This is a genomic window from Pseudomonas sp. IT-P44, assembly GCF_949768225.1.
In the GTDB taxonomy this organism is placed as follows: domain Bacteria; phylum Pseudomonadota; class Gammaproteobacteria; order Pseudomonadales; family Pseudomonadaceae; genus Aquipseudomonas; species Aquipseudomonas migulae.
This window is the reverse complement of the sequence record NZ_CATKQM010000020.1, coordinates 1-89990: the sequence shown is the minus strand read 5'-3', so window position 1 is coordinate 89990 and position 89990 is coordinate 1. Positions and strand designations below refer to the sequence as shown.

Genomic DNA, 89990 nt, shown 5'->3' with positions numbered 1-89990 from the left:
GCTTGCCGGCGACGGCGTATTTGAGATCGCCTTCGCCGGCAAGCCTGGCTCCTACAGGTACAGCGTTGTCTGGCGAATTCGATCAGTGGCTGAAAAGGGGGTCCGGCAAACCTTTGACGCCCGGATCAAGGGCGAACACACCGCCCGCCAGTGACTGTTCGTCATGGTCGTCGCCGGGGCGGATCGAAGTCACGAACAGGGTGTCCAGTCGACTGCCACCAAAGGCGCACATGGTCGGCTTTTTCACCGGTACGGTGAGGGAGCGGTCCAGGCGTCCGTCGGGGGTGAAACGGTGGATCAGCCCGGCATCGTTGGCGCAAATCCAATAGCAGCCTTCGGCATCCACGGCAGCGCCATCGGGGCGACCGCAGAAGTGATTCATGTCGACGAACAGCCGACGGTTTGTCGGTGTGCCGCTGTCAATGTCGTAATCGAAGGCCCAGATTTGCTGGGCCAGGGGATGCGAGTCAGACAGGTACATCGTGCGCCCGTCCGGGCTGAAGCCCAGGCCGTTGGGGACGATGAATCCTGACAGTAGCGCGTCGAGCGGCCCGCGCTGGCCGTCGGCGTAGCGATACAGCGCACCGTCGGCCGCGTTGGCGCCCATGTTCAACACCATGCTGCCGGCCCAGAAACGCCCCTGACGGTCGCAGCGACCATCGTTGAGGCGCATGTCGGTCCGCGGGTGATCGACGTGGGCCAGCAGTTCGCTGTCGAGGCTGCCGTCATTGTGCGGCTGGAGGCGGAAGAATCCGCTTTCCATCCCGGCGACCCAGCTGCCATCGCGGTGACGCGCGATGCAGGCGAGCATCTCCGGCGCCGTCCAGGCCTCGACATGCCCGGTTTCGGCGCTCCAGCGTTGCAGGCCCCCGGCGGGAATATCGACCCAGTACAGGGCGTTTTCTTCCGGGACCCAGACCGGGCTTTCACCGACCGTGTTGCGGGCATCGACAATCAATTCGGCTTGCATGGCAACTCATTCCCTGGGTTTTTGTTGTGGGGATCAAGTGAACAGCGCTGACTCAATCGCCGAACGGACCGGACGCGACAAACGCGCCACCCTGGTAAACCATCGCCGGGTCATCAGCGGCCGGCATCGGCTGGGCGTCGATTTTTGCACGGAACACTTCAGAGGTGTCCTGCGGTGCATAACCCAGCGCGGTAGCGTAGCGGTTGTCCCACCAGAGATTCTTGTTGTCGGAAGCGCCATAGACCACGGTGTGGCCGACGTTCGGCGCGTACAGGGAGCGTTCGATCAGTTGGGTCAGGTCGCCGAAGCTCAGCCAGGTGCTCATCATTCGGCGGTTTAGCGGCTCCGGGAACGACGAGCCGATACGGATGCTGACGGTCTCGATGCCGTAGCGATCGAAGTAGAAGCTGGCCATGTCTTCGCCGTAGGACTTGGACAAACCGTAGTAGCTGTCCGGGCGGCGAGGGGATCGGCCGTCAATCACTTCATCCTGTTTGTAGAAACCGATGACGTGGTTGGAACTGGCGAAAATCACCCGCTTGACGCCATGACGGCGCGCCGCTTCGTAGATGTGGAACACACCGCAGATGTTGGCGCCGAGGATGTCTTCGAACGAATGCTCTGTCGACACGCCGCCGAAGTGCAGGATTGCATCCACGCCTTCGACCAGGTGATGCACGGCTTGCTTGTCCGCGAGGTCGCAGGTCACGACTTCTTCGCGGTCATCAATGGCGGGGGCGATGTCGGCGATGTCCGACAGGCGAATGACCTTGGCGAAAGGGCGCAGGCGTTCGCGCAGCACTTTACCGAGGCCACCGGCGGCACCGGTCAGCAGCAGGCGATTGAAAGGGGCTTGGGAAGTGGTGGTCATGGAAGTTCCTGGGCGCGAAATTATTGTTGTTGAGTTCGTTGTAGGTTGTCGTACGACTGTGCCGAAGTATCGTTAGGGTTTCCGGGTCTTGTCAACGCAACTTTGGTTGAAAACGATAGAGGGTTAAGTGGCAAGAACGCTATCCCTTGTAGGAGCCGGCTTGCTGGCGATGCAGGCACCGCGGTGTATCAGCAAGACCGCGTCGTCTGGATCGCCAGCAAGCCGGCTCCTACAGGTTTTGGATCAGCCAGTGAACGTATTACAACAACGAAATCGGGTAGTTGATGATAATGCGGTTTTCATCGAACTCGTTGTTGCTGAAGTCTTTGCGAATGCTCGCGTTGCGCCATTTGACGTTGAGGTTCTTCAGCACGCCGCTCTGTATGGTGTAGGCCAGTTCCGATTCGCGGCCCCATTCCTTGCCGTCGGTGATGGCGCCGGTGTGCACGTTATCGCCGCTGATGTAGCGGTTCATCATCGTCAGGCCGGGAATGCCCAGGGCGACGAAGTTGTAGTCATGACGCAGTTGCCAGGATTTTTCCCTGGCGTTGTCGTAGCTGGAGTTGTAGCTGTCGTTGGCCAGGGTGCCGCCGCTGGTGCCGTTGACGCGCATCCAGGCATTGTCGCCGGTGAGCTTTTGCAGGCCGACGTAAAAGGTGTTGCCGCCGTATTTGGCAGACAGCATGGCGAACGTGGTTTTGTTGTCCAGATCACCGGCCAGGGCACTGCCATCTTCCTTGCCGTTGAAGAAACCGAGGTTGGCGCCGAGGGTCCAGTCGCCGATGGGTTGGCTGTGACTCAGGTTGAAATACTGCTGCTGATAAATGTCGCTGAGTTCCGCGTACCAGACGCCGACCTGCGTGCGCTTCTCGTTGAACAGGTATTCACCACCACCGAAGTTGAAACGATCCGAAGTGAACGCCGCTTTGCCGTTCATGGACATGTCTTCCATGCTCGCATCGTTGCGCGGGCTGTTTTGGCGGAACTGGCCGCCGTAGAGCGTCAGGCCGCTGATCTCGGTGGAGGTCACCTGGCCACCGCGGAAGGTTTGCGGCAGGGAGCGGCCGTCATCCGAACGCAGGACTGGCAGTATCGGCATCCATTCGCCGACCTTCAATTCGGTTTTCGAGATTTTGCCTTTGAGCGCCACCCCCATCCGGCCGAAGTTGTCGGCAGGGCGACCGTCATCGTGGATCGGCAGCAGTTGTGTACCGCCGGTGCCTTTGCCGCCATCGAGCTTCTGCGAGTACAGGCCCAGCACATCCACACCAAAACCGACCGGGCCTGGGGTGAATCCTGACTTGGCGTCGAGGATGAAGTTTTGCGTCCACTCTTCGGCCTTGCCTTGTGGGTAGGTCGGGTTGGTGAAGTTGCGGTTGATGTAGAAGTTGCGCAGGTTCAGCGTGGCCTTGGCGTCATCGACGAAACCTTCGGCGTGGCCGATCACAGGCATGGCGAGTACGGCCAGGCTGCTGCAACCGATCAGGCTCAGGGTATGCCGGCGTGCGAAGACAGGGCGAGAAGTGCGGATGGAGGAATTGCGGGCGAGTTTGCTCACTGTGACGTTCCCTGGGTGTTTGTTGTTTTTATTTTTGTCATGCGTCGTCGTACAACATCAGGGCGATTATTTGCGAGTGTTTCAGGGTATGTCAATCAGAAGTTATACGATGACTTGGATGGCCCCACACGATCCTTGTAGGAGCCGGCTTGCTGGCGATGCAGGCACCGCGGTGTATCAGGAAGACCGCGTCGCCTGGATCGCCAGCAAGCCGGCTCCTACAAAAACGGTGTTTATCCGGTAATCATCGGGGGCATGGTGCCCAGGAGGGAGACTGCCGCCACCGCGCCAATGCCCAGCAGCCACTCCATAATCACGCTGGTTTTGAGCGTCGCCATGCGCTGCTCGCACTCCTTGATCCGCTGCCGATTGAACAGCGCCAACCCCAGCATCGCACTCACCAGCAGCACCTTGATCAGCAGAATCAACGCAAACCCGGACAGCAACGGGGTCGGCCAGAACTGCCCGGTCAGCACCCGCACATTGATCAGCCCGGTGATCACCAGTCCCGCCACCAGCGCATAACCGACACCGCTGAAGCGTTGCAGTATTTCGCGGACAGCATGGCCAGCCGGTTGCCGCAGGATCATCACCAGCAGCAACAATCCACCGAGCCAGGCGCCGACGCAGGTCAGGTGAATGATTTGATTGAGGATCAGCAACTGGCCGCTGAGGCCGTCGAGCATCGCGCCGTGACCGACCGGCGCCAACGTCGCCAGCAGCAGGCCGCCGAGGACCAGGCGCAAGGGCTGGCTGGCGTGAAGCGGGGTCAGCAGCACAACCATCAGCAAACCATTGAGCAGCAGATGCCAGCGCCAGACCTGGCCGAAAAACGTATTGCCCAGCACCAGGCGCAAGGTCGACGGATCGAACGCCGCCTCCCACGCGCCGGCCATGCTGACGGTGATCAGCAGCAGCCAGGCGATGCCGCTGACCAATGCGACCGAGGCGAGCCAGCGGCTGACTCGCGCCAGCGTTTTGTCCAGCAACGCCTCATGACCCAACAGCAGCGGCCTGAATACCCAGACCCCGAACAGCATCAGCACCACGGTGAAATGCAGGAAGCGGCACAGCACCATCGCGCTCGTCATGAATTACTGGCCAACCTTGAAGCTGTAGGCGCCTTCGCTTTTGTGGGTATCGACCGACACCGCATGCCATTCGACTTTGTAGACGCCCGCCGCCAGTGGCGCAGCCGGGGTCACGACCAGGGTTTTTTTATCGCTGCCTTCGGTGGCCAGGCTTTTCACCTCAACGTTGGCGCCGTCCTTGCTGATCGTGACTTTGGTGAATGCCGCTTCGACACCTTCGGAGAACACCAGGCGCAATTCCGACGGTGCACTGACGGTGCTGTCGGCAGCCGGCGTCTGGCTTTTCAGATGGGCATGGGCAAACACCGACGAAGCGGCGAGCAGCGAGCCGAGCAGGGCGGCGGCGGTCAGGGTTTTCTTGAAAAGCATCGTGGATACCTCAGAGGCAGGTTCGAAGAAGGGCGACAGTTTAACTGCGAGCGTGAGCGGGCGGGTGTACGAAGTTTCGTTTTCCGCTGTCGCCGCGATGTAGGGCGGATGCTAGTCTTGAGCAACGCTGTTGTCAGGGAGCCCTCATGGGCAATCACAAGATCGAGATTCGCCGCAGTAACGTCGAAAAAATTCTGCTCGGGGCCGAAAAGGTCTTTGCCGAAAAAGGTTTCGGCGGCACCGCCATGGCGGACATCGCCGCCGAAGTGCAACTGCCGCGTTCCAATCTGCATTACTACTTCAGCACCAAGACCGAGCTCTACAGCGCCGTGCTGTTCGATTTGCTTGAAGTGTGGAAGCAGGATGCGCTGTGCTTCGAGATGTTCGATGACCCGCGCGTGGTGCTCAGCAGCTACATCCGCGCCAAGATGAACCACTCGCGCAGCCGGCCTTACGGTTCGAAAGTCTGGGCCAACGAAATCATCCACGGCGCGCCGACGCTGGGTGAGAAACTCGACGCCAGCCTGTACGACTGGGCCAAGATGAAAGAAGCGAAAATTCGCCAGTGGGTGGACGACAAACGCATCCTCCCGGTGGAGCCTTCCAGCCTGCTGTACATGATCTGGGCGTCGACTCAGCATTACGCCGACTTTGATCATCAGGTGAATATTCTGAACGATCACCAGCCGCTGTCGGACATGCAGTTCGAGCGGGCGGTGCAGACGGTGACGAGCGTGATATTGCGGGGGATCGGGTTGGAGCCCTGATATCTCGGGTGTTGCTGACGGCCTCTTCGCGGGCAAGCCTCGCTCCTACAGGTACCGCGCTGTACCTGTAGGAGCGAGGCTTGCCCGCGAAGGCGTCAGACCAGACAGCGCATCACTCAAACGGCGACATGGTACGGATTCCTCGGATCATGATTCCAATCCAGAAACGGCTTCCCGTTCTCCATCGGCACCATCTCGATGCAGTCCTGCACCGGGCAAGTGATCTGGCACAAATTGCAGCCCACACACTCGTCATCGATCACTTCATATTTGTGCGTCCCATCCGCCTGCCTGAGGCTGGCCACCGCCTGGTGCGAGGTGTCTTCGCAAGCGATATGGCAGCGACCGCAACCGATACACGCCTCCTGGTCAATTTTCGCGATCACCTGATAGTTGATGTCCAGGTACTTCCAGTCCGTGGTATTGCCCACCGCGCGCCCGGAAAATTCCGACACGCTGGCGTAACCCTGACTGTCCATCCAGCGTGACAAACCGTCCTTCATGTCCTCGACAATCCGGAAGCCGTGCAGCATCGCCGCCGTGCACACCTGTACCGAGCCGCTGCCCAGCGCGATGAATTCCGCCGCGTCGCGCCAGTTGCCGATGCCGCCAATACCGGAGATCGGCAAGCCTTGAGTCTGCGGGTCGCGTGCAATTTCGGCGACCATGTTCAACGCAATCGGCTTCACCGCCGAGCCGCAATAACCACCGTGAGTGCTTTGGCTGCCGACGATGGGGTTGGCGACCATGCGTTCCAGGTTAACGCTGGTGATCGAGTTGATCGTGTTGATCAGCGACACCGCATCGGCACCGCCGCGATGGGCCGCGCGGGCGGCGACGCGGATGTCGGTGATGTTCGGTGTGAGCTTGACGATTACCGGCAGCGAGCAATACGTCTTGCACCAGCGGGTGACCTGCTCGACATACTCCGGCACCTGACCGACCGCCGCGCCCATGCCCCGTTCCGGCATGCCGTGAGGGCAGCCGAAGTTCAGCTCGATGCCGTCGGCGCCGGTGGCTTCCACCAGCGGCAGGATGTGTTTCCAGGATTCTTCGACGCAGGGCACCATCAGCGACACGATCAAGGCGCGGTCCGGCCAATCCTTTTTCACCTGGGTGATTTCCCGCAGGTTGATCTCCAGCGAGCGGTCGGTGATCAGCTCGATGTTATTGAAGCCCAGCACTTCACGGTTGGCGCCGAAATGCGCCGAGTAGCGCGACGACACGTTGACCGCCGCCGGGTCTTCACCCAGGGTTTTCCAGACCACGCCACCCCAGCCGGCCTCAAAGGCGCGCACCACGTTGTAAGCCTTGTCAGTCGGCGGCGCAGAGGCCAGCCAGAACGGGTTGGGGGATTTGATGCCGGCGAAGACAATCGAAAGATCGGCCATTTACGCAGCCTCCACGTTGAGCATCAATTGAGCGTTGATCGCCTCGGCAGCCAGCTTGCCGTGCTGCACGGCTTGCACGGTGAGGTCCTGATCGAGGCTGGTGCAGTCGCCGCCGGCATACACGCCGGGGATGCTGGTGCGCAGCTGTTCATCGACGGCAATCCGATCGCCCTGACGCTTGAGTTCACGGGCCAGCGGGTCGCTGAGGGCGCTTGAGTCAAAGGCCTGGCCGATGGCTTTGAAGATCGCATCGGCGACCAGTTCGAAGGTTTCGCCAGTGGTTTGCAGGCGACCTTCTACCAACTGAGTGCGGGCGAAGCGCATGCCGCGCACGTGGCCTTGAGCATCGAGCAACACTTCTTCGGGTTGCGCCCACGTCAGCAAGCGCACCTGATTGGCTTTGGCGATGTCTTGTTCGTGGTGGGTGGCGCCCATGTCCTCGACACCACGGCGATACACCAGATTCACGTCATGCGCGCCGAGGCGGGCCATTTGCACGGCCATGTCGATGGCGGTGTTGCCGGCGCCGAGGACAATGCAGTGATCGGCCAAAGGCAGTTGTGTCAGGTCATCGGCCTGGCGTAACTCGCGGATGTATTCGGTGGCGGCGAGCAGGCCGGGGGCGTCCTCGTGATTCAGTCCCAGCTGTTTGCTGGCATTGAGACCGAGGCCGAGGAACACCGCGTCGAATTGCTGATGCAGGTCGCTCAAGGTCAGGTTTTCACCGAGCTTTTGCCCGTGACGGATTTCGATGCCACCGATCTGCAACAGGAAATCCAGCTCCTTCTGTGCGTAATCGTCCACCAGTTTGTACTTGGCGATTCCGTACTCGTTGAGGCCGCCAGCCTTTTCCCGTGCTTCGAAAATCACCACGTCATGCCCGTGCATCGCACTGCGATGAGCGCAGGACAAACCGGCCGGACCGGCCCCTACCACCGCGATGCGTTTACCGGTTGCGGCGGCGCGCGGGAAAGGGTGTTCGCTAAAGTGCGCATTGTCCACGGCGTAACGTTGCAAGAGGCCGATCAAGACGGGCGCGCATTCATGGTCGTTGTTGCGCACACACGCTTGCTGGCAGAGGATTTCGGTCGGACAGACCCGGGCGCAACTGCCGCCGAGGATGTTCGCCGAGAGGATTTTCTGCGCCGCGCCTTGCACGTTGTCCTGATGGATATTGCGGATGAACGAGGGAATGTCGATGTCGCTCGGACAGGCGTTCACGCACGGCGCGTCGTAGCAATACAGGCAGCGCGAGGCTTCCAGGTGCGCCTGGCGATCGTTGAGCGGCGGCGCCAGATCGGTGAAGTGGCCGGCGAGGGCGGCCGCATTCTCAACGGGATGCGGGAGGTGGGTCAGGGTCTTGATCACGGTGTTGGCCTCACGGTTATTTGAGGTAACTGCCTCTGATGGGCATTGGTGTTTTGTGTCGTCTGGGCCGGCCTCATCGCCAGCAAGCCGGCTCCTACAGGGGAATGCATTTCAACTGTAGGAGCCGGCTTGCTGGCGATAGGCCGAAGGCCGCTCTCAGCGTTTCACTGCCACAGGCTGGTTCAACTCCGCCCGCTTGCTCAGCAAATCAAACACCGCCGGATACGCCGGCCGTTCGACATAACGCCCGGCTCCACGCTCGGCGCGCAAATCACCGTCCGCCCAGACCACCCGGCCCTGGCTGATCGTATGGCTCGGGACACCGCGCACGGTCTTGCCTTCGAAGATGTTGAAGTCGACCTGCTGGTGATGCGTCTTCGCCGAAATCGTGCGCGTGCCCTCGGGATCCCACAGCACCAGATCCGCATCGGCACCCACGCGAATCGCACCTTTACGCGGGTAGAGGTTGAAGATCTTCGCGGTGTTGGTGGAGGTGAGCGCCACAAAGTGCTGCATCGAAAAACGCCCGGTGTTCACCCCTTCATCCCACAACACGGCCATGCGGTCTTCGATACCGGCGGTGCCATTCGGGATCTTGCTGAAGTCGTCACGGCCTGCGGCTTTTTGCTCGGCGCAGAAACAGCAGTGGTCGGTGGCGGTGGTGTGCAGGTTGCCGGACTGCAAGCCATGCCAAAGCGCTTCCTGATGGCCGCGAGGACGGAAGGGCGGGCTCATCACATAACCGGCGGCGGTCTGCCAGTCCGGATGCTGGTAGACGCTGTCATCCAGCAGCAAATGCCCGGCCAGCACTTCACCGTAGACTTGCTGGCCTTTGCTGCGGGCGTAGGTGATTTCGTCGAGGGCTTCCTTGGTCGATACGTGAACCAGGTACAGCGGCGTGCCAAGGGTTTCGGCGATACGAATCGCCCGGCTCGCCGCTTCACCTTCGACTTGTGAAGGGCGCGACAGCGGATGCGCTTCAGGGCCGGTAATGCCTTGGGCCATTAACTTGCGTTGCAGGTGATAAACCAGTTCTCCGTTTTCCGCATGCACGGTCGGCACCGCGCCCAATTCCAGGCAGCGCTCGAAACTCGCCACGAGGGTGTCATCGGCCGCCATGATCGCGTTCTTGTAGGCCATGAAATGCTTGAAGCTGTTGACCCCGTGATGGCTGACCAACTCGGCCATTTCCTCACGGACCTGCTCGCTCCACCAGGTGATCGCCACGTGGAAGCCATAGTCCGACGCTGATTTTTCCGCCCAGCCGCGCCACTGATGAAACGCTTCCATCAACGACTGCTGCGGGTTGGGAATCACGAAGTCGATGATCGACGTGGTGCCACCGGCAAGTCCCGCCGCCGTGCCACTGAAAAAGTCTTCACTGGCCACAGTGCCCATGAAGGGCAGTTGCATGTGCGTGTGTGGGTCGATGCCGCCGGGCATCAGGTATTGGCCGCTGCCGTCGAGCACTTCGGCGCCCGCCGGAGCATCAAGATTGTCACCGATGGCTTTGATCACGCCGTCGGCGCAATAGACGTCGGCGCGATAACTTTCATCATGGGTAATAACGGTGGCGCCACGGATCAACAGAGACATTCCGAGTTCCTCGCAGGCAATGACTGACTGGTGTCAGTTCTAACTGTTTTATAGGCAGCTGGCGTCAACGGTCGTATTCCTGTCAACGCTGTCAGGATTAGAAGCTAGTATGAGTTCAAGGATTGAGCAAGAATATTTTTTATAAGCATATAACCGTTTTAAGTTATTGATAAATAATAACTAAATCGATTAATCACCAAAATGGTGAGGCCTCTCACCATTTTGACGCACTTGACAGGTTCCAAAAATAGACGAGATTTCTTATGTGAAATCAGCCGCTTGAGAATGGTCTATGGTTGATGCGCAACTTTGAAAAAAAGATCGATGCACCAGATTGAGTCCTGACGGTTCGGACAACTTGCCTGGCCTTTAGCCTGAGGGAACAGGCACGTCGCCGAGTACTCACTGGAGATAGATATAAAACTGATCAACATCAGTTAGTTGCAAAGTTTTTATGGAACTGCCCGATGCGTATTCGGAGTGCCCGGCACGTTTATTGATGCCGCCAGCCCCCGATGAGCAAAAAATAATTCAAAGAACAGTGGAGCGGCCATGCAACAGATCAGATCGCAAGTGACCGAACGCGACGGCTTGTTCGAGCTCGAAGCCGGCAGCGATGTCCTCGACAGTCCCCGATACAACCACGACATGGCACCGACCAAGGTGCGCGAACGAACCTGGAACAAATGGCACATCACCGCGCTATGGGTCGGCATGGCGATCTGCGTGCCGACCTACACCCTCGGCGGTGTGCTGACCGCCTATTTCGGCCTGACGGTCGGCGAGGCGCTGGTGGCAATTCTGCTCGCCAACATCATCGTGTTGATCCCGCTGACCTTGAATGCGTTTCCCGGCACTAAATACGGCATTCCGTTCCCGGTATTGCTGCGTTCGTCCTTCGGCATCCTCGGTTCCAATATTCCCTGCCTGATCCGTGCGCTGGTGGCGTGTGGCTGGTTCGGCATCCAGACGATGTTCGGCGGGTTGGCGATTCACCTGTTTCTGGGCTCGGTGTTTGAGGGCTGGAAGTCCCTCGGTGGCACCGGCGAAGTCATCGGTTTCATGGTCTTCTGGGCGCTGAACCTATGGGTGGTGATTCGCGGCGCCGACTCGATCAAGTGGCTTGAAACGCTGTCCGCGCCGCTGCTGGTGCTGGTGGGTGTCGGTCTGCTGGTGTGGGCGATGCCGAACGTGTCGATGACCGAGTTGCTGGCGATCCCGGCCAAGCGTCCGGAAGGCGCCAGTGTGGTCAGCTATTTCGCCGCCGGGCTGACCGCGATGGTCGGGTTCTGGGCGACGTTGTCGCTAAATATTCCCGACTTCAGCCGCTATGCGAAGAGCCAGAAAGACCAGATTGTCGGGCAGATCATCGGCTTGCCGCTGACCATGTTCCTGTTCGCCTCGTTGGGCGTGGTGATGACTGCCGCGTCGGTGAAACTGGTGGGCGTGACCGTCTCCGATCCCGTGACGTTGATCGGCCATATCCAGAGCCCGGTCTGGGTGGCGCTGGCCATGGCGTTGATCATCATTGCCACGCTGTCCACCAACACCGCGGCCAACATCGTGTCGCCGACCAACGACTTCCAGAACATCGCGCCGAAGGTGATCAACCGCACCAAGGCGGTGTTGCTGACCGGGCTGGTGGGGTTGTTGCTGATGGGCCATGAATTGCTGAAGAAGCTTGGGCTGATTGTCTCGGACCTGAGCCTGGAAACCGTCTATTCGAACTGGCTGCTGGGTTATTCGAGCCTGCTCGGGCCGATCGCCGGGATCATGGTGGTGGACTATTTCCTGATCAAGAAACAGCAACTGGACCTGGCCGGGTTGTATCGCGATGACGTGTACCCGGCGTGGAACTGGTATGGATTTATCGCGTTCGGCGTGCCGGTGGTCCTGACGTTGCTGTCGTTGGGCAGCGATGCGTTCAGCTGGTTTTACAGTTATGGCTGGTTCACTGGCTCGGCGCTGGGCGGGTTGATTTATTACGGGTTGTGCTCGGTGCGGCCAAGCCCGTCTATCGCGAAATCTCCGGTGTGAACACTGGCCTCTTCGCGAGCAAGCTTCGCTCCTACAAGGAATACGCAAACCTGTAGGAGCGAGCGGTGCGGCGATCCGACTTGCCCGCGAAGGCGGCGCCACAAACACCAAAGAATTGCCTGAAGAAACCTATAACAACTGCCTGAGGAGATCACCATGAACGCGGCCGTAGACGTTCTGCAATCCACCCATCAGCACATCAACCGCGACCGCCTGTGGCAGTCGCTCATGGACCTGGCCCGGCTTGGCGCCACGGTCAAGGGCGGCGTGTGTCGCCTGGCCCTGACCGACCTCGATCGTCAGGCCCGGGACATTTTCGTCAGGTGGTGCGAGGAGGCTGGGTGCACCGTCAGCATTGACGCCGTCGGCAACATCTTCGCCCGCCGGCCCGGCCGCAACCCGAACCTGCCGCCGGTGATGACCGGCAGTCACATCGATACCCAACCCACCGGCGGCAAGTTCGATGGCTGCTTCGGCGTACTGGCCGGGGTCGAAGTGCTGCGCACCCTCAACGACCTGGGCGTGGAAACCGAAGCGCCGCTGGAAGTGGTGGTCTGGACCAACGAAGAAGGCTCGCGTTTCGCCCCGTGCATGATGGGCTCTGGCGTGTTTGCGGAAAAATTCACCCTCGAAGAAACCCTGGCCAAGGTCGATGCCGAAGGCATTACCGTCGGTGAAGCGCTGAACGCCATCGGCTATGCCGGACCACGAAAAGTCAGCGGTCACGCGGTCGGCGCGTATTTCGAAGCCCACATCGAGCAAGGCCCGATCCTTGAGGACGAACACAAAACCATCGGTGTGGTGATGGGCGCCCTCGGGCAGAAATGGTTCGACCTGAAACTGCGCGGCGTCGAAGCCCACGCCGGCCCGACTCCGATGCACCTGCGCAAGGATGCACTGGTCGGCGCCGCCGTGATCGTCGGTGCGGTCAACCGCGCCGCCCTCGGCCATCAACCCCACGCGTGTGGCACCGTCGGTTGCCTGCAAGCCTATCCCGGCTCACGCAACGTCATCCCCGGTGAAGTGCGCATGACCCTGGACTTCCGTCATCTGGAACCGGCGAGGCTGGACTCGATGATCGCTGAAGTCCGTGAAGTGATCGAAACCACCTGCGAAGAACACGGCCTGACCTACGAACTGACCCCCACCGCCGACTTCCCGCCGCTGTACTTCGACAAGGGCTGCGTCGAAGCGGTGCGCGGTGCCGCGCAAGGGCTTGGCTTGTCGCACATGGACATCGTCAGCGGAGCAGGGCACGACGCAATCTTCCTCGCGGAGCTCGGCCCGGCCGGGATGATCTTCGTCCCGTGCGAAGGCGGCATCAGCCACAACGAAATCGAAAACGCCGCGCCGGATGACCTGGCGGCCGGGTGTGCGGTGTTGTTGCGGGCGATGCTGGCGGCTTCGGCGGCGATTGCCGGGGGGCAGCTCGCGGCATAAACGTCAGAAATTCGCGTAAGCCCATGTAGGAGCGAAGCTTGCTCGCGAAGGCGTCTGTTCAATCGACAGTGATAGTCAAGTCGATGGTCCCTTCGCGAGCAAGCTTCGCTCCTACGGATTCGGATGTTTGCCGCACGATCCCCACCCCTCGCGGTCGTAATCTTCACAGAGCGCCACACGTTGGCGCGGCCGCCATTGTGGAGATCCAATGAGCCAGGACGTCCTGACCACCGAAACCAATCGCCGCCAGTTGCAGCAGATCATTGCTGGTTTGTCCGACGGGGTGATTCTGCTGGAGCTCGACCAGACCATTGTGTGGGCCAATGATGCTGCGCTGGCCATGCACGGCGTCAGCCGGATCAGCGAGTTGGGCGCGAACGCCAGGGAATATGCCCGGCGTTTCACGTTGCGCTATCGCAATAACCACCCGGTGGCGGCCGACAATTACCCGATCAACCGGGTTGCCCGGGGCGAGACCTTCAGCGATGTGTTGGTGGAGGTGACGCCGACCGCCGACGAGGATCGCACCTGGGTTCACAACGTGCGCAGCATGGTCCTGGCCGACAGTGCAGGGGCGCCGGAGTCGCTGGTGCTGATCATGGACGATGTCACCGAATGGGCCAGCGCCGAGCAGCGTTTTGAAAAGACCTTCAATGCCAACCCGGCCCCGGCGGTGATCTGCCGCCTCAGCGATTTGCGCTACATCAAGGTCAATTCGGGTTTTCTGGACATGACCGGGTATGCCCGCGATCAAGTCATCGGTGTTTCGACCTATGAACTGGACGTCCTTGAAGGCGCCGAAAAGAAAGACCTGGCGATCGAGCGTTTGCGCGAAAACACCACCATTCCCCAAATGCAGGCCGAGCTGAAGTTGGCCGATGGCAGCAGCAAACAGGTCATCGTCGCAGGCCAGCCGCTGGAGCTGAACGACGAAGACTGCATGCTGTTTTCTTTCGTCGACATGGAGCCACGGCACAAGGCTGAAGTTGCCCTGCGCCAGAGCGAGGAACGTTTCGCCAAGGCCTTTCGATTGACCCCGGTGCCCACCCTCGTGTGCGGTGCTGGCGATCAGGTGGTGATCGACGTCAACGAAGCCTTCCTCGATACACTCGCGTACCCCAGCGAAGACGTATTGGGCAAGACCCTCGCGGAGATCGATTTCATCCACGATCAAGGCGACCGCACTCGGCTGTTTGCGGCGCTGGAGAAAACTGGCCGCCTGGATCGCATCGATGTGCGTATCCGAAAAAAAGACGCTCAACTGATCGATTGCGCGATTTGCGCCGACACCGTGAGCATTCAGGACAACCCTTGTTACCTGCTGGTGTTGATGGACATTACCGAGCGCAAACGCACCGAGCTGGAATTGGTGGCGGCCATCGAAGAAGTGATGCAAGACGCGTCCTGGTTCAGCCGTACGCTGATCGAAAAACTCGCCAATGTGAAAAGCGTCAATTCGCCGAAATTGCCCAATGTGTCGTTTACCGACCTGACGGCCCGGGAACGCGATGTGCTCGGCCTGATCTGCGAAGGCCTGGCCGACAAGGAAATCGCCGCGCGCTTGAAACTGGCCCCCAATACGGTGCGCAATCACGTATCGACGGTTTACTCCAAACTCGATGTGCACAGTCGCAGCGAGGCGATTGTCTGGGCACGCGAGCGGGGATTGTTTTCCGGTGAGTGGCGATCCAAAGGGCAGCGGTAAGGTGCAAATGCACTAGTTGAGGCAGTGCAAATGGATGTTCTGATCGGGCTCGGCGGTTTTTAGGCTGTAAGGGTGAGATACGAGTCTTCGCGTCCCCCTCGATACAGGAAAAGGAACCGTCACATGGTCACGTTCAGAGCGCACAGGTTTATGCGCCGTCGCCAAGGTGAATCGCAATGATTTCCCTGGCGCAATTACGTCTGCAACTGGAACGCAGTTTTTCGCCGCTGGCCTGTGAGTGCACGCTTACGGGGGATCATTCGCTCACAGTGAAGCTCTATCATCCGGTTTCCGGGCAGGTCGACCTGGTGGTCAGTGGGTTGAACGTGGCATCGCTCGGGCCCCCGCAAGCATTAGAGGCGCTGATTGAAGAACTGCGTTACGAACTTGAGAGCAACACCCTGAATCGCTCCGATCCTGTGCGGTAGCGCACCTGGTTAAATGCTTGCTGTAATAAAGCAACGTGAGCTCAACCCCTCAGACCATAAGAAAAGTGAACGTTTGTTTCCCGTGATCGGTCCACCCTTTTGTAGTGTTTGCTGTTTATCGCGGAATATGTCGATCACTTATCGTGGGTCAGCCTATGAACAGTCTTGGAAAATGCACGTTTGCGCCTTTGTCGCTTGCCTTTTGCATAACGATACTCAGCGGTTGCGCCAGTCCACCGCCGCCACCTCCCGCCGCCCCACCTCCGATACCTCAACGCACGTGTGACACGTCTGAAAAAACCGATGTGTTGGGTGACGCAAGAGCTGAGGGGCAGGTGACAAGGGAGACCACGTTGACTCGGTGCGTGACTCAATAGCGCCTCATGTCGGATCTGAGAAACATTTCTTTTATCGCAATTGGTTCTAGTTTGACTGTCAACTCTGACAGTTCCCCTGCTGTGCGCATTGCCTCGATAGTCGAATGGTCAGTTTTCTCATCGCCACCGTCGTTTATCGAGGCAATGCCATGACATATAAAAGGGAATCCGTAGCAGCCGATTGGGACCAAGCCACGTTGACACTCAACGGTGTGCAGATTCAACCGCGTGATAAGCATCTTTTGTTTCGCGGGCAGGAAAACATCCTTACGGTTGAATTTCCGTCTCCGATCGTGAGTGTTCTACGTCTTGGTGTGGGGAATAATGAAGAGGGCCTGAAGCTGGAGGCGACCCCGCCCTTCAATAGCGACGTTAAAGACACTTTCAGTTGGACGATCAAACCGGACGAAGGCCTGAGTGGTCCAGTTGTGTTGGTGTTATACAGCGCTGAACTGTTATTCCCATTGGGGCTTGATGGTTCGGTGATATCGCCCAATCTGGATAGTGAGCTGCGGGTGTTGCTGGACGGTGTTGCGATACCGCCCAGTGGGGCGACCTTCACTGGGGAGGGAACACAAACACTCACCTTGGACTACTTGAACGGCGAACTATTGAAAAACGTTCCTCTGGCTCTGGATGCGGTCCTTGAGTCAGGGTTTGTGCCAGGTGATATCACTGGCGTTCCATCTCTTCGCGAGCTAACTACCCAGCATGAGTGGAAAGTCACTTGGCCTGACAAGGATGGATCATTCAAGCTGAAACTGTATAGCGAACAAGAGAAGGCTTTGCTGATGACTCCCGATGTTCGAGTTAGGGCGTTAGAGAAAGTCACCTTCGGGTTTTTACCTAAGCACGATAGTCCTCCAGTTCTTATTGAAAGATTTTTTATGCCTGATAATTTTCTTATGACTAATGTAGGCGTGATTCTCATGGATGCAGCCGGGCGGCCATTGAAGGATATTCCTGTAACTGTTTCTCAGCCATATATGGAAGATGCCGTTTTGGTGATCGATGGGGACGGTAGAAGGCCTGTGTTTATTGTTAATGAGGTCGCCGTCGTCGGGCACACTTTCAAAGTTATTGCAGTTGCGCCACTTCCTGATGGGGTTCGAACAGCCGAGTTGCTGGTGGAGGTAGTAGGCGCTTCATGATTTTGAAGTGAAAGGCGCCACTATTTAAGTGCTGTTAAATTTCGTGGAGTTACTGGCTTGCCTGCGACAGCCTCCCTATGGGCGGTATCGCAGGCAAGCTGGGATCCTGCATAAAGCGAATAGGCTCAACGAACTGCTTTATGACAAAAAGCCCCCATCCACATTCAACGAAACCCCAGTCGTATAACTGGAAGCATCACTCGCCAGATACAACACCGCCCCGGCCATCTCGCTCGGATCCGCCACGCGCTTCAGCGGGATCTGCGCCAACGCAGTCTTCAACATCGCATCATTCTTCACCAGCGCCGAGGCAAACTTGGTGTCGGTCAGGCCCGGCAGCAGGGCGTTGCAGCGAATCCCGAACTGCGCGCATTCCTTGGCGAACACTTTGGTCATGTTGATCACGGCTGCCTTGGTCACCGAGTAGATGCCCTGGAAAATCCCCGGCGAGATGCCGTTGATTGATGCGACATTGATGGTGCAGCTACTGCTGTTGAGATGTCCGAGTGGCGGCAATGTAACTGCCTTTATCGCATTTTGCTCTATAAAACTGTCAGTTCTGACAGTTACCCAAGCCCAGTTTCCTTTGGATAGTCGAATAGCTTTTTTTCACTACCTCCGTCGATGTTCGAGGAAACGCCATGACCATCCAGATCAACTCCGGATTAGCCGGAATTCAGCCCGTATACATCTGCTACGGCGCCCCTAGCCATACCCTCAGGGTTAAAGGCGCGGAGGATAGCCCTTGGGTTGGCCACGGTGCGAGCCTCAATCACGCGGCCGGTGATTCGTCATTGATCACCGCCGAACCCGGATATGGCGAACTTCAGACGCTTAGAGCCGAGGGCTCGGAATGGAAGCTCAACTGCCCGGCCGATGGCATGGACCGCGACTTCGATTACTGGATTCAAAGTGAATTTACCGCCGCGCCTTACAAGATCCCGATGCGGTTGGGGCACTATCGCCGTGAGATTCTGGGCAGCCGCAGTCCGATCCGTGCGCCGGTGATAGGAGATACGGTGAAGGCCGAAATCACGGTCGGGTCTTACTACACAAAACAGGAACTGGAAGGCGTTCCGGTCGACTGGAAGATTGATGGGGAAACACTTACCGTACCGACATCAGAGTCGGGTGTAAGCCAGTTCACCTATATCGTAAAAACATTGGGTGCGCAAACGATCACGGCTGAACTCCACAGTCCGTATGACGATAAAACAGTGAAAAAGTCTTTTGAGATCAATGTTCATAAGATAAGCCCTTGGAAAGAGGCCAAGTTGTTCATCAATGAAATAGGAGTGATGTGGGGCGATTCCTTTGTACTGACTCGCGGAAGTGCAAACACTGTAAGAGTGGAGGTCGCGCCGGAGATTGCGAAGGTATTGCGTCTGGAGGTGGGTGAGGGAGGAGACTTGAGTCTTGTATCAAACCCGCCTTTCAACAGCGAGGTTAGCCCGGTCGGTGAAACGTTCAACTGGACAGTCACGCCGGACGATGGGCTAAGCGGAAGTGTCACGTTGGTTATTTTCAGCCCGGATGTGGCGCTACCTTGGGATCTTCCATGCTTGGTGATGTCAGCGGACCTGGCTGATGAGGTGGACGAGATCCTTGTTGGCGGTGTCGTTTCTCCGGATGGTGTCGTGTTCTTCAGGAATGAGCCGCAGACCGTCACCGTGACCTACAAGCCAGGCAGCCCCCTGCAAGGCTATCCGCTGAAGCTGACAGGCACGCCGCTCACTGGTGTGCAACCAGGCGACCTGGTGGTGACACCGGGCAACGGTCATACGTGGTCGGTCGCGGCCTCCAACCGTAGCGGGACATTCAAGCTGAAGTTGGAAGGAGTGGGCATTGCCCGTGGCATTACGCTGCCCGTCAGCAAGGTGTTGTCACGCATTCTGGCGGATGAGGTCACGGTTCAGATTGACGGACAGGATGCGGTGGCGGGCAGCACTTACTTCAGAGGTGAGGAGCACACGCTGACGCTGGTTCCCAAACTTGACAGCCCGATTGCGGGTCATGGGGTCGGGCTGTGGCTGGGTGGCTCATCGCTCGTGACCTGCGACCCTCCGGCGGAAACGTTTACCGGGGTGCACAGCTGGATAATCACATTCGTGACGAACGAAAGCGGTCTGTTTTATTTTGAGTTCATGGGCAAGCATTTCGGCGGGGGCAACATAAAAATTGATGCCAATAAACTGCTGTCGCGCAACCTGGCGGATGAGGTCACGGTTCAGATTGACGGAAAGGACGCGGTAGCCGGCAGCACTTACTTCAGAGGTGAGGAGCACACGCTGACGCTGGTTCCCAAACTTGACAGCCCGATTGAGGGCCATGGGGTCGGGCTGTGGCTGGGTGGTTCATCGCTCGTGACCTGCAATCCTCCGGCGGAAACGTTTACCGGGGTGCACAGCTGGATAATCACGTTCGCGACGAACGAAAGCGGTCTGTTTTATTTTGAGCTCAAGGGCAAGCATTTCGGCGGGGGCAACATAAAAATTGATGCCAATAAACTGCTATCGCGCAACCTGGCGGACGAGGTCACGGTTCAGATTGACGGAAAGGACGCGGTAGCCGGCAGCACTTACTTCAGAGGTGGTGTACATACGCTGACGCTGGTTCCCAAACCAGGCAGCCAGATCGCGGGCCATGGGGTCGGGTTGTGGCTGGGGCGCTCACCGCTCGTGACCTGTAATCCTCCACCAGAGACCTTTTCCGGGCTACATACCTGGACAATCACACTCTCGGCGGACACAAGCGGTCTGTTTAATCTTGAACTCGCGGCCGAGAATTTTGGCAGGGGCAACATAAAAATTGATGCCAATAAGCTGCTATCGCGCAACTTGGCGGATGAGGTGAAATCCTTTCTGTTGGATGGCGTTGCGATTCCGCCAACCGGAGCAGACTTCGACGGGAGGAAAATCAATACACTCAGCCTCGATTACAAGAATGCAGGCTTGTTGAATGGCGTTCCAATATCTCTTGAATTGGATGAGGACTCGTCGCTCATACAAAGTGACTTTGATTGCACCCCGCGCTTTCGTCAACTCTCCACGCCGCACAACTGGAAGATTAAAAGTGCTATGTACAGGTCGGGAACCTTCAGGCTGAAGATATCCACCGCCGTCGATTCCAATGACGGGGCAATGCTTACGCCGGTTAATCGATTGTTGGCACCGGATTTCACGGACACCACACTAAAATTTCAAGCGGGTCTCGAACTAGCACCTGTACCCCCTGAGATGATGTTCATTAATCTCGGCATTCTGTTCGGCATTGTTGTAAGACTCCATTTTCAGGGGGGCGCCCCGGTGGTCGGAATGCCTGTAAAAATTGTTGTTCCAGGCAAAGGTACCTACTCAGGTAAAACCGGAGCTGGTGGTGGTTTCATTTCACCTTATATCTCGTTTAGCAAGGCAGGGGTGAAGACGGTTACTGCAGAAGCCACGTTGTCTGACGGAACACTGCGTAGTGCAACAGTATTGTTTGACGTCAGATCGGGGATAGGAGAATAGCAAACGATCATTAGGTTCAAGCTAACCCTGATGGAGGGGGGCAGGGTTAGTTTGGTTGCCTGATTCCTTGTCTCCAAATGTCGTTTTGTTTGAGTCCGTATTTGAAGGCAGGCACTAACGCGCTGCCTTCAAACGGTTGGTTGTTGAGATAAGTCTCGCTTGTTCAGTCAGACCTTAATCATCGCCGCCTGCGGCGAAGGTACTCAACATCAAGACAAGAACCCCCCATCCACATTCAACGAAATACCCGTCGTGTAACTGGACGCATCACTCGCCAGATACAACACCGCCCCCGCCATTTCGCTCGGATCCGCCACGCGCTTCAGCGGGATTTGCGCCAACGCCGTCTTCAAAATCGCATCATTCTTCACCAGCGCCGACGCAAACTTGGTGTCGGTCAGGCCCGGCAGCAGGGCGTTGCAGCGAATCCCGAACTGCGCGCATTCCTTGGCGAACACTTTGGTCATGTTGATCACGGCTGCCTTGGTCACCGAGTAGATGCCCTGGAAAATCCCCGGCGAGATACCGTTGATCGATGCGACGTTGATGATGCTGCCACCACCGTTGTCGCGCATCAGTTTGCCGGCTTCCACGGACATGAAGAAGTAGCCGCGGATGTTGACGTCGACGGTTTTCTGGAAGGCGCTGAGGTCGGTATCCAGCACGTTGCAGAACTGCGGGTTGGTCGCGGCGTTGTTGACCAGGATGTCCAGGCGACCGAACTGTTCGCGGATGCCGGCGAAGACCTGGCTGATCTGTTCCATTTCACCAATGTGGCACGCGACGGCGGTGGCTTTGCCGCCGGCAGCGATGATGGCGTCGGCGACGTGCTGGCAGCCCTCGAGTTTGCGACTCGAGACGATGACGTGGGCGCCTTGCTGGGCCAGGAGTTTGGCGATGGCTTCACCGATACCGCGGCTGGCGCCGGAGACGAAAGCGATCTTGCCGTCGAGGTCGAACAACTGGGTCTTGGACATGGGAGTTCCTTGTTATAGGCCTGACATTTGTACTGTAGGAGCCAGCGATGCGGCGACCCGACTTGCCGGCGAAGAGCGATTACGCGGTATTACAGATACACCGCAGTGTCCAATTCGCCGGCAAGTCGGGTCGCCGCATCGCTGGCTCCTACAAGTGGTGTGTTGTATCAGAGGCTGGATTTCTGGATGACCTGCAAACTCATCTGCTCCAGCAGTTTGTTCATGTGAATGAACTGCGCGAAGCGTTTGTCCTGGGTCTGACCATGGAAGAAGCGGTAGTAGATCTGCTGCACGATGCCGGCCAGGCGAAACAGGCCGTAGGTGTAGTAGAAGTCGAAGTTGTCGATCTGGATGCCCGAACGCTGGGCGTAGTAATCGACGAACTCGCGGCGGGTCAGCATGCCCGGTGCGTGGCTCGGCTGGCGGCGCATCATTTGCACCGGGGCCGGGTCGCCGGCTTCGATCCAGTAGGCGAGGGTGTTGCCCAGGTCCATCAGCGGATCGCCGAGGGTGGTGAGTTCCCAATCGAGCACGCCGATGATCTGCATCGGGTTGTTCGGGTCGAGGATCACGTTATCGAAGCGGTAGTCGTTGTGCACGATGCTTGAGGTCGGGTGATCGGCCGGCATTTTGTCGTTGAGCCAGGCTTTGACCACGTCCCATTGCGGGGCGTCCGGGGTCAGGGCTTTTTCGTAGCGATCGCTCCAGCCTTTGATCTGCCGCGCCACATAACCTTCGGGTTTGCCCAGATCACCGAGGCCATAGGCCTTGTAGTCGACCTGGTGCAGTTCAACGAACTTGTCGATGAAGCTCTTGCACAGGGCTTCGGTTTTCGCCGAATCCAGGCCCAGTTCCGGCGGCAGTTCGGAGCGCAGGATGATCCCGTTGACCCGTTCCATCACATAGAACTCGGCACCGATCACCGATTCGTCGGTGCAGTGCACGTAGGCTTTGGGGCAGTACGGAAAACCGTCGCGCAGTTGATTGAGGATGCGGAATTCGCGGCCCATGTCGTGGGCGGATTTGGCCTTGTGGCCAAACGGTGGCCGGCGCAGGACAAATTCCTGTTCGGGGTATTCCAGCAGGTAGGTGAGGTTCGACGCACCGCCGGGAAACTGGCTGATTTGCGGCAAACCGCTGAGGCCCGGAATGTGGGCCTTGAGGTACGGATCGATCAGGCTGGCATCGAGTTCTTCGCCGGAGCGGATACGGGTGGACTGGTCAGTAAGCGCCATGCTTATCCCTTCTGCTTATTCTGGAGGCCTGAGACTATTGGCTAATCTAATGTGCACACCCGGCACCGACAACCACGATCAGCCCTTATAGGTGAGCGTGTTGCCGGGCAATCATTGCTTTTGATACACCTGTTTGAATGTTGTCACAGCGCTGCCTGATTCGCATTGGCCGGCAGGGCGACGGGGGTGAGCACCGGTTCACCGGAAAAGAACGCCATCAGGTTGCGCCCGACCAGTTCGACCGTGCCCTGGGTCGCTTCCGGAGACAGTCCCGCGACGTGCGGCGTGAGGATGACGTTGCTCAAGGCTTTCAAGGCCTCCGGCACCTGAGGTTCGTGATCGAAGACATCCAGTGCCGCGCCGGCAATACGTCGCTGTTCCAGTGCGCCGATCAGATCGGCGGTTACCACGACACTGGCCCGAGCGATGTTGACGAGAAAACCGTTGGGACCCAGCGCGTCCAGCACCGGGCGATTGATCAGGTTTCGGGTGCCGATTCCGCCGGGCGTGGCCACCACCAGGAAATCCGAGACGCGGGCCAGTTCGGTAGGCGTCGAACAGAAGCTGTATGGCACGTCGCTGCGATGTTGGCGGTTGTGGTAGCTGACCGTCATGTCGAAACCGTTGGCCGCGCGCCTGGAGATGGCCATGCCGACCGCGCCGAGGCCGAGGATGCCCAGGCGTTTGCCGGCGAGGGAAGGGCGCATGATCTTCGGCCACTCGCCCCGTCTTACGGCGGCGTCGCAGCGCGGGATATCACGCACCAGCGAGAGCAGCATCGCCATCGCATGGTCGGCGACCGAAGAAGCGTTGACGCCGGCGCCGTTGGTGACGGTCAGGCCCCGGTCGGCGGCGGCTTGCAGGTCGACGTGTTCGTAGCCGGCACCGATCACGCAAATGATCTTCAGCGCCGGCAGCGCGGCTATTTCGTCAGCGTACAAACCTAACGGGCCACGGGTCAGGACCGCATCGATCCGGGCGCCGTGGGTGGCAATGGCCTCGGCGCGCTCGGCGGGGGTCGGTGCCAGAATCAGGTGAAACCCCTGATGCTCCAGAATCGGCAAGTAATCATTGATTGTTTCAACCAGTACCAGAACGGTTGCGGGCATGCTGGGCTCCTGTGACTTGAAAATCCCTAGAGATTGCTGGCTTCAAAGTGCATTGGCAACGATCAAGGTCGCAGCGCTACCAGATGATCATAGCGGAACAGGAGGGAGAGGTTATGGCGCTGTCAAAAAGCTGCGCGCCGCGTCCAGAATCTCATCGGACAACGGTTCGCCACGGGTCGCGCGGGCCAGCGTCAGGGCGCCGACCATCAAGGAGAACTGCACCAGCGCCTGCTGTCGATCGCGGGCGTCATCGCCAGTGTCCATCAGGGGGGCGAACGTGCCGAGCAACGAGTCGAGACCGTCCATGAACGTTTGGCGCAGGCCGCTTTCGGCGGTTTCGTGGCACATGTCACCGGCAAACGCCGTCACCGGGCAGCTGTCGCCCGGATTATCGCGGCTGGCTGCCGACAGGTAGGGTTTGATCAAGGCCTGACGAGCGGCGTTCTTGTCTTCATTGGCGGCGATCCAGTCTTTCCAGCGGTCTGCCGATTGCTGGAATGCGCGGCCACTGGCCTCCTGGGCCAAGGCTTCCTTGGACTCGAAATGCCCATAGAAACCGCCATGGGTCAGGCCTGCTGCCGCCATGACGTCGATGACGCTGATGCCATGCACGCCCCGTTCGCGAAACAGCCGCGTGGCCGCCTCGACGATAATCTCGCGGTTGAGTTCGGCTTGTTTGCGGGAAACACGGGGCATTGGCGGCTCACATAGATAAAGGATGGCGATCAGAGGGCGTACTGGGCAATTCCGTTGCCGAACGACCAGTTCTCTTTTTTCACTTCGACCAGATTAATGAAAACGTCCTCGAGGCGCACCGCCAGTTCAGCGTTAAGGCTCTCGGCGATGGTTTTGTAGAGCAGTTTTTTCTGCTCGACGGTGCGGCCTTCGCTCAGGGTGATCTGAATCACCACCAGTTTGTCGCTGCGGTCGATCCCCAGGTATTGCGGGTCAAAGATGAAGTGCTGCTCGTCGTGTTCGGCGAGGATCTGGAAATTATCGTTTTCCGGCACGCCGATGGCGCTGTGCATGGCTGCGTAGATCAACTGCCCGATGCGTTTGGCGTGGGTGGGATCCTGATGCTTTTTGATGTCGATGCGAACCAGTGGCATGGAAGGTCTCCGGAAGGGATGCGGGTTTACTTAAAATACATGATGGCAAACCTTTATCAAGTCGAAGCTGGCTTTGGCGATGAAGCGTTTGTGCGTGATTGAGGCCCACCCGAAGTTGTAGGAGCCGGCTTGCCGGCGAAAGATTTTGGATATTGCAGTTTTCTTCCATCCGCCATCGCTGGCAAGCCAGCTCCTACAGGGTTGTGTTCGCTACAGATTTGCTGATCCGCACAACCATTCCTCAGCTAAGTCTTTGCTTCTGTTCATTAATCCCGGAGAATCGCGCCCCTGTTTCGGCCAGGGCGCTGCCTGTCGGATTTTTCCGACTCGTCCTGACCGGGTAGCAACTGACCGGAATGTGGAGATCCCACCGGATGAATGATCAGGCCAATAGCGTTAACGAACGCTATGTAGCGGCGAACCCTGTCAGCCTTGAGGGCTGGAATCGTCATGACACCACCTGGATGCTCGGCCTGTTTGGCACGGCCATCGGGGCCGGTACCCTGTTTTTGCCGATCAACGCGGGTCTGGGCGGTTTCTGGCCGTTGCTGGTGCTGGCGCTGCTGGCGTTCCCCATGACGTTTTACGCGCACCGTGGCCTGACCCGCTTCGTGTTGTCCGGTCGCGAAGGCGCGGACATCACAGAAGTGGTGGAAGAGCATTTCGGCATCAAGGCCGGGGCGCTGATCACCTTGCTGTACTTCTTCGCGATTTTCCCGATCCTGCTGATCTACAGCGTGGCCCTGACCAACACCGTGGGCAGTTTCCTTGAGCATCAACTGCACATCATGCCGCCACCGCGCGCCGTGCTGTCGTTTGTGCTGATCCTCGGCCTGCTGGCGGTGGTGCGTTGCGGCGAGCAGGTGATCGTCAAGGCGATGAGCCTGATGGTGTATCCGTTCATCGTGGCGTTGCTGTTTCTGGCGGTGTTCCTGATTCCGCACTGGAACGGCGGCATCCTCACCACGGCATCGACGCTGCCTGAGCCGTCGGCGCTGCTGCACACCTTGTGGCTGGCGATTCCGGTGATGGTCTTCTCGTTCAACCACTCGCCGATCATCTCGGCGTTCGCGGTGGACCAGAAGCGTCGCTATGGTGAGCATGCGGAAGAGCGCAGCTCGCAGATCCTGTCCCGCGCCCATGTGTTGATGGTGGTGATGGTGCTGTTCTTCGTGTTCAGCTGCGTGCTGACCCTGTCGCCGGTGCAACTGGCGGAAGCGAAGGCGCAGAACCTGTCGATCCTGTCGTACCTGGCCAACCATTTCAGCAACCCGACCATCGCGTTTGCGGCGCCGTTGATTGCGTTTGTGGCGATTTCCAAGTCGTTCCTCGGGCATTACATCGGTGCCAGTGAAGGTCTGAAAGGCCTGATCGTGAAGAGCGGCAAGCGTCCGGCACCGAAGACGCTGGACCGTATGACCGCGGCGTTCATGCTGGTGGTGTGCTGGATTGTGGCGACGCTGAATCCGAGCATTCTGGGGATGATCGAGACCCTCGGTGGTCCGATCATTGCGGCGATTCTGTTCCTGATGCCGATGTATGCGATCCGCAAGGTGCCGGCGATGGCTCGTTTCCGTGGTCAAGCGTCGAATGTGTTTGTGACGGCGGTTGGTTTGGTGGCTATTTCGGCGTTGATTTATTCGCTGAGCGCTTGATTGTTGTTGTTTGCTTGATTGGTTGAGATGACGGCTGATCCGCTTTGCGGGTTGGCCGTTTTTTTTGTGCGCTGGTTTTTTGAGGGGGGGCATATCCGTTGCTGCGGTAACGGCTGCTAATGGTTTCGCCCTTACGGCGAGTCACTTGGAAGAGCCCCAAGTAACCAAGGGCTCTTGCCCCTTTCGTTCGGTGCCTCGCTAATGCTCGGCATGCCCTCGCTCCGGTCCTGCTCCGTGGGCCCGCCGCCATCGGCCATCCATGGCCGGGGGCGGCTAACCCGGCATCCATGCCGGGTTGCCCACTGCGCAGAACCTCCACTCGGCCTCTCGAGGGGGCGCTCAGATCAAAAGCTGAAGGCGAGCTAACGCTCGGCCTGATGAGTGGTGAAAAGCAAAAGCAAACACGATTCCCTGTAGGAGCGAGGCTTGCCCGCGAAAAACGTCCGGACAACGCGTTCATTCAGGCAGCACGCGTTATCGTTGACGCCCATCGCCAGCAAGCCGGCTCCTACAATTTTTAGTCGTGTGAACCCAATCCCCGTGTAGGAGCCGGCTTGCTGGCGATAGCGTCCGTCCAATCAATAAATGCGTCGACTGACCCACCGCCATCGCCAGCAAGCGGGCTCCTACAGGGGATCGGTGTACATATCCGGAATGAGTGAGCGCATCAGAGAAGGATAACGCGTACACAAAATGAGCCAGGTCGGCTTTCAGGCCGCCTCGGCGGCTGTGGCGGTAGTCGCCCCCTCGAGAGGCCGAGTGGAGGTTCTGCGCAGTGGGCAACCCGGCATGGATGCCGGGTTAGCCGCGCACGGCCAGGGATGGCCGATCGCGGCGTGCCCACGGAGCAGGACCGGAGCGAGGGCATGCCGAGCCACAGCGAGGCACCGAACGAAAGGGGCAAGAGCGCTTTGGTTACTTTCGCGCTTTTCGAAAGTGACTCGCTGTAAAAGCGAAACCAATAGCCGCCGAAACCCAAAAAACGGATATGCACACGGCCAGCGTTTTTATGACATGGCACCTGATCCAGAACACCTGTCCCCAAGGATAAACAGCTAAGCTGCGGCTGCATCGGCGCGCCGTAAAGCGCCGTCTCTGGAGACGCTACATGGCTCGTACCCCCGGCGCATCGGCGCAACCCCGTGCCGATACACCCGACCGTTGGCTGGACGTACTGGCCGGCCTGTCGATTGCCGGTTTGTTGCTGCCCGAGGCGGTCGCCTATTCCAGCATTGCCGCGTTGCCGCCACAGGCCGGGGTGATTGCCTTGTTTGCCGGGCTGCTGTGTTACGGACTGTTCGGCACCAGCCGGTTTGCCATCGTGTCCGCGACCTCGTCGTCAGCGGCCGTTCTGGCTGCCGCCACCGCCACGCTGGCCAATGGCGATCCGGCCTTGCGCATGAGTCTGGCGATCGGCCTGGTGCTGATGACCGGAGGTTTCTTCCTGTTGGCCGGGGTATTCAAACTCGGCAGCGTCACTTCATTCATCGCCAAACCAGTGCTGCGCGGCTTTGCAGTGGGGCTGGCCGTGACCATCATCCTCAAGCAAGTAGCGAGCATCGTCGACGTCCACTTGAGCACCGGCAACCTGATCCGTTTCCTGCCGCAACTGCTGGAGCAGTGGCCGCAGTGGAATAAAGTCGGGGCATTGGTCGGCGCGGTGGCGTTGCTGGTGTTGTGGCTGTGCGCACGGGTCAGGCGTTTGCCTGGCGGTTTGCTGGTGGTGACGCTCGGCATCGCGGCGGGCCAATGGCTGGACCTGCCGGCCTACGGGGTCAAGTTGATCGGCGTCATCGATCTGAGTCTCGAAGTGCCGCAGCTCCCGGTGTTGCCGTTCACTGACTGGTTGCGCCTGGGGGAACTGGCGTTCGCCATGGTGATGATCCTGTATGCCGAGTCTTACGGCTCGATCAGCTCGTTTGCGCTCAAACACGGCGACCGGGTGTCTTCCAACCGCGATCTGCTGGCCCTCGGTGCGGCCAATCTTTTATCGGGACTGTTTCATGGCATGCCCGCAGGCGCTGGTTATTCAGCGACATCGGCCAATGAAGCGGCGGGGGCCGGTTCGCGTCTGGCCGGGATTGTGGCGGCCGGGGTGGTGCTGCTCATCGTCCTGACGGTGTTGCCGTGGATCGCCCTGACTCCCGAGCCGGTGCTGGCTGCCATCGTCATTCATGCCTTGGCCCGTGGCTTGAGCCTGCAACCGTTGGGCCGGTATTTCATCTGGCGTCGCGACCGCCTGCTGGTGATTTGCGCGGTGGCGGCGGTGCTGGTGTTGGGCGTGCTGGACGGCTTGCTGCTGGCAGTGGCAATCAGCGTGGTGCTGATGCTCAAGCAGATGTCATCGGCGGATATCCAGGTGTTGGGGCAAATGGCCGGAGGTCACGATTTTATTGACCTGCAACGACATCCCGACGCGAAGGAAATCCCCGGTGTGCTGATCGTGCGGCCCAGCGAGGCGCTGTTTTTCGCCAATGTGGAGCGCATTCTCGGTGGTGCATTGCGCCTGGCGCGGCACGCACAGCCACCGGTGCATACGGTTATCCTCAGTCTCGAAGAGTCGCCCGATCTGGACGGCACCAGCATCGAAGCGCTGGAAGCGTTCTTTTTGCAGGTGCGCGCCGAGGACAAACTGCTGATCCTGGCGCGGCTCAAGCATCAGGCAAAAGCGGCGCTGTCGAAGTTGCCGGCGCAAGAACTGGAGCAGGTGATTCTCAGCGGCTTGAGTGTCGATGTTGCCGTCCAGCAAGCCCTTAAGCCAACCACATAACCCCTGTGGGAGCGGGCTTGCTCGCGAATGCGGTGTGTCAGCAGACAAAATTGTTTAATGACACACCGCATTCGCGAGCAAGCCCGCTCCCACATGGGGATGGTGCAAACCTTTCGGGCATAAAAAAACGCCGCTCATCTCACGATGGGCGGCGTTTTTTACAGCGTTGTAACGTTAGGCTTGAACGACCGGGATATTGGCGTTCGCAGCAACTTCACGGAACTCGGCGATCTGGTCGAAGGACAGGTAGCGGTAAACATCGGCCGCCATGCTGTCGATCTTGCCAGCGTATTCCATGTACTCCTCGACGGTCGGCAGGCGACCCAGGATGGACGCAACGGACGCCAGCTCGGCCGAAGCCAGGTAGACGTTCGCGCCGTCACCCAGACGGTTCGGGAAGTTACGGGTCGAAGTCGACACCACGGTGGAGTTCGGCTCTACACGTGCCTGGTTACCCATGCACAGCGAGCAGCCTGGCATTTCCATGCGTGCGCCAGCCTTGCCGTAGATGCCGTAGTAGCCTTCTTCGGTCAGTTGGTGAGCGTCCATCTTGGTCGGCGGCGACAGCCACAGACGGGTTGGCAGCTGACCCTTGACCTGATCCAGCAGTTTACCGGCAGCGCGGAAGTGACCGATGTTGGTCATGCACGAACCGATGAACACTTCGTCGATCTTCTCGCCAGCAACGCTGGACAGCAGACGGGCGTCGTCCGGATCGTTCGGCGCGCAGAGCACAGGCTCTTTGATGTCGGCCAGGTCGATTTCGATGACTTCAGCGTATTCGGCGTCAGCATCGGCAACCATCAACTCCGGGTTGGCAACCCAGGCTTCCATCGCTTGAGCGCGACGTTCCAGGGTACGTGCATCGCCGTAGCCTTCGCCGATCATCCAGCGCAGCAGGGTGATGTTGGAGTTCAGGTACTCGGTGATCGACTCTTTCGACAGCTTGATGGTGCAACCGGCAGCCGAACGTTCAGCCGAGGCGTCGGACAGTTCGAAAGCCTGTTCGATGCTCAGGTTGTCCAGGCCTTCGATTTCCAGGATGCGGCCGGAGAAGGCGTTCTTCTTGCCTTTCTTCTCGACGGTCAGCAGGCCAGCCTGAATCGCGAAGTAAGGAATGGCGTGAACCAGGTCACGCAGGGTGACGCCCGGTTGCATTTTGCCTTTGAAGCGCACCAGGATCGATTCCGGCATGTCCAGCGGCATAACGCCAGTGGCGGCGGCGAACGCTACCAGGCCGGAACCGGCCGGGAACGAAATGCCCATCGGGAAACGGGTGTGCGAGTCACCACCGGTACCGACGGTGTCCGGCAGCAGCATGCGGTTCAGCCAGCTGTGGATGATGCCGTCGCCCGGACGCAGGGAAACGCCGCCGCGGGTCATGATGAAGTCTGGCAGGGTGTGGTGGGTGGTCACGTCGATCGGCTTAGGGTAAGCCGCGGTGTGGCAGAAGGACTGCATCACCAGATCGGTCGAGAAGCCCAGGCACGCCAGGTCTTTCAGTTCGTCACGGGTCATCGGACCGGTGGTGTCCTGAGAGCCGACGGTGGTCATTTTCGGTTCGCAGTAGGTGCCAGGACGAACGCCTTTGCCTTCTGGCAGACCGCACGCCTTGCCGACCATTTTCTGTGCCAGGGTGTAGCCCTTGCCGGTGTCGACAGGTGCTTCAGGCAGTTTGAACAGGTCGGTAGGGCCCAGGCCCAGTTCGGCACGTGCCTTGTCGGTCAGACCGCGACCGATGATCAGCGGAATACGGCCGCCGGCACGAACTTCGTCCAACAGGACCGGAGTCTTCATTTCGAAGGTGGTCAGGACTTCGTCGGTGCCGTGTTTGCAGACTTTGCCAGCATGTGGGTACAGGTCGATCACGTCGCCCATGTTCATGTTGGTAACGTCGAATTCGATCGGCAGTGCGCCGGCATCTTCCATGGTGTTGTAGAAGATCGGAGCGATTTTGCTGCCGAAGCAGAAACCGCCGGCACGCTTGTTCGGCACGTAAGGAACGTCGTCGCCGAAGAACCACAGCACCGAGTTGGTGGCGGATTTACGCGAAGAACCGGTACCGACCACGTCACCGACGTAGGCGATAGGGAAGCCTTGACCGCGCATTTCTTCGATCTGCTTCATCGGGCCGGTGACACCCTGGACGTCAGGCACGATGCCTTCACGGGCCATTTTCAGCATGGCGAGGGCGTGCAGCGGGATGTCCGGGCGGGACCAGGCGTCCGGAGCAGGGGACAGGTCGTCAGTGTTGGTTTCGCCGGTGACCTTGAACACGCGCAGGCTGATCTTGTCGGCCAGGACTGGGCGGTTGCGGAACCACTCGCCGTCAGCCCAGGACTGGATCACGCCTTTGGCGTGTTCGTTGCCGTTGCGGGCTTTTTCCGCGACGTCGTGGAACGCATCGAACATCAGCAGGGTGTGCTTGAGCTGAGCGGCAGCGATAGCAGCCAGTTCGGCGTTGTCGAGCAGGTCAACCAGGGTCACGATGTTGTAGCCGCCCTGCATGGTGCCGAGCAGTTCTACAGCGCGTTTCTTGTCGATCAGAGGGGAAGTGGCTTCGCCTTTGGCCAGGGCAGACAGGAAACCTGCCTTTACATAGGCCGCTTCGTCCACGCCAGGCGGAATGCGATTGGTGATCAGGTCAACGAGGAAAGCTTCTTCGCCAGCCGGGGGATTCTTCAGCAGCTCAACCAGGCCTGCAGTTTGTTCGGCGTTAAGCGGCTGGGGAACGATACCCAGTGCTGCACGCTCTTCGATATGTTTGCGGTAGGCTTCAAGCACAGTTATTACCCTCATCAGTGGTCCCAAATGGGTGTCCGGGACGCTCATCCCGAAATTGCCGTACTCATGCGCTGCGTGGCGTTGTGGGCCACTTAGCCAGAATTACCGACAATTCCTTACAGAAGCTGCTTTCAAAGTTTTACGCCTGCAGAACGGGGAGCTGATGAGGGTTGGCGTTGGGCTTTTCCCCGCTGGAAAAACCCTTCGCCAACACCGCTCTGAAGGAACGACTGTGCTCGTGACGCTTTGAAAACAGCTTCTAACGGACATTGGCGCCTTAAAAGGCTGGCTGATTCTACGGCAAAAAAAATTTAAAGGTAAGTTGGGCTCTCAACTTTGAGGGGTGATGAATGTTAGACAAAGGGCTAACATGCCCGCCTGTTCTGCTTTCCCGTGCTTTGTTGACCTATGCCCAATCAGACCATCAAGACCCCCTGCGTCGGCCTTTGCTCCACTGTTTACGGTGACTTGGTCTGCCGTGGCTGCAAGCGTTTCCACCATGAAGTGATCAACTGGAACGGTTACAACGAGGAGGAAAAACGCGCGGTATGGCTGCGGCTGGAGCAACTGTTGTCCCAGGTGATGGCCAGCAAACTGGAGGTTTTCGATCCCCAGCGCCTGCGTCTGCAACTGGAACAGCGCAAGATTCGCTTCGTGCCGCATCAGTCGGAATATTGCTGGGCCTATCAGTTGATCGCCCGAGGCGCGCGGGTGATCAACAATCTGGAAGCCTACGGGATGGTGTTGATGCCGGAGTTTCGCGACTGGAACCTGCCGGAGCTGCGGGATGCGATTGATCGGGAATTCTTTTTGCTCTCCGAGGCGCATTACCAGCGTTACATCGCGCCCGGGTTCCTCAAGGATGCGTTCGGCGGTTAACCTTTAAAAGCTTCGCGGGCAAGCCTCGCTCCTACAGGTGAACACGTAACCCTGTAGGAGCGAGGCTTGCCCGCGAAGGCGCCCGGATGGGCACCACATATCTCAATGATGAGACACCATCTCTTCCAGATGATCCTCAATCTCCTGCGGCTTCAACACCAGCACATCGCTCTCCACCGCATCCAGCACCACCTCCGCCGTATTGCCGATCAACGCGCCGGATATCCCGGACCGCGCCACCGTGCCAATCACAGTCACCGATGCGCCCAGCGTGTGGGCCATGTATGGAATCAACACATCCGCCGGACCTTCCGCGATATGAAGGTGCTCATTGTCGATGTCGAACTCGGCTTGAAACGCAATGCACTGTTCGCGGTAACGCGCCTCGATGGTTTCGCTGAGCTGCAACGTAGGGTCCGCCGCCGACAGCATTGGTGAAGGATGAGCGCTGACCACATGCAGATGAGCCTTGGCCAGACTGGCGATGTCATAACCGTGATCGATGATGATGTTGTGCAGGTGGCGGTGTTCGTCATCGGTATTGCCGACATCAATCGCCGCCAGGACCACGCCGCCTGCCCAGGGTTTCGAGGTTTTCACCAACAGCACCGGTGTCGGGCAGGAGCGCAGCAGTTTCCAGTCCGCCGGGGTCAGCAGGGCTTTTTTCAATGAGCTGTCGGGGTAATGCTGCTTGATCACCAGCCCGCAACCTTCGGCTTGCTGCACATCGACGATGGTTTCGTGCAGGCTTTCGTTCCACGCCTGCTCGGTGGTCACGCTGTAGCCATCCGCGAGCAGCGCTGCCTTGAGCACGCCAAGCATGCCGCTATGGTCATGCTTGCGGTCGCACACCAGCAGATGCAGGTGAGCCTGGGTTACCCCGGCAATCAGCTTGGCCCGTTTAAGTGCCAGGCTTTCCGAGTGTTCGGGTTCGATGACCACCAGAATGCTGCGAATGGCTTGCATGATCGGGATCTCCAGAGGGAAAAAAAGCATGGCGTTGCACAACTATAGTTGCTGGTCGCGCATCCGGGACTTGATACATATCAACGGTCGTGGCTGGTGGTCTGGCGGCGGGCCGGTATAATCGGCGCCCTTCGTTTTGAACCTTTTGTCCGTGAGCCCCATGATCCTTCCCGAAATTCACGAGTTCCTCGGTTGCCGCACCCCTGACGGCTGGGTCCAGGCCGCGCTGGCCGATCAGGAAACCTTGCTGATCGACCACAAGAACTGCGAATTCAAGGCGGCCAGCACGGCATTGAGCCTGATCGCCAAGTATCACTCCCATGTCGATCTGATCAACCTGATGTCGCGGCTCGCCCGGGAAGAGCTGGTGCACCACGAACAAGTCATGCGCCTGATGAAGAAGCGCAAGATCGAGCTGCGCCAGCTGTCCGCCGGGCGTTACGCCTCGGGTCTGCGCAAAGTAGTGCGCAGCCATGAACCGGTAAAGCTGGTCGATACCCTGGTAGTCGGTGCGTTTATCGAAGCCCGCAGCTGCGAGCGGTTCGAGGCGTTGGTGCCGCACCTGGACGAGGAACTGGGCAAGTTCTACTTCGGTCTGCTGAAAAGCGAGGCGCGGCACTTCCAGGGTTACCTGAAACTGGCGTACCAGTACGGTGACGCCAAGGACATCGCTCAGGTGATCGAGCGGGTCCGCGCTGCCGAGCAGGAACTGATCGAATCGCCGGACGTGGAATTCCGCTTCCACAGCGGTGTCCCAGCCGCCGCATGACCCGTAGGAGCACGGCTTGCCGGCGAAGGCGTCCTTGAGATCGCCTTCGCCGGCAAGCCGTGCTCCTACCGTTAGTTGCGATCTTTTGCAGCGCAATTGTTAAAAACTCTTAAGAGTATGAAAGATCACTGAAAACCGGCCCCAGAGGCCGGTTTTTGCTGCCTGCAATCGCCGCCCCGACGCTGATTGACGCCATAATGCCGCCCACTTCACACAAGAGTTGGCACGCGTTCGTTATGGATAACCTGGGTTTTGGCAAAGTTCTGCTGGTGGAAGACGACGAAAGGCTTGCCGGGCTGATCGCGCACTTCCTGTCCCAACATGGCTTTGAAGTGTTACAGGTGCATCGCGGCGACCTCGCGTTGGCCGCGTTCCTCGACTTCAAACCGAAAATCGTTGTACTCGACCTGATGCTGCCGGGCCAGAGTGGCCTGCACGTGTGTCGCGAAATTCGCAGCGTGTCCGATACGCCGATCGTCATCCTCACCGCCAAGGAAGACGACCTCGATCACATCCTCGGCCTGGAATCCGGCGCCGACGACTACGTGATCAAGCCGATCAAGCCGCCGGTACTGCTGGCCCGTCTGCGTGCGTTGCAACGCCGGCAAACGCCGGACAGCACAGTCTGCAGCTCGCTGGAATTCGGCCATCTGAGCATCGATCGCAGCTGTCGCGAAGTGCGCCTGGCGGGTGAGGGCATCGAGCTGACCACCATGGAGTTTGAATTGCTGTGGTTGCTGGCCAGTGCGGCGGGCAAGATTTTGTCCCGCGACGACATCCTCAACCGCATGCGCGGGATCGCCTTCGACGGCCTCAACCGCAGCGTCGACGTCTACATCAGCAAGTTGCGCGGCAAGCTCAAGGACAACCCGCGTGAACCGGTGTGCATCAAGACCATCTGGGGCAAGGGTTACCTGTTCAATCCGTTCGCGTGGGAGCTGTAAATGCTGCGGTTATTTCTCGGTCTGTTTGTGATGATGACGGTTGGCCTGGTACTGGGGTTGCAAACCGTCGAGCGCACGTTCGATGCGCTGCTCGCCGGTCAAATGCAGAGCTACAACCGCGAGGCGGTGCGAGGTCAGGCCTGGTCGCTGGTGGAGCAGTTGCGCGGCCTGGACGGTCCGGCGCGGGAACGCCAATTGGAAACCGTGCGCCCTCACTACGGTTTGGGCCTGAGCCTGGTCGAAACGGATCAACTGGCCCTGACCGATCAGGAAAAAGCCGAGTTGGCCCAAGGCCTGCTGGTGCTGCGTGACAAGTACACGCAGTTCATCTCGCGCATTGACGACGGTTCGCAGTTGCTCAGCATCAAGCTGCCGGCTGAGCCGAGCCTGATGCCGTTCTACATTGCAGCGGCCTATTTCATGATCGCGGTGATGATCGGTTTCGTGTTGTTATTCTGGGTGCGCCCACACTGGCGAGATCTGGAGAAACTGCGCCTCGCCGCCGAACGCTTTGGCGACAACAACCTGTCGGCGCGAATCCAGCTGTCCAAGCGCTCGAACATTCGCGACTTGTCCGAGCATTTCAACCTGATGGCTGCGCGCATCGAAGGCCTGATCGCCAATCAGCGTGAGCTGACCAACGCGGTGTCCCATGAATTGCGCACGCCGATTGCCCGGCTGTCGTTTGAACTCGATCAGCTCAAGCAACAATCCGATCCGAGCCAGCGTCGCGAACTGATTGCCGACATGTACGCCGACCTCGGCGAGCTGGAAGAAATGGTCTCGGAGCTGCTGACCTACGCCAGCCTTGAGCGCGGCGCTACGGTCATTACCCGGGAGAATATTCAGGCCAACAGTTGGCTCGACAGCGTGGTCGGCAGCGTGGCGCTGGAAGCCGAGGCGGCCGGGGTGCAACTACTGATTGTCGAGTGCCGGGTCGATGAGGTGCGCATCGAGCCGCGCTTCATGGCGCGCGCGGTGATCAACCTGCTGCGCAATGCCATTCGCTACGCCGAAGAGCGAGTGGAGGTGTCGTTGGTGCGCACCGGTGATCATTACGAAGTTCAGGTCAATGACGACGGGCCGGGCGTGCCGGTGGACGGGCGGGAGAAAATCTTCGAACCGTTCTCGCGCCTGGACGCCAGTCGGGATCGCCGCACGGGTGGCTTCGGCCTGGGCCTGGCCTTGGTGCGGCGGGTGTCGCAGTCTCATGGCGGGCAAGTGCAAGTGGCGGATTCGCCGTGGGGCGGGGCGTCGTTTCGCATGACCTGGGTGCATCAGGATTAGTTGTGTGTTGCCGACGACCCCTTCGCGGGCAAGCCTCGCTCCTACACGGTACGCGTACAAACTGTAGGAGCGAGCGGTGCGGCGATCCGACTTGCCCGCGATGGCGTAATTCGCATCACCTCAAATCAAAAGCTGTAAACGACCTGCCCAGCCACCGAAGTCTGCATCCGACGCTCAACAATCGGACTGTCCGCCGCTTTACCACCCAGGTACTGCACCGCCAGCACCGTGGTAAAACTCCATTCATCGTTGATCGGCAGCGACCAGGTCAGATCCGCCCCCCGACTCACCAGGCCACCTTTGGTGTCATACGCCTTGAACTTGCTGCGCGACGCCTGAGCGCTGCTCACGCCATACCAGGTGCGCATGTAATTGCTGTCGCCGAACTGACTGTTCAGGCTGCCGACGACCTTGCCATAGTCACCTTCATAAAACGGCGCGCTGATGCTCAGTTTCAATCGATTCCAGGCTGAGCCGGTGTCGTGTTCGTCCTCGTCTTCTTCAAGCGCATGTTCATAACTGGCGCCGAGAATGATCGGCCCCATGTGATAGGTCCCGTCCAGCCCCAGCAAGGGACGCGACTTGATCGAGCCCATACCGTTGAGCTCATCCGAGCCCTTGAAACCGCTTTTACGGTCCTTGCGCACATCACTTGCGCCGACGTAGACGCTGAGGCCGAAGTCGTCTTCATCAAACGCCCAGCCAAGACCCTTTTGCGTGTCGAGAAAGAAACCATAAGGGCTGACGATTTCGCCGCCCAGTAACGGCGCGACTACGCGTTCATCACTGCCGCTGTAACGCGGCGCACTGGCAGCGCCAGCGCGCAGGGTGTAGTGCCAGTCTTCGGCATACAAGGAGGTGGAGGGGAGAAGCAGGCAAAAAGAGGTCAACGGCAAATACAGCGAACGAAACATGGGAGCACCCTGGGTGATAGTGGATGCGCCCATGCTAGGCGGGTGCCGCCCGGCAATCTTTGGCAGCTTTGTCGCAAAACTGTCAAAGACTGTGAACGGGGTTGGCGAGCGGTGAGTCGCCTGTGGCGAGGGCGTAAATCCCTCGCCACAGAATCAGCTTAGAAGTCCCACTTGGTGGTCAGCATCAGGTTGCGCGGCTCGCCGTAGAACGTGGTGTCGAAGTTGCCCAGGCCGGTCAGGTACTTCTTGTCGAAGATGTTGTTGGCGTTGGCGGTGAAGCTCAGGTGCTCGTTGTACTGGTAACGGGTCATCAGGTCCACGAGGGTGTAGCCGCCCTGTTTGATCCGGGTGTAGTCGCCAGCGGGAGCGCTGTAGATTTTGCCGTAGAAAGCGCTCTGCCAGCTGATGCCGCCGCCAACGGTCACTTTGTCCAGGGCGCCAGGCAGGCGATAGGTAGTGAACGTGCGCACAACGTGCTCGGGTTTGCTGGTGGACAACGGGTAACCGAAGATGCGCTGCTCGTCTTTATCACGGGTGCGTGCGTAGGTGTAACCGGCCATCAGGTTCCAGCCATCGGTCAGTTCGCCGGCCAGTTCCAGTTCCACACCTTTTGTGGTGGTGCCGTCGACGGCTTTGTAGATGCCTTCGTTGGTGATTGCGTTGGTGCCGGTTTGCTCGGCGACGCCGTCCTGCTCGATGCGGAACAACGCCAGGCTGGCATTCAGCCGGCCATCGAGGTAAGCGGCTTTCAGACCGGTTTCGTAGCTGACGCCTTCAACCGGTGCCAGGGTCATGCCACTGGCATCCTTGTTGGTCTGTGGCTGATAGATCGAGGTGTAGCTGGCGTATACCGAGTAAACGTCGTTCAGGTCATAGACCACGCCGGCGTAAGGCGTGACGACGCCGTGTTCCTTGTAGCTCGCGTGGCTGTCGTCCAGCGGTGAATCCACGTTGTAGCGGTAATCTTCGTTGTACTTGAAGGTGCTCAGGCGGCTGCCGAGGATGACCGACAGATCATCGGTCGGGCGCAGGCGAGTGGCGAGGTACACACCGTTCTGGCTCTGGGTGCGTTCGTATTTGCCGTTGGCCGGGAACTCCTGTTTCGGCAGATGGCCGTCCCAGTCGTAGATGCTCCCCGGGACCATTTCGAAGGCGCTGGTGTCGTAGGTGGAACCGGTCTGGCGGGAGTGGGACGTCATGACGCCGGCCACCAGGTCATGCTCGCGACCGCCCAGTGAGAAGGGGCCGGAGACGTTCACGTCGGCGGTATCCTGCACGCGATGACCTTCCCAGCGACCCCAGAAGAGGAACATGCCGTCACCGGTATCGCGGTTCGGGTTGCCGCCGCTGGCCGAGGCCAGTTGGGTGTCGTGATCGGTGGTTTTCTCGCTGAGGCTGGCCTTGAATTTCCAGTCGTTGGCCAGCGCTTGTTCCAGCGAGGCAAAGTAGGTGGTTTCGTCGAAATCGCGGCGGCTCCAGTCGGCCGCCGGGTTGAAGCTGCGGGAGAAGTCGGTACGGCCGCCGTCGGAGAAATACGTCGGGTTGCCGGTCCAGGAACTGCCGCGAGGTGTGGCGCTGGACTTGTCGATGCCGAATGTCAACAGGGTATCGTCGGTCAGGTCGGCTTCGAGGATGCCGTAGTACAGGTCTTTCTTTTGGCTGTAGTGGTCAATGTAGGAATCCTTGTCCTGGTACACGCCGACAAAGCGCCCGCGCACGTTGCCCGAGTCAGTCAGCGAACCGGAAATATCGCCGGAGGTGCGGTAATTGTCCCAGGAACCGACGGTGCCGCTGATCGAGGCCTTGAACTCTTTGGTCGGCTTCTTGCGGATCAGGTTGACGGTGGCGGACGGGTCGCCAGCACCGGTCATCAGGCCGGTCGCGCCCTTGACGACCTCGATGCGGTCGAGGCTGGCGGAGTCGTCGCTGTTGTTCGGGTTTTCCCCATAAACACCGTCGTACGGTTGGTTGACCCCGTCGTACTGGAAGTTGGTGATGGCAAAGCCGCGGGCGGAAAACTCGGTACGGTCGCTGTCGTATTTCTGCGTCGAAACACCGGGGGTGTTACGCAACGCATCGCTGATGCTTTGCACACCGCGATCGTCCATTTGCTGGCGGGTGATCACCGTGACCGATTGCGGTGTTTCACGCAGCGACAACGGCAGGCCGGTGGCCGAAGACGTTGAGCCGGTGGTGTAGGAATGGGTGTCCTCGGTGGTCGCGCCCAAGGCGACACCATTGATGTTCGTCGCACCCAGTTGCAGCACGCCATCGTCCTTGGCTGCCGTTTTGCCGGTGGCCGTTTCGGCGGCATGGGCGGTGGAGGCAAGGCTCAGCAGAGCGGCCGGAAGGGCCAGTGCCAAGGGGCACAGGGCAAAACGAAAACGCGCAGCAATTGGGTGCGACATGGAGATCCCTTTGTATCGAATCGATCGGTAAGTGAAAGGCTTCTGAGGGTTAACCGAACGAAAAACGCAAAGGGGAACTGCCGTGTGAAAAAAATCCAGGTTTTGATTAGCGAGCCAGACCCAGTCGCTCGTGCCACTGTGCGATGGACTCCTCGGGCCAGATCTCGCACTGCCGATCACCGACATGCGCCGCAACCTCCACCCACGGCGCTTTCGAATTGAGCATCACGTGCGTGTACTCGGGTGGCACCGGCAACGCCGTATCAATGGCCGAGGCGAACGGGTGAATCAGTTCCGGCCATTCAGGGCTGAACAGCCACAAGCCCGAGCCACACACCGAGCAGAAGTGCCGCTCTGCCGTGCTGCGGTGGGCGCGTTTATCGCCTTCGTCCTTGAGTCGTGCGTGATAGATCGCGATGGATTTGCGTCCGCGCACCTTGAGGCTGGCGGCATCGCCCGCGATGTTGACCGAGTAACCGCCACCGCCCTGGGTCTTGCGGCAGATCGAGCAATAGCAACGTTGGTAAGGGTAGGGGTGGGCGCTGGTCAGACTGAACGACACGGCACCGCAGTGGCAGGAGCCTTCGAGTCGCATGGCAGAACCTCCAAATGATTGGCTGTTACTTCCCTGACCGCCCCGAAAACCGGTGGTTCACTGCTGGATCGGCACCAGGATCGCATCGCCGGTTGCCACCAGCTTCAACTGATCCCCTGTTTGTGCGAACAGCTCGGCACGGGCAAACACCTGCTTCTTGCCAGACTTCACCACCTGGCCGCGCGCAATGAACACTTCACCAACGGCGGGTGCAAGGCAATTAACCGAAAAATGCGATGCCAGGACATTGCCAGCGACCGTTCCGGCCGCAAACCCACAGGCGGTATCGAGCAGCGCGCCAATCAGGCCGGCATGCAGAAAACCTGCGTATTGCGCCATATCCGCCTCGCGAAAAGCCAGGGTCAGTTCCACCTCGCCCGGCTCGGTGCGAGTGACCTCGAAACCGGCCCAGCGGTTGAAGGCGGACGTTGAATTGATCTTTTTGAGTGCATCAAGCATGGCGAATCCCTCCGGTTGAGGCATCAACATGCGCCGGGTTTTGGGGGATGTCATGGTGGATAAAGAAGGGTGATGGGCGGGTGGCTTGGTGGTGAATATTCAGGCCTTATCGCTAGCAGGCTAGCTCCCACAGTGGTCTCCTGAACACTGGAGATCCAATGTGGGAGCTAGCCTGCTAGCGATGAACGATAACGCGGTCCCTCTGGACGCCCACCGTTCACCCGGTCAGCATGAGCACCTCGAATCGGGAACCGACCCATGCGACGACTACCTTCCCTTGCAGCCCTCAAAACCTTCGAATGCGCCGCCCGCCACGCCCACTTCGGCCGGGCCGCCGCAGAGTTGTGCGTCACCGACAGCGCCGTCAGCCATCAGATCCGTCAGCTCGAAGAGCAACTGGGCGTGTCGCTGTTCATCCGCGAAGGCCGGCAAATTCGTCCGACCATGGCCGCCGGGCGCCTGATGCAAAGCCTGCAGCAAGCCTTCGAACTGATTGGTGAAGCCTGCGATGAACTGCGCGATCCGTCGTCGCTGGCGGTGTTGCGCCTGGCGGTGACGGCCGAGCTGGCGCAGAAGTGGTTGATGCGTCGCCTCACGGATTTCTACGCGCGCTATCCGCACATCACCTTGCACCTCTACGAACAGCCCATCGATGCCACCGCGCCGGGGGAAGACATCGACCTGGCCATCACCTACGGCACAGGCCCGGTGGACAGCAGCGCGTACTTCGTTCGGCCGTTGCCAGCATTGCAGTTTTTCCCGGTGTGCAGCCCCGGCCTGTTCAACCAGGGTGCCCTGAAAACCCCGAAGGACCTGGCGCGCCACTGCCTGCTGCACGACGATCAGGACGGCAAGACCTGGACCGCCTGGCTCACCAGTCATGCCGGCGATCTACGCCCCGAACGACAGTTGTATTTCGCCCATGCCGGCCTCGCGCTGGAAGCCGCGGCCCAAGGGCAGGGCGTGGCCATGGGCGATAACCTCACGGCGCAGGAAGACTTGCTCAGCGGTCGACTGGTCCGGCCGTTTACCTCAAGCATGACTGCGCTGGGCCAATACGCGCTGGTGTGTGAACGAGTGCGCCTGGAGCGTCCGGCTGTGGCGCAGATGCTTGAATGGTTCAACGATCAGCTGATCGATTGATGAGTTGAATTCAACTATTCCGAAATAATCATCGTTGGTGAGGAGGGCGCCGACGACCTTAGCCTGTGGTCATTCCAATCCCCGTCAACGAGGTTTGACCATGGCACGTTCGCTCGACACCACCCCAAAACAAGACGGCTTCCGCCTGCCCGGCGAATTCGAAACCAAGGCCGGTTGCTGGCTCGGCTGGCCGGAGCGCACCGATGTCTGGCGCAACGGGGCCAAGCCGGCGCAGAAAGTCTGGGTGCAGATCGTCACCGCCATCTCTCAAAGTGAACCGGTCACCGTGTGTGCCTCCGCCGCGCAATTCGCCACGGCGCGCCGGCAGTTGCCGCCGCAAGTGCGCGTGGTGGAAATGACCTGCAACGACACCTGGTTCCGGGACAGCGGTCCATGCTTTGTGGTGAATGACGCCAGCGGCGAAGTACGCGGCGTCGACTTCGAGTTCAACGCGTACGGCGGCCTCGATGGCGGCTTGTACTACCCGTGGGACAAGGACGACCAGATCGCCAGCAAGATCCTCGAAATCGAACGTTTCGACCGTTACCGCGCACCGCTGATCGCCGAACTCGGCGGCATCCAGAGCGACGGCCAGGGCAGCATCCTCACCACCGAACAATGCCTGCTCAACCGCAATCGCAACCAGCACCTGGGCAAGGAAGAAGTCACCCGGCGGCTGACGGACTACCTCGGCGCCGAGCAAGTCATCTGGCTGCCGCGCGGTTGCAAGTTCGACGAAACCGACGGTCACGTCGACGACCTCGCGTGCTTCGTGCGTCCCGGTGAAGTGGTGCTGCAATGGACCGACAACCGCGATGACCCGCAATGGGAAATCTATCAGGAAGCCTACGACGTCCTGCGCAGCACCCGTGACAGCCGTGGCCGCGAGTTGATCGTGCACAAACTGCCACAACCCGACGTGCTGGAATGGACTGCAGAAGAAGCCGAAGGTCTGGACCAGCAAGACAGCACCCACACCCGTCAGGCCGGCACCAAAATCTGCGCGTCGTATATCAACTACTACGCCGGCAACACCTCGATCGTGGTGCCGTTGTTTGGTGATCGTAACGATCAGGTGGCACTGGCGACACTGGCTGAGCTGTTCCCGCAGCACAAGATCGTCGGCATCGAAAACTCCAGGGAAATCCTGCTCGGCGGCGGTAACGTCGCGTGCATCACCATGCCTCAATACGCTGGTAAAGGAGTGTAATCATGGGCCTGCACAAACTGACTCAAGCGTTATTGCTGGTGCTTGCACCCTTGTGTGTGCAGGCCGCCGACAGCGCCAGACCGGTGGTGAACCTGTACATCTGGGGCGAATACCTGGCCCCGGATACCCTGACCAATTTCGAGAAAAAGACCGGCATCCATGTGATCGCCGATCATTTTGATTCCCTGGAAACCGTCGAGACCAAACTGCTCACCGGTCGTAGTGGTTATGACCTGGTGCTGACGGCGGGGCAGCATTTGTCCAGGGCGATCCAGAGCGGTGCCATTCAAACCTTGAATCTGCAACGGTTGCCGCACTTTGCCGGCGTCGGTGATGAGTTCCGCCAGCACATGGCGGTGTTCGATCCGGGCAATCGTTACGCCGGGATTTATGCCTGGGGCACGACCGGTGTGGGTTATCAGGAAGAGGCCGTCAAAAAGCGCCTGCCGGAGGCGCCAACGGACAGTTGGTCGATGCTGTTCGATCCGGCGGTGGTCTCGAAATTTGCCGATTGCGGCGTGAGTTTGCTCAACGATCCCAACGAGGTGTTCGCCGCGGTGATGAAGTACATGGGGCTGGACATCAACCGCCAGAACCTCGATGACCTGAAGCTGGCCGAGCAGCAACTGGCGAAGATCCGGCCGTACATCCGTTACTTCGACAATGACCTGAACATCAGCGACCTGGCCAATGGCAACACCTGCGTGGCGATGTCGTGGAATGGCAACGTGGCCATTGCGGCGGGCCAGGCAGAAGCCGCGAAAAAACCGCTCACGTTGACCTACCGGATACCGAAGGAGGGCACGTTGATCTGGTTCGACGCCATGGTCATTCCCAAGGATGCGCCGCATCCCGAGGCCGGGCTGGCGTTGATGGATTACCTCATGACGCCGCAAGTGATTGCGCCAATCACCGACACCATTCACTACGCCAATGCGATCACGGCAGCGGATGACTTGATCGCCCCGGCGATTCGTAATGATCCGGGGACGTATCCGTCGGCGCAGGTGCGGGCTTCGTTGTATAGCAAGAATGACAATGGCAAGGCGTTCAACCGGGCGTTGATTCGGGCGTTCAGTCGGTTGAAATCCGGGTTGTGACTGGCGTTGGATGATGTGTTGAATGTGACACCGCCTTCGCGAGCAAGCCCGCTCCCACATTCGACCGCATTCTCATGGGAGACCTCGGTTAAATGTGGGAGCGGGCTCGCTCGCGAAGAACGATAACGCGGTCTACCTGTTGGGCACCCGCCACAAATACCAGGAAGCTACCGTCCGATAAGGGCTCCACTCCAGGCCGATCTCGACCATCTGTTTGCGCGTCGGCTGCACCTCCAGGCCCTTCAACCGCCGATAGCCCTCACGCACCCCAAAGTCATCCGCCGGCAGGATGTCCGGGCGCTCCAGGCTGTAGATCAGCAGCATCTCCACGGTCCAGCGCCCAACGCCGCGCAGGGTAATCAACTGCTCGATCAACGCCTCATCGTCCATGGCCAGCGCCGTAGCATAGTCCGGCACCACGCCGTCCAGCGCCGCTTGAGCGATGCCCTGAATGGTCGCGATTTTGCCGGCGGAAAAGCCGCAACTGCGCAATTGATCAAACCCGCTCGCCAGAATCTGTTCGGGCCGCGGAAACGAGGCCGAAGGAAACAACGCCAGCAGCCGCCCGACAATCGCATCACCGGCCCTGGCGTGCAGTTGCTGATAGGCAATAGCCCGCACCAGCGACTCATACGGGTCGCGAGCCGCATGAGGCTGATGCAGGCAAGGGCCGATGGTCGCGATATGGCGCGCCCAATCGTCGTCAATGGACGCCAGAAAACGGGTCGCGGGCTGATAGGGATCAGGCATGAGGATCAAGTGTTTCCGACGGATTTCAGCAGGGCGTTCACTTCCCCGTACGTGTAGGCCTTGAGCTGGCTGCTGTCGAGTTTTCCGGTCTCCAGAAACCCCTTGGCCAGGCCTGCCATGGCGCCGTACAGAAACTCGGCGATTGCGGAGCCCGCGCTCAAACGCCGTACACCCAGCGCTTTCAACGTCTCAGGGGCGGGTAACCCCGGCAACGCGAGTACGTTCACCGGCAGCGTGGTGCCACGGCACAGCGCGGCAATCTCGTACTCCGCCGAAACGCCTGCCGCGAACAGTCCGTCCGCCCCGGCCGCTTGATACAGCGCGGCGCGTTTGAGTGTTTCCGCGACGCGGTCTTCGGCCGGCACCAAGGCCTTGAGGTACACGTCGGTGCGGGCGTTGATGAACAGTTTCACCTGACGACGCTCCGCAACCTGGCGGGCGATGGCGATCTTGCGCGCGAGCAGCTCGGGCGGCGCAGCACCGTCCTCGATGTTGATCCCGACAGCGCCAGCGGCGAGCACCGCCTCAACCACTTCGGCGACCCGCGCCACGTCATCGGAATAGCCGGCTTCGATGTCCACGGTCAACGGCAGCGAAATCACGCGGGCAATGGCCTCGACGCTCGATACCAGGCGTTCGAGCGGCAGGGTGTTGCCGTCTGCGTAACCATGCGCCCAGGCGACGGCCGCGCTGCTGGTGGCTACGGCTTTGCAGCCCAGTTGTTCAACGATGCGTGCCCCGGTGGCATCGGCAACGTTGGTGAGAATCAGCAGGCCGTCCTGATGCAGCCTGTGGAATGAGTGGTCGAGCGTATCCATCGATTTCCTTCCTTATGAAAACACCGAGTGATCAGAACGCGAGTTGATGGGTGATCTGCACCGCCGCTTTTTCCAGCCTGAGCAGAAACGCCTTGCGCGGTTGTCCTCCACCATAGCCCGTCAGCGAGCCATCTGCACCGATCACCCGGTGGCAGGGCAAGACAATCGAAAGGCGGTTGTGCCCGTTGGCCAGGCCCACGGCGCGACTGGCGCCGGGCTTGCCCAGCCGCGCGGCGATGGTGCCGTAGGTGCTGGTCTGGCCGTATGGGATTTTCGCCAGTTCGGCCCAGACTTGCCGGGAGAACTCGCTACCGGGCAGGTGCAGGGGCACCTTGAATTCGGTCAGTTTGCCGGCAAAATAGTGCGCCAGCTCGTCTTCGATTTGCTGCAGGTGAGCGTTGTGACCGGGCGCCACTGCGTAGCCGTAACGGTTCTGCAAAGCCTCGACTTCGCGGGTCAGCGCCGGCCGATCCAGAAATTCCAGCAGCACCAGCCCACGCCGTTCGGCCATGGCGATCATCGGCCCCAGCGGGGTGGTCAGGCGTGTGAACAACAGTGGTTCGCTGTGGGCCGCGCGGCCGGGCGTGATGTGAAAGGATTTTTGAAACGCATCGCGAAATCCACTCAGCGATTCGTATCCCGAATCGAACGCCGCGCTGTCAATGGAATCGCCTTGTCTGATCCCGCCCAGTGCCATGCCGAGGCGCCGGGTACGCAACCATGCATGAAAGGTCATGCCGAAATGCTGTTTGAACCAGCGGCGCAGTTTCAGCGGCTCGATGCCCTCGGCCAGCAGCTGCACATCGGTCCAGCGCCGTTCGGGGTCGGCGTCCACCGACTTGAGTAGCCTTTGTACCCAGTCCGGGGCAATGGCGGCAGCGTCCAGCGGTTTGCATCGCAGGCAGGCTCGATAACCGGCGGACAGGCACTCATCCGCATGGGCAAAGAACTCGACATTCTCCGGTTTTGGCTTGCGCGCCGTGCAGCTGGGGCGGCAAAAGATCCCGGTGGTTTTGACCGCGGTAAAAAACACTCCCTCGTACGCGGTGTCGCGTTCGAGCATGGCGCGGACCATCTCGGCGTGGGGAGGGAGCAAAGTGTCTTGTAAGTTCATGGCATGAGCATAAGACGCGGCGCTCGGCACCTCCACCGGAAAATCGACAGAGAATTCCAGTGAGCAGTCGGGCTCTACGTGTTCTCGATACCGGACTTGTTCTTCTGACGGTCGATTAGCACCTGGGTAACGATGATTCCCCATATGACCGCTAATAAAAGATTGAACGTGATGAGCCTGAACACTGCAAAAAAAGCTCCGTATATCGCCATGGTCAGGATAGCCATACGTATGAGTGTCCAGTGAATGGGCTCTGATCTGATCGATGACAGTTTGAAAATGACAGGGCCAAAAAGTAAGGCCGAATACACTAACAAGCCGCTTAATCCCCCGACCATCAACATATAAAATGGCCAGTTATGCACGTAGGCCACTTGTTTGGCTTCCGAAACGTTGTCAGCGGTTTCCCAGCGCATTTCGTGTTTGACTCCCAATCCATTGCCCATTATCGGGCGGGGCACAAACATTTCCCAGGCGATTTTATATTCATCCATGCGTGCAGAGATATTGAAGTCTTTTGTTGTTTTATTGTCTGAAGGTACTTCTGGTTGAATGGAGCGATAGTTGTCGGGTGCGGGCGGTGCTTCAAATGTGCTGGTGTCGTTCGGTGTTGTCTCTGTCGATATGTTTTGTTCGGGGGTGGAAAGTGCTGTTGTCGAAATAAGTGCGTCGGGCTCGACAACGGTGTCAACAGGCGTGATGTTGAGTTCTGAGGTTGGCAGGGCGATCAATTGGCTCATCCGGCCGATCCAGATATCCTGAATGCCCGTAGAGTAAATGAATATCAAGCCCGCCGCGCCGAGCGCCGTGAGGGTTGTAATAAATTTCGGCAGCACCTCTTTGCGGTAAACGATGAGGTAAACCAGGAATATAAACATCGCCAGTAACGAGCTCAGTAACATGCTTCTGGTAAACGTGATAAGTATTGCGATCATGCAGGACAGGGCCATCAGCAAACCTGTCGTCGCTGCGGCCTTTGGCTGCGCCAATGAGGCCAGGGTTACACCGATGACGAGCCCGACAGGCAGGAGGGCGTCCGTGGCCTGTGCGATCGACATGGTTATTCTGTCGCGCATGGGGCCAATGGCGTCGGCGTATTCACTTGCAACGGTTTCCGGGATTCTGAGCGCCTGGTCATCGACCGAAAGAAGCCAATAAGGCCGCCATAAGTCGTTGTGAAAATAATAAAAAATAATAAAACCCGCGAGCATGAATATTGACGTTGCGATTGAAATTCCAATCCAGCGAATCCGGTTGCCGTCCTTGCCTATCAATACCGCGACAGGTAAAAAATTAAACATGAAAAGAAAAGGAATAATTCCTCTGGTCCAGTCCCTGAGCGGGATGTTGTTGTTCAGCGCAACTGTCAGATTTATCGTTATTGCAGTCGAGACTACCAGTATTGTAAGTCCCCAAAGTTTTAAGTGAGGGCGAGCGGCGGGGGAGCGCAGGCACTCAATAAAAGTGCCTGTCGTAATGACAACCAAAAGAACGGCAAATGAAAATTCTTGTAAGCCAACTGTGGCGGGGGCTGGAGGTAACGCAAGTGCCAGCGGGAATAGTGTCAGCATTCCTAGCCATGGCGAAAAAACCGCCATGATGATAACGGAGGCCATGCCGGCAGTAGCCATAAAAAGAATAGTGTCGTTTTCTTGTGTCAGGCCAATAGCAGTCAGCGCTGCAATAATGATTGCAGCGCTATTTTTAATGCGGATCATAGTGTTCAATACCATGAGTCACTCTCCCTCAGGAGAGCGTCTTTAGGATGGCTTGAAGCGGTTGGATATGACCAAGTCGCCCCTGTCCATGATTCAACTTGCAACGAACCAGTCGATGCGATTAATTCAGCCGGTCAGCACAATTGAATTGCACATTCATGCTTGCTGTCTGCCCTGTGCTTATGAATCGGACATTGACCGATGACTGGGCAGGCGTCGCTGTTGTCCGGCAGGCTGAATAAATCATGAGGAGTCCTTTCAGGCATTCTTTGGAGCCCGGGAATCAGGGCGCGGGCAGAAGAAGATACCGACACACTCAGTTGCTGAATGTAGGAAAGTTCCTGAAATGGGTACTCCGCTTTCCCTGTATCAAGCGCCAGCATCTGAAGCTGCGGAGCAGGCAACAAAACCCTGGGCAGGTGGTAAGCGGAGGAGGAGCAAGGCGAGGCGAGGGGGGGGGGGGAGACACTACTATCGCGGCCCGGCGACGCCCAGGATTAAGGGCGTCGCGGTTTTCAATGCCGTGGACTCGAAAAACGGTGACCTGACCGCTTTTTTACAAAGCCACCTCTTCCTTGATAGAGGACTGGCTTTTGCGGCGATCGGCAAGTATCTGGGCGAATATGAGTCCCCAGATAACGGAAATCAAAAGATTGAAGGTGATGAGCCGGAAGACAGCGAAGAAAGCACCATAGACAGTCATGGTCAGTACGGCCGCACGGATAATGGTCCAGTGCGTCGACTCAGACTTGACCCAGGACAACCTGAAAAACAGCGGCCCGATCAGGACGACCGAATAAACAAGGAAGCCAGCGATGCCGCCGACCATCAAAATATAAAAAACCCAGTTGTGCACATAAGCAACCCATTTGGTTTGCCGCTCATTCTCAACGGTCTCCCACTGCATTTCGTGCTTGATACCCAGGCCGTTGCCTAATACGGGATGGCTGACAAACATGTTCCAGGCAATTTTGTACTCTACCAGCCTGGACGAAACGTTAAAGTCCAGTTTTTCTTTCAAGACAGGGTCTTTACTGTAGAACTCCTTCAGGTTGCCAGTTTTTATTTCTGTCAGTTGGTTCATTCGCCCAATCCATATGTCTTGCATGCCAGTGGCGAAGATGAAGACCACGCCAGCTACGCCTAACGCTGCTCCAATTTTCACGACTTTAAGCCGCATTTCCTTGCGGAACATGAATATAAAAGCGGTAAACACAAATGCGATGAGCAGCGAACTCATCAACATGCTTCGGGTGAAGGTGATCAGTACGGCGAACAGGCAGGTCAAGGACATCAAAAAACCGATTGCGACGACACTTTTGCGGCGAGCCAGGGTCGCCAGGACGACGCCCAACACGACCCCGACGGGCAACAAGGCATCCGTTGCCTGCGCCACCACCATTGTCACCCTGTCGCGCATCGGGCCAAGGGCCTCGGAATATTGCAGGGCAGCAGTTTCGGACATTCTGACGACCTTGTCGTCTACCATCACAAGCCAGTAGGGCAGCCAGATGTCGTAGTAAAAATAGTAAAAAATAATATAGCCGGAGAACAGGAATATGAGTGTGGCAATGGACCCGCCGAGCCAACGTATCCTGCTCTCATCGTTGCCTACGAGTATCGCGACAGACAAAAAGTTATAAATGAAGAGAAACGGAATTGCGCCGCGCACCCAGTCGACCAACGGCACGCCGTTTTTTACCGCGACGAACAGGTTGACTGCCAATACAAACAATCCGACAAGTAATGCCAGGCCGAAATACTTGAGTGCCGCCTTGTTCGCGGATCGTGAAAGTTTTACCAGTACACCCACAAAGATGACGCCCATTAGCAGGGCGAACGAAAGTTCGGTGATTCCGATGGTGGCAGGCGCCGGGGGCAGAGAGAACAGCAGGGGGAATAACGCGAGCATTCCCAGCCAGGGCGAAAACGCCGCCAGGATGATGAGTGAGCAAATACCGGCGACACCCAGATAAAAAACAAAACCGTGTTCTTGTATCAGACAAATAGCGGTAAGCGCTGCAAGTGCAATTGTTGCGCTATTTTTATTAAAAATCATGTTTATTACCTTGATTACTTCCGTGTTAGTAAGGGGGGGCACCTTGAGCGAGGGCCTCAGCAACTGACCTTTTCAGTTCGGCCTGGTTCCATCGACTCAAAGCGAGAGCCCGTCAAAACGATAATGCAGCTGGTTAACCTGGCATTGACAAAGTTCCGGAATCGCGCTGTTGGCGGCCAAGTTGCCGTTAAATCACCCGCCGAGAGGCTAGACTCGGTGGGGTTGTGGCGCTATGACCATAGGTCGGATCAATTCTGAAATATTTTGAAGCGAACATTCTAGCCAGTGTGCTGATGCAACGCGAGGGGTGTTATGGCTATTCGGGACGGGAGGTCAGGCGCGCAGTCCTTGTTCGGCTTTGGAAATGCTCGGTTTGAAGCCGTGACGAAGGACGTTGCCGGGAGCTTGAATGCCTGGATGCGCGATGGACCTGAAATGAATGAATCCGTTTTTCGAGTGTTCGCTGTCGGCCTGGAGCAGACAAATCAGCAGGCGTGAACCACTTCAACCACGGCGTGCCATCAGCAACACCGAAGCCGCCGCCGACAGCAACCCCGCACAGCAGCGATTGAAAATCTGCTTGCCCCGAGGTTTCGCAAACCAGCGGCGCATGTGCAGGCCCATGTAGGCGTAGGCGCCGATGGCGATCCATTCCAGGATCAGGAACAGCGCACCCAGCACCGCAAATTGCGGCGTCACGGCCTGGTTCGGGTCGACAAACTGCGGCAGGAATGCAGTGAAAATCAGGATCGCCTTCGGGTTGCCGGCTGCCACCAGGAACTCCTGTCGCGCCAATGTCAGCATCCCCGCCGGCGCGCCAGTCACAACGTTTTCAGCCCCCGGATCCGCGCGCCATAATTGCCAGGCGAGGTAGAACAGGTACGCCGCGCCGACAATCTTGATCCCGTAGAACAACAATTCCGACGTTTGCAACACCACCGCCAGACCCGCCGAGGCGAGGGCGATCATCCCGGCGAATGCCAGCAGTCGACCGATCCCGGCCACACACGCGGTGCGGTAACCGTAACGCGTCGAATTGCTGACCGACAGCAGGTTGTTCGGACCCGGTGCCATGTTCAGGGCGAAGCAGGCCGGGAGAAAAAGGGACAAGGTGGCGAGGTCCATGATCGGCTCCAGAAGCGAGAGCGATATTTTTATCACAGGTGCCGTGCGGCCCAACCCATACAGTGGCGAACGGCACGTCCCGTACAATCGCTTACTTCGCGAACTTCTTCGCCCCCGCCACACATAGAATCACCGCCACGGTCACCGCCAGCATGCCGATGCTGACCTGCTCGTGAAGCAGGGTCGCCGCCAGCGCCAGGCCAAAAAACGGCTGCAGGAGCTGAAGCTGCCCGACCGCGGCAATCCCGCCCTGAGCCAGCCCGCGATACCAGAAAACGAAGCCGATCAGCATGCTGAAAAGCGACACGTAACCCAGGCTGAACCAGGCCGGTGTGCTGATCCCGGAGAACGATGCGGGGGCGAGCCACCAGGTCAACAGCGCCATCACCGGCAGCGACAGCACCAGCGCCCAGCAAATCACCTGCCAGCCGCCCAGTGTTCTGGACAGTTTCGCCCCTTCGGCATAACCCAGACCGCACGCGAGAATGGCCAGCAGCATCAGGATGTCGCCTTCAGGTGAGGCGGTCAGGCCCTGTGAGGCAGCAAATCCCACCACCAGCAGGCTGCCCAGCACCGAGAAAAACCAGAATACCGGCCGCGGCCGCTCACCACCGCGGATCACGCCGAACACGGCGGTCGCGAGCGGCAACAGGCCAACGAAGACGATGGAGTGCGCCGACGTCACGTATTGCAACGCCAGCGCCGTCAACAGTGGAAAGCCAACCACCACGCCCATGGCCACGATGAACAACGGCAACAGTTGGCTCTTTGCAGGGCGCTTTTCCTTGAACAGCCACAGCATGCATAGCGCCAGTACGCCGGCGATGGTTGCACGGGCGACGGTCAGGAAAACCGGGTCGAATTCCAGCACTGCCACTCGCGTGGCCGGCAGCGAGCCGCTGAAGATCACTACGCCGATCAACCCGTTGATCCACCCGCTGGTGGTCTTTTCCCGGGGCTCGATATGCAGGTTCGATACGCGTTCCATTGAGGTCACACTCGATGATTGTTTTCGCGGCGGGTTGCCTTGAGCGCATCGTATGGCTGACTATAAAGACAATCAAAAAATTGTCATGGATACATCTCGAGATGCCGCGCTCCCGATACAAGTCGCTGGTTGATTCCTTTGCCACTGATATCCGTTGCGGACGTTTACCGCCGGGCACTCGCTTGCCCACGCACCGCCAGTTGGCCGAGTCAGAAGGGCTGGCCCTGGTCACGGCCAGCCGGGTGTATGCAGAGCTTGAGGCGATGGGGCTGGTGAGTGGGGAAACCGGGCGGGGCACGTTCGTTCGGGAGACGTCGCTGCCGCCTGGTCATGGCGTTGATCAACCCGAAGTGGCTGCGGGCGTGATGGACCTGAATTTCAACTACCCCTCATTGCCCGGCCAGGCCGATCTGTTGCGCAACGCCCTGCGTCAGCTCGCGTTGTCCGGCGATCTGGAATCCCATCTGCGCTACCAGCCGCATGGCGGGCGCCTGCATGAGCGCGCGTCTGTCGCCAGCCATTTGCGCACGCGAGGGCTGAGCGTAGAGGCCGGGCAGGTATTGATCGTCAGCGGTGCCCAGCATGGTTTGGCGGTGACGATGATGGCGCTGCTGAAACCGGGCGATGTGATTGCGGCAGATGCGTTGACCTACTCGGGTTTCAAAGTGCTGGCGCAAGCGTTGCACCTGGAAATCGTGCCCATTCCCGTCACCGAGACCGGACCCGATCTCGATGCACTCGACACGCTCTGCCAGCGTCGTTCGGTGCGGGCCGTCTACACCATGCCGACCCTGCACAACCCGCTGGGCTGGGTGATGGACACGGCGTGGCGGAACCAGCTCGTATCGATAGCGCGCGCCCACGACCTGTTGATCATCGAGGACGCCGCGTACGCGTTTCTCGCCTCTGACCCGCCGCCACCAGTGGCCCAATTGGCGCCGGAAAGGACGGTCTACGTTTCAGGTTTTTCGAAGAACGTCGCCACCGGCCTGCGTGTCGGCTTCGTTGCTGCGCCGGCTGAAAAGGTCCCGGCACTGGAACGCGTGATCCGGGCGACCACCTGGAATACGCCTGGCGTGATGACCGCGATTGCCTGCGCATGGCTCGACGATGGAACCGTCAGCAAACTCGAGGCGCAAAAGCGCGCGGACGCACAGGCCCGGCAAGCCCTGGCTGCGGAGCTTCTGAAAGGGCTGCCCTGCATCACTCATCCTTCTTCCTACTTTTTGTGGCTGCCTCTGGCGGAGGACGCCAGGGCGGACCAGATCGCCGTGGAGTTGATACAAGAGCAAGTGGCTGTTTCCACCGCCGAACCCTTTTCCGTCGCTGCCAACGTGCCCCATGCGATCCGGTTGGCGCTGGGGTCGGTGGACATGGATTCTCTTCGGGCAGCGCTGATCAAGGTGAAGCGGGTGGTGGGCGCTTATTCCTAGAACGGTTGGGCAGTTTTCTTCAATACGCGGACCAGCCGGCGCCTTACCGTGAGGCCTGGTTCAACTGAATTGAAGAAGGTATGCAATGAGTCTGATTATTTCGATGGCGGCGTTTGCCCTGGTGGCCTCGATTACGCCGGGGCCGGTCAACATTGTGGCGTTGAGTTCCGGCGCGCAGTTCGGTTTTCGCGCCAGTCAGCGCCACGTGGCCGGCGCAACGCTGGGTTTTGTGTTGCTACTGGTGTTGATGGGGTTGGGGCTGCATGAAGTGTTGCAGGCATGGCCGGCGCTGACGCGGGTGGTGCAACTGGCCGGCGTGGCGTTTCTGTTGTTCATGGCGTGGAAACTGGCGGCGGACAACGGGCAACTTGATGCAAAGGAGTCGGGGCGGGCGCCGTCGATGGTGTACGGCGCGGTCATGCAGTGGCTCAACCCGAAAGCCTGGCTGGCCTGCGTGGCCGGCATGGGCGCGTTCGTCGCCGATGGCGAGGCGCGGCTGGTCTGGCAGTTTGCCGCGGTGTATCTGGTGATCTGCTACCTGTCCGTCGGTTGCTGGGCGTACGCCGGGACTTTTCTGCGCGGCTATCTGAACAACCCGGTGGGGATGCGTGTGTTCAACCGGATCATGGCGCTGTTGCTGGCGATGAGTGCGATTTACCTGTTGTTGCCCTGATCGATCATTCAGCCGCGATACTGCCCCGGTGTCGCCGCCAGATGCTGTTTGAACGCCCGCTGAAAATGCGCCTGATCGGCAAACCCGGCTTCCAGCGCCACGTCGGCGATCAGCTTGCCGCTGCGCAGTCGATCCTGGGCAAACTGGATGCGTCGGTTGACCAGAAACGCGTGGGGCGTCATGCCGAAATGCTGTTTGAAGGCGCGGATCAAGTAGGACGGCGACAGTTGCGCAGCGTCGCAAATGTCTTCGAGCTTGAGCATTTGCGTGCAGTTGTCGCGGATGTAGTCAGCCGCGCGCTCCAGTTTGAAATTGGGCTCGCGCAGCGGTTGATCGCCGGGGTTGAGGCGTTGCTGCACGTCGGTAAAAAACTCGACCGCCGCGCTGTGTTTGCTCAGCACGTCCTGCTCGCTGTCGACCAGTGTTTCGAACAACGCCTTCAGGCCGGCAAACAGGCTGGCGTCAGACGTATGAGTGATGGAAAACCGCCGAAACGCCAAGTCGCTGCCGAACCCGAGCTGATGCTGCAAATCGGTGAGCCACGGCGTATCGACGTACAACATCAAGTACGACCACGGCTGGTCATTGATTGGATTACAGGCGTGGACGTCGCCGGGATTCATCAGCACCACGGTGCCAGCGCTGACCTCAAACTCCGATTGTTCATGGATATAGGTACTGCGCCCGGCGGTAATCGCACCGATGGAAAAGTGCTCATGGGCATGCCGGGTGTAACAGACCTCGCGCCCATCGGCGATGGAGCGGGCTTCAATGAAGGGCAGGGCATCGTCACGCCAGAAGCGGGGGGCCTTGTCAGCGTCTTTGCCAGCGGTGGGCTTCATCGTCGGTGTCCTCGGCAGGTCAGCACCGGAGTGTATTAGCTCTCGCCGTCAAAGGCTCGTTGCAGTGCAGCGATATCGAGTTTTTTCATTTGCAGCATCGCCTCCATGGCGCGCTGTGATTTTGCCGTGTCGGGGTCTTTCATCATGTTCATCAGGGCGATTGGCACGATCTGCCACGACAGGCCGAATTTGTCCTTGAGCCAGCCGCATTGCTGGGCCTGAGGGACGCCCCCCGCGCTCAGGGCGCCCCAGAAGTGATCGACTTCCTCCTGGGTCTGGCAATTGACCTGAAACGAGATCGCCTCGCTGAACTTGAACATTGGGCCACCGTTGAGGCCGGTGAAACTCTGTCCGTCGAGCTCGAAGCTGACCGTCATGACCGAGCCTTCAGGGCGGCCATGCAAATCGAAACCGGCGTGGCCATAGTAGGTCGTGGCGGTGATTTTTGAATGATCGAACACCGAGCAGTAAAACTTCGCGGCGTCCTCCGCCTGATCGTCGAACCACAGGCAGGGCGTGAGCTTCTGAACGCGTTGCATGGCGGTAATCCTCTCCACGGTTCACTCGTGCTGAACTTTCAGCGTAGTCAGCCGGGAGGGGCCCGGAAGTACCGCAGATCGACAAGTTACCGATCAGAAATCCCAGCGGGTGGTCAGCTGCACGTTGCGAGGCTCGCCGTAGAACCCGGTGCCAAAGTTACCGAGCCCGGTGTAATAGGTCTGGTCGAAGAGGTTCTTCACGTTCAGCGTGGTGCTCAGGTGATCGTTGAAGCGGTAACGCGCCATGACGTCCACCAGGGCATAGCTTTGCTGGGTGATTGTCGAAGACTGGCCGAAGTTGACCGGGTCGTCGGGGGTGGGCTGGAACACATTGCCGAAGAATTCGCTCTGCCAGTTCACCCCGCCGCCGACAGTGAGTTTTTCCAGAGTCCCTGACAGCCGGTAGGTGCTGAACACCCGTACCACTTGTTCCGGCGCGGTGGTTTGCAGGATCGAGCCGTAGACGTAATCGCCCTTGGCATCGCGGGTGTGGTTGTAGCTGTAGCCGGCCGACAGATTCCAGCCTTCCATCACTTCACCCGCCACTTCGACTTCAAACCCTTTGGTCGTCGCGCCTTGCACCGGGCGGTACACCGACTCGGTATCGACGCCGCTGACGTACTCGGCAACGTTGTCTTGCTCGATGCGGAACACCGCGAAGCTGGCGTTCAAGCGCCCGTCAAGGAATTCGGCCTTGAGCCCGGCCTCGTAGCTGTCGCCTTCCACCGGGTCGAGCAGTTTGCGCTCGGCATCCTTGCTCATCTGCGGCTGATAAATGCTGGTGTAGCTGGTGTACACCGACCAGGTGTCGTCGAGGTCGTAGACCAGCCCGGCATATGGGGTGACCACGCCGGTCTGGCGATAGCTGTCGCGCACATCCTTGGTGGTCGGGTCGCTGTAGTCCAGCTCATCGCTGGCAGTGAAGCGGCTGACCCGGGCGCCGAGGATCACCGCCAGGTCGTCGGTTGGCTTGAGGCGGGTGGCCAGGTAGGCGCCGGTCTGACGCTGGTCGATGTCGTTGTCGCCGACCCTGGCAATGTCCGGTTTCGCGAACTCGCCGCGCCAGTCGAAGATGCTGCCGTCGAGGGGCGGGTAGACCGAACCGTGCACCGGAATGTCCTGGCGCGTGTGCATCGACATGAAACCGGCGATCAGCTCATGCTCACGACCCAGCAGGCTGAACGGGCCGGTGAAATTTACGTCGAGGTTGTCCTGCAACTGATCGCCCTTGAACCGGCCCATGTACATGAACATGCCGTTGCCGGTGAGCGGGTCCGGATTGCCGCCGCTGGCCGAGGCGAGGAAGGTGTCGTGCTGGCGATGCTTGCGGTCGTAGCTGACCTTCAGCTTCCAGTCATTCACCAGTTGCTGTTCCACCGAGGCGAAAATCGTCTGGTTGGTGAAGTCGCGCCGGCTCCAGTCGGTGGCCGGGTTGAACGAGCGGGAAAAACGGGTGCGCGAACCGTCGCTGTTGTACATCGGGAAACCAGTCCAGCTGGCGCCACGGGAGCGGGTATTTTGCTGGTCGATACCGAAGGTCACGAGAGTGCCCGGGGTCAGGTCGGCCTCGAGGATGCCGTAGGCGATGTCGCGGGTGTTGCGGTAGTTGTCCAGGTAGGCGCTGCGGTCTTGATACGCCCCGACGAAACGCCCGCGCACGTTGCCGCTCTCCGTCAGTGGGCCAGCAATGTCGCCGGTGCTGCGATAGTTGTCCCAGGAGCCGACGGCGCCGGTGATCGAGGCCTTGAATGCTTTGGTCGGGCGCTTGCGGATCAGGTTGACGGTGGCCGAAGGGTCCCCCGAACCGGTCATCAGCCCGGTGGCGCCCTTGATGATCTCGACGCGGTCGAAGGTCGCCATGTCGGTGCTGGTGGTGCCGTAATCGTAGACGCCGTCGTAGTCGGTGTTGACACCGTCGTACTGGAAGTTGGTGATCGGCAGGCCACGGCTGGAAAACTCCCAACGCTCGCTGTCGTAGTTCTGCACACTGACGCCGGGTACGCGGCGCAGGGCGTCGGCGATGCTGGTGGAGCCCTGATCGTCCAGTTGCTGGCGGGTGATGACCGACACCGACTGCGGGGTTTCACGCAAGGACAGCGACAGCCCGGTGGCTGAAGAGGTCGATCCGAGGGTGTAGGCGTGGCTTTCTTCGGTGATGGCGCCGAGTGCCCGGCCGGAAACGTTGGTGGTGCCCAGTTCCAGCGGCCCATTCGTTGCGGGGGCAACCTGCAGGACATAGCCGCGGTCGCCCTGCGGCTGGGCTTGCAAGCCACTGCCTTGCAACAGTCGCTGCAAGCCCTGTTGCACGGTGAATTCGCCTTCAAGCCCCGGGCTGTATTTATCACTCGCCAGGTCGTTGCGGCCGGCGAGGAATATCCCCGCCTGTTCGGCGAAACGGTTGAGTGCGCTGACCAACGAGCCGGCGGCGATCGTGTAATAACGCTTCTGGCGGGTGGGCTGTTCACTGGAGCTGCCTGTTTCGGCGTGGGCGAGGGCCGGGGCAAGACTCAGCAGCGCGACCGGAAGGGCCAGTGCCAACGGACGCAAGGCAAAACGAGTGCGAGCGAAGGAGTCGTGCAAAAGGGTGTTCCCTGGAATCAGATCGAGCGGCAATTGAAGTGCTTCACAGGGTTAACCGAACGAAAAACCAAAAAGGGAACTGTGGCGTTGAAATGTTTTTGATTCACGCTTTTGGCGCGACGTTGACCCACCAGTCCATGGTTTTTTCGACGCGTATCGGTAGCGCCGCTTCCAGCAGGCGCAAGGCTTGATCGGTGTCCTTGAGCGGAAACGAGCCCATCACCGGCAAACCGGCGATGGCCGGGTCGCACGCCAGATGCCCCGGTCGGTAGCGGCTCAATTCCTCGATCAACTGCCCCAGCGGCAGGTTGTCCGCCAGTAACAGACCACGGCGCCAGGCTTCGCGGCCCGCCGCTGCTTCGGTGGAAGGTGGCGTGTGGTTTTGCGTGAACGCCAATTGTCGTCCGGCCTCGACCACCTGCATCTGGCCCGCCGTGGTTCGAACTTCGACCGCGCCTTCGTAGACGTTCAGCAATGTCCGCTGTTGTTCCTGGCGCACGCTGAAACGAGTGCCGAGCGCGCGCATCCGGCCTTCGGCGGTTTGCACCAGAAACGCTCGGCTGCTGTCCTTGGCGGTATCGATCAACACTTCCCCGGCACTCAACAGCAGCAGGCGTTGCGTGGTGTCGAAACGCACGTTCAGCGCGCTGAGGGCGTTGAGCCAGATGCGGCTGCCGTCACTGAGGAGGCTTTCCCGGGTTTCGCCGGTGCCCGTAGAAAGATCGGCGGTCCATCGACCCAGAGCGTCCGGCAGCGAGGATTCCCGCCAGGCGTTCCAGCCCAGTAGCCCGCCCGATGCGAGAATGAGCAGGCTCTTGACTGTCTGCCGACGGCTGATCGGCGAGCGCGCGGTATTACGCAGCACAAGACCGGCGGCCTGCGGGTGATCATCTTGTAGCGCGGCGAAGCGCTGGCCAACACGCTCGACATAGCGCCAGGCCGCCTGATGATCGCCACTTTGCGCCAGCCAGGCTTGCCAGCGCTGACGTTCCTGATCGCCGACGTGCTGATCGTTGAGTTGCACATACCATTGCGCCGCTTGTTCGAGGCTGGCATGGCTGATCGAGTTGGAAGAGACGGCGGGCATGGCGCTACTCGATCAACAGGCCATCGAGTTCGGCCTCAAGCATCGCGCAGTGCATCAGCGCCTGTGCCAGGTACTTTTTCACCATGCGTTCGCACACACCGATTTCTTCGGCGATGGCGCGGTAGGGCAGGCCATGCAACTGGGCCAGGATGAACGCGTCGCGCACATTCTTTGGCAGGCGCAGCAGCATGGCGTCCACTTCATACAAGGTCTCGACGATGATTGCCCGTTGTTCCGGCGACGGTTGAACCGCCTGCGGGCGTGCCGCCAGCGTTTCCAGCCACGCCTGTTCCAGCTGTCGACGGCGCCAGTGATCGATGCACAAGCCACGGGCAATGGTCGCCAGGTAGGAGCGCTCGCGACTTTCGCAATCGAACACTTGAGGGCGCTTGAGCACGCGGATAAAGGTGTCATGGGCCAGGTCGGCGGCATCGAACGCATTGCTCAAGCGCCGGCGCAGCAGCTCATGCAGCCAGCGGTGATGCGTGACGTAGAGGTTCTGAACGCTGGAAGAATCGGCGACCATCATCGTGAACAGATATCCATGGGCGACAGGCGCCGTTGGTGCAAATAAGAATTGGTCGCGATTAAAACAAAAGGTTTAGCTGCGCGCAAATGATATTGGTTTGCTTTTAGAGTGTGTAGACAGGCAGAGGGCCTTGGTGAAGTCAAATTGACTCTTGCCGTAGTCGTATTGACTGTTATGGCGTCAGGTCAAATTGACTGCCTTCGTCGCAGCGTGTTGATTTTTATAGCTTAAAAAACTGGCACGAAACCTGAAGTAACAAACGTACAACTGGTCTGATTCGGGAGTACGGAAATATGTTCGCTTACTTCAGCAATCCTCAGAATGTCTTGCACCTGTCGAGCAACATGTTGGGCGCGGGCCTGGCGCTGTTGCTGGCAGGCATCTACGGCGCTTATCTCTACGCCGGACACCTGCCGATCGTGGTGTTGGTCGCGATGCATGCCATGACCATCATCGGGCCGACCCTGATCAAGATCGGCTATGTCATGCGCCTGCTGGCCCAGCATCGGATGGGCAAAGGTTTGGTCACCGCAGCGGTTTGAGGCATCAGACCGGTATTTTGCTTGTGCCGAGACGCTAGCCTCGTCCCAGACCACCCTGTTCGGCGATCCAGCGGGTGGCCAGGTCGATAAAGGCGCGCAACTTCGGTTGAGTCTGGGTTCTGCCGGGGAAATACAGGTACAGCGCCGAACTCAGTGGCACGAACGGTTGCAGCACCCGCTCCAGTCGGCCGTCCGCCAACTCATCGGCGATTTCCAGATCGCAGGCATACGCCAGGCCCGAACCGCTACGGGCGGCAGCCACCAGCAACCTTCGGTCATTGACGATCACGCCGCCCTCTACACCCACCGTAAAATCGCGCCCCTCGCGGCGAAACTCCCAGCGGTGTGCGCTCCCCGAGGTCGAAAAGCGAAAGCCGATGCATTGATGACGGGTCAGGTCTTCAGGGCTGGCCGGTTTGCCTGCCTTGGCGAAGTACTCCGGCGCACCCACCACCGACCATTGCAGATCCGGCGTGAGGCGCACCGCGACCATGTCTTTTTCGATGGACTCGCCCAGGCGGATCCCGGCATCGAAACCGCCAGCCATCAGGTCCACCGTGGCGTCATCGAGGGAGATGTCGAGGGTGACTTGCGGATAAGCCTCGCGAAACAGCGGAATCAGCGGCTCCATCAACAAGGCCCCGGACAGCCTCGGTGCAGTGAGGCGCAGCGTGCCCATGGGCTGATCGCGAAAGCCGCTGAGCACCGCCAGCGCCTCATCGATTTCACTGGCCGCAGGCCGCAACCGCGAAAACAGGCTGGCCCCGGCTTCAGTCAACGCCACCCGGCGTGTGGTGCGCTGGAACAGCAACACGCCCGTACGGCGCTCGAGCAATTTGATCGCATGGCTGACAGCGGTGGGGGTGACCGCCAACCGCGTCGCGGCAAGGGTGAAACTCTTGTGCTCGGCCACCGCCAGAAACTCGGTCAAGCCATCGAAAGGATCGTGATTCATCGCGGTGCCATTATGAAAGAGCGTTTCATAGTGCTTGTAACACGAGGGCATTTTTCCGGGCAATCTTCCTGCGTACCTTGTGCCTACCCCCACTGCACACAAGGAACACGCTCATGACCACCTCCAATAACTTCAAGCGTATCTGGCTCATCACGGGTGCTTCTCGCGGTATCGGCGCAAAAATCGCCGCCGCTGCGCTGGCCAACGGTGACGCGGTGGTTGCCACCGCCCGCGATGCCAACAGCATCACTCAGCGTTTTGGCGATCAACCCGGTTTGCTGGCCGTCACCCTCGACGTCACTGACGAAGCGCAAAGCGTTGCGGTCGCAAAAGCCGCCATCGAGCACTTCGGACGCATCGACGTGCTGGTCAACAACGCCGGTTTCGGTTTGCTCGGCGCAGTAGAAGAAGCCACTGCCGATGAAGTACGACGCGTGTACGAAACCAATGTCTTCGGTTTGCTGAACGTCACTCGCGCCGTCCTGCCGCACATGCGCGCCGCTCGCAGCGGGCATGTGATCAACCTGTCATCGGTGGGGGGGTACAGATCCGGGGCGGGATTCGGTGTTTACTGCTCGACCAAATTCGCCGTCGAAGGCTTGAGTGAAGCGCTGCATGCCGAGCTGGAGCCGCTGGGCGTCAAGGTCACCATCGTTGAACCGGGCTATTTCCGCACGGAGTTTCTCGAAGGCAATTCGCTGGTCGAATCGCCGCCCTCGATTGCCGACTACGACGGTACTGCGGGCGAAGTACGCAAGATTGCCAAGGCCGTGACCCTGAATCAGCCTGGTGATCCGGACAAACTGGCCCAGGTCATGATCACCCTGGTGGAAGCGCAAAAGGCACCGCTGCGTCTGCCGCTGGGCAGTGACTGCGTCGCGGCGATCGAAGCCAAGAACGTCTATGTCGCCGGTGAGTTGCAGGCCTGGCGCGAAGTGTCGGTTTCCACCGATTTCTAAGCCCCAACGCAACCTGTAGGAGCCGGCTTGCTGGCGAAGCAGCAGTGGCCATACTGCCGCCTTCGCCAGCAAGCTGGCTCCTACAGGTTTGAGGTGGTTTTGAGAGTACCGGTGGTCGATGAACCGGTCTCGCCCGGCAATTTGCGCTTAGCTATAGGGATAACCCAAACAGCGCTACCTGTAGGAGCGAAGCTTGCTCGCGAAGGGGCCGTGTCATTTGACATGGAAGTCGTCTGATACACCGCCTTCGCGAGCAAGCTTCGCTCCTACATGGGCCGTGAGTCTGAGGAATTCGCCATGCTGACCCTCAACATCAATGGCAAGGATCAGGCACTGGATGTCCCTGCGGACATGCCGCTGCTTTGGGTCCTGCGCGATGTCGCGCACCTGACCGGTACCAAATTCGGTTGCGGCATGGCCCAGTGCGGTGCCTGCACCGTGCATGTCGACGGGGCGCCGCTGCGCTCCTGCATCACGCCCGCCACGGCAGTGGCCCATGGGCAAAAAATCCTCACCATTGAAGGCCTGTCCACCGACGGTTCGCACCCGGTGCAACAAGCCTGGGCCGAACTCGATGTGGTCCAGTGCGGCTACTGCCAGTCCGGGCAGATCATGTCGGCGGCGGCGCTGCTGGCGAAGATCCCCAAGCCCACCGACAGCGACATCGACCAGGCGCTCTCCGGCAACATCTGCCGCTGCGGCACCTACCCGAGGATTCGTGCCGCGGTCAAACGCGCCGCCGACATCGGTTGACGGGAGTCATGCGCCATGAACAGCATCAATCCGTTATCGCGCCGCGGGTTTCTCAAGGGCAGCGCAGTGCTGGGCGGTGGGCTGGTGATCGCCTTTGTCATCCCCGGCGCCCACCGTTTTGCCATGGGCGCCGAGAATCAGGGCAGCGTCTTCGCACCCAATGCATTTTTACGAATCGGTAACGACAACAGCGTCACCGTGCTGCTCGGCCATTCTGAAATGGGCCAGGGCATCTGGACCGGCCTGACCATGCTGATCGCCGAAGAACTGGACGCCGACTGGTCGAAAATCCGCGTCGAACACGCCCCGGCGTCGGCCGCCGACTATGGTCTGCCCGGGTTTGGCGGGATGCAAATCACCGGCGGTTCAACCTCCACCTGGATGGAATTCGATCGCTACCGTCATGCGGGCGCGGCGGCGCGGTTGATGCTGATCGAAGCCGCCGCCAAGCGCTTCAATGTCGCGCCTTCGGATATTCGCACCGAGTCGGGTGTGGTCATTGCCGGCGACAACCGCGCCACGTACGGCGAACTGGCCGATGACGCGGGCAAGTTGCCAGCACCGGACCCGGCGTCGATCAAGTTCAAGGAGGCGAAAGACTGGAAGGTCATCGGCAAACCGACCAAACGCCTGGACACTCCGGAGAAAATCACCGGGCGAGCCAAATTCGGGATGGACGTGCAGTTCGACGGACTCATGACCGCGATGGTTGCCCGTGCGCCGGTGTTCGGCGGCAGTGTCAAATCCTTTGAAGGCGCGCAAGCGCTGGAGATACCGGGCGTGCACAAAGTAGTGCAGGTGCCGACGGGCGTCGCGGTGATTGCCGATCATTACTGGGCGGCGAAACTGGGGCGCGATGCGCTGAAGGTCGATTGGGATCTGGGGCCGAACACCGGGCTCGACAGCCAACATCTGCTGGAGAGCTTTCGCAAACTCGCCGCCACGCCGGGCACTTCGGCCAGCAAGGCCGGGGATGCGCAGGGCGCTTTGCGCAAGGCAGCGAAGGCGATTGATGTCGAGTACAGCGTGCCGTACCTGGCTCATGCGCCAATGGAACCGCTCAATTGCACGGTGAAAATCACCCAGGACAAATGCGAGATCTGGACCGGTACGCAGTTCCAGACGCTGGATCAGATGATCGCGGGAAAAATCACCGGGCTCAAACCCGAGCAGGTCGAGATTCATACCGAGTTTCTGGGCGGCGGTTTCGGCCGGCGGGCCAACCCGACTTCAGACTTTGTCGCTGAGGCCGTGGAGGTTGCGAAGGCGGCGGGCGGCCCGGTGAAAACGGTGTGGTCGCGGGAGGACGACATCCGTGGTGGCTATTACCGTTCGGCGTTCCTGCATCAGGCGCGTATCGGCCTGGATGCCAGTGGAATGCCGATTGCGTGGAAGCACGTGATGGTCGGGCAGTCGATCATGGACGGCACAGCGTTTGCGGCCACCATGGTCAAGGACGGTATCGACAAAACGTCGGTCGAAGGCGTTGTCGACAGCCCTTACATCGAGGGCTTGGCCGATCATCAGGTGGAACTGCATTCGCCGAAAACCGGCATCACCGTGTTGTGGTTGCGTTCGGTCGGGCACACCCACACGGCGTTCGTGATGGAGTCGTTGATCGATGAGCTGGCCGAAGCGGCAGGCAAGGACCCGGTGGAGTACCGGCGAACCTTGCTCAAGGACCATGCGCGGCATCTTGGTGTGTTGAACCTGGCGGTCGAAAAGGCCAATTGGACAGCGCCATTACCGGATGGGCATGCACTGGGTGTCGCTGTGCATGAGTCGTTCGGCAGCTACGTCGCGCAGGTTGCCGAGGTGTCCCAGGACAACCTGAAGATCCGCGTGCACCGAGTGGTGTGCGCGGTGGACTGCGGCATTGCGGTCAACCCGATGAGCATCGCGGCGCAAATGGAGTCGGCCATCACCTTCGGCCTCGGCTTTACCCTGCACAGCAAACTGACCTTCAAGAATGGGCAGGTGGTGCAGTCCAATTACCACGACTATCAGGTGCTGCGCCTGAACGAAATGCCGGTGGTTGAAGTGCATATCGTGCCCAGCACCGACAAACCCGGCGGCATCGGTGAGGCTGGCGTGCCGCCCACGGCGCCAGCGGTGGCCAACGCAGTGTTTGCCCTGACCGGGCAACGGTTGCGCGAACTGCCCTTGCAACTGTCGGGGGTGTGAGATGAGGCGACATCTGATTCTGGGCGCAGTGGTGCTGATCCTCCTGACGATCTACGCCACGGACCTGTTCTCAGAGGATAGAGAAGCGTTGAAGGCTTTCGATACCGTGCAGAAGGTGTTTCAGAACCCGCGCTGCCAGAACTGCCATATCCCGGGTGATTCACCGTTGCAGTTCGATGCCGGAACGCCCCACGCGATGAACGTCGTACGCGGCATGGACGGCAAGGGCGCGGCCGGTTTGCCGTGCGCCACCTGCCACGCCGACAGCAATCCGCCGGCCAGTTACGGCCCGCATGCGCCACCGGGTGCACCGCACTGGAGCCTGCCGCCTGCGGCGCACAAAATGGCCTGGATCGGGCTGCCGGCCGACAAATTGTGCGCAATGATCAAGGACCGCTCCAGTAATGGCGATCGGGATTTCGCCGCGCTGATCAAGCATGTCAGCGACGACAAACTGGTGCTGTGGGGCTGGAATCCGGGTGAAGGGCGAGCGCCGGTGCCGGTGCCGCACGATATTTTCGTCACTCAATTCAAGCGCTGGGCCGAGGCCGGAGGGCCTTGTCCGGTGGTGGGCAGTTGACCGACGGTCCGTTAACCGGGAGTCAAACCGGGTATGGACCACTCTAAAGAACATACCCGCCAATGGAGTGAGTCATGCTGAACCCAGGCAAACCGGTAAAACACGGCGCTAACGCAGACCCGTTGCTGTCGCCCCAGCAAGCGCGTCAATTGCTGCGTGATCAGGCCCGTAAAGCCGAGCAGGAAGTGATTGGTGTGCAGATGGCGAGCATGGATGAGTTGACGCTGCTGTCCAACCGTCACGGCTTCACGACACTGGCCCAACTGGGGCTGGACGCCTGTCAGCAACTGGAAAAACCGGCCACGCTGCTGTTTTTCGACCTCGATAATTTCAAGCACATCAACTATTTGTACGGTCGCGCCGAGGGTGATGACGCGCTGAAAACCTTTGCCGACGTGCTGCGCATCGCCTTCCGCGAAAACGATGTGATTGGCCGGCTCGGCGACGACGAGTTTGTGGCCTTGTTGACCGGTTCAAGCGCCGTGGACATTGGCGCCATCAAGTCGCGGCTCGAAGAAATCCTCGACGAGCGCAACGCCACGATGCGTCGCGGTTATGACATTCGTTTCAGCATTGGCCAGGTCGAGTACGACATTAATCTGCATCACTCGATTGATGAGCTGCTGATTGAGGCGGAGAGGGCGTTGCATCGGTAGGCTGGAATTTCGGTGGTGTATGAGCGGGCCAAATCGCGAGCAGGCTCACTCCCACATTGGTTCGTGTACGGCGCAGAACCAATGTGGGAGCGAGCCCGCTCGCGATGAGGCCCTCAAAATCACCCATATCTTCACTTGGCAAACAGCTGCCCGATATCCTTGAACGCTTTGAACTCCAGCGCATTGCCGCAAGGATCAAACAAAAACATCGTCGCCTGTTCGCCAACCAACCCCTGAAACCGAATGCCCGGTTCAATCACGAATCGGGTGTCGCGCGCCTTCAGCCGCTCGGCCAAACCCTCCCACTCATCCATCCCCAGCACCACGCCAAAATGCGGCACCGGCACGTCATGCCCGTCCACGGCGTTGGTGTGCGCGGCTTCCTGTGAGGCGTTTTTGGGTGCCAGGTGAATCACCAATTGGTGGCCGAAGAAGTTGAAGTCAACCCAATGGTCGCTGGACCGGCCTTCCTCCAGGCCGAAGACGTCACGGTAAAAAGTCCGGGCTGCCGCGAGGTCATATACCGGGATGGCCAAGTGAAAAGGGGAGAGTTGCATCGCTGTGCCTCGCAGATTGACGGTGATTGAAGTGGAGTTTAGCGCTGTGCTTTTCGATTGAAAGACGATAGTTTTTGCATCGAGCTCAAATTATTTCGATCAATCGAGACCGTCATGCTGCGTGAACTGAAAACCTTCATCGCTGTTACACGCTACGGCACATTCGCCGCCGCCGGCATGCACATCGGCCTGACGCAGTCGGCGGTCAGCGCGCAGATGCGCAACCTGGAACAGGCGTTGGGCATTCGTTTGTTCGATCGCACCGGGCGTCAGGCGATTCTCAATGCGGCAGGGCAACGGGCGTTGCCGATGGCCCGTGAGATGCTGGAAACCTTCAGTCGCATGGCGGTCAGCGATGACGTCAGCGAATACCGCGGCGAGCTGAAGATTGGCGCAGTGGCCACGGCCCAGACCGGTTTGTTGCCTCAGGCGTTGTTGCGACTGCGTCAGCAAGCGCCGTTGCTGGAACCGAAACTGGTGCCGGGCGTTTCGCTGAATCTGCTGATCCAGGTCGATACCGGGGAGGTTGATCTGGCCATCCTGATCAAGCCGCCGTTCGAGTTGCCCAAGGAGTTGTCGGCGCAGGTCATTCGCAAGGAACCGTTTGTGCTGATCGTGCCGCCGGAGCTTGAAGGTAATGACCCGTTGCAGATCCTCGCGAACCATCCCCATGTGCGTTACGACCGCAATTCCTTCGGTGGGCGCCTGGTGACGCGGTTCCTGCGTGAACAGCAGATTGATGTGCAGGTGGCTTTGGAACTGGATGAGCTGGAAGCCATCGTCAAAATGGTTGAATGCGGATTGGGTGTGTCGCTGCTTCCTGAGGCCGGGTTGTGGCTTGAGTATGGCGCGAAGGTGCGGATCATCCGGTTGGGCGAACTGACGTTCTACCGCGAGATTGTGCTGTTGCAGCGCTACAGCCAACGTTTGCAGCCAATCCAGCAATTATTTGCCAACTGCCTGACCTCAATCGACCTGAACACACAACCCCTGTAGGAGCCGGCTTGCTGGCGATGGCGATCTCACAGCCGACATTTGCAGTGAGTCGAATATAGCTATCGCCAGCAAGCCGGCTCCTACAGGGGATTGCGTTGGGTATGGAATTTTTGGCACAAAAAAACCCGCCTGTAGAGGCGGGTTTTTTCGTTACCGTCGAAGATTACTCTTCGAGGCTGCCCATGGCCGTGGTGTTGAAACCACCGTCCACGTACATGATTTCACCGCTGATGCCGGACGCCAGGTCCGAGCACAGGAAGGCGCCGGCGTTGCCGACTTCTTCGATGGTGACGTTGCGACGCAGCGGGGTTTGCGCTTCGTTGGCGGCCAGCATCTTGCGGAAGTTCTTGATGCCGGAAGCGGCGAGGGTGCGGATCGGGCCAGCCGATACGCAGTTGACGCGAGTGCCGTCCGGGCCCAGGGAGCCGGCCAGGTAACGTACGCCGGCTTCCAGCGAAGCCTTGGCCATGCCCATTACGTTGTAGTTAGGCATGGTGCGCTCGGCACCCAGGTACGACAGGGTCAGCAGGCTGCCATTGCGGCCTTTCATCATTTCGCGGCCAGCTTTGGCCAGGGCCACGAAGCTGTAGGCGCTGATGTCGTGAGCAATGCGGAAACCTTCACGGGTGGTGGCTTCGGTGAAGTCGCCGTCCAGTTGGTCGCCCGGGGCGAAGCCAACGGAGTGCACGATGCAATCCAGGCCATCCCACTTCTTGCCCAGCTCAACGAAAACCTTGGCGATTTCTTCATCGCTGGCCACGTCGCACGGGAAGCACAGGTCCGGGTTGGAACCCCAGCTTTGTGCGAACTCTTCGACACGACCCTTGAGTTTGTCGTTCTGATAAGTGAAGGCAAGCTCAGCGCCCTCGCGATGCATGGCGGCAGCGATGCCGGATGCGATGGACAGCTTGCTGGCGACACCGACGATCAGTACGCGCTTACCGGCGAGAAAACCCATGTGTTGCTCCTCTCTTTCAGGTTATTGCGCAGTGGCTGGTGCCAGAAAAGCGGCTTCCAGCAACTGCTGTGTATACGGATGTTGGGGGGCGGCAAAGATACTTTGCGCGTCTCCCTGTTCGACCACTTGGCCATGCTTGACCACCATCAACTGGTGGCTCAGCGCTTTGACGACAGCCAGGTCATGGCTGATAAACAGATACGTCAGGTTGTACTTGGTTTGCAGTGAACGCAAAAGCTCCACCACTTGGCGCTGCACTGTCCGGTCGAGGGCCGAAGTCGGCTCGTCCAGCAGAATCAGCGCCGGTTTTAGCACTAATGCCCGGGCAATGGCGATTCTCTGCCGCTGCCCGCCGGAAAATTCGTGGGGGTAGCGGTGCCGGGTTTCCGGATCCAGACCTACCTCCCTGAGTGCCGCAATAATCGCTTGTTCCTGTTCTGCCTCGGTGCCCATCTTGTGAATCCGCAGGCCTTCGCCAACGATCTGGCTCACGCACATCCGCGGGCTCAGGCTGCCGAACGGGTCCTGAAACACCACCTGCATCTCCCGACGCAGCGGCCGAACCTGTTGTTGCGTCAGGCAGTCTAGCTGCTTGCCTTCAAAACGGATCGCACCTTTGCTGCCAATCAGCCGCAAAATCGCCAAACCGAGTGTCGACTTGCCGGAACCGCTTTCCCCCACAATCCCCAGGGTCTGTCCCTGAGGCAGGCTGAAATTGATCCCGTCCACCGCTTTGATGTGATCGACGGTCTTTTTCAGCAAGCCTTTCTTGATCGGAAACCAGACTTTCAGGTCCTCGACCGCAAGCAACGGCGGGCCAATCACGTTGGTCGCCGGCTTGCCGCTGGGCTCCGCTGCCAGCAGTTCCCGAGTGTACGGATGCTGCGGCGCGCGGAACAACTCTTCGCACGATGCCTGTTCGACGATGCAACCGCGCTGCATGACACATACGCGATGCGCAATTCTTCGCACAAGGTTCAAATCGTGACTGATCAGTAACAATGCCATGCCCAGACGGGTCTGCAATTCCTTGAGCAATTCGAGGATTTTCAGCTGGACGGTCACGTCCAGCGCGGTGGTCGGTTCGTCTGCGATCAGCAGCTCCGGCTCGTTGGCCAGGGCCATGGCGATCATCACTCGCTGGCGCTGGCCGCCGGACAATTCGTGGGGCAGGGCTTTCAGGCGCTTCTCGGGCTCCGGAATGCCGACCATTTCCAGCAGTTCCAGCGTACGTTTGGTCGCGACTTTGCCGATCAAACCTTTGTGAATGCTGAGAACTTCGTTGATCTGCTTCTCGATCGAGTGCAGCGGATTGAGCGAAGTCATCGGCTCCTGAAAGATCATCGCGATCCGGTTGCCACGGATGTGGCGGATGGTTTTTTCTTTCAGGCTCAGCAGGTCTTGCCCGGAGTACTCGATGGTGCCGGACGGATGCCGGGCGAGCGGGTAGGGCAGCAGGCGCAGGATCGAGTGCGCGGTCACCGATTTGCCGGAACCGCTTTCACCCACCAACGCCAGGGTCTCGCCGCGCTTGATGTCGAAGCTGACACCTTCGACCACCCGCTGGCAGCGCTCGCCAACGACGAATTCGACGGCCAGGTCGCGCACTTCGATCAGATTGTCCTGATTCATTTCACTTCCTCGGGTCGAAGGCATCGCGAGCGGACTCGCCGATGAACACCAGCAGACTCAACATCAACGCCAGCACCGCAAATGCGCTCATGCCCAGCCACGGCGCTTGCAGGTTGGATTTGCCCTGGGCCACCAGCTCACCGAGCGACGGCGCGCCCGGCGGCAAGCCGAAACCCAGGAAGTCCAGCGCCGTCAGCGTGCCGATGGCGCCGGTGAGGATGAACGGCATGAACGTCATGGTCGAAACCATCGCGTTGGGCAAGATGTGGCGGAACATGATCGCACCATTCTGCATCCCCAGCGCCCGGGCCGCGCGCACGTATTCGAGGTTGCGTCCGCGCAGGAACTCGGCGCGGACCACGTCCACCAGGCTCATCCACGAAAACAGCAGCATGATCCCCAGCAGCCACCAGAAGTTCGGCTGGACGAAGCTGGCGAGAATGATCAGCAGATACAGCACCGGCAACCCGGACCAGATCTCCAGGAACCGCTGCCCGGCCAGATCGACCCAGCCGCCATAGAAACCCTGCAAGGCACCGGCAATCACGCCGATGATCGAGCTGAGAATGGTCAATGTCAGCGCGAACAGCACCGAAATCCGGAAGCCGTAAATCACCCGCGCCAACACATCGCGCCCCTGGTCGTCCGTGCCCAGCAGGTTGTCGGTCGATGGCGGTGCCGGTGCCGGGACTTTCAGGTCGTAGTTGATGCTTTGGTAGCTGTAGGGAATCGGCGCCCACAGCACCCACGCATCCTTGGCCTTGAGCAGTTCGCGGATATACGGGCTCTTGTAGTTGGCTTCCAGCGGGAATTCGCCGCCGAACGTAGTCTCCGGGTAACGCTTGAGCGCCGGGAAGTACCAGCTGTTGTCGTAATGCACCACTAAGGGTTTGTCGTTGGCGATCAGCTCGGCACCGAGGCTCAGGCCGAACAACACGAGAAACAGCCACAGCGACCACCAGCCGCGCTTGTTGGCCTTGAACAGTTCGAAACGCCGGCGATTGAGAGGGGACAGGTTCATCTCAATGCTCCCGGCTTTCGAAGTCGATGCGCGGATCGACAAAGGTGTAGGTCAGATCGCCGATCAGTTTCACCACCAATCCCAGCAGGGTGAAGATGAACAACGTGCCGAAGACCACCGGGTAATCACGGTTGATCGCCGCTTCGAAACTCATCAGCCCCAGTCCGTCGAGGGAGAAGATCACCTCCACCAGCAACGAACCGGTGAAGAAAATCCCGATGAACGCCGACGGGAAACCGGCAATCACCAGCAGCATGGCGTTGCGGAACACGTGGCCGTAGAGCACACGGTGATTGGTCAGGCCCTTGGCCTTGGCGGTGACGACGTACTGCTTGTTGATTTCATCGAGGAAGCTGTTTTTGGTCAGCAGGGTCATGGTGGCGAAGTTACCGATCACCAGCGCCGTCACCGGCAACGCCAGGTGCCAGAAGTAATCGAGAATCTTGCCGCCCATGCTCAGTTCATCGAAGTTGTTCGAGGTCAGTCCCCGAAGCGGGAACCAGTCGAAATAGCTGCCGCCGGCGAACACCACAATCAACAGAATGGCGAACAGGAACGCCGGGATCGCGTAACCGACGATGATCGCCGAGCTGGTCCAGACGTCGAAGTGACTGCCATGTCGCGTGGCCTTGGCGATCCCCAGCGGGATCGACACCAGGTACATGATCAGCGTGCTCCACAGCCCGAGGGAGATCGACACCGGCATCTTTTCCTTGATCAGGTCGATGACCTTGGCGTCGCGAAAGAAACTGTCGCCGAAATCCAGGGTGGCGTAGTTCTTGACCATGATCCACAAACGTTCCGGCGCCGATTTGTCGAAGCCGTACATGTGCTCGATTTCTTTCACCAGCGCGGGGTCCAGGCCCTGGGCGCCACGATAGGCCGAGCCGGCCACCGACACCTCTGCACCACCGCCGGCAATGCGGCTGGTGGCGCCTTCGAAACCTTCGAGCTTGGCGATCATCTGCTCCACCGGCCCGCCGGGGGCGGCCTGGATGATCACGAAGTTGATCAGCAAAATGCCGAGCAGCGTCGGGATGATCAGCAGCAGTCGCCGAAAAATATACGCCAGCATCTATTACTCCGTGCCCGCAGGGTCGGCTTGCAGTTTGGTTTCGACTTCTATCGCCGGTGTCACGTTGGGCTTGATCCACCAGGTGGCCGTACCGATGTCGTACTTGGGTGAGATTTTCGGGTGGCCGATATGGTTCCAGTAAGCCACGCGCCAGGTCTTGATGTGCCAGTTGGGGATCACGTAATAACCCCATTGCAGCACGCGGTCCAGTGCACGGGCGTGAGCCACCAGGCTTTTGCGCGAATCGGCGTTGATCAGTTGCTCGACCAGTTGGTCCACCACCGGGTCTTTCAAGCCCATGGAGTTGCGGCTGCCGGGCTTGTCGGCGGCGGCAGACATCCAGAATTCGCGCTGTTCGTTACCCGGCGAATTGGATTGCGGGAAGCTGCCGACAATCATGTCGAAGTCCCGCGAACGCACGCGATTGATGTACTGCGAGACGTCGACCCGGCGAATCACCAGGTCGATCCCCAGGTCGCTGAGATTGCGCTTGAACGGCAGCAGCACCCGTTCGAACTCGGTCTGGGCCAGCAGGAACTCGATGTTCACCGGTTTGCCGTTGGCGTCGACCATCTTGTCGTCGACGATCCGCCAGCCGGCTTCCTGCAACAGCTGATAAGCCTTGCGTTGCTGCGTGCGGATCATGCCGCTGGCGTCGGTCACCGGGTTCTGGAAGGCCTCGGTGAATACCTGCTCGGGGATCTTGCCGCGGAACGGGTCGAGAATGGCCAACTGATCGGCATCCGGCAAACCGGTGGCGGCCATTTCCGAGTTTTCAAAGAAACTGCGCGTGCGCATGTAGGCGCCGTTGAACAGTTGCTTGTTGGTCCATTCAAAGTCCAGCAACAGCGTCAGCGCCTGGCGCACGCGCACGTCCTGGAACACCGGGCGGCGCAGGTTGAAGACAAAACCCTGCATGCCGGTCGGGTTGCCGTTGGGGATCTGTTCCTTGTTCAGCCGACCTTCGGCAACCGCCGGAATGTTGTAGGCGTTGGCCCAGTTTTTCGCGCTCATCTCCAGCCAGTAATCGAACTGACCGGCCTTGAGTGCTTCCAGGGCCACGGTGTTGTCGCGGTAGTAATCGGTGGTCATCACGTCGAAGTTGTAGAAACCTCGGTTGGCCGGCAGGTCCTTGCCCCAGTAATCCTTGACCCGCTCGTAGCGAATCGAGCGCCCGGCCTTCACCTCGCTGACCTTGTACGGGCCGCTGCCCAACGGCATTTCCAGATTGCCCTTGTTGAAGTCCCGGGTCGCCCACCAGTGTTTGGGCAGTACCGGCAACTGGCCGAGGATCAACGGCAGTTCGCGGTTGTTGGTGTGTTTGAACTTGAACAGCACGGTCAGCGGGTCTTCGGCGACTGCTTCAGCGACGTCGCTGTAGTAACCGCGATACATCGGTGCGCCGTCTTTGATCAGCGTTTCGAAGCTGAACACCACGTCTTCGGCACGGATCGGATGACCGTCGTGGAAGCGCGCTTCAGGGCGCAGGTAGAAACGCACCCAGCTGTTGTCCGGGGCTTTCTCGATCTTGCCGGCAACCAATCCATATTCGGTGAACGGTTCATCGAGTCCCTGTTTGGCCAGGGTGTCGTAGATCAGCTCGATGTCGCCGGCCGACACGCCTTTGCTGATGAACGGGTTGAGGCTGTCGAAGCCGCCGAAGCCGGCCTGACGGAAGACCCCGCCCTTGGGCGCGTCCGGATTCACGTAGTCGAAATGCTTGAAGTCGGCCGGGTATTTCGGTGGCTCGTTGTACAAGGTCAGGGCGTGTTGCGGCGCGGCGCAGGCCAGCCCGGCGAACAACAGGCCGCTGGCCTGCAGGAGCAGGGCGCGTACGGGTTTCATCGATCTTTCTCCGAAGATTTCAGCCACCACGCGCTCAGGCCCAGCGTATAGGGCGGCGTGGTGACGAAGGCGAACCGGTTGCGGTAGGCCAGGCGGTGATAATTGAGGTACCAGTTGGGAATGATGTAGTGCTGCCATAACAACACGCGGTCCAGGGCTTTGCCGGCGGCAACCTGTTCATCGCGGGTCTGGGCGGCGAGCAGTTGCTCGAGTAAATGGTCAACCACCGGGTTGGCGATGCCCGCGTAATTTTTGCTGCCCTTGACCCCGACCTGGCTGGAATGGAAATACTGCCATTGCTCCAGGCCAGGGCTGAGGGTCTGGTTCAGGGTCATCAGAATCATGTCGAAATCGAACTGGTCGAGGCGCTGTTTGTACTGGGCGCGATCCACCGTGCGCAACCGGGCGTCGATGCCGATACTGGCGAGGTTCTCGACATAAGGCTGGAGGATGCGTTCCAGGTTCGGGTTGACCAGCAGGATCTCAAGCGAGAGCGGCTGGCCCTTGGCGTTTTCGACCCGTTGACCGTTGAGCTTCCAGCCGGCCTCGGCGAGTAGGCTCAGGGCCTGGCGCATGGTGTCCCGCGGAATGCCGCGCCCTTGGGTCTGCGGCAGGCTGAACGGCTCGGTGAGCAGTTTGGCGGGCAATTGCTCGCGGTACGGCTTGAGCATCAACCACTCATGACCGACCGGCAGGCCGGTGGCCGAGAATTCGCTGTTGGGGTAGTAACTCATGGCGCGTTTGTAAGCGCCGCTGAACAGCGTGCGATTGGTCCACTCGAAATCGAACATCAGCCCTAGCGCTTCGCGCACCTTCGCGTCGGAGAAGGCCGGGCGCCGGGTGTTCATGAACAGGCCCTGGCTCTGGGTCGGGATCTGGTGCGGGATCTGCGCCTTGATGACATCGCCTCGTCGCACGGCCGGGAAGTTGTAGCCGTTAACCCAGTTCTTCGCCTGATGCTCGATGTAGATGTCGAACTCGCCGGCCTTGAAGGCTTCGAACGCGACGTCGCTGTCGCGGTAGAACTCGACTTCCATGCGGTCGACGTTGTACTTGCCGCGATTGACCGGCAGGTCCTTGCCCCAGTAATCCTTGACCCGTTCAAACACAATCTGGCGCCCGGGCGTGACCGAGGTCATGCGATAAGGGCCACTGCCCAGCGGCGGCTCGAAGGTGGTGGCCTTGAAGTCGCGACCTTTCCAGTAATGCTGCGGCAGCACCGGCAACTCGCCCAGGCGCAGGATCAGCAGTGGATTGCCAGCGCGCTTGAAGACGAAGCGGATGCGCTGTGGGTTGAGCACGTCGACCCGCAACACCTCCTGGAGATTGGTACGGTATTGCGGATGGCCTTCCTTGAGCAGCAATCGATAAGAGAACGCGACGTCATACGCAGTGATCGGCGTGCCATCGTGAAAGCGGGCTTCGGGGCGCAGGTTGAACACCACCCAGCTGCGGTCTTCGCTGTATTCCACCGTTTGGGCGATCAGGCCATAACTGGAGGTGGGCTCGTCGCCGGACGGCGCGTATTGGCCGGTGCCGACCATCAGCGGCTCGTTGAGCTCGTTGATGCCGTACTGCAGGAAGTTCGCGGTGGAAACCGGGCTCGAGCCCTTGAAGGTGTACGGATTGAGCGTATCGAAGGTGCCAAACGCCATCACCCGCAACGTACCGCCCTTGGGCGCTTGCGGGTTGACCCAGTCGAAATGGGTAAATCTGGCCGGGTACTTGAGCGTGCCGAACTGCGCATAACCATGGCTTTCGCTGATCGTCGCACTTGCGGAGGAGCTCAAGGCCAGGCTGATGAGGAGCAGGAGGAGGGGACGCTTCAAGTCAGAGATCCGATCCAGGCGGCTTGGGCTTTGTGGGCCGTACAGTAACAGCTTGTATGGACAGGAAAAAGACGGGGATTTAACGACCCCTTAATTGCCGGGGCAGATCCCTTGTGGAGGCTTGGAAACCTATTTGATCGCTCGTCGTACACAAACCCTGTAGGAGCCGGCTTGCTGGCGATGGGCTCAAGTGCGCCGCGCTTAACCAGATTTCACGCGTTATCGTTAACGACCATCGCCAGCAAGCTGGCTCCTACAGGGGTTGTGTGAACCTGTTTATGGTATTTGGGCAAAAAAAAAGCCCCTGAAATCAGGGGCTTTTTTTCAGTGCGGCGAAGCAACCGTCAACATCTGACCCGGCTTCAGCGCCTGGCCGACACGCGGGTTCCAGCGCTTGAGGTGCTGCATTTCAACGTTGAAACGCTTGGCCACGATGTACAGCGAGTCACCTTGCTGGACCTTGTATTGGGTCTGCGGTTTCTTGGTGTCCGTCTTGCCATTCGTCTTTGTGTTGGCGGCCACTACGGTGTTGACGCGTCCGGAGCTGCGCTTGGTCTTGTCCTGCATCACCAGCGTCTGACCAACCTTGAGGTCCTTGCCAGTCAGCTTGTTCCAGCGTTGCAGGTCTTTTACGTCGACCTTGTTGGCCTTGGCGATGGTGCCGAGGTTGTCGCCACGTTTCACGCGGTAGGCGCGTTTGAGGCTGGCGATCTGGGTATCGTCTGCGCCTTCGAACACCGGTTTGAGCGACTTCTTGCTGATCAGCTCTTCAGGACGCATGGTCGACAGGCTGGCGGTCAGCAGTTGCGCCTTGGACGTCGGCACCAGCAAATGCTGAGGACCGTCCAGAGTGGTGGTGCGCTGCTTGAAGGCCGGGTTGAGCTGGAACAGCTCGTCTTCGTCGATATTGGCCACCGCTGCAACCTTGGACAGGTCCATGCGCTGGTTGATTTCGACGGCCTGAAAATACGGCTCGTTGGCGATCGGGTTGAGGTTCACGCCGTAGGCTTCGGGCGCCAGGACCACTTGCGACAGGGCCAGCAACTTCGGCACATAGGCCTGGGTTTCCGACGGCAGTGGCAGGTTCCAGTAATCGGTAGGCAGGCCAAGTCTTTCGTTACGTTCGATGGCCCGGCTGACCGTACCTTCACCCGCGTTGTAAGCCGCGAGGGCCAGCAGCCAGTCGCCGTTGAACATGTCGTGCAGACGGGTCAGGTAATCCATCGCGGCGGTGGTCGACGCGGTAATGTCGCGACGGCCATCGTAGAAACGGGTCTGGCGCAGGTTGAAGTAACGCCCGGTGGAAGGAATGAATTGCCACAGGCCAACCGCGTCGGCCCGGGAATAGGCCATTGGGTTGTAGGCGCTTTCAATCACTGGCAGGAGTGCCAGTTCCAGCGGCATGTTGCGTTCTTCAAGGCGTTCGACGATGTAGTGAATGTAGAGACTGCCGCGTTCGCCGGCGTTTTCGAGGAAGGATGGATTACTGGCGAACCACAGGCGCTGTTGCTCGATGCGCGGGTTGACGCCCAGGCCTTCCTGCAACTGGAAGCCTTGGCGCATGCGCTCCCAGACGTCCTGTGGAATTTGCGGGCTAGGCTTTTCGCTGAGCCAGATGGGCTTCTGTTTGGCTCGCGCTGCGATGTTCGGGGTATGTGCCGCGTCGGTCTGCGGCACATGGCTGGAACAGCCCGCCAGAGTGGCGGACACAGCCACCGCTATGGCTTGAGCCAAGCGGGTCAATGCGTCTGAATTGATGGCTTTACGAATAGATGACGACATTGGCTGGAAGTAAGTTCCGGGCAAAAATGTCGGGCGATTCTAGAAAGTGCACCCCTTGCGGTCAACCATTCAGATTTTTCGCACCAACGGCAAGCCCTCTCAGAACTTATCCTTCCAAGCGCGCAGAGCAGCAAAAACCGCACTCGGAGCCCGGTTATAGGTGCCATTCCGTTCGTCCACTTTTTCTTTAACAGATGTTTCGTCGACACGTAAAAACGGGTTTGTCAGCTTTTCCAGAGCGATCGACGAAGGCAGCGTGATGATGCCTGCTGCACGTTGTTCGGTGACTTTTGCCAGCCGTTCGGCCGTGTGCGGATTACCCGGTTCGACCGCTGCGGCGAAGCGCAGGTTGCTCAGGGTGTATTCATGCGTGCAATACACCTGCGTATCCTCGGGAAGGGATGCGAGGCGTGTCAGCGAGGTGTGCATTTGCTCGGGCGTGCCTTCGAACAACCGCCCGCAACCGGCGGCGAACAGGGTGTCGCCACAAAAAAGCAGGCCCTGATGATAAAAAGCGATGTGTCCCAGGGTGTGACCGGGTACTTCGATGACTTCAAAGTCGCAGCCGAGCACGTTGATACGGTCGTTGTCCTTGAGCGCAACATCCCGCGCCGGAATGGTTTCACTGGCCGGGCCGTAGACCTTCGCGTCCGTCGCTTTTTTCAGCTGTTCGACACCGCCGACATGGTCGTGATGATGGTGAGTGATCAAAATATCACTCAGTGCCCAACCCGGATTCGCCGAGAGCCAGGCCTGGACCGGCGCGGCATCGCCGGGATCGACCACCGCACAGCGTCGCGTGTCGGGGTCTTGCAACAACCAGATGTAGTTGTCGGTGAAGGCGGGCAGGGCACTGATCTGTATCATCGTCGGATTCGCCAAGCGGAAAACAATGGCGCATCTTAGAACTTCCTGGCGCGTTGGAGAATGCAATGACTGATAAAGCGTTCGCTCAGGCTGATCCTGACTGGCTGGCCCTGATCAGCGCGGCCCGTGAATGGCTGTCCGGCCCCATCGGGCAATTTCTGCTGGATGAAGAACGGCGCATGCTCGAAGACGAGTTGGGGCGCTTCTTCGGTGGCTATCTGGTGCATTACGGTCCTTCGGCCGAGACACCGCCGTCGGCGCCGCAGGTCCAGCGCAATGTGCGGCTGGGTGCGCCATTGCCGGGTGTCGAGATTGTGTGTGAAGAGCAGGCCTGGCCGTTGAGCGAGCATGCTGCCGATGTGGTGGTGTTGCAGCACGGCCTGGATTTCTGCCTGTCGCCCCATGGTTTGCTGCGCGAAGCGGCCAGCAGCGTACGTCCCGGCGGGCATTTGCTGATCATCGGGATCAACCCCTGGAGCAGCTGGGGTTTGCGCCACGTGTTCGCCCATGATGCCTTGCGCAAGGCTCGATGCATTTCGCCGTCGCGGGTCGCCGACTGGCTGAACCTGCTGGGCTTCGCGCTGGAGAAACGCCGCTTCGGGTGCTATCGTCCGCCGCTTGCGTCCCCCGCCTGGCAAGCCCGTTTGGCCGGTTGGGAGCGCAAGGCCGGTGACTGGCAACTGTCGGGTGGCGGCTTCTATTTATTGGTCGCGCGCAAGATCGTGGTCGGCCTGCGGCCGGTTCGTCAGGAGCGTCGCGAGCCGATGGGCAAGTTGATTCCATTGCCGATGGCCAAGGTCAACCGCCGCAACATCGAGCCGTAGCACTTTTTATATTCCCGGCCGGGCGCGTCCCGGCCTCGGGCATCGTCGATCAACGATCGGCGGGCCACCGCATTTTCTGGATAGATTGGCATGAGCGATAGCGTAGAACTCTTCACTGACGGCGCCTGCAAGGGCAATCCTGGCCCAGGCGGCTGGGGCGCATTGCTGGTGTGCAAGGGCGTTGAAAAAGAACTCTGGGGTGGCGAAGCCAACACCACCAACAACCGCATGGAGCTGATGGGCGCGATTCGCGGGCTGGAAGAACTGAAGCGTTCCTGCGACGTGCTGCTGGTGACGGACTCGCAGTATGTGATGAAAGGCATCAACGAATGGATGGACAACTGGAAGAAGCGCGGCTGGAAAACGGCAGCGAAAGAACCGGTAAAAAATGCTGACCTGTGGAAATTGCTGGACGAGCAGGTCAACCGCCACAACGTCACCTGGAAGTGGGTGCGCGGGCACATCGGGCATCACGGCAACGAGCGGGCCGACCAGTTGGCTAACCGTGGCGTGGATGAAGTGCGCGGTTACAAACAAGCCTGACCTTTGTAGGAGCCGGCTTGCTGGCGATAGCGTCCCCGAGATCAATGCAAGGCTCAGGACCTATCGCCAGCAAGCCGGCTCCTACAAGATCGGTGTTCACAGCATCAAAATGGCGTTGGCCAGTTGTTGGTCTGAATACTGATCGTTCAGTCCGCCACGAATCCTTTCGAATGCCGCTTCAATCCGCGCTCCGCGAATCTCCCCGTCACTGGCCACAAACGCTGCCGCATCATCCTTGGCCGCCAGCACAATCTTGTCGTCCTTGAATGATCCGCTCGTGCCCTTGGACGAACTCAAGGTCAGGCTCAACGTGATATCGGTGCTGATTACAAAACTGGTGGCCTGGGCGGTGGTTGCGATCAGGCAACTGCCCAGGACCAGCAGGCGTAGCGATTGTGTGGTGGTCATGACGAACTCAAATCCATCGGAAACAAGCCGCGCACGCTATCAAGCCGTTCTCTGCCAGACTTTATGAACATTGCTAATGATTGTTAAAAACTGCATGAGCTTCAGTCATTTGCCTGTGCGCACGCCTGATCCCGTGGGCGTGTTAACATCGCCCCTTTTGCACGATTGACCCGTTGAGAGCTGAGCACTGATGGCCACCAGATCCGTTGTACTCGATACCGAAACCACCGGCATGCCGGTGACCGACGGCCACCGGATTATCGAAATCGGTTGTGTCGAGTTGATCGGTCGGCGCCTGACCGGCCGGCATTTTCACGTTTACCTGCAACCAGACCGCGAGAGTGACGAAGGCGCCATCGGCGTTCACGGCATCACCAACGAATTCCTGGTAGGCAAGCCGCGCTTCACTGAAGTGGCTGATGAGTTTTTCGAATTCATCAAGGGCGCGCAGCTGATCATCCATAACGCGGCGTTCGACGTTGGCTTCATCAACAACGAATTCGCCCTGATGGGCCAGCACGATCGTGCGGACATCACGCAACACTGCTCGATCCTCGACACCCTGATGATGGCCCGGGAACGTCACCCGGGGCAGCGCAACAGCCTCGACGCCTTGTGCAAACGTTATGGCGTCGACAACTCCGGCCGTGAGCTTCACGGCGCCTTGCTCGACTCCGAGATTCTCGCCGACGTTTACCTGACCATGACCGGCGGCCAGACCAGCCTGTCGCTGGCCGGCAATGCGTCCGACGGCAACGGGTCTGGTGAAGGGGCGGACAACTCAGCCACGGAGATCCGCCGTTTGCCGGCCGATCGCCAGCCAACCCGTATCATCCGCGCCAGTGAAGATGATTTGGCGCAACACATGGCTCGTCTGGAAGTCATCGCCAAATCCGCCGGTGCGCCATCGCTGTGGCAGCAACTGCTTGAGGCTGAAGCTCAGGCTTGAATCTCGTGGATAGACATCGAACCTGTAGGAGCCGGCTTGCTGGCGATTGCGGTGGGGCAGTCGACACGTTCATTGCCTGAACGGACGCCATCGTCGGAACGCCGCCCGCAGCAAGCCGGCTCCTACAGGGTTATGCGATCCACTCGTGACCCATTTCGGGGCATTGCACTCGCCACAAGCGCCTCAACCCTCTACCCTGAGGTTATTGGCAGGCTACGGACTGCCGCCTCAGGACACTGAGCCCCATGTATAAAGATTTGAGATTCCCGGTCTTGATCGTCCATCGCGACATCAAGGCCGACACGGTTGCCGGTGATCGGGTGCGTGGCATCGCCCGGGAGCTGGAGCAGGAAGGTTTCAGCATTGTCTCGGCAGTGGATTACACCGAAGGGCGGTTGGTCGCGTCGACCCATCATGGCCTCTCGTGCATGTTGATCGCCGCCGAAGACCCCAGCGCCAACTCCCATCTGTTGCAGAACATGGCCGAACTGATCGGTCTGGCGCGGGTGCGTGCGCCGGATTTGCCGATTTTCGCGCTGGGCGAGCAGGTGACGCTGGAAAACGCCCCGGCCGATGCGATGGACGAGCTCAATCAGCTGCGCGGTATTCTCTATTTGTTCGAAGACACCGTGCCATTTCTGGCGCGGCAGGTCGCGCGAGCCGCGCGCAAATACCTGGATGGCCTGCTGCCACCTTTCTTCAAGGCATTGGTGCAACACACCGCCGACTCCAATTATTCCTGGCACACGCCCGGCCATGGTGGCGGCGTGGCCTATCACAAGAGCCCGGTGGGGCAGGCGTTTCACCAGTTTTTCGGGGAAAACACCCTGCGTTCGGACTTGTCGGTGTCGGTGCCGGAACTCGGTTCGCTGCTCGACCACACCGGCCCTCTGGCCGAGGCGGAAGCGCGAGCGGCGCGCAACTTTGGCGCCGATCACACCTTTTTCGTGATCAATGGCACTTCGACGGCCAACAAGATCGTCTGGCATTCGATGGTCGCCCGCGATGACCTGGTACTGGTAGACCGCAACTGCCACAAGTCGGTATTGCACTCGATCATCATGACCGGCGCGATTCCGTTGTACCTGTGCCCGGAACGCAACGAGTTGGGGATCATTGGTCCGATTCCGCTGAGTGAATTCAGCCGCGAATCGATTCAGGCCAAAATCGACGCCAGCCCGTTGACCAAGGGCCGTGCGCCCAAGGTCAAACTGGCGGTGGTGACCAATTCGACCTACGACGGGCTCTGTTACAACGCCGAACTGATCAAGCAAAGCCTGGGCAACAGCGTCGAAGTGCTGCATTTCGATGAGGCCTGGTATGCCTATGCGGCGTTTCACGAGTTTTTTGCCGGACGTTACGGCATGGGCACTGCGCGCAGCGCGGACAGCCCGCTGGTGTTCACCACCCATTCCACCCACAAACTGTTGGCGGCGTTCAGTCAGGCCTCGATGATTCACGTCCAGGACGGCGGTGCGCGGCAACTGGATCGCGACCGCTTCAACGAAGCGTTCATGATGCACATCTCCACGTCGCCGCAGTACAGCATCATCGCCTCTCTGGATGTGGCGTCGGCGATGATGGAAGGCCCGGCGGGTCGTTCGCTGTTGCAGGAAATGTTCGACGAAGCCCTGAGTTTCCGTCGGGCACTGGCGAATTTGCGTCAGCACATTGCCGCTGATGATTGGTGGTTCTCCATCTGGCAGCCGCCGTCGGTGGAAGGCATCGAGCGCGTGGTGACGGAAGACTGGTTGCTGCAACCCGATGCCGACTGGCACGGTTTTGGCGGCGTGACCGATGACTACGTGCTGCTCGATCCGGTCAAAGTCACGCTGGTGATGCCGGGCCTCACCGCCGGTGGTGCGTTGAGCGAGCGCGGGATTCCGGCGGCGGTGGTCAGCAAATTCCTCTGGGAGCGCGGGCTGGTGGTCGAGAAGACCGGGCTCTATTCGTTTCTGGTGCTGTTCTCCATGGGCATCACCAAGGGCAAATGGAGCACGCTGCTGACCGAGTTGCTGGAGTTCAAGCGCAGTTACGACGCCAACGTCAGCCTCGTGACCTGCCTGCCCTGCGTGGCGCAGCAGGAAGGCGCGCGTTACAAGGGTATGGGGCTGCGCGATTTGTGCGATCAACTGCACGCCTGTTACCGCAGCAATGCCACGGCCAAACATCTCAAGCGCATGTACACCGTGTTGCCGGAAATCGCCATGAAGCCGGCTGACGCTTATGATCATCTGGTGCGTGGCGAGGTGGAAGCAGTGTCCATCGATGCACTGGACGGCCGCATCGCCGCCGTGATGCTGGTGCCGTACCCGCCGGGGATTCCGTTGATCATGCCCGGCGAACGCTTCACCGAGTCGACCCGCTCAATCATCGATTACCTGGCGTTTGCCCGCACGTTTGATAGCAGTTTCCCGGGGTTTGTCGTCGATGTGCACGGCTTGCAACACGAAGACGAGGGCAATGGACGGCATTACACCGTCGATTGCATCAAGGAGTGAGGACCTTTCCCAGTATGCAACCGGTCATGAATCCGAAATACCCAGGGCTGTCGGTTCGCGTTGCCGACGACGGCTTTGCGGCTTACATCTGGGGCAGTGATTTCAGTTTTGAAGTCACGGCCTATGTCGCCGCCGAAATCGGCAAACCGATGGAGCAATGGCCGGTCACGCCAATCACTCCTTACCGCAAGTGCTATGGCATCGATCCCGAGGAATTCAGCAGTTTCCGCGACGCCGCCGACAGCGCGATTTTCATGGCCTATCTCGATGATGAGCCGGTGGGCCACCTGGTGGTCAGCACCAACTGGAACGGCTTTGCCCATATCGACGAGTTGGCGGTCCACGCGCCGGCCCGCCGGCATGGCGTGGCCAAGGCGCTGCTGGATGTGGCGCAGTTCTGGAGCCGCAAGAAAAAACTGCCGGGCATCATGCTCGAAACCCAGAACAACAATCTGGGCGCGTGCCGGCTGTATGAGCGCTGCGGTTATGTGATGGGAGGTGTCGATCATCTGCGCTATCGCGGCATCGACCCGAACACCGCCGAAATCGCATTGTTCTGGTATCGACTATTCGACAATCCGCTGGAAAGCCCGATCAGCTCGCCAACATCGCCACGGCTTGTTCCGTGACGATGTCCAGCAGTGCCTGAAGAGCGGGGGATGGCTCGCCGTTCTTCAGGGTCAGGGCGTAGACGCTGATCGGCACGGCGGGCGCCAGCGGGCAGGCATCCAGGCCGGCGGATTTGGCCCCGAGCGCGGTGAACGGGTCGACAATCGCCAGGCCTTCACCGGCTTCGACCATGCTGCGCATCATCTGGTGAGTCTGAACCCGGGTGTGAATCACCGGGGCAGGGCGCAGGGCGTGCAGTTTGTTGTCGAGTGCCGGGCTCAGCGGATCATGACCTTCCAGGCCGACCATCGACTGCCCCGCCAGGTCTTGCAGCGAAATGTACTTCTGCTTCGGTTGCAGCCAGCCATGGGGGGCCAGTAGCTGGAGTTTGCCCTGGGCAATCACCTGGCAATGAATATCGGCGTGGTCGGGATCGTGCAGGCTCAGGCCCAGATCGCTTTCGCGCAGCAGCAGGCTTCTGACGATGTCGCGGGTGGGTTGGCTCAGGAGGCTGCAAGGCACGTCGGGGAGACGCCGGCGCAACGCCGCGATGCTCTGTGGCAACAACTGTTGTGCCAGGGGCGGCGTGCAAATGATGCGAAGGGGTGGGGCCTGATATTGCTTGAGGCTGCTGGCCAGTCGCAGGACCGGCTCGAGCGCATCGTAGACGTGGGCGATTTCGACCTGTAGCTCCCGCGCCTCGCGCGTGGCTTGCAAGCGTCCACGCACGCTGGAAAACAGCATGAAACCCAACTGACTCTCAGCGTCACGCAGAATGCCTTCGACCTCGGCCACTGGCAGCTGCAGCCATTCGGCGGCGGTGCCAAGGTGACCGGTCTGCAGGAGCGCCTGGATCACTTCGATATGACGTAAACGCATGCGTGAAGTCCATGTTCAGCAGGTGAGGGAGTCAGTGGCTGAATCCTAACCCAAGTCCGCGCATAAGACTTCTGCTCATAACGCGAGGTTATGAGGCGACGCTGGCTTCGGGTTCACGAATGAGGGTGACGCCCGATTGCACCAGCAGAAACTCGTTCTCATCAAGCTTGTTGACGCGATCGCCAATGGCCAGCTTGTAGGTGGTGACAGCGGTGAGGCCGTCTGTCGAAGGGGTGGATTCCTGGAACTCATGCACGGAATAGACACGGCCTTCCGCGTCTCTTGCATGGAACTGACTGACGAGTACTGCTGCCATCTGCTTAGAACCTCTGGAGATAAATCACTCAATTTGCGGTTCTGTAGACCGTGGTTGGGCGAGGTAAGTTTTCCTACAGGAAAAAAATAGTCAGGGGCGGCGTTTTTCAGTCGCCCACTGCTTGAATCGTCATCTATAACTACAAGCTCTTTCCTTCGGACAGTCGAGAATCTTCCATGAGCAATGTCTACACGATCGCCGTTCTGGTCGGCAGCTTGAGAAAGGAATCGATCAACCGCAAGGTGGCGTTGGCCCTGGCCGATCTGGCACCTGCAAATCTCAAGCTCAACATCGTCGAAATTGGCGACTTGCCGCTCTACAACGAAGACATCGATGGCGAATCACCGCCGGCAGCCTACAGCACTTTCCGGCAACAAGTGAGTTCATCCGACGCGTTGCTGTTCGTCACCCCGGAATACAACCGTTCGGTTCCTGCACCGTTGAAGAACGCAATCGACGTCGGTTCGCGTCCATATGGCAAGAGCGCCTGGGGTGGCAAGCCGGGTGCGGTGATCAGCTGTTCACCGGGGGCTATCGGCGGGTTTGGCGCCAACCATCATTTGCGCCAGTCCATGGTGTTTCTCAATGTGCCTTGCATGCAACAACCGGAAGCCTACTTGAGCGGTGCCGGTTCGGCCTTCGATGAAGCGGGCAGATTGTCCGAGACGGTGAAGCCTTTTTTGCAGAGTTTCATCAATGCTTACGGGCAGTGGGTCGAGCAGCATAAGAAAGTCTGAATATCACTTTGATAGCCGCTGCCGAATGCAGGCTCGGCAGCGGCTGCACAAACAATCGTTTCCATACTTTGCTTTAATGGATATTCGAAATTCCATATATTCACGCCTCGTTTGTCCGGAGGCGTTTCCCTGTATGTCCGACTCTCACAGTCCCGTCGATGTTTTCAAGGCCCTTGCTGATGACACGCGCAGCCGTATCGCGCTGTTGATCGCCCGCGAAGGCGAGTTGTGCGTGTGCGAGTTGACCGCCGGGCTGGACTTGAGTCAGCCGAAAATTTCCCGTCACCTGGCGCTCTTGCGCAGCAATGGCTTGTTGGCGGACCGCCGTCAGGGGCAATGGGTTTTCTATCGCCTGCACCCGGACCTGGCGCCTTGGGTCGTCACTCTGCTGCACGGCGCGCTGGCTGAACATCAAGGCTGGCTGGCTGCCGATGTCGCACGCCTTCAAGCCATGACCGATCGACCTGTACGTTGCTGTTAATCCCTGATTTCTGTTGAAGGCTGCTTTGCATGTTCATTGCGTCGTTGATTTTCCTGCTGACCATCACCCTGGTGATCTGGCAGCCCAAAGGCCTCGGTGTCGGTTGGAGTGCGGTGTTCGGCGCCGTGCTGGCGCTGATTTTCGGTGTGGTGCACCTCAGTGATATTCCGCTGGTGTGGCAGATCATCTGGAACGCCACCGGCACTTTTGTCGCGCTGATCATCATCAGCCTGTTGCTGGATGAGGCGGGGTTCTTTGCCTGGGCGGCACTGCATGTCGCGCGGTGGGGGCGGGGCAGTGGGCGCAAGTTGTTTGCCTATATGGTGCTGCTCGGCGCGCTGGTCTCGGCTTTGTTTGCCAACGACGGGGCGGCGCTGATCCTCACGCCCATCGTGATTTCCATGCTGCTGGCGTTGCGCTTTTCCCCGGCGGCGACCCTGGCGTTCGTGATGGGTGCCGGGTTTATTGCCGACACTGCCAGCCTGCCGCTGGTGGTGTCGAACCTGGTGAACATCGTTTCCGCCGACTTCTTCCACATCGGCTTCAATCGCTACGCGGCGGTGATGGTTCCGGTCAACCTGGTGAGCGTTGCGGCGACACTGGCGGTACTGATGTGGTTTTTCCGGCGCGACATTCCCAAGGATTACGACCCTGAGCAACTGGAGCATCCGTCCAGTGCGATCCATGACACGGCGACGTTTTATGCCGGTTGGGCGGTGTTGCTGATCCTGTTGATCGGGTGTTTTGCGCTGGAACCGCTGGGTATTCCCATCAGTGCCATTTCCGCGGTGTGCGCGGCGTTGCTGCTGGCCATTGCTGCCCGAGGCCACAAGATTTCCACGCGCAAGGTGCTGAAAGAAGCGCCGTGGCAGATCGTGATTTTCTCGCTGGGCATGTATCTGGTGGTCTACGGTCTGCGTAACGCCGGGCTCACCGGGTATCTGGCGGGTTGGCTGGACGGTTTTGCCGGTTACGGCGTCTGGGGCGCGGCCATGGGCACGGGTCTGTTGACGGCACTGTTGTCGTCGATCATGAATAACCTGCCAACGGTGCTGATTGGCCTGCTGTCGATTGACGCGAGTCAGGCGAGCGGAGTGGTGAAGGAGGCGATGATCTACGCCAACGTGATCGGCAGTGACCTGGGGCCGAAGATTACGCCGATTGGCAGCCTGGCGACGTTGTTGTGGCTGCATGTGCTGGAGCGCAAGAGCATTCGGATCGGCTGGGGGTATTACTTCAAGGTCGGGATTGTGTTGACGGTGCCGGTGTTGTTGGTGACGTTGGCGGCGTTGGCTGTGCGGTTGTCCGTTTAGACCGCATTGACCCCTTCGCGGGGGGCGCGCCCCGCGACAACCC

Annotated in this window: 78 protein-coding genes; 33 read left to right on the top strand and 45 right to left on the bottom strand. The window is 59.4% G+C overall.

Annotation, left to right across the window (positions count from 1 at the left end):
* Positions 1-82 precede the first annotated feature (82 nt).
* The 5 genes from ACM6IO_RS12275 to copC form a co-directional block, all read right to left on the bottom strand.
* On the bottom strand, positions 83-970 hold the full coding sequence (locus ACM6IO_RS12275; RefSeq protein WP_414911528.1) for an SMP-30/gluconolactonase/LRE family protein: 888 nt from the start codon (positions 968-970) through the stop codon (positions 83-85).
* Positions 971-1022: 52 nt separating this feature from the next.
* Entirely contained in the window at positions 1023-1841 is an 819-nt protein-coding gene (locus ACM6IO_RS12270; protein ID WP_414911527.1) for an NAD-dependent epimerase/dehydratase family protein, read from the bottom strand.
* Positions 1842-2100: 259 nt separating this feature from the next.
* On the bottom strand, positions 2101-3399 hold the full coding sequence (locus ACM6IO_RS12265) for an OprD family porin (protein WP_280163821.1): 1299 nt from the start codon (positions 3397-3399) through the stop codon (positions 2101-2103).
* A gap of 233 nt (positions 3400-3632) precedes the next feature.
* A complete protein-coding gene (gene copD / locus ACM6IO_RS12260) occupies positions 3633-4490 on the bottom strand; it encodes a copper homeostasis membrane protein CopD (protein ID WP_414911526.1) in 858 nt (285 codons plus the stop codon).
* Between the two features lie 3 nt (positions 4491-4493).
* Entirely contained in the window at positions 4494-4859 is a 366-nt protein-coding gene (copC, locus tag ACM6IO_RS12255; protein WP_192227453.1) for a copper homeostasis periplasmic binding protein CopC, read from the bottom strand.
* 146 nt (positions 4860-5005) lie between these two features.
* Between copC and ACM6IO_RS12250 the strand changes: the two genes are divergently transcribed.
* A complete protein-coding gene (locus ACM6IO_RS12250; protein WP_008024841.1) occupies positions 5006-5626 on the top strand; it encodes a TetR/AcrR family transcriptional regulator in 621 nt (206 codons plus the stop codon).
* 116 nt (positions 5627-5742) lie between these two features.
* On the opposite strand, the gene preA is transcribed toward ACM6IO_RS12250, so the two are convergent.
* The 3 genes from preA to hydA all read right to left on the bottom strand — a co-directional run bounded on the left by preA (position 5743) and on the right by hydA (position 9981).
* Positions 5743-7017 (bottom strand): NAD-dependent dihydropyrimidine dehydrogenase subunit PreA, encoded by a 1275-nt coding sequence (gene preA, locus ACM6IO_RS12245; RefSeq protein ID WP_192227454.1) that lies wholly within the window; start codon positions 7015-7017, stop codon positions 5743-5745.
* Positions 7018-8385, bottom strand: coding sequence for an NAD(P)-dependent oxidoreductase (locus tag ACM6IO_RS12240; RefSeq protein WP_207285649.1), 1368 nt, complete (start codon positions 8383-8385; stop codon positions 7018-7020). It abuts the gene before it with no gap.
* Between the two features lie 156 nt (positions 8386-8541).
* Positions 8542-9981, bottom strand: coding sequence for a dihydropyrimidinase (gene hydA, locus ACM6IO_RS12235; RefSeq protein WP_414911525.1), 1440 nt, complete (start codon positions 9979-9981; stop codon positions 8542-8544).
* Between the two features lie 552 nt (positions 9982-10533).
* Between hydA and ACM6IO_RS12230 the strand changes: the two genes are divergently transcribed.
* From ACM6IO_RS12230 to ACM6IO_RS12210, 5 genes are all read left to right on the top strand, one after another.
* Complete coding sequence (locus tag ACM6IO_RS12230) at positions 10534-12018, top strand: NCS1 family nucleobase:cation symporter-1 (protein WP_008036778.1); 1485 nt, start codon at positions 10534-10536, stop codon at positions 12016-12018.
* A 156-nt stretch (positions 12019-12174) separates the two neighbouring features.
* Positions 12175-13458 carry a Zn-dependent hydrolase gene (locus ACM6IO_RS12225; RefSeq protein WP_008036779.1) on the top strand — a complete coding sequence of 428 codons (1284 nt, stop codon included), beginning with the start codon at positions 12175-12177 and terminating at the stop codon, positions 13456-13458.
* 208 nt (positions 13459-13666) lie between these two features.
* Complete coding sequence (locus ACM6IO_RS12220) at positions 13667-15163, top strand: helix-turn-helix transcriptional regulator (RefSeq protein WP_192227457.1); 1497 nt, start codon at positions 13667-13669, stop codon at positions 15161-15163.
* Between the two features lie 176 nt (positions 15164-15339).
* A complete protein-coding gene (locus ACM6IO_RS12215) occupies positions 15340-15591 on the top strand; it encodes a DUF1652 domain-containing protein (protein ID WP_192227458.1) in 252 nt (83 codons plus the stop codon).
* Positions 15592-16072: 481 nt separating this feature from the next.
* Positions 16073-17119, top strand: a complete 1047-nt coding sequence (locus ACM6IO_RS12210; protein WP_414911524.1) for a hypothetical protein — start codon at positions 16073-16075, stop codon at positions 17117-17119.
* A gap of 138 nt (positions 17120-17257) precedes the next feature.
* Here the strand turns inward: ACM6IO_RS12210 and ACM6IO_RS12205 are convergent, their stop codons facing one another.
* Positions 17258-17650, bottom strand: a complete 393-nt coding sequence (locus ACM6IO_RS12205) for an SDR family oxidoreductase (protein WP_414911532.1) — start codon at positions 17648-17650, stop codon at positions 17258-17260.
* A 110-nt stretch (positions 17651-17760) separates the two neighbouring features.
* Here ACM6IO_RS12205 and ACM6IO_RS12200 point away from each other — a divergent pair, with 110 nt between their 5' ends.
* Positions 17761-20628, top strand: a complete 2868-nt coding sequence (locus ACM6IO_RS12200; protein ID WP_192227460.1) for a hypothetical protein — start codon at positions 17761-17763, stop codon at positions 20626-20628.
* A gap of 209 nt (positions 20629-20837) precedes the next feature.
* Here ACM6IO_RS12200 and ACM6IO_RS12195 read toward each other — a convergent pair whose 3' ends face one another.
* The 5 genes from ACM6IO_RS12195 to ACM6IO_RS12175 form a co-directional block, all read right to left on the bottom strand.
* Positions 20838-21605 (bottom strand): SDR family oxidoreductase, encoded by a 768-nt coding sequence (locus tag ACM6IO_RS12195; RefSeq protein WP_192227461.1) that lies wholly within the window; start codon positions 21603-21605, stop codon positions 20838-20840.
* 167 nt (positions 21606-21772) lie between these two features.
* Positions 21773-22840, bottom strand: a complete 1068-nt coding sequence (locus tag ACM6IO_RS12190) for a phosphotransferase family protein (RefSeq protein WP_008024825.1) — start codon at positions 22838-22840, stop codon at positions 21773-21775.
* A gap of 143 nt (positions 22841-22983) precedes the next feature.
* The gene (locus tag ACM6IO_RS12185) at positions 22984-23949 is read right to left on the bottom strand and encodes a 2-hydroxyacid dehydrogenase (RefSeq protein ID WP_192227462.1); all 966 of its coding nucleotides are present in this window, start codon (positions 23947-23949) and stop codon (positions 22984-22986) included.
* A 111-nt stretch (positions 23950-24060) separates the two neighbouring features.
* On the bottom strand, positions 24061-24645 hold the full coding sequence (locus ACM6IO_RS12180) for a TetR/AcrR family transcriptional regulator (RefSeq protein WP_414911523.1): 585 nt from the start codon (positions 24643-24645) through the stop codon (positions 24061-24063).
* Between the two features lie 29 nt (positions 24646-24674).
* Entirely contained in the window at positions 24675-25058 is a 384-nt protein-coding gene (locus tag ACM6IO_RS12175; protein WP_008036811.1) for a tautomerase family protein, read from the bottom strand.
* Between the two features lie 374 nt (positions 25059-25432).
* On the opposite strand from ACM6IO_RS12175, the gene ACM6IO_RS12170 reads away from it, so the two are divergent.
* Together ACM6IO_RS12170 and ACM6IO_RS12165 are read left to right on the top strand one after the other, a co-directional pair.
* Positions 25433-26713: a serine/threonine transporter gene (locus ACM6IO_RS12170; protein ID WP_192227464.1), complete on the top strand. Its 1281-nt coding sequence runs from the start codon at positions 25433-25435 to the stop codon at positions 26711-26713.
* A 1108-nt stretch (positions 26714-27821) separates the two neighbouring features.
* Positions 27822-29483 (top strand): SulP family inorganic anion transporter, encoded by a 1662-nt coding sequence (locus ACM6IO_RS12165; RefSeq protein WP_414911522.1) that lies wholly within the window; start codon positions 27822-27824, stop codon positions 29481-29483.
* A 174-nt stretch (positions 29484-29657) separates the two neighbouring features.
* Here ACM6IO_RS12165 and acnB read toward each other — a convergent pair whose 3' ends face one another.
* Complete coding sequence (gene acnB, locus ACM6IO_RS12160) at positions 29658-32267, bottom strand: bifunctional aconitate hydratase 2/2-methylisocitrate dehydratase (RefSeq protein ID WP_414911531.1); 2610 nt, start codon at positions 32265-32267, stop codon at positions 29658-29660.
* A 408-nt stretch (positions 32268-32675) separates the two neighbouring features.
* On the opposite strand from acnB, the gene ACM6IO_RS12155 reads away from it, so the two are divergent.
* Positions 32676-33146, top strand: coding sequence for a DUF1289 domain-containing protein (locus ACM6IO_RS12155; RefSeq protein WP_008028699.1), 471 nt, complete (start codon positions 32676-32678; stop codon positions 33144-33146).
* Positions 33147-33248: 102 nt separating this feature from the next.
* On the opposite strand, the gene ACM6IO_RS12150 is transcribed toward ACM6IO_RS12155, so the two are convergent.
* Entirely contained in the window at positions 33249-34112 is an 864-nt protein-coding gene (locus ACM6IO_RS12150; protein ID WP_192416534.1) for a universal stress protein, read from the bottom strand.
* A gap of 160 nt (positions 34113-34272) precedes the next feature.
* On the opposite strand from ACM6IO_RS12150, the gene ACM6IO_RS12145 reads away from it, so the two are divergent.
* The 3 genes from ACM6IO_RS12145 to ACM6IO_RS12135 all read left to right on the top strand — a co-directional run bounded on the left by ACM6IO_RS12145 (position 34273) and on the right by ACM6IO_RS12135 (position 37112).
* Positions 34273-34881, top strand: a complete 609-nt coding sequence (locus ACM6IO_RS12145; RefSeq protein ID WP_008028695.1) for a tRNA-(ms[2]io[6]A)-hydroxylase — start codon at positions 34273-34275, stop codon at positions 34879-34881.
* A gap of 236 nt (positions 34882-35117) precedes the next feature.
* Entirely contained in the window at positions 35118-35825 is a 708-nt protein-coding gene (locus ACM6IO_RS12140) for a winged helix-turn-helix domain-containing protein (RefSeq protein ID WP_032828732.1), read from the top strand.
* On the top strand, positions 35826-37112 hold the full coding sequence (locus tag ACM6IO_RS12135; protein ID WP_414911521.1) for an ATP-binding protein: 1287 nt from the start codon (positions 35826-35828) through the stop codon (positions 37110-37112).
* A 125-nt stretch (positions 37113-37237) separates the two neighbouring features.
* Here the strand turns inward: ACM6IO_RS12135 and ACM6IO_RS12130 are convergent, their stop codons facing one another.
* The 4 genes from ACM6IO_RS12130 to ACM6IO_RS12115 all read right to left on the bottom strand — a co-directional run bounded on the left by ACM6IO_RS12130 (position 37238) and on the right by ACM6IO_RS12115 (position 41488).
* Positions 37238-38026 (bottom strand): MipA/OmpV family protein, encoded by a 789-nt coding sequence (locus ACM6IO_RS12130; protein ID WP_414911520.1) that lies wholly within the window; start codon positions 38024-38026, stop codon positions 37238-37240.
* Between the two features lie 158 nt (positions 38027-38184).
* Entirely contained in the window at positions 38185-40434 is a 2250-nt protein-coding gene (locus tag ACM6IO_RS12125) for a TonB-dependent siderophore receptor (protein WP_414911519.1), read from the bottom strand.
* 106 nt (positions 40435-40540) lie between these two features.
* Positions 40541-41029: a GFA family protein gene (locus ACM6IO_RS12120; RefSeq protein WP_192227387.1), complete on the bottom strand. Its 489-nt coding sequence runs from the start codon at positions 41027-41029 to the stop codon at positions 40541-40543.
* Between the two features lie 57 nt (positions 41030-41086).
* The gene (locus ACM6IO_RS12115) at positions 41087-41488 is read right to left on the bottom strand and encodes a PaaI family thioesterase (RefSeq protein ID WP_008028682.1); all 402 of its coding nucleotides are present in this window, start codon (positions 41486-41488) and stop codon (positions 41087-41089) included.
* A 258-nt stretch (positions 41489-41746) separates the two neighbouring features.
* Here ACM6IO_RS12115 and ACM6IO_RS12110 point away from each other — a divergent pair, with 258 nt between their 5' ends.
* From ACM6IO_RS12110 to ACM6IO_RS12100, 3 genes are all read left to right on the top strand, one after another.
* Positions 41747-42631: a LysR substrate-binding domain-containing protein gene (locus tag ACM6IO_RS12110; protein WP_008038204.1), complete on the top strand. Its 885-nt coding sequence runs from the start codon at positions 41747-41749 to the stop codon at positions 42629-42631.
* A 100-nt stretch (positions 42632-42731) separates the two neighbouring features.
* On the top strand, positions 42732-43841 hold the full coding sequence (gene aguA / locus ACM6IO_RS12105; protein ID WP_008038209.1) for an agmatine deiminase: 1110 nt from the start codon (positions 42732-42734) through the stop codon (positions 43839-43841).
* Positions 43842-43843: 2 nt separating this feature from the next.
* Entirely contained in the window at positions 43844-44941 is a 1098-nt protein-coding gene (locus ACM6IO_RS12100; RefSeq protein ID WP_414911518.1) for an extracellular solute-binding protein, read from the top strand.
* Between the two features lie 132 nt (positions 44942-45073).
* On the opposite strand, the gene ACM6IO_RS12095 is transcribed toward ACM6IO_RS12100, so the two are convergent.
* The 7 genes from ACM6IO_RS12095 to ACM6IO_RS12065 all read right to left on the bottom strand — a co-directional run bounded on the left by ACM6IO_RS12095 (position 45074) and on the right by ACM6IO_RS12065 (position 53513).
* Complete coding sequence (locus ACM6IO_RS12095) at positions 45074-45691, bottom strand: DNA-3-methyladenine glycosylase family protein (protein ID WP_414911517.1); 618 nt, start codon at positions 45689-45691, stop codon at positions 45074-45076.
* A gap of 5 nt (positions 45692-45696) precedes the next feature.
* Positions 45697-46509 (bottom strand): isocitrate lyase/PEP mutase family protein, encoded by an 813-nt coding sequence (locus ACM6IO_RS12090; protein WP_414911516.1) that lies wholly within the window; start codon positions 46507-46509, stop codon positions 45697-45699.
* Positions 46510-46540: 31 nt separating this feature from the next.
* On the bottom strand, positions 46541-47623 hold the full coding sequence (locus tag ACM6IO_RS12085) for a bifunctional transcriptional activator/DNA repair enzyme AdaA (RefSeq protein WP_192227382.1): 1083 nt from the start codon (positions 47621-47623) through the stop codon (positions 46541-46543).
* Between the two features lie 74 nt (positions 47624-47697).
* Entirely contained in the window at positions 47698-49356 is a 1659-nt protein-coding gene (locus ACM6IO_RS12080) for an O-antigen ligase family protein (RefSeq protein ID WP_414911515.1), read from the bottom strand.
* Between the two features lie 541 nt (positions 49357-49897).
* Entirely contained in the window at positions 49898-51400 is a 1503-nt protein-coding gene (locus ACM6IO_RS12075) for an O-antigen ligase family protein (protein ID WP_414911514.1), read from the bottom strand.
* Positions 51401-51904: 504 nt separating this feature from the next.
* Complete coding sequence (locus ACM6IO_RS12070) at positions 51905-52525, bottom strand: LysE family translocator (RefSeq protein ID WP_192227379.1); 621 nt, start codon at positions 52523-52525, stop codon at positions 51905-51907.
* Positions 52526-52616: 91 nt separating this feature from the next.
* Entirely contained in the window at positions 52617-53513 is an 897-nt protein-coding gene (locus ACM6IO_RS12065) for a DMT family transporter (protein WP_008038222.1), read from the bottom strand.
* 101 nt (positions 53514-53614) lie between these two features.
* On the opposite strand from ACM6IO_RS12065, the gene ACM6IO_RS12060 reads away from it, so the two are divergent.
* Positions 53615-54946, top strand: coding sequence for a PLP-dependent aminotransferase family protein (locus ACM6IO_RS12060; RefSeq protein WP_414911513.1), 1332 nt, complete (start codon positions 53615-53617; stop codon positions 54944-54946).
* An 85-nt stretch (positions 54947-55031) separates the two neighbouring features.
* Entirely contained in the window at positions 55032-55619 is a 588-nt protein-coding gene (locus ACM6IO_RS12055; protein WP_223480835.1) for a LysE family translocator, read from the top strand.
* Positions 55620-55627: 8 nt separating this feature from the next.
* On the opposite strand, the gene ACM6IO_RS12050 is transcribed toward ACM6IO_RS12055, so the two are convergent.
* The 5 genes from ACM6IO_RS12050 to ACM6IO_RS12030 form a co-directional block, all read right to left on the bottom strand.
* A complete protein-coding gene (locus ACM6IO_RS12050) occupies positions 55628-56461 on the bottom strand; it encodes a helix-turn-helix domain-containing protein (protein WP_414911512.1) in 834 nt (277 codons plus the stop codon).
* Positions 56462-56496: 35 nt separating this feature from the next.
* Positions 56497-57000: a VOC family protein gene (locus tag ACM6IO_RS12045; RefSeq protein ID WP_223450439.1), complete on the bottom strand. Its 504-nt coding sequence runs from the start codon at positions 56998-57000 to the stop codon at positions 56497-56499.
* Positions 57001-57093: 93 nt separating this feature from the next.
* A complete protein-coding gene (locus ACM6IO_RS12040) occupies positions 57094-59580 on the bottom strand; it encodes a TonB-dependent siderophore receptor (protein ID WP_414911511.1) in 2487 nt (828 codons plus the stop codon).
* A gap of 103 nt (positions 59581-59683) precedes the next feature.
* Positions 59684-60667, bottom strand: a complete 984-nt coding sequence (locus ACM6IO_RS12035) for a FecR domain-containing protein (protein ID WP_414911510.1) — start codon at positions 60665-60667, stop codon at positions 59684-59686.
* Between the two features lie 4 nt (positions 60668-60671).
* A complete protein-coding gene (locus ACM6IO_RS12030; RefSeq protein WP_192227371.1) occupies positions 60672-61196 on the bottom strand; it encodes a sigma-70 family RNA polymerase sigma factor in 525 nt (174 codons plus the stop codon).
* 293 nt (positions 61197-61489) lie between these two features.
* On the opposite strand from ACM6IO_RS12030, the gene ACM6IO_RS12025 reads away from it, so the two are divergent.
* Complete coding sequence (locus tag ACM6IO_RS12025; protein ID WP_192227370.1) at positions 61490-61738, top strand: transmembrane sensor/regulator PpyR; 249 nt, start codon at positions 61490-61492, stop codon at positions 61736-61738.
* 34 nt (positions 61739-61772) lie between these two features.
* On the opposite strand, the gene ACM6IO_RS12020 is transcribed toward ACM6IO_RS12025, so the two are convergent.
* Positions 61773-62693 (bottom strand): LysR family transcriptional regulator, encoded by a 921-nt coding sequence (locus tag ACM6IO_RS12020; RefSeq protein WP_192227369.1) that lies wholly within the window; start codon positions 62691-62693, stop codon positions 61773-61775.
* Between the two features lie 113 nt (positions 62694-62806).
* On the opposite strand from ACM6IO_RS12020, the gene ACM6IO_RS12015 reads away from it, so the two are divergent.
* The 5 genes from ACM6IO_RS12015 (at position 62807) to ACM6IO_RS11995 (ending at position 67825) form a co-directional block, all read left to right on the top strand.
* A complete protein-coding gene (locus tag ACM6IO_RS12015; RefSeq protein ID WP_414911509.1) occupies positions 62807-63652 on the top strand; it encodes an oxidoreductase in 846 nt (281 codons plus the stop codon).
* Between the two features lie 297 nt (positions 63653-63949).
* Positions 63950-64405, top strand: coding sequence for a (2Fe-2S)-binding protein (locus ACM6IO_RS12010; protein ID WP_008038243.1), 456 nt, complete (start codon positions 63950-63952; stop codon positions 64403-64405).
* A 15-nt stretch (positions 64406-64420) separates the two neighbouring features.
* Positions 64421-66589 (top strand): molybdopterin cofactor-binding domain-containing protein, encoded by a 2169-nt coding sequence (locus tag ACM6IO_RS12005; RefSeq protein ID WP_414911508.1) that lies wholly within the window; start codon positions 64421-64423, stop codon positions 66587-66589.
* Position 66590: 1 nt separating this feature from the next.
* A complete protein-coding gene (locus tag ACM6IO_RS12000; RefSeq protein ID WP_223414497.1) occupies positions 66591-67169 on the top strand; it encodes a hypothetical protein in 579 nt (192 codons plus the stop codon).
* Positions 67170-67243: 74 nt separating this feature from the next.
* Positions 67244-67825, top strand: coding sequence for a GGDEF domain-containing protein (locus ACM6IO_RS11995; RefSeq protein ID WP_008038246.1), 582 nt, complete (start codon positions 67244-67246; stop codon positions 67823-67825).
* Between the two features lie 131 nt (positions 67826-67956).
* On the opposite strand, the gene ACM6IO_RS11990 is transcribed toward ACM6IO_RS11995, so the two are convergent.
* Positions 67957-68382, bottom strand: coding sequence for a VOC family protein (locus ACM6IO_RS11990; protein ID WP_192227364.1), 426 nt, complete (start codon positions 68380-68382; stop codon positions 67957-67959).
* Positions 68383-68496: 114 nt separating this feature from the next.
* On the opposite strand from ACM6IO_RS11990, the gene ACM6IO_RS11985 reads away from it, so the two are divergent.
* Entirely contained in the window at positions 68497-69378 is an 882-nt protein-coding gene (locus tag ACM6IO_RS11985; protein WP_414911507.1) for a LysR family transcriptional regulator, read from the top strand.
* 163 nt (positions 69379-69541) lie between these two features.
* On the opposite strand, the gene fabI is transcribed toward ACM6IO_RS11985, so the two are convergent.
* From fabI to gloB, 8 genes are all read right to left on the bottom strand, one after another.
* Positions 69542-70336, bottom strand: coding sequence for an enoyl-ACP reductase FabI (gene fabI, locus ACM6IO_RS11980; RefSeq protein WP_008028639.1), 795 nt, complete (start codon positions 70334-70336; stop codon positions 69542-69544).
* Positions 70337-70357: 21 nt separating this feature from the next.
* Positions 70358-71968, bottom strand: a complete 1611-nt coding sequence (locus ACM6IO_RS11975; protein ID WP_008038249.1) for an ABC transporter ATP-binding protein — start codon at positions 71966-71968, stop codon at positions 70358-70360.
* Position 71969: 1 nt separating this feature from the next.
* Positions 71970-72989: an ABC transporter permease gene (locus ACM6IO_RS11970; protein WP_008028637.1), complete on the bottom strand. Its 1020-nt coding sequence runs from the start codon at positions 72987-72989 to the stop codon at positions 71970-71972.
* A 1-nt stretch (position 72990) separates the two neighbouring features.
* Positions 72991-74064 (bottom strand): microcin C ABC transporter permease YejB, encoded by a 1074-nt coding sequence (locus ACM6IO_RS11965; protein WP_008028636.1) that lies wholly within the window; start codon positions 74062-74064, stop codon positions 72991-72993.
* A 3-nt stretch (positions 74065-74067) separates the two neighbouring features.
* Complete coding sequence (locus tag ACM6IO_RS11960) at positions 74068-75909, bottom strand: extracellular solute-binding protein (protein WP_414911506.1); 1842 nt, start codon at positions 75907-75909, stop codon at positions 74068-74070.
* Positions 75906-77720: an extracellular solute-binding protein gene (locus tag ACM6IO_RS11955; protein WP_414911530.1), complete on the bottom strand. Its 1815-nt coding sequence runs from the start codon at positions 77718-77720 to the stop codon at positions 75906-75908. The genes ACM6IO_RS11960 and ACM6IO_RS11955 overlap by 4 nt, the downstream gene beginning before the upstream one ends.
* A gap of 342 nt (positions 77721-78062) precedes the next feature.
* Positions 78063-79520, bottom strand: a complete 1458-nt coding sequence (locus ACM6IO_RS11950; RefSeq protein WP_008038257.1) for a transglycosylase SLT domain-containing protein — start codon at positions 79518-79520, stop codon at positions 78063-78065.
* Positions 79521-79619: 99 nt separating this feature from the next.
* A complete protein-coding gene (gene gloB, locus ACM6IO_RS11945; RefSeq protein WP_414911529.1) occupies positions 79620-80387 on the bottom strand; it encodes a hydroxyacylglutathione hydrolase in 768 nt (255 codons plus the stop codon).
* A 65-nt stretch (positions 80388-80452) separates the two neighbouring features.
* On the opposite strand from gloB, the gene ACM6IO_RS11940 reads away from it, so the two are divergent.
* Both ACM6IO_RS11940 and rnhA read left to right on the top strand, forming a co-directional pair.
* On the top strand, positions 80453-81211 hold the full coding sequence (locus ACM6IO_RS11940; protein ID WP_008038260.1) for a methyltransferase domain-containing protein: 759 nt from the start codon (positions 80453-80455) through the stop codon (positions 81209-81211).
* Positions 81212-81301: 90 nt separating this feature from the next.
* Positions 81302-81754: a ribonuclease HI gene (rnhA, locus tag ACM6IO_RS11935; protein WP_008028618.1), complete on the top strand. Its 453-nt coding sequence runs from the start codon at positions 81302-81304 to the stop codon at positions 81752-81754.
* Between the two features lie 96 nt (positions 81755-81850).
* Here rnhA and ACM6IO_RS11930 read toward each other — a convergent pair whose 3' ends face one another.
* Complete coding sequence (locus ACM6IO_RS11930) at positions 81851-82162, bottom strand: DUF2388 domain-containing protein (RefSeq protein WP_414911505.1); 312 nt, start codon at positions 82160-82162, stop codon at positions 81851-81853.
* 190 nt (positions 82163-82352) lie between these two features.
* On the opposite strand from ACM6IO_RS11930, the gene dnaQ reads away from it, so the two are divergent.
* The 3 genes from dnaQ to ACM6IO_RS11915 all read left to right on the top strand — a co-directional run bounded on the left by dnaQ (position 82353) and on the right by ACM6IO_RS11915 (position 86241).
* Entirely contained in the window at positions 82353-83111 is a 759-nt protein-coding gene (gene dnaQ / locus ACM6IO_RS11925) for a DNA polymerase III subunit epsilon (protein ID WP_008038265.1), read from the top strand.
* Positions 83112-83356: 245 nt separating this feature from the next.
* Positions 83357-85612 (top strand): Orn/Lys/Arg decarboxylase N-terminal domain-containing protein, encoded by a 2256-nt coding sequence (locus ACM6IO_RS11920; RefSeq protein WP_008038267.1) that lies wholly within the window; start codon positions 83357-83359, stop codon positions 85610-85612.
* A gap of 14 nt (positions 85613-85626) precedes the next feature.
* On the top strand, positions 85627-86241 hold the full coding sequence (locus ACM6IO_RS11915) for a GNAT family N-acetyltransferase (RefSeq protein ID WP_223450423.1): 615 nt from the start codon (positions 85627-85629) through the stop codon (positions 86239-86241).
* On the opposite strand, the gene ACM6IO_RS11910 is transcribed toward ACM6IO_RS11915, so the two are convergent.
* Positions 86207-87100, bottom strand: a complete 894-nt coding sequence (locus tag ACM6IO_RS11910) for a LysR family transcriptional regulator (protein WP_008038270.1) — start codon at positions 87098-87100, stop codon at positions 86207-86209. The two genes, ACM6IO_RS11915 and ACM6IO_RS11910, sit on opposite strands and share 35 nt — an antisense overlap.
* Positions 87101-87188: 88 nt before the next feature.
* Entirely contained in the window at positions 87189-87416 is a 228-nt protein-coding gene (locus ACM6IO_RS11905) for a hypothetical protein (RefSeq protein WP_414911504.1), read from the bottom strand.
* A 176-nt stretch (positions 87417-87592) separates the two neighbouring features.
* On the opposite strand from ACM6IO_RS11905, the gene ACM6IO_RS11900 reads away from it, so the two are divergent.
* The 3 genes from ACM6IO_RS11900 to ACM6IO_RS11890 all read left to right on the top strand — a co-directional run bounded on the left by ACM6IO_RS11900 (position 87593) and on the right by ACM6IO_RS11890 (position 89947).
* Positions 87593-88153, top strand: a complete 561-nt coding sequence (locus tag ACM6IO_RS11900) for an NADPH-dependent FMN reductase (protein ID WP_008028605.1) — start codon at positions 87593-87595, stop codon at positions 88151-88153.
* A 133-nt stretch (positions 88154-88286) separates the two neighbouring features.
* Positions 88287-88634 carry a metalloregulator ArsR/SmtB family transcription factor gene (locus tag ACM6IO_RS11895; RefSeq protein WP_192227358.1) on the top strand — a complete coding sequence of 116 codons (348 nt, stop codon included), beginning with the start codon at positions 88287-88289 and terminating at the stop codon, positions 88632-88634.
* A gap of 29 nt (positions 88635-88663) precedes the next feature.
* Complete coding sequence (locus ACM6IO_RS11890; protein ID WP_414911503.1) at positions 88664-89947, top strand: arsenic transporter; 1284 nt, start codon at positions 88664-88666, stop codon at positions 89945-89947.
* Positions 89948-89990: the final 43 nt, after the last annotated feature.

What these genes read in the sequence shown, in the direction of transcription:
- ACM6IO_RS12275 (WP_414911528.1), bottom strand. Translation starts at nt 970, where the DNA reads ATGCAAGCCGAATTGATTGTCGATGCCCGCAACACGGTCGGTGAAAGC.
- ACM6IO_RS12270 (WP_414911527.1), bottom strand. Translation starts at nt 1,841, where the DNA reads ATGACCACCACTTCCCAAGCCCCTTTCAATCGCCTGCTGCTGACCGGT.
- copD (WP_414911526.1), bottom strand. Translation starts at nt 4,490, where the DNA reads ATGACGAGCGCGATGGTGCTGTGCCGCTTCCTGCATTTCACCGTGGTG.
- copC (WP_192227453.1), bottom strand. Translation starts at nt 4,859, where the DNA reads ATGCTTTTCAAGAAAACCCTGACCGCCGCCGCCCTGCTCGGCTCGCTG.
- ACM6IO_RS12250 (WP_008024841.1), top strand. Translation starts at nt 5,006, where the DNA reads ATGGGCAATCACAAGATCGAGATTCGCCGCAGTAACGTCGAAAAAATT.
- preA (WP_192227454.1), bottom strand. Translation starts at nt 7,017, where the DNA reads ATGGCCGATCTTTCGATTGTCTTCGCCGGCATCAAATCCCCCAACCCG.
- hydA (WP_414911525.1), bottom strand. Translation starts at nt 9,981, where the DNA reads ATGTCTCTGTTGATCCGTGGCGCCACCGTTATTACCCATGATGAAAGT.
- ACM6IO_RS12230 (WP_008036778.1), top strand. Translation starts at nt 10,534, where the DNA reads ATGCAACAGATCAGATCGCAAGTGACCGAACGCGACGGCTTGTTCGAG.
- ACM6IO_RS12225 (WP_008036779.1), top strand. Translation starts at nt 12,175, where the DNA reads ATGAACGCGGCCGTAGACGTTCTGCAATCCACCCATCAGCACATCAAC.
- ACM6IO_RS12220 (WP_192227457.1), top strand. Translation starts at nt 13,667, where the DNA reads ATGAGCCAGGACGTCCTGACCACCGAAACCAATCGCCGCCAGTTGCAG.
- ACM6IO_RS12215 (WP_192227458.1), top strand. Translation starts at nt 15,340, where the DNA reads ATGATTTCCCTGGCGCAATTACGTCTGCAACTGGAACGCAGTTTTTCG.
- ACM6IO_RS12210 (WP_414911524.1), top strand. Translation starts at nt 16,073, where the DNA reads ATGGTCAGTTTTCTCATCGCCACCGTCGTTTATCGAGGCAATGCCATG.
- ACM6IO_RS12200 (WP_192227460.1), top strand. Translation starts at nt 17,761, where the DNA reads ATGACCATCCAGATCAACTCCGGATTAGCCGGAATTCAGCCCGTATAC.
- ACM6IO_RS12195 (WP_192227461.1), bottom strand. Translation starts at nt 21,605, where the DNA reads ATGTCCAAGACCCAGTTGTTCGACCTCGACGGCAAGATCGCTTTCGTC.
- ACM6IO_RS12190 (WP_008024825.1), bottom strand. Translation starts at nt 22,840, where the DNA reads ATGGCGCTTACTGACCAGTCCACCCGTATCCGCTCCGGCGAAGAACTC.
- ACM6IO_RS12185 (WP_192227462.1), bottom strand. Translation starts at nt 23,949, where the DNA reads ATGCCCGCAACCGTTCTGGTACTGGTTGAAACAATCAATGATTACTTG.
- ACM6IO_RS12180 (WP_414911523.1), bottom strand. Translation starts at nt 24,645, where the DNA reads ATGCCCCGTGTTTCCCGCAAACAAGCCGAACTCAACCGCGAGATTATC.
- ACM6IO_RS12175 (WP_008036811.1), bottom strand. Translation starts at nt 25,058, where the DNA reads ATGCCACTGGTTCGCATCGACATCAAAAAGCATCAGGATCCCACCCAC.
- ACM6IO_RS12170 (WP_192227464.1), top strand. Translation starts at nt 25,433, where the DNA reads ATGAATGATCAGGCCAATAGCGTTAACGAACGCTATGTAGCGGCGAAC.
- ACM6IO_RS12165 (WP_414911522.1), top strand. Translation starts at nt 27,822, where the DNA reads ATGGCTCGTACCCCCGGCGCATCGGCGCAACCCCGTGCCGATACACCC.
- ACM6IO_RS12155 (WP_008028699.1), top strand. Translation starts at nt 32,676, where the DNA reads ATGCCCAATCAGACCATCAAGACCCCCTGCGTCGGCCTTTGCTCCACT.
- ACM6IO_RS12150 (WP_192416534.1), bottom strand. Translation starts at nt 34,112, where the DNA reads ATGCAAGCCATTCGCAGCATTCTGGTGGTCATCGAACCCGAACACTCG.
- ACM6IO_RS12145 (WP_008028695.1), top strand. Translation starts at nt 34,273, where the DNA reads ATGATCCTTCCCGAAATTCACGAGTTCCTCGGTTGCCGCACCCCTGAC.
- ACM6IO_RS12140 (WP_032828732.1), top strand. Translation starts at nt 35,118, where the DNA reads ATGGATAACCTGGGTTTTGGCAAAGTTCTGCTGGTGGAAGACGACGAA.
- ACM6IO_RS12135 (WP_414911521.1), top strand. Translation starts at nt 35,826, where the DNA reads ATGCTGCGGTTATTTCTCGGTCTGTTTGTGATGATGACGGTTGGCCTG.
- ACM6IO_RS12130 (WP_414911520.1), bottom strand. Translation starts at nt 38,026, where the DNA reads ATGTTTCGTTCGCTGTATTTGCCGTTGACCTCTTTTTGCCTGCTTCTC.
- ACM6IO_RS12125 (WP_414911519.1), bottom strand. Translation starts at nt 40,434, where the DNA reads ATGTCGCACCCAATTGCTGCGCGTTTTCGTTTTGCCCTGTGCCCCTTG.
- ACM6IO_RS12120 (WP_192227387.1), bottom strand. Translation starts at nt 41,029, where the DNA reads ATGCGACTCGAAGGCTCCTGCCACTGCGGTGCCGTGTCGTTCAGTCTG.
- ACM6IO_RS12115 (WP_008028682.1), bottom strand. Translation starts at nt 41,488, where the DNA reads ATGCTTGATGCACTCAAAAAGATCAATTCAACGTCCGCCTTCAACCGC.
- ACM6IO_RS12110 (WP_008038204.1), top strand. Translation starts at nt 41,747, where the DNA reads ATGCGACGACTACCTTCCCTTGCAGCCCTCAAAACCTTCGAATGCGCC.
- aguA (WP_008038209.1), top strand. Translation starts at nt 42,732, where the DNA reads ATGGCACGTTCGCTCGACACCACCCCAAAACAAGACGGCTTCCGCCTG.
- ACM6IO_RS12100 (WP_414911518.1), top strand. Translation starts at nt 43,844, where the DNA reads ATGGGCCTGCACAAACTGACTCAAGCGTTATTGCTGGTGCTTGCACCC.
- ACM6IO_RS12095 (WP_414911517.1), bottom strand. Translation starts at nt 45,691, where the DNA reads ATGCCTGATCCCTATCAGCCCGCGACCCGTTTTCTGGCGTCCATTGAC.
- ACM6IO_RS12090 (WP_414911516.1), bottom strand. Translation starts at nt 46,509, where the DNA reads ATGGATACGCTCGACCACTCATTCCACAGGCTGCATCAGGACGGCCTG.
- ACM6IO_RS12085 (WP_192227382.1), bottom strand. Translation starts at nt 47,623, where the DNA reads ATGAACTTACAAGACACTTTGCTCCCTCCCCACGCCGAGATGGTCCGC.
- ACM6IO_RS12080 (WP_414911515.1), bottom strand. Translation starts at nt 49,356, where the DNA reads ATGGTATTGAACACTATGATCCGCATTAAAAATAGCGCTGCAATCATT.
- ACM6IO_RS12075 (WP_414911514.1), bottom strand. Translation starts at nt 51,400, where the DNA reads ATGATTTTTAATAAAAATAGCGCAACAATTGCACTTGCAGCGCTTACC.
- ACM6IO_RS12070 (WP_192227379.1), bottom strand. Translation starts at nt 52,525, where the DNA reads ATGGACCTCGCCACCTTGTCCCTTTTTCTCCCGGCCTGCTTCGCCCTG.
- ACM6IO_RS12065 (WP_008038222.1), bottom strand. Translation starts at nt 53,513, where the DNA reads ATGGAACGCGTATCGAACCTGCATATCGAGCCCCGGGAAAAGACCACC.
- ACM6IO_RS12060 (WP_414911513.1), top strand. Translation starts at nt 53,615, where the DNA reads ATGCCGCGCTCCCGATACAAGTCGCTGGTTGATTCCTTTGCCACTGAT.
- ACM6IO_RS12055 (WP_223480835.1), top strand. Translation starts at nt 55,032, where the DNA reads ATGAGTCTGATTATTTCGATGGCGGCGTTTGCCCTGGTGGCCTCGATT.
- ACM6IO_RS12050 (WP_414911512.1), bottom strand. Translation starts at nt 56,461, where the DNA reads ATGAAGCCCACCGCTGGCAAAGACGCTGACAAGGCCCCCCGCTTCTGG.
- ACM6IO_RS12045 (WP_223450439.1), bottom strand. Translation starts at nt 57,000, where the DNA reads ATGCAACGCGTTCAGAAGCTCACGCCCTGCCTGTGGTTCGACGATCAG.
- ACM6IO_RS12035 (WP_414911510.1), bottom strand. Translation starts at nt 60,667, where the DNA reads ATGCCCGCCGTCTCTTCCAACTCGATCAGCCATGCCAGCCTCGAACAA.
- ACM6IO_RS12030 (WP_192227371.1), bottom strand. Translation starts at nt 61,196, where the DNA reads ATGATGGTCGCCGATTCTTCCAGCGTTCAGAACCTCTACGTCACGCAT.
- ACM6IO_RS12025 (WP_192227370.1), top strand. Translation starts at nt 61,490, where the DNA reads ATGTTCGCTTACTTCAGCAATCCTCAGAATGTCTTGCACCTGTCGAGC.
- ACM6IO_RS12020 (WP_192227369.1), bottom strand. Translation starts at nt 62,693, where the DNA reads ATGAATCACGATCCTTTCGATGGCTTGACCGAGTTTCTGGCGGTGGCC.
- ACM6IO_RS12015 (WP_414911509.1), top strand. Translation starts at nt 62,807, where the DNA reads ATGACCACCTCCAATAACTTCAAGCGTATCTGGCTCATCACGGGTGCT.
- ACM6IO_RS12010 (WP_008038243.1), top strand. Translation starts at nt 63,950, where the DNA reads ATGCTGACCCTCAACATCAATGGCAAGGATCAGGCACTGGATGTCCCT.
- ACM6IO_RS12005 (WP_414911508.1), top strand. Translation starts at nt 64,421, where the DNA reads ATGAACAGCATCAATCCGTTATCGCGCCGCGGGTTTCTCAAGGGCAGC.
- ACM6IO_RS12000 (WP_223414497.1), top strand. Translation starts at nt 66,591, where the DNA reads ATGAGGCGACATCTGATTCTGGGCGCAGTGGTGCTGATCCTCCTGACG.
- ACM6IO_RS11995 (WP_008038246.1), top strand. Translation starts at nt 67,244, where the DNA reads ATGCTGAACCCAGGCAAACCGGTAAAACACGGCGCTAACGCAGACCCG.
- ACM6IO_RS11990 (WP_192227364.1), bottom strand. Translation starts at nt 68,382, where the DNA reads ATGCAACTCTCCCCTTTTCACTTGGCCATCCCGGTATATGACCTCGCG.
- ACM6IO_RS11985 (WP_414911507.1), top strand. Translation starts at nt 68,497, where the DNA reads ATGCTGCGTGAACTGAAAACCTTCATCGCTGTTACACGCTACGGCACA.
- fabI (WP_008028639.1), bottom strand. Translation starts at nt 70,336, where the DNA reads ATGGGTTTTCTCGCCGGTAAGCGCGTACTGATCGTCGGTGTCGCCAGC.
- ACM6IO_RS11975 (WP_008038249.1), bottom strand. Translation starts at nt 71,968, where the DNA reads ATGAATCAGGACAATCTGATCGAAGTGCGCGACCTGGCCGTCGAATTC.
- ACM6IO_RS11970 (WP_008028637.1), bottom strand. Translation starts at nt 72,989, where the DNA reads ATGAACCTGTCCCCTCTCAATCGCCGGCGTTTCGAACTGTTCAAGGCC.
- ACM6IO_RS11965 (WP_008028636.1), bottom strand. Translation starts at nt 74,064, where the DNA reads ATGCTGGCGTATATTTTTCGGCGACTGCTGCTGATCATCCCGACGCTG.
- ACM6IO_RS11960 (WP_414911506.1), bottom strand. Translation starts at nt 75,909, where the DNA reads ATGAAACCCGTACGCGCCCTGCTCCTGCAGGCCAGCGGCCTGTTGTTC.
- ACM6IO_RS11950 (WP_008038257.1), bottom strand. Translation starts at nt 79,520, where the DNA reads ATGTCGTCATCTATTCGTAAAGCCATCAATTCAGACGCATTGACCCGC.
- gloB (WP_414911529.1), bottom strand. Translation starts at nt 80,387, where the DNA reads ATGATACAGATCAGTGCCCTGCCCGCCTTCACCGACAACTACATCTGG.
- ACM6IO_RS11940 (WP_008038260.1), top strand. Translation starts at nt 80,453, where the DNA reads ATGACTGATAAAGCGTTCGCTCAGGCTGATCCTGACTGGCTGGCCCTG.
- rnhA (WP_008028618.1), top strand. Translation starts at nt 81,302, where the DNA reads ATGAGCGATAGCGTAGAACTCTTCACTGACGGCGCCTGCAAGGGCAAT.
- ACM6IO_RS11930 (WP_414911505.1), bottom strand. Translation starts at nt 82,162, where the DNA reads ATGACCACCACACAATCGCTACGCCTGCTGGTCCTGGGCAGTTGCCTG.
- dnaQ (WP_008038265.1), top strand. Translation starts at nt 82,353, where the DNA reads ATGGCCACCAGATCCGTTGTACTCGATACCGAAACCACCGGCATGCCG.
- ACM6IO_RS11920 (WP_008038267.1), top strand. Translation starts at nt 83,357, where the DNA reads ATGTATAAAGATTTGAGATTCCCGGTCTTGATCGTCCATCGCGACATC.
- ACM6IO_RS11915 (WP_223450423.1), top strand. Translation starts at nt 85,627, where the DNA reads ATGCAACCGGTCATGAATCCGAAATACCCAGGGCTGTCGGTTCGCGTT.
- ACM6IO_RS11910 (WP_008038270.1), bottom strand. Translation starts at nt 87,100, where the DNA reads ATGCGTTTACGTCATATCGAAGTGATCCAGGCGCTCCTGCAGACCGGT.
- ACM6IO_RS11905 (WP_414911504.1), bottom strand. Translation starts at nt 87,416, where the DNA reads ATGGCAGCAGTACTCGTCAGTCAGTTCCATGCAAGAGACGCGGAAGGC.
- ACM6IO_RS11900 (WP_008028605.1), top strand. Translation starts at nt 87,593, where the DNA reads ATGAGCAATGTCTACACGATCGCCGTTCTGGTCGGCAGCTTGAGAAAG.
- ACM6IO_RS11895 (WP_192227358.1), top strand. Translation starts at nt 88,287, where the DNA reads ATGTCCGACTCTCACAGTCCCGTCGATGTTTTCAAGGCCCTTGCTGAT.
- ACM6IO_RS11890 (WP_414911503.1), top strand. Translation starts at nt 88,664, where the DNA reads ATGTTCATTGCGTCGTTGATTTTCCTGCTGACCATCACCCTGGTGATC.